Annotated in this window: 130 protein-coding genes and 3 pseudogenes (1 of these 133 cut by a window edge); 107 read left to right on the top strand and 26 right to left on the bottom strand. The window is 29.0% G+C overall.

Annotation, left to right across the window (positions count from 1 at the left end; translation table 11 throughout):
- Positions 1 to 456, bottom strand: partial view of a phosphoglycerate mutase family protein gene (locus CDLVIII_RS19245; RefSeq protein WP_009171141.1) — the 5' portion only. The gene continues 267 nt to the left of window position 1, outside the view; 456 of the gene's 723 nt are visible here — the first part of the coding sequence; the start codon lies at positions 454 to 456; its stop codon lies off the left edge, out of view.
- A 517-nt stretch (positions 457 to 973) separates the two neighbouring features.
- Positions 974 to 1,606, bottom strand: coding sequence for a TetR/AcrR family transcriptional regulator (locus tag CDLVIII_RS19240; RefSeq protein ID WP_009171140.1), 633 nt, complete (start codon positions 1,604 to 1,606; stop codon positions 974 to 976).
- Positions 1,607 to 1,933: 327 nt separating this feature from the next.
- On the opposite strand from CDLVIII_RS19240, the gene CDLVIII_RS19235 reads away from it, so the two are divergent.
- Entirely contained in the window at positions 1,934 to 4,594 is a 2,661-nt protein-coding gene (locus CDLVIII_RS19235; protein ID WP_009171139.1) for a DEAD/DEAH box helicase, read from the top strand.
- The gene (locus CDLVIII_RS19230) at positions 4,595 to 5,311 is read left to right on the top strand and encodes an SWIM zinc finger family protein (protein ID WP_009171138.1); all 717 of its coding nucleotides are present in this window, start codon (positions 4,595 to 4,597) and stop codon (positions 5,309 to 5,311) included. It begins immediately after the preceding gene.
- A gap of 115 nt (positions 5,312 to 5,426) precedes the next feature.
- Here the strand turns inward: CDLVIII_RS19230 and CDLVIII_RS19225 are convergent, their stop codons facing one another.
- The 3 genes from CDLVIII_RS19225 to CDLVIII_RS19215 all read right to left on the bottom strand — a co-directional run bounded on the left by CDLVIII_RS19225 (position 5,427) and on the right by CDLVIII_RS19215 (position 6,760).
- Positions 5,427 to 5,744 carry a hypothetical protein gene (locus tag CDLVIII_RS19225; RefSeq protein WP_009171137.1) on the bottom strand — a complete coding sequence of 106 codons (318 nt, stop codon included), beginning with the start codon at positions 5,742 to 5,744 and terminating at the stop codon, positions 5,427 to 5,429.
- Positions 5,745 to 5,990: 246 nt separating this feature from the next.
- Complete coding sequence (locus CDLVIII_RS19220) at positions 5,991 to 6,212, bottom strand: BhlA/UviB family holin-like peptide (protein ID WP_035301848.1); 222 nt, start codon at positions 6,210 to 6,212, stop codon at positions 5,991 to 5,993.
- Between the two features lie 14 nt (positions 6,213 to 6,226).
- Entirely contained in the window at positions 6,227 to 6,760 is a 534-nt protein-coding gene (locus CDLVIII_RS19215; protein WP_009171135.1) for a sigma-70 family RNA polymerase sigma factor, read from the bottom strand.
- A gap of 507 nt (positions 6,761 to 7,267) precedes the next feature.
- Between CDLVIII_RS19215 and CDLVIII_RS19210 the strand changes: the two genes are divergently transcribed.
- Positions 7,268 to 7,807, top strand: coding sequence for a sigma-70 family RNA polymerase sigma factor (locus tag CDLVIII_RS19210; RefSeq protein WP_009171134.1), 540 nt, complete (start codon positions 7,268 to 7,270; stop codon positions 7,805 to 7,807).
- Positions 7,808 to 7,907: 100 nt separating this feature from the next.
- Entirely contained in the window at positions 7,908 to 8,474 is a 567-nt protein-coding gene (locus CDLVIII_RS19205; protein ID WP_009171133.1) for a hypothetical protein, read from the top strand.
- A 150-nt stretch (positions 8,475 to 8,624) separates the two neighbouring features.
- Here the strand turns inward: CDLVIII_RS19205 and CDLVIII_RS32620 are convergent, their stop codons facing one another.
- Positions 8,625 to 9,395: a phage tail tip lysozyme gene (locus tag CDLVIII_RS32620; RefSeq protein WP_009171132.1), complete on the bottom strand. Its 771-nt coding sequence runs from the start codon at positions 9,393 to 9,395 to the stop codon at positions 8,625 to 8,627.
- 414 nt (positions 9,396 to 9,809) lie between these two features.
- Between CDLVIII_RS32620 and CDLVIII_RS19195 the strand changes: the two genes are divergently transcribed.
- The 10 genes and pseudogenes from CDLVIII_RS19195 (at position 9,810) to CDLVIII_RS19155 (ending at position 17,703) form a co-directional block, all read left to right on the top strand.
- The gene (locus tag CDLVIII_RS19195; RefSeq protein WP_009171131.1) at positions 9,810 to 10,328 is read left to right on the top strand and encodes a GNAT family N-acetyltransferase; all 519 of its coding nucleotides are present in this window, start codon (positions 9,810 to 9,812) and stop codon (positions 10,326 to 10,328) included.
- A gap of 199 nt (positions 10,329 to 10,527) precedes the next feature.
- The gene (locus tag CDLVIII_RS19190) at positions 10,528 to 11,370 is read left to right on the top strand and encodes a type II CAAX endopeptidase family protein (protein ID WP_009171130.1); all 843 of its coding nucleotides are present in this window, start codon (positions 10,528 to 10,530) and stop codon (positions 11,368 to 11,370) included.
- Positions 11,371 to 11,429: 59 nt separating this feature from the next.
- A complete protein-coding gene (locus CDLVIII_RS19185) occupies positions 11,430 to 12,020 on the top strand; it encodes a DUF1349 domain-containing protein (RefSeq protein WP_009171129.1) in 591 nt (196 codons plus the stop codon).
- 41 nt (positions 12,021 to 12,061) lie between these two features.
- On the top strand, positions 12,062 to 12,997 hold the full coding sequence (locus tag CDLVIII_RS19180) for a hypothetical protein (RefSeq protein WP_009171128.1): 936 nt from the start codon (positions 12,062 to 12,064) through the stop codon (positions 12,995 to 12,997).
- Between the two features lie 166 nt (positions 12,998 to 13,163).
- Positions 13,164 to 14,324 (top strand): hypothetical protein, encoded by a 1,161-nt coding sequence (locus tag CDLVIII_RS19175; RefSeq protein ID WP_009171127.1) that lies wholly within the window; start codon positions 13,164 to 13,166, stop codon positions 14,322 to 14,324.
- Between the two features lie 280 nt (positions 14,325 to 14,604).
- Positions 14,605 to 15,411, top strand: a complete 807-nt coding sequence (locus CDLVIII_RS19170; RefSeq protein WP_009171126.1) for a type II CAAX endopeptidase family protein — start codon at positions 14,605 to 14,607, stop codon at positions 15,409 to 15,411.
- A 172-nt stretch (positions 15,412 to 15,583) separates the two neighbouring features.
- Entirely contained in the window at positions 15,584 to 15,790 is a 207-nt protein-coding gene (locus CDLVIII_RS19165) for a hypothetical protein (RefSeq protein ID WP_009171124.1), read from the top strand.
- A pseudogene (locus CDLVIII_RS30850) lies at positions 15,781 to 15,981 on the top strand (ABC transporter ATP-binding protein); the annotation flags it as partial. The gene CDLVIII_RS19165 and the pseudogene CDLVIII_RS30850, both read left to right, overlap by 10 nt.
- Positions 15,982 to 16,162: 181 nt before the next feature.
- Positions 16,163 to 17,131 (top strand): aldo/keto reductase, encoded by a 969-nt coding sequence (locus tag CDLVIII_RS19160; protein WP_009171123.1) that lies wholly within the window; start codon positions 16,163 to 16,165, stop codon positions 17,129 to 17,131.
- A gap of 215 nt (positions 17,132 to 17,346) precedes the next feature.
- A complete protein-coding gene (locus tag CDLVIII_RS19155; protein WP_009171122.1) occupies positions 17,347 to 17,703 on the top strand; it encodes a VOC family protein in 357 nt (118 codons plus the stop codon).
- A 241-nt stretch (positions 17,704 to 17,944) separates the two neighbouring features.
- Here CDLVIII_RS19155 and CDLVIII_RS19150 read toward each other — a convergent pair whose 3' ends face one another.
- Positions 17,945 to 18,265: a hypothetical protein gene (locus CDLVIII_RS19150; protein ID WP_009171121.1), complete on the bottom strand. Its 321-nt coding sequence runs from the start codon at positions 18,263 to 18,265 to the stop codon at positions 17,945 to 17,947.
- A gap of 152 nt (positions 18,266 to 18,417) precedes the next feature.
- Between CDLVIII_RS19150 and CDLVIII_RS19145 the strand changes: the two genes are divergently transcribed.
- The 6 genes from CDLVIII_RS19145 to CDLVIII_RS19115 all read left to right on the top strand — a co-directional run bounded on the left by CDLVIII_RS19145 (position 18,418) and on the right by CDLVIII_RS19115 (position 24,168).
- Positions 18,418 to 19,095 (top strand): isoprenylcysteine carboxylmethyltransferase family protein, encoded by a 678-nt coding sequence (locus CDLVIII_RS19145; RefSeq protein ID WP_035301847.1) that lies wholly within the window; start codon positions 18,418 to 18,420, stop codon positions 19,093 to 19,095.
- An 815-nt stretch (positions 19,096 to 19,910) separates the two neighbouring features.
- Positions 19,911 to 20,546 carry an MBL fold metallo-hydrolase gene (locus CDLVIII_RS19135; RefSeq protein ID WP_009171119.1) on the top strand — a complete coding sequence of 212 codons (636 nt, stop codon included), beginning with the start codon at positions 19,911 to 19,913 and terminating at the stop codon, positions 20,544 to 20,546.
- A gap of 412 nt (positions 20,547 to 20,958) precedes the next feature.
- Positions 20,959 to 21,828 carry an immunoglobulin-like domain-containing protein gene (locus CDLVIII_RS19130; protein ID WP_009171118.1) on the top strand — a complete coding sequence of 290 codons (870 nt, stop codon included), beginning with the start codon at positions 20,959 to 20,961 and terminating at the stop codon, positions 21,826 to 21,828.
- Between the two features lie 243 nt (positions 21,829 to 22,071).
- Entirely contained in the window at positions 22,072 to 22,902 is an 831-nt protein-coding gene (locus CDLVIII_RS19125; RefSeq protein ID WP_009171117.1) for an Rpn family recombination-promoting nuclease/putative transposase, read from the top strand.
- Between the two features lie 322 nt (positions 22,903 to 23,224).
- On the top strand, positions 23,225 to 23,623 hold the full coding sequence (locus CDLVIII_RS19120) for a polyketide cyclase (protein WP_009171116.1): 399 nt from the start codon (positions 23,225 to 23,227) through the stop codon (positions 23,621 to 23,623).
- An 89-nt stretch (positions 23,624 to 23,712) separates the two neighbouring features.
- Positions 23,713 to 24,168, top strand: a complete 456-nt coding sequence (locus CDLVIII_RS19115; RefSeq protein WP_009171115.1) for a GyrI-like domain-containing protein — start codon at positions 23,713 to 23,715, stop codon at positions 24,166 to 24,168.
- Between the two features lie 99 nt (positions 24,169 to 24,267).
- Here CDLVIII_RS19115 and CDLVIII_RS19110 read toward each other — a convergent pair whose 3' ends face one another.
- A complete protein-coding gene (locus CDLVIII_RS19110) occupies positions 24,268 to 24,591 on the bottom strand; it encodes a hypothetical protein (protein ID WP_009171114.1) in 324 nt (107 codons plus the stop codon).
- 240 nt (positions 24,592 to 24,831) lie between these two features.
- On the opposite strand from CDLVIII_RS19110, the gene CDLVIII_RS19105 reads away from it, so the two are divergent.
- The 3 genes from CDLVIII_RS19105 (at position 24,832) to CDLVIII_RS31480 (ending at position 26,123) form a co-directional block, all read left to right on the top strand.
- A complete protein-coding gene (locus tag CDLVIII_RS19105; protein ID WP_009171113.1) occupies positions 24,832 to 25,392 on the top strand; it encodes a DUF1697 domain-containing protein in 561 nt (186 codons plus the stop codon).
- A gap of 103 nt (positions 25,393 to 25,495) precedes the next feature.
- Complete coding sequence (locus CDLVIII_RS19100; RefSeq protein ID WP_009171112.1) at positions 25,496 to 25,894, top strand: MerR family transcriptional regulator; 399 nt, start codon at positions 25,496 to 25,498, stop codon at positions 25,892 to 25,894.
- Between the two features lie 79 nt (positions 25,895 to 25,973).
- Complete coding sequence (locus CDLVIII_RS31480) at positions 25,974 to 26,123, top strand: hypothetical protein (RefSeq protein ID WP_009171111.1); 150 nt, start codon at positions 25,974 to 25,976, stop codon at positions 26,121 to 26,123.
- Between the two features lie 37 nt (positions 26,124 to 26,160).
- Here CDLVIII_RS31480 and CDLVIII_RS19095 read toward each other — a convergent pair whose 3' ends face one another.
- Both CDLVIII_RS19095 and CDLVIII_RS19090 read right to left on the bottom strand, forming a co-directional pair.
- The gene (locus tag CDLVIII_RS19095; RefSeq protein ID WP_009171110.1) at positions 26,161 to 26,490 is read right to left on the bottom strand and encodes a hypothetical protein; all 330 of its coding nucleotides are present in this window, start codon (positions 26,488 to 26,490) and stop codon (positions 26,161 to 26,163) included.
- Positions 26,491 to 26,709: 219 nt separating this feature from the next.
- Entirely contained in the window at positions 26,710 to 27,357 is a 648-nt protein-coding gene (locus CDLVIII_RS19090) for a flavodoxin family protein (RefSeq protein WP_009171109.1), read from the bottom strand.
- Between the two features lie 133 nt (positions 27,358 to 27,490).
- Between CDLVIII_RS19090 and CDLVIII_RS19085 the strand changes: the two genes are divergently transcribed.
- The 6 genes from CDLVIII_RS19085 (at position 27,491) to CDLVIII_RS19060 (ending at position 31,697) form a co-directional block, all read left to right on the top strand.
- Positions 27,491 to 27,853 (top strand): helix-turn-helix domain-containing protein, encoded by a 363-nt coding sequence (locus tag CDLVIII_RS19085; RefSeq protein WP_009171108.1) that lies wholly within the window; start codon positions 27,491 to 27,493, stop codon positions 27,851 to 27,853.
- 296 nt (positions 27,854 to 28,149) lie between these two features.
- Positions 28,150 to 28,806 carry a site-2 protease family protein gene (locus CDLVIII_RS19080; protein WP_009171107.1) on the top strand — a complete coding sequence of 219 codons (657 nt, stop codon included), beginning with the start codon at positions 28,150 to 28,152 and terminating at the stop codon, positions 28,804 to 28,806.
- 50 nt (positions 28,807 to 28,856) lie between these two features.
- Positions 28,857 to 29,243: a VOC family protein gene (locus CDLVIII_RS19075; RefSeq protein ID WP_009171106.1), complete on the top strand. Its 387-nt coding sequence runs from the start codon at positions 28,857 to 28,859 to the stop codon at positions 29,241 to 29,243.
- A 227-nt stretch (positions 29,244 to 29,470) separates the two neighbouring features.
- Positions 29,471 to 29,893, top strand: a complete 423-nt coding sequence (locus tag CDLVIII_RS19070) for a GNAT family N-acetyltransferase (RefSeq protein ID WP_009171105.1) — start codon at positions 29,471 to 29,473, stop codon at positions 29,891 to 29,893.
- Positions 29,894 to 30,177: 284 nt separating this feature from the next.
- Positions 30,178 to 31,047: a PhzF family phenazine biosynthesis protein gene (locus tag CDLVIII_RS19065; RefSeq protein WP_009171104.1), complete on the top strand. Its 870-nt coding sequence runs from the start codon at positions 30,178 to 30,180 to the stop codon at positions 31,045 to 31,047.
- Positions 31,048 to 31,541: 494 nt separating this feature from the next.
- On the top strand, positions 31,542 to 31,697 hold the full coding sequence (locus tag CDLVIII_RS19060; protein ID WP_186005509.1) for a hypothetical protein: 156 nt from the start codon (positions 31,542 to 31,544) through the stop codon (positions 31,695 to 31,697).
- A 70-nt stretch (positions 31,698 to 31,767) separates the two neighbouring features.
- Here the strand turns inward: CDLVIII_RS19060 and CDLVIII_RS32195 are convergent.
- Positions 31,768 to 31,872 (bottom strand): annotated as a pseudogene (locus tag CDLVIII_RS32195) (transcriptional regulator); the annotation flags it as partial.
- A gap of 122 nt (positions 31,873 to 31,994) precedes the next feature.
- Here CDLVIII_RS32195 and CDLVIII_RS19055 point away from each other — a divergent pair.
- The 5 genes from CDLVIII_RS19055 to CDLVIII_RS19035 all read left to right on the top strand — a co-directional run bounded on the left by CDLVIII_RS19055 (position 31,995) and on the right by CDLVIII_RS19035 (position 35,554).
- Complete coding sequence (locus CDLVIII_RS19055) at positions 31,995 to 32,651, top strand: flavodoxin family protein (protein ID WP_009171103.1); 657 nt, start codon at positions 31,995 to 31,997, stop codon at positions 32,649 to 32,651.
- A 181-nt stretch (positions 32,652 to 32,832) separates the two neighbouring features.
- Entirely contained in the window at positions 32,833 to 33,552 is a 720-nt protein-coding gene (locus tag CDLVIII_RS19050; RefSeq protein ID WP_009171102.1) for an SDR family NAD(P)-dependent oxidoreductase, read from the top strand.
- Positions 33,553 to 33,993: 441 nt separating this feature from the next.
- Positions 33,994 to 34,209, top strand: coding sequence for a DUF6485 family protein (locus CDLVIII_RS19045; protein ID WP_009171101.1), 216 nt, complete (start codon positions 33,994 to 33,996; stop codon positions 34,207 to 34,209).
- An 83-nt stretch (positions 34,210 to 34,292) separates the two neighbouring features.
- Positions 34,293 to 34,808 (top strand): GNAT family N-acetyltransferase, encoded by a 516-nt coding sequence (locus CDLVIII_RS19040; RefSeq protein WP_009171100.1) that lies wholly within the window; start codon positions 34,293 to 34,295, stop codon positions 34,806 to 34,808.
- 278 nt (positions 34,809 to 35,086) lie between these two features.
- Positions 35,087 to 35,554 (top strand): cupin domain-containing protein, encoded by a 468-nt coding sequence (locus tag CDLVIII_RS19035; protein WP_009171099.1) that lies wholly within the window; start codon positions 35,087 to 35,089, stop codon positions 35,552 to 35,554.
- 707 nt (positions 35,555 to 36,261) lie between these two features.
- Here the strand turns inward: CDLVIII_RS19035 and CDLVIII_RS19030 are convergent.
- Positions 36,262 to 37,560, bottom strand: coding sequence for a glycoside hydrolase family 27 protein (locus CDLVIII_RS19030; protein ID WP_009171098.1), 1,299 nt, complete (start codon positions 37,558 to 37,560; stop codon positions 36,262 to 36,264).
- Between the two features lie 348 nt (positions 37,561 to 37,908).
- Here CDLVIII_RS19030 and CDLVIII_RS19025 point away from each other — a divergent pair, with 348 nt between their 5' ends.
- Positions 37,909 to 38,751, top strand: coding sequence for an AraC family transcriptional regulator (locus CDLVIII_RS19025; protein ID WP_009171097.1), 843 nt, complete (start codon positions 37,909 to 37,911; stop codon positions 38,749 to 38,751).
- A gap of 84 nt (positions 38,752 to 38,835) precedes the next feature.
- On the opposite strand, the gene CDLVIII_RS19020 is transcribed toward CDLVIII_RS19025, so the two are convergent.
- Complete coding sequence (locus CDLVIII_RS19020) at positions 38,836 to 39,447, bottom strand: TetR/AcrR family transcriptional regulator (protein ID WP_009171096.1); 612 nt, start codon at positions 39,445 to 39,447, stop codon at positions 38,836 to 38,838.
- Positions 39,448 to 39,576: 129 nt separating this feature from the next.
- On the opposite strand from CDLVIII_RS19020, the gene CDLVIII_RS19015 reads away from it, so the two are divergent.
- Together CDLVIII_RS19015 and CDLVIII_RS19010 are read left to right on the top strand one after the other, a co-directional pair.
- Positions 39,577 to 40,782: an alpha/beta fold hydrolase gene (locus CDLVIII_RS19015; protein ID WP_009171095.1), complete on the top strand. Its 1,206-nt coding sequence runs from the start codon at positions 39,577 to 39,579 to the stop codon at positions 40,780 to 40,782.
- 42 nt (positions 40,783 to 40,824) lie between these two features.
- Positions 40,825 to 41,376: a flavodoxin family protein gene (locus CDLVIII_RS19010; RefSeq protein ID WP_009171094.1), complete on the top strand. Its 552-nt coding sequence runs from the start codon at positions 40,825 to 40,827 to the stop codon at positions 41,374 to 41,376.
- Between the two features lie 131 nt (positions 41,377 to 41,507).
- Here the strand turns inward: CDLVIII_RS19010 and CDLVIII_RS19005 are convergent, their stop codons facing one another.
- The gene (locus CDLVIII_RS19005) at positions 41,508 to 42,887 is read right to left on the bottom strand and encodes an MATE family efflux transporter (RefSeq protein WP_009171093.1); all 1,380 of its coding nucleotides are present in this window, start codon (positions 42,885 to 42,887) and stop codon (positions 41,508 to 41,510) included.
- 85 nt (positions 42,888 to 42,972) lie between these two features.
- The gene (locus CDLVIII_RS19000) at positions 42,973 to 43,386 is read right to left on the bottom strand and encodes an Rrf2 family transcriptional regulator (RefSeq protein WP_009171092.1); all 414 of its coding nucleotides are present in this window, start codon (positions 43,384 to 43,386) and stop codon (positions 42,973 to 42,975) included.
- A 549-nt stretch (positions 43,387 to 43,935) separates the two neighbouring features.
- On the opposite strand from CDLVIII_RS19000, the gene CDLVIII_RS18995 reads away from it, so the two are divergent.
- The 16 genes from CDLVIII_RS18995 (at position 43,936) to CDLVIII_RS18930 (ending at position 56,288) form a co-directional block, all read left to right on the top strand.
- Positions 43,936 to 44,574 carry a flavodoxin family protein gene (locus tag CDLVIII_RS18995; protein ID WP_009171091.1) on the top strand — a complete coding sequence of 213 codons (639 nt, stop codon included), beginning with the start codon at positions 43,936 to 43,938 and terminating at the stop codon, positions 44,572 to 44,574.
- A 37-nt stretch (positions 44,575 to 44,611) separates the two neighbouring features.
- Positions 44,612 to 44,920, top strand: coding sequence for a thioredoxin (gene trxA / locus CDLVIII_RS18990; protein WP_009171090.1), 309 nt, complete (start codon positions 44,612 to 44,614; stop codon positions 44,918 to 44,920).
- A 413-nt stretch (positions 44,921 to 45,333) separates the two neighbouring features.
- Positions 45,334 to 45,465: a hypothetical protein gene (locus CDLVIII_RS32615; protein ID WP_009171089.1), complete on the top strand. Its 132-nt coding sequence runs from the start codon at positions 45,334 to 45,336 to the stop codon at positions 45,463 to 45,465.
- Positions 45,466 to 45,640: 175 nt separating this feature from the next.
- Complete coding sequence (locus tag CDLVIII_RS18985; RefSeq protein ID WP_009171088.1) at positions 45,641 to 46,963, top strand: FAD-binding oxidoreductase; 1,323 nt, start codon at positions 45,641 to 45,643, stop codon at positions 46,961 to 46,963.
- 122 nt (positions 46,964 to 47,085) lie between these two features.
- Entirely contained in the window at positions 47,086 to 47,241 is a 156-nt protein-coding gene (locus CDLVIII_RS31475; RefSeq protein ID WP_009171087.1) for a hypothetical protein, read from the top strand.
- 105 nt (positions 47,242 to 47,346) lie between these two features.
- Positions 47,347 to 48,288, top strand: a complete 942-nt coding sequence (locus CDLVIII_RS18980; protein WP_009171086.1) for an acyl-CoA dehydratase activase-related protein — start codon at positions 47,347 to 47,349, stop codon at positions 48,286 to 48,288.
- Complete coding sequence (locus tag CDLVIII_RS18975; protein WP_009171085.1) at positions 48,278 to 49,369, top strand: 2-hydroxyacyl-CoA dehydratase; 1,092 nt, start codon at positions 48,278 to 48,280, stop codon at positions 49,367 to 49,369. The genes CDLVIII_RS18980 and CDLVIII_RS18975 overlap by 11 nt, the downstream gene beginning before the upstream one ends.
- Positions 49,351 to 50,298 carry an acyl-CoA dehydratase activase gene (locus CDLVIII_RS18970; protein WP_009171084.1) on the top strand — a complete coding sequence of 316 codons (948 nt, stop codon included), beginning with the start codon at positions 49,351 to 49,353 and terminating at the stop codon, positions 50,296 to 50,298. The genes CDLVIII_RS18975 and CDLVIII_RS18970 overlap by 19 nt, the downstream gene beginning before the upstream one ends.
- Positions 50,299 to 50,425: 127 nt before the next feature.
- A complete protein-coding gene (locus CDLVIII_RS18965) occupies positions 50,426 to 51,241 on the top strand; it encodes a phage replisome organizer N-terminal domain-containing protein (RefSeq protein WP_009171083.1) in 816 nt (271 codons plus the stop codon).
- 26 nt (positions 51,242 to 51,267) lie between these two features.
- On the top strand, positions 51,268 to 51,465 hold the full coding sequence (locus CDLVIII_RS31470) for a hypothetical protein (protein WP_009171082.1): 198 nt from the start codon (positions 51,268 to 51,270) through the stop codon (positions 51,463 to 51,465).
- Between the two features lie 141 nt (positions 51,466 to 51,606).
- Positions 51,607 to 52,215, top strand: coding sequence for a hypothetical protein (locus CDLVIII_RS18955; protein WP_009171081.1), 609 nt, complete (start codon positions 51,607 to 51,609; stop codon positions 52,213 to 52,215).
- 212 nt (positions 52,216 to 52,427) lie between these two features.
- Positions 52,428 to 53,081, top strand: a complete 654-nt coding sequence (locus CDLVIII_RS32765) for a DUF3888 domain-containing protein (RefSeq protein ID WP_009171080.1) — start codon at positions 52,428 to 52,430, stop codon at positions 53,079 to 53,081.
- 913 nt (positions 53,082 to 53,994) lie between these two features.
- Positions 53,995 to 54,303, top strand: coding sequence for a TIGR04076 family protein (locus CDLVIII_RS18940; RefSeq protein WP_009171078.1), 309 nt, complete (start codon positions 53,995 to 53,997; stop codon positions 54,301 to 54,303).
- Between the two features lie 116 nt (positions 54,304 to 54,419).
- Complete coding sequence (locus CDLVIII_RS18935) at positions 54,420 to 54,860, top strand: NUDIX domain-containing protein (protein WP_009171077.1); 441 nt, start codon at positions 54,420 to 54,422, stop codon at positions 54,858 to 54,860.
- Between the two features lie 390 nt (positions 54,861 to 55,250).
- A complete protein-coding gene (locus tag CDLVIII_RS31465) occupies positions 55,251 to 55,424 on the top strand; it encodes a hypothetical protein (protein ID WP_009171076.1) in 174 nt (57 codons plus the stop codon).
- A 339-nt stretch (positions 55,425 to 55,763) separates the two neighbouring features.
- A complete protein-coding gene (locus tag CDLVIII_RS18930; RefSeq protein ID WP_009171075.1) occupies positions 55,764 to 56,288 on the top strand; it encodes a GNAT family N-acetyltransferase in 525 nt (174 codons plus the stop codon).
- Between the two features lie 186 nt (positions 56,289 to 56,474).
- Here the strand turns inward: CDLVIII_RS18930 and CDLVIII_RS18925 are convergent, their stop codons facing one another.
- Positions 56,475 to 56,798 carry a hypothetical protein gene (locus tag CDLVIII_RS18925; protein WP_242835762.1) on the bottom strand — a complete coding sequence of 108 codons (324 nt, stop codon included), beginning with the start codon at positions 56,796 to 56,798 and terminating at the stop codon, positions 56,475 to 56,477.
- Between the two features lie 288 nt (positions 56,799 to 57,086).
- Here CDLVIII_RS18925 and CDLVIII_RS18920 point away from each other — a divergent pair, with 288 nt between their 5' ends.
- The 4 genes from CDLVIII_RS18920 to CDLVIII_RS18905 all read left to right on the top strand — a co-directional run bounded on the left by CDLVIII_RS18920 (position 57,087) and on the right by CDLVIII_RS18905 (position 60,211).
- Positions 57,087 to 57,836 carry a GNAT family N-acetyltransferase gene (locus tag CDLVIII_RS18920; RefSeq protein WP_009171073.1) on the top strand — a complete coding sequence of 250 codons (750 nt, stop codon included), beginning with the start codon at positions 57,087 to 57,089 and terminating at the stop codon, positions 57,834 to 57,836.
- 99 nt (positions 57,837 to 57,935) lie between these two features.
- A complete protein-coding gene (locus CDLVIII_RS18915; protein ID WP_009171072.1) occupies positions 57,936 to 58,601 on the top strand; it encodes a UDP-N-acetylglucosamine pyrophosphorylase in 666 nt (221 codons plus the stop codon).
- 279 nt (positions 58,602 to 58,880) lie between these two features.
- Positions 58,881 to 59,282, top strand: coding sequence for a hypothetical protein (locus CDLVIII_RS18910; protein WP_009171071.1), 402 nt, complete (start codon positions 58,881 to 58,883; stop codon positions 59,280 to 59,282).
- A 176-nt stretch (positions 59,283 to 59,458) separates the two neighbouring features.
- Positions 59,459 to 60,211: an alpha/beta hydrolase gene (locus tag CDLVIII_RS18905; RefSeq protein WP_009171070.1), complete on the top strand. Its 753-nt coding sequence runs from the start codon at positions 59,459 to 59,461 to the stop codon at positions 60,209 to 60,211.
- 618 nt (positions 60,212 to 60,829) lie between these two features.
- Here CDLVIII_RS18905 and CDLVIII_RS18900 read toward each other — a convergent pair.
- Positions 60,830 to 61,144, bottom strand: a complete 315-nt coding sequence (locus CDLVIII_RS18900) for a hypothetical protein (protein WP_009171068.1) — start codon at positions 61,142 to 61,144, stop codon at positions 60,830 to 60,832.
- Between the two features lie 255 nt (positions 61,145 to 61,399).
- Between CDLVIII_RS18900 and CDLVIII_RS18895 the strand changes: the two genes are divergently transcribed.
- The 28 genes from CDLVIII_RS18895 to CDLVIII_RS18765 all read left to right on the top strand — a co-directional run bounded on the left by CDLVIII_RS18895 (position 61,400) and on the right by CDLVIII_RS18765 (position 84,997).
- Positions 61,400 to 62,038, top strand: coding sequence for an alpha/beta hydrolase (locus CDLVIII_RS18895; RefSeq protein ID WP_009171067.1), 639 nt, complete (start codon positions 61,400 to 61,402; stop codon positions 62,036 to 62,038).
- A 312-nt stretch (positions 62,039 to 62,350) separates the two neighbouring features.
- The gene (locus CDLVIII_RS18890; RefSeq protein WP_009171066.1) at positions 62,351 to 62,971 is read left to right on the top strand and encodes a DUF4085 family protein; all 621 of its coding nucleotides are present in this window, start codon (positions 62,351 to 62,353) and stop codon (positions 62,969 to 62,971) included.
- A 194-nt stretch (positions 62,972 to 63,165) separates the two neighbouring features.
- On the top strand, positions 63,166 to 63,963 hold the full coding sequence (locus CDLVIII_RS18885; protein WP_009171065.1) for a DUF692 family multinuclear iron-containing protein: 798 nt from the start codon (positions 63,166 to 63,168) through the stop codon (positions 63,961 to 63,963).
- A gap of 31 nt (positions 63,964 to 63,994) precedes the next feature.
- Complete coding sequence (locus CDLVIII_RS31460) at positions 63,995 to 64,273, top strand: hypothetical protein (RefSeq protein WP_009171064.1); 279 nt, start codon at positions 63,995 to 63,997, stop codon at positions 64,271 to 64,273.
- Between the two features lie 164 nt (positions 64,274 to 64,437).
- Positions 64,438 to 64,854 carry a hypothetical protein gene (locus tag CDLVIII_RS31455; RefSeq protein ID WP_035301845.1) on the top strand — a complete coding sequence of 139 codons (417 nt, stop codon included), beginning with the start codon at positions 64,438 to 64,440 and terminating at the stop codon, positions 64,852 to 64,854.
- A gap of 211 nt (positions 64,855 to 65,065) precedes the next feature.
- Positions 65,066 to 65,422, top strand: a complete 357-nt coding sequence (locus CDLVIII_RS18870; protein WP_009171062.1) for a VOC family protein — start codon at positions 65,066 to 65,068, stop codon at positions 65,420 to 65,422.
- Between the two features lie 643 nt (positions 65,423 to 66,065).
- Positions 66,066 to 66,977 (top strand): helix-turn-helix domain-containing GNAT family N-acetyltransferase, encoded by a 912-nt coding sequence (locus tag CDLVIII_RS18865; protein ID WP_009171061.1) that lies wholly within the window; start codon positions 66,066 to 66,068, stop codon positions 66,975 to 66,977.
- A gap of 186 nt (positions 66,978 to 67,163) precedes the next feature.
- Entirely contained in the window at positions 67,164 to 67,370 is a 207-nt protein-coding gene (locus CDLVIII_RS18860) for a hypothetical protein (protein ID WP_009171060.1), read from the top strand.
- Position 67,371: 1 nt separating this feature from the next.
- On the top strand, positions 67,372 to 68,289 hold the full coding sequence (locus CDLVIII_RS18855; protein ID WP_009171059.1) for a DMT family transporter: 918 nt from the start codon (positions 67,372 to 67,374) through the stop codon (positions 68,287 to 68,289).
- 1,254 nt (positions 68,290 to 69,543) lie between these two features.
- The gene (locus CDLVIII_RS18850) at positions 69,544 to 70,191 is read left to right on the top strand and encodes a TetR/AcrR family transcriptional regulator (protein WP_009171058.1); all 648 of its coding nucleotides are present in this window, start codon (positions 69,544 to 69,546) and stop codon (positions 70,189 to 70,191) included.
- Positions 70,192 to 70,319: 128 nt separating this feature from the next.
- Positions 70,320 to 71,438, top strand: a complete 1,119-nt coding sequence (locus CDLVIII_RS18845) for an aldo/keto reductase (protein ID WP_009171057.1) — start codon at positions 70,320 to 70,322, stop codon at positions 71,436 to 71,438.
- Positions 71,439 to 71,752: 314 nt separating this feature from the next.
- Positions 71,753 to 71,926, top strand: a complete 174-nt coding sequence (locus CDLVIII_RS32180) for a hypothetical protein (protein WP_242835761.1) — start codon at positions 71,753 to 71,755, stop codon at positions 71,924 to 71,926.
- 220 nt (positions 71,927 to 72,146) lie between these two features.
- Positions 72,147 to 72,380, top strand: coding sequence for a hypothetical protein (locus CDLVIII_RS18840; protein WP_009171056.1), 234 nt, complete (start codon positions 72,147 to 72,149; stop codon positions 72,378 to 72,380).
- Between the two features lie 14 nt (positions 72,381 to 72,394).
- Positions 72,395 to 72,658, top strand: coding sequence for a hypothetical protein (locus CDLVIII_RS18835; protein ID WP_009171055.1), 264 nt, complete (start codon positions 72,395 to 72,397; stop codon positions 72,656 to 72,658).
- A 298-nt stretch (positions 72,659 to 72,956) separates the two neighbouring features.
- Positions 72,957 to 73,118 (top strand): hypothetical protein, encoded by a 162-nt coding sequence (locus CDLVIII_RS31450; RefSeq protein WP_186005508.1) that lies wholly within the window; start codon positions 72,957 to 72,959, stop codon positions 73,116 to 73,118.
- A 296-nt stretch (positions 73,119 to 73,414) separates the two neighbouring features.
- Complete coding sequence (locus tag CDLVIII_RS18825) at positions 73,415 to 73,888, top strand: pyridoxamine 5'-phosphate oxidase family protein (protein WP_009171053.1); 474 nt, start codon at positions 73,415 to 73,417, stop codon at positions 73,886 to 73,888.
- 395 nt (positions 73,889 to 74,283) lie between these two features.
- Complete coding sequence (locus tag CDLVIII_RS18820; protein ID WP_009171052.1) at positions 74,284 to 74,622, top strand: hypothetical protein; 339 nt, start codon at positions 74,284 to 74,286, stop codon at positions 74,620 to 74,622.
- An 86-nt stretch (positions 74,623 to 74,708) separates the two neighbouring features.
- The gene (gene tnpB, locus CDLVIII_RS18815) at positions 74,709 to 74,990 is read left to right on the top strand and encodes an IS66 family insertion sequence element accessory protein TnpB (protein WP_242835760.1); all 282 of its coding nucleotides are present in this window, start codon (positions 74,709 to 74,711) and stop codon (positions 74,988 to 74,990) included.
- Between the two features lie 79 nt (positions 74,991 to 75,069).
- A complete protein-coding gene (locus CDLVIII_RS18810) occupies positions 75,070 to 76,683 on the top strand; it encodes an IS66 family transposase (RefSeq protein ID WP_009171050.1) in 1,614 nt (537 codons plus the stop codon).
- Positions 76,670 to 76,948, top strand: a complete 279-nt coding sequence (locus tag CDLVIII_RS18805; RefSeq protein ID WP_009169737.1) for a hypothetical protein — start codon at positions 76,670 to 76,672, stop codon at positions 76,946 to 76,948. Before CDLVIII_RS18810 ends, CDLVIII_RS18805 begins: the two co-directional genes overlap by 14 nt.
- Positions 76,949 to 77,225: 277 nt before the next feature.
- Complete coding sequence (locus CDLVIII_RS18800; protein ID WP_009171049.1) at positions 77,226 to 78,884, top strand: hypothetical protein; 1,659 nt, start codon at positions 77,226 to 77,228, stop codon at positions 78,882 to 78,884.
- 35 nt (positions 78,885 to 78,919) lie between these two features.
- On the top strand, positions 78,920 to 79,372 hold the full coding sequence (gene msrB / locus CDLVIII_RS18795; RefSeq protein ID WP_009171048.1) for a peptide-methionine (R)-S-oxide reductase MsrB: 453 nt from the start codon (positions 78,920 to 78,922) through the stop codon (positions 79,370 to 79,372).
- Between the two features lie 21 nt (positions 79,373 to 79,393).
- A complete protein-coding gene (locus CDLVIII_RS18790) occupies positions 79,394 to 79,750 on the top strand; it encodes a hypothetical protein (protein WP_009171047.1) in 357 nt (118 codons plus the stop codon).
- Between the two features lie 33 nt (positions 79,751 to 79,783).
- Positions 79,784 to 80,359 (top strand): RQC-minor-1 family DNA-binding protein, encoded by a 576-nt coding sequence (locus tag CDLVIII_RS18785; RefSeq protein ID WP_009171046.1) that lies wholly within the window; start codon positions 79,784 to 79,786, stop codon positions 80,357 to 80,359.
- Between the two features lie 58 nt (positions 80,360 to 80,417).
- Positions 80,418 to 82,088: a DNA repair helicase XPB gene (locus tag CDLVIII_RS18780; protein ID WP_009171045.1), complete on the top strand. Its 1,671-nt coding sequence runs from the start codon at positions 80,418 to 80,420 to the stop codon at positions 82,086 to 82,088.
- A 16-nt stretch (positions 82,089 to 82,104) separates the two neighbouring features.
- Complete coding sequence (locus CDLVIII_RS18775) at positions 82,105 to 83,850, top strand: helicase-associated domain-containing protein (protein WP_009171044.1); 1,746 nt, start codon at positions 82,105 to 82,107, stop codon at positions 83,848 to 83,850.
- Between the two features lie 68 nt (positions 83,851 to 83,918).
- Positions 83,919 to 84,653 (top strand): AAA family ATPase, encoded by a 735-nt coding sequence (locus CDLVIII_RS18770; RefSeq protein WP_009171043.1) that lies wholly within the window; start codon positions 83,919 to 83,921, stop codon positions 84,651 to 84,653.
- A gap of 44 nt (positions 84,654 to 84,697) precedes the next feature.
- Positions 84,698 to 84,997, top strand: coding sequence for a hypothetical protein (locus CDLVIII_RS18765; protein ID WP_009171042.1), 300 nt, complete (start codon positions 84,698 to 84,700; stop codon positions 84,995 to 84,997).
- A gap of 108 nt (positions 84,998 to 85,105) precedes the next feature.
- Here CDLVIII_RS18765 and CDLVIII_RS18760 read toward each other — a convergent pair whose 3' ends face one another.
- Together CDLVIII_RS18760 and CDLVIII_RS18755 are read right to left on the bottom strand one after the other, a co-directional pair.
- A complete protein-coding gene (locus CDLVIII_RS18760) occupies positions 85,106 to 86,107 on the bottom strand; it encodes an NAD-dependent epimerase/dehydratase family protein (RefSeq protein WP_009171041.1) in 1,002 nt (333 codons plus the stop codon).
- Between the two features lie 130 nt (positions 86,108 to 86,237).
- Positions 86,238 to 86,819 (bottom strand): Crp/Fnr family transcriptional regulator, encoded by a 582-nt coding sequence (locus tag CDLVIII_RS18755; protein ID WP_009171040.1) that lies wholly within the window; start codon positions 86,817 to 86,819, stop codon positions 86,238 to 86,240.
- Between the two features lie 281 nt (positions 86,820 to 87,100).
- Here CDLVIII_RS18755 and CDLVIII_RS18750 point away from each other — a divergent pair, with 281 nt between their 5' ends.
- Complete coding sequence (locus CDLVIII_RS18750; RefSeq protein ID WP_009171039.1) at positions 87,101 to 87,478, top strand: hypothetical protein; 378 nt, start codon at positions 87,101 to 87,103, stop codon at positions 87,476 to 87,478.
- Positions 87,479 to 87,763: 285 nt separating this feature from the next.
- On the opposite strand, the gene CDLVIII_RS18745 is transcribed toward CDLVIII_RS18750, so the two are convergent.
- Both CDLVIII_RS18745 and CDLVIII_RS18740 read right to left on the bottom strand, forming a co-directional pair.
- Entirely contained in the window at positions 87,764 to 87,979 is a 216-nt protein-coding gene (locus CDLVIII_RS18745; RefSeq protein ID WP_035301844.1) for a DUF4351 domain-containing protein, read from the bottom strand.
- Positions 87,980 to 88,104: 125 nt separating this feature from the next.
- Positions 88,105 to 88,470: a hypothetical protein gene (locus CDLVIII_RS18740; protein WP_242835759.1), complete on the bottom strand. Its 366-nt coding sequence runs from the start codon at positions 88,468 to 88,470 to the stop codon at positions 88,105 to 88,107.
- A 469-nt stretch (positions 88,471 to 88,939) separates the two neighbouring features.
- Here CDLVIII_RS18740 and CDLVIII_RS18735 point away from each other — a divergent pair, with 469 nt between their 5' ends.
- The 21 genes from CDLVIII_RS18735 to CDLVIII_RS18645 all read left to right on the top strand — a co-directional run bounded on the left by CDLVIII_RS18735 (position 88,940) and on the right by CDLVIII_RS18645 (position 112,552).
- Positions 88,940 to 90,175, top strand: a complete 1,236-nt coding sequence (locus CDLVIII_RS18735; protein WP_009171038.1) for a hypothetical protein — start codon at positions 88,940 to 88,942, stop codon at positions 90,173 to 90,175.
- A 264-nt stretch (positions 90,176 to 90,439) separates the two neighbouring features.
- Positions 90,440 to 90,937 carry an ATP-dependent metallopeptidase FtsH/Yme1/Tma family protein gene (locus tag CDLVIII_RS18730; RefSeq protein WP_009171037.1) on the top strand — a complete coding sequence of 166 codons (498 nt, stop codon included), beginning with the start codon at positions 90,440 to 90,442 and terminating at the stop codon, positions 90,935 to 90,937.
- Complete coding sequence (locus tag CDLVIII_RS18725; RefSeq protein ID WP_009171036.1) at positions 90,934 to 91,242, top strand: nucleoside triphosphate pyrophosphohydrolase; 309 nt, start codon at positions 90,934 to 90,936, stop codon at positions 91,240 to 91,242. Before CDLVIII_RS18730 ends, CDLVIII_RS18725 begins: the two co-directional genes overlap by 4 nt.
- Positions 91,243 to 91,332: 90 nt before the next feature.
- A complete protein-coding gene (locus CDLVIII_RS18720; RefSeq protein WP_009171035.1) occupies positions 91,333 to 92,490 on the top strand; it encodes an HNH endonuclease domain-containing protein in 1,158 nt (385 codons plus the stop codon).
- Positions 92,491 to 92,689: 199 nt separating this feature from the next.
- Positions 92,690 to 93,994 carry a nuclease-related domain-containing protein gene (locus CDLVIII_RS18715; RefSeq protein WP_009171034.1) on the top strand — a complete coding sequence of 435 codons (1,305 nt, stop codon included), beginning with the start codon at positions 92,690 to 92,692 and terminating at the stop codon, positions 93,992 to 93,994.
- A gap of 26 nt (positions 93,995 to 94,020) precedes the next feature.
- Positions 94,021 to 94,971 (top strand): NYN domain-containing protein, encoded by a 951-nt coding sequence (locus tag CDLVIII_RS18710; protein ID WP_009171033.1) that lies wholly within the window; start codon positions 94,021 to 94,023, stop codon positions 94,969 to 94,971.
- A gap of 268 nt (positions 94,972 to 95,239) precedes the next feature.
- On the top strand, positions 95,240 to 95,716 hold the full coding sequence (locus CDLVIII_RS31755) for a hypothetical protein (protein ID WP_201767383.1): 477 nt from the start codon (positions 95,240 to 95,242) through the stop codon (positions 95,714 to 95,716).
- Positions 95,717 to 95,725: 9 nt separating this feature from the next.
- Entirely contained in the window at positions 95,726 to 96,073 is a 348-nt protein-coding gene (locus CDLVIII_RS31750) for a GIY-YIG nuclease family protein (RefSeq protein WP_201767394.1), read from the top strand.
- Between the two features lie 121 nt (positions 96,074 to 96,194).
- Positions 96,195 to 96,428, top strand: a complete 234-nt coding sequence (locus tag CDLVIII_RS32175; RefSeq protein WP_050816278.1) for a hypothetical protein — start codon at positions 96,195 to 96,197, stop codon at positions 96,426 to 96,428.
- Entirely contained in the window at positions 96,395 to 96,922 is a 528-nt protein-coding gene (locus CDLVIII_RS18700; protein WP_242835758.1) for an HNH endonuclease domain-containing protein, read from the top strand. Before CDLVIII_RS32175 ends, CDLVIII_RS18700 begins: the two co-directional genes overlap by 34 nt.
- Before the next feature lie 153 nt (positions 96,923 to 97,075).
- Positions 97,076 to 97,759 carry an MORN repeat-containing protein gene (locus CDLVIII_RS29390; RefSeq protein WP_009171032.1) on the top strand — a complete coding sequence of 228 codons (684 nt, stop codon included), beginning with the start codon at positions 97,076 to 97,078 and terminating at the stop codon, positions 97,757 to 97,759.
- 12 nt (positions 97,760 to 97,771) lie between these two features.
- Positions 97,772 to 98,263 carry a His-Xaa-Ser repeat protein HxsA3 gene (hxsA3, locus tag CDLVIII_RS18690; RefSeq protein ID WP_009171031.1) on the top strand — a complete coding sequence of 164 codons (492 nt, stop codon included), beginning with the start codon at positions 97,772 to 97,774 and terminating at the stop codon, positions 98,261 to 98,263.
- A gap of 19 nt (positions 98,264 to 98,282) precedes the next feature.
- On the top strand, positions 98,283 to 98,696 hold the full coding sequence (gene hxsD / locus CDLVIII_RS18685; RefSeq protein ID WP_009171030.1) for a His-Xaa-Ser system protein HxsD: 414 nt from the start codon (positions 98,283 to 98,285) through the stop codon (positions 98,694 to 98,696).
- 4 nt (positions 98,697 to 98,700) lie between these two features.
- Positions 98,701 to 98,898, top strand: coding sequence for a hypothetical protein (locus tag CDLVIII_RS18680; protein WP_009171029.1), 198 nt, complete (start codon positions 98,701 to 98,703; stop codon positions 98,896 to 98,898).
- 210 nt (positions 98,899 to 99,108) lie between these two features.
- On the top strand, positions 99,109 to 99,963 hold the full coding sequence (locus CDLVIII_RS18675) for a hypothetical protein (RefSeq protein ID WP_144005386.1): 855 nt from the start codon (positions 99,109 to 99,111) through the stop codon (positions 99,961 to 99,963).
- A 16-nt stretch (positions 99,964 to 99,979) separates the two neighbouring features.
- On the top strand, positions 99,980 to 101,101 hold the full coding sequence (gene hxsC / locus CDLVIII_RS18670; RefSeq protein ID WP_009171027.1) for a His-Xaa-Ser system radical SAM maturase HxsC: 1,122 nt from the start codon (positions 99,980 to 99,982) through the stop codon (positions 101,099 to 101,101).
- Entirely contained in the window at positions 101,101 to 102,543 is a 1,443-nt protein-coding gene (gene hxsB / locus CDLVIII_RS18665) for a His-Xaa-Ser system radical SAM maturase HxsB (protein WP_009171026.1), read from the top strand. Before hxsC ends, hxsB begins: the two co-directional genes overlap by 1 nt.
- A gap of 486 nt (positions 102,544 to 103,029) precedes the next feature.
- Positions 103,030 to 105,006 (top strand): DEAD/DEAH box helicase family protein, encoded by a 1,977-nt coding sequence (locus tag CDLVIII_RS18660; RefSeq protein ID WP_009171025.1) that lies wholly within the window; start codon positions 103,030 to 103,032, stop codon positions 105,004 to 105,006.
- A gap of 74 nt (positions 105,007 to 105,080) precedes the next feature.
- Positions 105,081 to 108,560 (top strand): ATP-binding protein, encoded by a 3,480-nt coding sequence (locus CDLVIII_RS18655; protein ID WP_009171024.1) that lies wholly within the window; start codon positions 105,081 to 105,083, stop codon positions 108,558 to 108,560.
- An 84-nt stretch (positions 108,561 to 108,644) separates the two neighbouring features.
- Complete coding sequence (locus CDLVIII_RS18650; protein ID WP_009171023.1) at positions 108,645 to 109,196, top strand: DUF4231 domain-containing protein; 552 nt, start codon at positions 108,645 to 108,647, stop codon at positions 109,194 to 109,196.
- Between the two features lie 44 nt (positions 109,197 to 109,240).
- Positions 109,241 to 112,552, top strand: coding sequence for an ATP-binding protein (locus tag CDLVIII_RS18645; RefSeq protein WP_009171022.1), 3,312 nt, complete (start codon positions 109,241 to 109,243; stop codon positions 112,550 to 112,552).
- Between the two features lie 329 nt (positions 112,553 to 112,881).
- On the opposite strand, the gene CDLVIII_RS32760 is transcribed toward CDLVIII_RS18645, so the two are convergent.
- The 5 genes and pseudogenes from CDLVIII_RS32760 to CDLVIII_RS32610 all read right to left on the bottom strand — a co-directional run bounded on the left by CDLVIII_RS32760 (position 112,882) and on the right by CDLVIII_RS32610 (position 115,340).
- Positions 112,882 to 112,992 carry a hypothetical protein gene (locus tag CDLVIII_RS32760; RefSeq protein WP_347462527.1) on the bottom strand — a complete coding sequence of 37 codons (111 nt, stop codon included), beginning with the start codon at positions 112,990 to 112,992 and terminating at the stop codon, positions 112,882 to 112,884.
- Between the two features lie 45 nt (positions 112,993 to 113,037).
- Positions 113,038 to 113,901: pseudogene (locus CDLVIII_RS32755) on the bottom strand (IS66 family transposase); the annotation flags it as partial.
- Between the two features lie 226 nt (positions 113,902 to 114,127).
- Positions 114,128 to 114,529, bottom strand: a complete 402-nt coding sequence (locus tag CDLVIII_RS32750) for a hypothetical protein (protein WP_035301843.1) — start codon at positions 114,527 to 114,529, stop codon at positions 114,128 to 114,130.
- A 105-nt stretch (positions 114,530 to 114,634) separates the two neighbouring features.
- A complete protein-coding gene (gene tnpB / locus CDLVIII_RS18630) occupies positions 114,635 to 114,994 on the bottom strand; it encodes an IS66 family insertion sequence element accessory protein TnpB (protein ID WP_009171021.1) in 360 nt (119 codons plus the stop codon).
- Between the two features lie 214 nt (positions 114,995 to 115,208).
- Entirely contained in the window at positions 115,209 to 115,340 is a 132-nt protein-coding gene (locus CDLVIII_RS32610) for a hypothetical protein (RefSeq protein WP_278245859.1), read from the bottom strand.
- Positions 115,341 to 115,343 lie beyond the last annotated feature (3 nt).

The following is a 115,343-nucleotide window of genomic DNA, read 5'->3' as shown; positions in this document are numbered from 1 at the left end:
AAATTTGTTAATGTCGTTAACAGCTTGATTGATATCTGACTGTTTGGAGTTTGCTATTATTGGTATATTAAGTGCTTTTGACAGTGGAGTAACTGTTTCAATTGGTCTGTTACTATGTTTATTATTCTTTTGCTTCATAGCTATGATAGCATCCGGTTTACTAATATTATCAGGAAGATGATTCTTGAAGAAATCAGAAAGCTCATTTGCTCTTTTATATCCGTTAGAAGAAAGATCAACATCCTGTACTGAACCATCTGAATTTTCTTTTTCTCCATGACGAATAAGTATGATTTGTCTTGGTTTTAGACTTTTGGTATCATTGCTCTCGTACATAGAACCAGATGATTTCGATTCTGCTACATGATTATTTTGAAAAAAGAACTTCAATCCGCAAGCTACTGAAGCAACAACTATTAAAATTATAATTAAAGTTAATATAGAAGTTTTTTTCATTACAAGACAACCTTCCTTCTACTGTAATGTTCTATAGAATTTAGAAAAATTTTCACATTCAGAATAACAAATAATATAATAATTGTCCATATAAAAAGATATATTATCAGCTTCTTTTAGAATTAAGTAAAGCTCCTAATGATGCTGAATTAAAGAAAAGAGCTATAGAAGCAGGAAATCAATATTATAGTAGAATAAAAACTTACTCAATGGGAAGTATTAGAGGTGCTGTAACTTTTGCAAGAATGAAGACAGTAATAGTCTCATAGATGAAAAGATATTATTGGAAGATATGACCGGAATAGTTATGATATATAAACATTAAAGTAAAATATAATAAAGAGTAACACATCAAAAGGGGAAATGAGTGTTACTCTTTATTATTATATTTATTTAATGGGGTAAATATTTATGAAAAGAATTATTATCAACTTTGTAACTTTATTATAATTGGCTAATGTGTCAGAACAGTGACAAATTTAAATTATAATATGTTGAGATTTAATAACAGCTATATTTACTTTGACTTATCATTGGTATCTTTATAACGAAGTCCATCGCTAACAATGGAAAGTAATTTATTGAACTGTTCTGTATCTAAATCACCTTTACGCTGATCTATAGCTAACAAAAGACTCATTATGAGGGTGATTAAATCTTTTATATCTATATCTTCACGTACAGCCTTGGCTTTCTGAGCCTTGGTGAGAAGAGTGGAAAATGTTGACTGAAAATCCTGCAACACATCAAAATCTGTTATTCTGGTATTTAAAGCATCTTTTAAGGCCTTGTTAGTAAATCCATCTTCTATGATATGTATAAAGAAATTAAAAAAAGCTTCACCTGGATCAATATTATTAATAAGAGACTTAGCTCTTTGTGTAAGTTGCTGTTTATAACTAATATTGACTGCCTCAAACAGTGCTTCTTTGTTCGGAAAATGGCGGTATACTGTACCGATGCCTACACCAGCCTGACGAGCAATTTCACTTATAGGAATTGACGTCCCTTTTTCAGAAAAAATCTTATATGCCGCATCAAGTATCTGCTCTCTATTTTGTTTTGCATCCGCTCGTAAGGATTTTGAATTATTGTCATTAGGCTGTGGAATATTGTCTGTTTTGTTTACAGCGTACTCTTTATTTATCATTCAGATAACCACCTTTCTTTTTTAATTTTACTTCAAAATTTGAATATTGACAACGGAATACAAATTCCGATTAATAAATTAATATTAAAAGGCGATGTTTATAATGAAGTTCCAAATGCTTTTTGAAATGAGAAATTCTATAAAAAATGATTTTTAAAAATTCAAGAATGAGACGTGTGCAATTTATGTTATAATATCAATTAGAAAAATGGCCATATACATTATAAAAAGAGCTTTTATGGCAAAATATAAGATGGAATTACATGGGGATACTTTGTTGTAATTTGGTTATAATTCAAAATATAAAGAATATTAGGAGGACATTTTTTGGATAAGAGTCTTAAAGAACTAATAGCAATTTTTACAGAGGCAGGTTTTAAAATAGATTACGAGATAGCTCCTAAGAAAAAATTATCAGAAGATAATATAAAGAATCAGGAAGTGTGGTATACAAAATTTATAGAAGATAAATATAAGGCATTATGGAACCTTGGTTTTACGAATGAAGAAGAATGGATGTCAGAAACTATAAGTTTTTTATACTTTATAGTAAATAAATTAATAAAAGAGATTTCAAGAAAGCCTGATATAGAGATAACTCGTGAGGATACTGAATTATTTTTGGAATATGAAGAAATTGAAGAAATTAAGAATAGAGTACCTTTTTCAATAGGAATGGAATTTATAAATGATGAATGGATTTCGCAGGTGTGGAATGAAACAGCAGATATATTCAGAAGAGAAATTGCTAAATTTAAAGGTACTGTACAGGAATATCTAATAGAAAGAAATACAAATATAAATGTTGCTGGAAGGGTATTTTTTCACTTAGTTGAAAACAAGGAGGACCATTATCCATTTGCATTTTTGGCTACATATTCAACAGAAAATAAAGAAGCAGGAAGACGTAAAGCTAAACATATGCCTTTGAAAAATGCCTTATTAGAATATAAAGAAGATAAAGAGAAACTTCTTAAGCTCATGGGAACAATAAGTAAGGCAGCAGACAAAAGTGATTTCATATCAAGTCTCATGGAAAGCGGAGAATTATTTTCACCACTTAAATTTACAAAAGATGATGCATATAGCCTTTTGAAAGAGATTCCTATTTATGAGGAAGCAGGAATAATGTGCAGAATACCAAACTGGTGGAGAAAGAAAAATAATTTCCTAAGGATTTCAGTTTCAATTGGTGAAAAAGAACCAGCAAAGGTTGGAATGGATGCATTATTATCCTTTGAACCAGAAATATTCTTTGGAGATGAAAAGATATCTAAGGAAGAGCTTAAAAAATTACTTTTAGAAGCAGAAGGGTTAGCCTTAATTAAAGGGAAATGGATAGAAATAGATAAAGATAAATTAAAAGAAGTATTAGAGGCATATGAAAAGGCTGACACCTTAGCTAAAGCTGATGGATTAACTATTGCAGAGGCCATGCGTATGGAGCTTAATGCAGGAGAAAAACTTGGAATAAATGAAACTTCTGTGGATCTAGAAGTATCAAATGGAACTTGGCTTAAGAAGATACGTGATACTATGAAAAATCCAGATATTTTAAAAGAAAATACTCCAAGTACAAGTTTTAAAGCTTCCTTAAGACCATATCAAAAAACAGGATTTTCCTGGCTTACTTATATGCAAAAATTAGGTTTTGGAGCATGTTTAGCTGATGATATGGGACTTGGTAAAACTGTACAGATTATTGCTTTTCTCGAGAAAATCAGAGTTGAAAGTGGGGGAAAAGCACTTCTCATTATTCCAGCTTCATTAATAGGCAACTGGCAGAAAGAAATAGAGAAGTTTGCGCCTGAAATGAAAATAGCTGTCCTTCATGGAAAAGAAACATCTATAGAGTTAGGTGAAGAAGATAGCCCATTTTTATATATAACTACTTATGGTATGGCAAGTCGTTTAGAAGAAATAAGAGAGATTACTTGGGATATATTGATCTTAGATGAAGCACAGGCTATAAAAAATCCAGGAACAAAGCAAACTAAGACCATAAAGCAAATTAAAGCTAAAACAAAAATAGCAATGACAGGTACGCCTATAGAAAACAGACTTTCTGATCTTTGGTCATTATTTGATTTTTTAGATGCTGGGCTTTTGGGTACTGTTAAAGAATTTACAAACTTTACAAAGACCTTAAGAGAAAATAATAGTAACTATGCAAAACTTAAGAATATTATAAATCCATTTATATTAAGAAGATTAAAGACAGATAAAAGTGTTATAGCAGATCTTCCAGAAAAAATAGAAATAAAAGAGTATGCATCTTTAAGTAAAAAGCAGATCGTGTTATATAATAAACTTGTAAAAGAGCTGGAAGCAAAATTAAATAATTCAGAAGGAATTGAAAGAAAAGGCCTTGTACTTGGAAATATCATAAAATTCAAACAAATATGTAATCATCCAGATCAATATTTAGGACTTGAAGAATATAAGCTAGATAATAGTGGAAAATTTGAGCAGCTTAAAGACATCTGTGAAAATATATATGAAAAGAGAGAAAAAGTGCTTGTGTTTACTCAATTTAAGGAAATGACAGAGCCAATATCAGCATTCCTTGAAAGTATTTTTAATAGAAAAGGCTTAGTACTTCATGGAGGCACTTCCGTTAAGAAAAGAAGTGAAATGGTTGAAGCCTTTAATGGAGAAGAGTACATTCCATATATGATACTTTCGCTTAAAGCAGGTGGAGTTGGCTTAAATCTTACAAGTGCTAATCATGTAATTCATTTTGACAGATGGTGGAATCCAGCTGTTGAAAATCAGGCTACAGATAGAGCTTTCCGTATAGGGCAGACTAAAAATGTAATGGTACATAAGTTTGTAACAAAAGGAACCATTGAAGAAAAAATAGACTTAATGATAGAAGAAAAACAAAAATTAGCTGGAGATATAATAGCTTCATCAGGTGAAAGTTGGATTACAGAGCTTGATAATAAGGAACTTATGGAATTATTTAAGTTAGGTGGTGATAAATAAATGGGATATTACGGTTGGTATAAGCCAGAATCAGCAGCAGATAAAGCTAAAAAGAATCAAAAAAGTCTTGAAAAACTTAGAAAAACAAATCCTCATATATCACCTATAATTATAAGTGGAAATCAGATAGCATCAAAATGGTGGGGAAAAGCCTGGAATAAGAATTTAGAGAATTATGCAGATTTTAAAAATAGAATAAGCAGAGGAAAAACTTATGTAAAAAGTGGTGCAGTGCTTGATTTAAAGATTTCAGAAGGAAAAGTAGAAGCAATAGTTCAAGGAAGCAGTTCAAAGCCTTATAATGTTACAATTTCTATTGATAAGTTAGATAAAAAGAATTGGGAAAAAGTTAAACAGCTTTGTAATAGAAAAATAGATACTTTAGAAACACTTCTTTTGGGGAGTTTTCCTAAAGAATTTGATGAAATGTTTAGTAATTCAAGAAATGGAATATTTCCAAGTCCAAAAGAAATTCATTTTAAATGTACATGTCCTGATTCAGCAAGAATGTGCAAACATATTGCAGCAGTACTATATGGAGTTGGTTCAAAATTAGATGAAGATCCTGTATTATTTTTTAAGCTGCGTGCTATTGATTTTCAGGACCTTCTTAAAAAGTCGATGGAAGATAAAATGCAAAGTATGCTGAAAAATGCAGATAAGAAGAGTGATCGTGTTATAGCCGACGCTGAAGTTTTTGATTTATTCGGAGTATAATAAGAATAAATAGTTAGTAAAAAAGTCAGGAATAAAAAAAATTAAGTTTATTACTAGCTTTGAATATTCAGAATATTTGAAGTAAAATAAACAAAAAGACACTAAAAAGTGCCTTTTAAGAAAAGGTTAATTTGACGTTGCCAGAAATTATAAATTTATAGTCATTTTTTAGTGGGATTAAAGGATTTTTACTGGAGTTAGGTTGAATTTTTATAACTTGTTGTATATCTTGATTAGTATCAATAATAATTACTAGTCCCTTAACATAAGGCTCATTATTTTGAACATTATAAGAAACATTTTCTAATAAGCCAAGATCTTTCAATGAATAAAAGCCTTGTGAATATATTTTAGGTTGAGCTACTGCTGTAATTGTACTTGCAGTAAATAATAAGAATAAAAAAATGGAAGAAGAGGCTATAAATCTTTTCATTATTTTGACCACCTTAAAAGTTAAATTTTATCAAAAGTATATTATTATTATTATTATTATGTGAATTTAAGAAACAAATATTCAATTTTATGCACAATTCAAATCTCACAGTAGTTTAAGACTAATGTAAAATATAATAAAGAGTAACACATCAAAAGGGGAAATAAAATGAGTGTTACTCTTTATTATTATATTTATTTAATGGGGTAAATATTTATGAAAAGATTATTATCAACTGAATGAAATCTAATTAATTTTATTTTTTATTTCACTAATAGTTGAATTTATTGAATCTAAAGTATTTAATCTGTCCGTAAGCTGCTTTATTATCTCTTGATAATTTTTTTCCCTTTCTTCCTGTTTTAGATCCCTAGTTTCCTGTGCTTTTAGTATGTATACTATAAGTACACAGCTAAGCATTACCCAGATTCCCTGAGTTGCAGCGGTTTTTATCAATTCATCCATAATTTCTCACCTCCGTTCTAATTTAATAATTCTTGTCTTAATGTCTCTAAAGCCTTTCTTAGAGATTTATTCACAGCTTGTCTTGTTATCTTAAATAGTTTTGCAATTTCTATATCTGATAATTGTAAATAGAACTTATAAAACATAAGTTCCTTTTGTTTAGGATTTAGTGATGAAATCAGATCGTTAAAAACTATGTCTGAATATTCATCATCTTTTTCATTGCAGTCGATTACATCTAATGTCTCTGCTTCAGATGTAAAAGTCATTGATTCTTTATCTTTAGCTATCTTATGAAATAATGATATAGACTTGTTATTAAGACATTTATAAATGTACATTAATATATCTTTATCCGTATTAAATTTTTGTTCATCTATTACTTTTAAAAGTTCGTATAAATATATGATGAGATCTGTTTCTGCTTCGGGATATTTTAGTTTATAGCTTAGATATTTAATCTTAGAGGTAAAGTGAGTCAAAATATCTCCAAAAACTTCTTGATTGTTATGAAATGTTTTGATATTAGATAATAATAAATTTGTAGGCATTTGGCACCTCCTAAATTCTCTTAAGAGTTCTAATTACCTACTAAAAGCAAATATTTTTTAAATGTGTAAACCTAAAGAATGAAAAAAAGTAAAAAAATGACTAATACAATATGAGATTGTATTAGTCATTTAAATTGATAACTTTAGATGTCAAGTAAATAAGTATTTATATATTTTAAGCATAATTTTTCTGAAGCAGTGAGATCAATTTATGAACATATCAAAATAAAGCATGATATGATTTAATCTTTAATTTAGGATTGAATTAATTACAAATAAGCTAAGCATATCAACTTATTAGATCTAAAGCGATACAATATCCTTATACTAGGAATAACAGCCAAAACATATCTATTATGATTTCTTCTTTAATTTCCATATTATTAAACTTTCTTAACAAATTTTATACACTGTGCACTAATTATTGCCAAAGGATATAAATTCAATAGCATTTTTAAGACATTATTTTTCAAATAACATGTTTTTCATGATTAGGAGGTAAAAAGAATGAATACTAAAATGTATGATGTAATAAAATTGGCACAGATGAGTAATAAAGAGGCTATGCAATTTCTAATTGATAAATTTATGCCTATAATATTAAAGTATCAATATAAGTTAGGATACGCTGAAGCAAGAACAGATTTGATAATAGAATTTATACAAGTAATAGATAAGCTTGATCTATGTAAATTCGATAGTGAAAAAGAGGGAACGTTAGTGGTATATATAAATAAAGCTTTAATTAGTAGACGTATAAATCTATTAAAAAAACATATTATAAATGGGAAGCAGAGCTCAGAAATATGTATTGATATTATTCCAGATAGAGGCGTAAAAGATAATAAATTCGATAATTTTTTAGTAAAAGAAATTCTTTCCAAAGAAATAATTACAGATAAACAAAGGTCTATTTTAATTAATCGATATTTAAGAGATAAGAGTGATGCGGAGATTGCTTTTGACTTAAAAATAAGCAGACAAGCTGTATGTGAAAATAGAACAAGAGCTATTTCAAGAATAAGAGACTATCTAAATGCTGTTTAGTAGAAAATTGATAATTTTTATTTTTTTACATCTGCAATTGAAAAGTTTATAATTATTTTGTTAGTGTCTGGATATTATAATATATGGAAGTGAGGTTATCATGAAAAATTTAAAATTTTGTTTACTATTTTTAATTATTTTTTTAACAGCGTGCTCATCAAATGTTTCTAATGGTACAAATAAATTGGATGATAATACTAATAACTCCAGTCAAGGTCCAACTAAAAGCCATGGTGATACTTCAGAAGAAAAACAGATATCTTCTGACGATAACACAAAAGATGAGGCTTATTCAGAACAGAATATTTCTGAAAAAGTTAAAGAATACATTATTAATGGTCAAGAAGATAAACCAGAAGCAGGAAAAATAAAATGGAGTAAAACATTCCTAAATCGAGTTGATATTAAAAGTTTATATAAGCAATATATAGCTAATGGAGGTAATGCTGATGATGTAGAGAGTTTTGCTATGTATATAACTCTAAATGCACCTATTCCAAAGGATTGGGAAGATCTATTTAAAAAAGATTTATATGACACATATGAGGAAAAAGTCGTTAAATTAGAACCTTTGCAAGATGATTTATACCAAGCCTATGTTATAAAAGAAGGTAAAGAAGTACCTTATGTTGTGGTTTCAGCGAGAACCGGTTATTTTCATGGATAGGACATAATGTTATTATTGAATTAAAAAATAGACAGCAACGTTTTCATTGCTGCCTATTAGAATTAAATATCTAATATTTATGATTTTAAAAAATTAGAAAAAATCAAAAAAAATTATGCTTTAATTCTGTCACGAAAATTTACAAATAATTTATCTTACTCTCAAAACTTGTCCTACATAGATTAGATTGGGATTTGAAATTCCATTCCATGCTTGAAGCTGAGCAACTGTAGTTCCAAATTTTGCAGCGATTCCGCTTAAAGTGTCACCAGATTGAACAGTATAGGTGGTAGTTCCTCCAGAACTTCCAGCAGATACCTTAAGAACCTGTCCTACATAGATTAGATTAGGGTTTGAAATTCCATTCCATTCTTGAAGCTGAGCCACTGTAACACCAAACTTTGCAGCAATTCCACTCAAAGTGTCACCGGCTTGAACAGTATAAGTTGTACCACTAGGTGGTGGAGTAGTTCCGCCTGCAAGGGTACTATACCATTGCTCAGCCCAAACACCTCTTTGAGGTTGGTTGCGGTTAACAGGTCTTTCATAGTTATTTATAAATACTTCTGCCAAATAAGTAGGAGTACTTGTACTTTGAGTGAATTGACTAAAATTCATTGGATAAGCACTTGTTGAATAAAATTGCTGACCATTTTCAAGTTCCCATTGTATTCTTCGGCATTGTGTATCAACTGCCTTGTAATCTAGTCCATTTTGGCTTGCCCAATTAGTAAGAATAGATTTTTGAGTCCACTGTACTAAACCGTATCCGCCACCTCCGCTGATTTCATCTATATCTGCAATAATTCCAGATTCTCCTTGCATGTTTCCAAGCATTCCGCAAATAGAATTACTTGTCCATCCCTTGTTTTTAAAAAAAGAATAAATATATCGTGCATTGTCATTCATGTTTTCTGCCATTTTAATGACCTCCTTAATTTATTTTTAAGGTTATCAGCGCTGCATAACTTTCACTAATAATAACGTTTTGTCTTTAAAATCTGTAAACCACGTTTACTTAAAGAAATTAAAAAGGTGCATTAATCACGTATTCATTTAAGAATCACTTAAAATATAAAAGAGTAACACATCAAAAAGAAAATGAGTGTTACTCTTTAGGAATATATTTATTTAATGAGATAAATATTTATGAAAAATTTATTATCGAATTTCTAGCTTTATTATAATTGGCTAATGTGTCAGTACAGTGACACATTAGATATTTTTTATTACTTTTGTTGAATAAAGTTCAATTTGTAGTTAAATAATATGACTTCTGCAAAGTATGCTATAATCTACAGTAATATAAATAGTAATTTGTGGAGGGGAAAAGTGATGATTAGAGTTGCTACGGCAGATGATATTTTGGAAATAGAAAATATATATAATGAGATCCTGGATTATGAAGAAGAAACAGTGTCTTATACCAATTGGAAAAAGGGGCTTTATCCAACAGCTGATTATGCTAAAAGTGCTATTGATAATAGTACAATGTTTGTTGGAGAAGATGAAAAAGGAATGTATGGCAGTGTAGTGCTTAATAGTGTTAAGCCAAAAGAGTATGATAATATTTCATGGGGAATACAGGCAAAGCCAAGCGAAATCATGGTCATCCATACTTTATGTATTAGGCCGTTTGCAAGTGGAAAGGGCAAAGCAAGAATAATGATGGAATTTATTGAGAAATATGCTAAAGAGAAAGGATATAAAGTTATTCGTCTTGACACTTATGAGGGCAATATTCCAGCTGCGACACTATATCCTAAGATTGGATATCGTTATGTAGGTACAACAAAATTTCATTTTCAAAATGTAATATGGGAAAATTTAAAATGTTTTGAAAAGGCATTATAACATTTAACTCCAATTTGCAAAACCGGCTATAAGAATTATAAAGGTAGATTAAGTTATAACAGAGATTGAATAAAAAGTAATTATATGAGTTTTAAGAAAAATATAAGGTGTAGTTAAGACTAAATGAATATTAAAAAATTATAATTAATTTATATTAGTTTTAAAATTGTAAATAGAAATATGTAGGGAGAAATTAAAAATGAGTATTAAAAGGAGGCTTGATAAATATAAAAAAGTATTATATTTAATTAGTACTTTTTTATTTACATGGATATTTTGGATTATTTCATTTACCTCAAGCAGTTCGCATTTGAATGCAATTTTTCGTATAGTAGGTTCATTAATGCCAAGTATTGTAGCTATAATTTTTACTAACTATTTTTATGGAATAAGAGGATTAAGAGAACTGTTAAAAAAGTTAACTATCTGGAAGGTTAATCAGTTTTTTTATGTTTTTATATTTTTTTATTCTGTAGCATCATTTTATATACCGTCTTTTATCTGCGCCATAGCAGGGGCAGACTATAAAATTCATATAAAAAATCAAATATTTGGTTTTAATCTTGATAATCCTTTATCATTATTAGGATGTTTATTAGTTATCTTAATTTTTGGAGGACCACTTGGTGAAGAACTTGGATGGAGAGGGCTTTTATTACCAACACTTCAAAAAAAGTATACTCCATTATTATCAGGTATAATAGTAGGAGTTATTTGGACTTGCTGGCACATACCAATGTTTTTGTTTAATATTGAGGGATATGATAATTTTATAATATATCTTCTACAAACTATTTCTTTAAGCATTATATATACATGGATTTATAACGGTGTAAGAGGAAGTTTGTTAATTCCAATTCTATATCATTGCATTGATGATTTTATTGCATCTATATGTTTTCCTGAATTTTTAAATTACCTTAATATGTATTCGATTATTTATTGGATAATTCAATTAACCGTCTTATCATGCATTATATTTAGCATAACTGGAAAAACATCAAGTAAATTTCAAAATTTTGATTTTAATAAGATTGGTTAAGAATCACAAATTTCAATTCAAGGTTTGATTAGAAGTTATAATTTATGGAGGAGTTTGTTATGAAAGATTTTTTGAAAGAAGATCTATTTTGGATTAGAAAACCAAATAATATCTGCATTGATAATGAAAAAGTAGAAATAATTACCGAAGCCAGAACTGATCTGTGGCAACGTACTTATTATGAATTTCGAAATGATAGTGCACCAGTATTACAGGCAAAGACAGATGAACAGTTTTTTTCATTTGTTGTAAAGACGGCGTTTAATAGTAAGCATCGTTTTGACCAATGTGGAGTAGTCATATATTTAGATAGCGAAAATTGGCTGAAGGCTTCAATAGAATATGAAAATGAGGAATATCAACGACTAGGAAGTGTTGTAACAAATCAAGGATATTCAGATTGGGCAACAACAGATATTTCTGCATCGATTAAGGAAATGTGGTACAGACTTAACCGAAGAGGAAGTGATTACTGCATTGAGTGTAGCATAGATGGTGTTGATTTCAAACAAATGAGAATATGCCATTTATGTAAAGGTGCAAAAGAAATTACTTTTGGAATTTATGCCTGTAGTCCTGAAGAATCCTCTTTCAAAGCAACTTTCACCAATATGCATATTACAGAATGCAAGTGGCAGGAACATAAATAAATTATATAACACTGTTTAAAATATATGTGGAGGAATTAAAAGTGAAAAAAATAATAGAAATTATCATTACAATTACAGTAGCTATAATATTAGTCGGTTGTTCAAGTGCAGCAGAGAAGGGTTCTAACAATGGAGGCAAATCAAATGTTAATGATACCACTAGTGAAAATACCTCATTAAGTAGTGATAAGGAGTCACAGTCAGAAGATACATCCACCGAAATTAATGATATAAATAATAATGAAAATTCTAAGCTACTTGAAAGCATAGATACTACGAAGAGTCAGTTTGAAAAAGGATATTATGATTATAAGGGCACAATAAATGGTAATATTCCAATTAGAATGAGTCTTTATCCATTGGAAAAAGATATGGTTGGGACATATTATTATGAGAAACATAGTGATGAAATGAAATTAAAAGGAAAAGCAGGAGATAAAAATATTATATTAAATGAATATGATGAAACAGGAAAAAATACAGGTATATTTCAAGGAACGATGAGTACAGTTGACAAAATCGAGGGAACATGGATAAGTGCAGATAATAAAACAAGTTATCCATTTGCATTATCACTTGAAGATATTCTTCCTGGAGCCGAATATGGAAAAAGATATGCTATAGCTGTTTATAACAAAAGTGACCAAGATGTAGAAACTTTCATTAGTGAAATTCAAAGTTATATAGTAAACGATGATAAGGAAAAGTTGGCTGAAGAAATAGCATATCCAATCAATGTAAAAGTAAATGGCCAAGTTATCAAAATTCAAAATAAAGATGAACTAATTGAAAATTATGACCAAATTTTTAATGCAGATTATAAACAAGTAATTAGTAAGGCACCTACCAAGTATCTATTTGTGAATTATAAAGGAATAATGTTTGCTGAAGGTAATATTTGGATTAATGATGTGATGTTTGATGGTAGTAACTCTGAATTAAAAATTACTGCTATAAATAATGGGGTTGGTATTTGAAATTTTATCGTTGACTTGAAGTGCACTTCATAGTTTATTGTAGAAGACGAGGTGAATGCAAAGTGAACTTGCGGTGTTTGTTTTGCAATAAAACCATTGCGCCCGAACAGGCGTTCTGATATAATATGTCTGAAATTAAAAGTGGAAAAATAAAGGATTGGTTGTTATGAAAAAAGAGAATGAAAATGAAATGTACTTTACTAAATCTCAAAAAAAATTGGATGATAATAATGATCTCCCAACAATTGAATTTCTTGAAGATATAATCTGTGAGTATGATAGCGAAGGCAATGAGGGAAACCTTGCCGAAATGCTTGAGGCACGTAGATTTGAGCAATATCGGTCTGCTGATGCCTCAACCATTGCAGTGAGAAGTGTGCATATCGATGCTGAACGATTTGACAGAGTGCCGGAAGGTAGGTTTAACACTAAGGTTGACGGTGCACATTTTGAGTGCTTTTACCATGCAAGCAAATACGACTATCTCTACGTTGTGCTCGATACCATGCGAGATGACAATACAATTGCTAATGGACCGCTCCCTCGATTCCATAAGTGGTCATGGTTTACATTTCTGAAAGGACATTTGCTAAGTATTGAAGATCCGATGTATTTTGAGTCAGATATCGCTGTCGGTTGGTTCTATGGCACACATGAACGAGATTATCGAGACGCGACGGCAGAACTTGTTATGAGAGTGGCAAGGCATTTAGGTATCCCTAATGAGCATATCATTTTTTATTCAGTTTCTTCAGGAGGAACATCGGGTTTATTCACTGCTGAAAAAATCGCTGGCAGCGTTGCAATAGCATCGAATCCACAACTTGATCTTACGCGTTTTCTTCCAAGTGCACTTGCTAATTTTAAAGAATGTACTGGTATTGATCTTGTCTATGAAAAGCAATATGGAGATGCAGGGCGTGTGGATTTTGCTCATGTTTTATCTAAAAATAGCCTTTCTAAATACTTAGTTATTATAAATTGCCGCTCAAAGATAGACTTTAATGATCAGCTTATACCATTTTGTAAGAAACTTGGTATAACTCCTCATTATGGTCTGCAAAAGGTAGGAAACTTAATTATATGGGTAATAGATGCCCCAGGTCCGCATCCGCATCTATATTATGAAAGTAAGACCATGTATTTCGCTATTGATTTCCTTGCAAAAACATTAGCAGAAGGTGGCGATATAGATAGGCTTAAATCACTATATATAATGTTTAGCGAGTTCTGGCATGAGAAGGCAGGACTGATTGCAGGAGATCCTGAATCCTTAGATGACGCTGATCCAGTAGGAAAGACGTTTGCTGAACAGCTGAAAAGATAATAGTTGTTAAATTAAATAAACTACAGATCCAAAGATCGCAAATTTATTATTAATAATGAATTTGTGATATTTTTTGTTTAATAAATACTACCAGTAATCATAATTTTATTCTTATTTTTAGAATTTAATAGTAACTTATGATACAGGGTTATTGTTTATATAATATTTTATATTTTGAATTTAAAAGCAAAATGTAAAAATAATATAGAAAATTTGTTTTAATTATCGGTAACTTGATAGCAATAATATTAAGATTATCCTTTGTAGAAAAGAGTTAACTATGACTGTTAAGAATTTTATAAGAAAAAATCCTGAAAAAGTATATATTATTACTGTTCTTTTAATTACATGGATTATTACAATTATGTTGTTTATTAATCCTAATATAGGTAAAAATGATTTTGCTTTAATCATGTTCATTCCTGCGATATTAGCTATTATCTTTAATAAGATTACAAATGATCATCAATCAAATTTATTTAAAGACACAACTTTAAAATCAGTATTGTTTGGAATTTTCTACCCAATTGTTTTTATAGGTATTTGCTCATTTATAGCTCAACTTACTGGTGGTGGAAATATCAGTATAAACAAGGAATTCACATTCAAAAGTATTATAATTCTAATAGTGTCTGTAGTTGTCGGTTTATTCTTAGCTTTGGGAGAAGAATATGGATGGAGGGGATATCTACTTCCGAGATTAACAAAAGAGTATGGTAAAACGAAAGCAACTGTAATTGTAGGTGTAGTATGGGGATTGTATCACATTCCTGCTGTTTTTCTTTTGGCAAAAGCAACTGGAATAGGTAATCCATTATTCTTATGTGTTATCCAAGCATTTGCTGCCTTTACATATAGTTTTCCTGCATCTTATTGTTACTATTCTTCAAGAAGTTTATTACCAGTTCTATTTCTGCACTCGGTGTGGAATGTGGTTAACCCTTTGATGCTTGGTGATATTTATACAAACACATCTGGATTGATAAATGGAGATGTAATAAAAATAAATGGAGAAGGTGTACTTGGATGTATTTTAGGTGCAATGATGATTTTCTATTTTATAAGGCAATTCAGAAAAGAGATATAAATAGAAATATTAGTGTTTATAAATTATATAGACATCCAACTTTAAGACTGGGATTATGTGGTAACTTACCAAAATTATAAATATTTTGACTTCGAAAATACTTATAATTTTTAGTCGATATATGAATTTAAAGTTTTAGAAAATTGGTAAATATGTTTATTTAATAAGTCAAATGTTTAATTTAATTATAGCAAGCATAATAGCTGTTCTAACTGTTATAGCATATATTTTATTTCAAGAGAAATATCTTTTCGTAAAAAGTACGAATTTGAAAGATGAGGGGTTAGCAGGAGTTTGCTTGATGGAACAAATTGATATATCAGCTTTAGAAGAGAAATTTGGAAAATTGACAAATGATAATATTAATGTATTACTTTAGCTAAAGGTGTGCAGAGGCCTCGTGATGGTTTCTTTCTAAGGGCAGAAAGTTCTTATAATGTAGCTACAGAAATAGAAAAGCTCGATTTAGAAAGCTCTAGGGGAGTTCCAGTTATAAAGAGTTATGGAGTCACATTATTACATAAGATGTCACATGGCGAAAGCTTCATTACACTAATGACAAATCGTTTTAAAAGAATTATTTTATACAAAATTATGTGTGGAGAAAGTGTTAACTAGTCAACTAAGAAGAATTATCGGATGAAGAAATGCATATTACTATGAGATCTTTAAAAAAGATTTTTGATAGTACCCCCAAATTTAGGGAATGATAAGAATTACCATAGAGTTAAATAGATCAGGAGGAATTAAATTGAAATATAGAAATAATAATTTAGAATTAAATAAGCTTGGATTAGGCTGCGGAGGGATGATAATTGATGATAATAAGTTTGAAAATATAGCAACAATTCATGAAGCGTTAGATTTTGGAATAAATCATTTGAATACAGCAGATTTTTACGGTTATGGAAAGAGTGAAATGGTCATTGGTGAAGCACTTAAAGGTCAAAGGAGAGATAAAGCTTTTATATCAGTAAAGTTCGGTATGCTAGGTGCACCTAATGGTTCAATATATGGTTTAGATGTAAGGCCTCAAACAATAAAAAATTATCTTACTTATACTCTTAAAAGGTTGAATTTAGATTATATTGATCTTTATCAACCAGCACGAATTGACTTAGGAATTCCGATAGAGGAAACAATTGGAGCTATTTCTGATCTGGTTAAGGCTGGTTATGTGAAAAATATTGGGCTTACGCAAGTTGATGCAGATACTATAAGAAAAGCTGATTCTGTATATCCAATAAGTTTTTTAGAGGCGGAATATTCCTTGTTTAATAGGAGTATCGAAAAGGAAATTCTACCAACCGCAAGAGAACTTGGTATTGGCGTAGTTGCATTTGGTGGGCTTGCTCATGGATTACTTAGTGGTACATGGTCAAAAAGCAAACCACATGCATATAATTCTTTCATTCCTTTATTCTTTGAAGAAAATATAGACAAAAATCTTGAACTTGTAGAAGAATTACGCAAAATAGCGGATGAGAAACATATCACTATACCACAACTTTCTCTTGCTTGGCTTTTATCTAAAGGCAATGATATTATAACATTAATTGGTGCTTCAAGAAGAACTACACTTCAAGACTCACTAAAATCTATAAAAGTTAATTTAAGTGAAAATGATATTCAAAGAATAGAAAAAGCAATACCTGAGAATAAAATAGCTGGTGCTAGTTTTCCTAAAAGAGAATTTAGAAATGGTGTAGCAGTTCGGTAGTATATACTGTTTAAAAATTCATATAAGATTTATAAAAACATAATACCCAATATTATTAATTTTACAAATTTTTACGTTAAGACGAAGTTAATTTGGAATCAAATAAAATTTTGCAGTTGGTATTTTTGTACTTTTAGTGATTGTGAATCTGTACTTGGATTTGATATTTAAGAGTAAATAGATGTATAATTTATATTATACTTGGAGGGATAACAATGAAGGTAAAACAAATATTAAACAGATTTTATGTACATGACATAGATCAATCAATAAAATTTTATGAAGAAGTCTTAAATGAAAAGTGTAATTTGAGGTTTGACTATCCTCAAGTAAATTTAGAATTAGCTCAGGTAGGAAATATTTTAATAATTAGTGGATCTGATGAGGCGCTAAAGCCATTTAAGGATACCAAAGCAACGTTTTTAGTAGATTCAATTATGGAATTTAAAGATTTCTTATTAAATAATGGTGCTACAATCATCAGAGATTTAAAAGTGGTTCCAACAGGAATGAATATGACTGTAAAACATTTAGATGGAACTATAGTTGAATATGTTGAACATAAAAATTAATATTCATAAATATTGTATATAGAAAACTTTAAGTAATTCGTTGAATAAAGTGAATATACAAATTAAATAATATGATTCTTATTAAATATACTATAATTTACAAGAAGATAAATATCAATTTATAAATAAGTAATGGTTTTAAAACCGCAGTATTCAAGAGCTTGAAGCTGCGGCTTTTTGGTTTTTAATATGTAAAAAGGATGTGGTAAATTAAATAAAAAAGACACCTTTGAAGTGGCTTTTATGACAACACTACGCTGCCATTAGTATAAATTATAATTGATTGATCATAGTCAAGTGGAGGCAAAATTTCTTGAGGAATACCAGGACCCAATCGTTCTAAAGCATGTATATTTTGGTCAGGACCAATAACTATAATAATGGCCTTATCATTAGAAGAAGTCATTCGTGCAGTAATAGGACTACCTACTAATAAGTTAGAATCCCTCACATTGTAAATACCTTGAGTTAATGTTTTAGCTTGTTGGGCAAAAACAGATATTGTATTCAAGCTAATTGATAGAAATAAAGAAATAGAAAATATAGTAATGAACCTTTTCATCAAATTAACCACCTTTAAAATTCAATTTATCTAAACATATTGTTATTATGTGAACTTAAAAAATAAATATTCAAATTCTATTGACGATTCTACACATTTTCTCATTATCAATGGGACATATTATAAATAAAGCTGATAATTGGGGTGATTACATGGATAATATAATTGGAAAAACTATATCTGGATTTATAATGCTTATAGTTATTATGGGGATATTGATTTTTTTACCTGCATGGACAATTAATTATTTTCAGGCATGGATTTATTTGCTTACTTTTTCTCTTTCAACAATATTGATTACTATATATTTATTAAAGAACGATCAAGAACTTTTGAAACGGCGGCTTACTGCAGGTTCAAGCGCTGAAAAGGAAAAGAGTCAAAAAACTATACAATTAATGGCAAGTGTGTTTTTCTGCCTTATATATATTATTGCAGGGCTTGATTACCATTTTCATTGGTCAAATATTTCTTTATATATTAGCTTATTAGCAAATATTTTTGTTATGTTAGGTTTTTTCATAGTATTTCTTGTATTCAAAGAAAACAGTTATACTTCAGCTATAATTGAAGTTGATAAAGACCAGAAAGTAATATCAACTGGAATGTATTCAATAGTCCGTCATCCTATGTACTTTGGAGCAATACTAATGCTGGTATTTTCAGCAGTTGCATTAGGATCATATTGGGCGTTACTTATTGTAGCAGCTTTAACTTTTACTATTGTGGCCAGGCTTCTTGATGAAGAAAAATTTTTATTTAAGAATTTATCTGGATATGATAAATATTGTGAAAAGGTATCATATCATTTAATTCCATTCATATGGTAGGTGCAGGATTAGAGAGTGCTATTATTTTTTGTTATAAAATATTAGTCTAAGGCTTATGTAAAATATAATAAAGAGCAACACATCAAAAGAGCATATGAGCGTTACTCTTTAGAAGAAGATACAAAAATCATAGTAGATAAGCTAAAATTAGAAAATTGGTTAGAAAGTTTTCTTGCTTTGTTATATACATGTTCTTTAAAAATTGAATAATGTGATATATATTACTACTCGGTTCTGTGTATGAAAATAGTCAAGGGACATCAGAGGTTTTTGGTTTGGAGATGAATGATTTAAATTCAATTTTATTATTAGGAGTGGGAGACAATTGGTATGATTATGAGATTGATGCCCAGTCTGAATAATAGAACATCATGAACATATTTATACAAATTAACAAAATAAAAAAGATATATACTATAATCGATTTCTAATAGTAAATTATTGCGTATTAATATTTACAGATGTAATGGAGGCCTATTTTTAATGAATAGAGATGATAATTCTAAACATTGGAAATTGGGTGTTTTCTACTATAATCCCCAAATAATTCGTCTGAACATATTGACAAGAGGCAGGGCTTAGGAAGCACTATTAATTTTGGCAGTAAAAAGTGTAGGCGTATGGGTGTACTTTTATTTGTACCGATTATTATATTAATACTCATATTTATTGCCTTTGGATTTTTTAAAAAGTGAATTGATTGAATTCATAATGAAATATGATTTTTAACTATGAATTAAATAATATGTTATTTACAAATATGTTATAATTTACTATAAGATAAATAGTAATTTAGAAAGGGATTATATGTAGATATGAGTGATATTATTAGAATTCCATGTGGAAATGTAAATGCCTTTTTGATTAAAGAAAAAGCTCATGCAGTTCTTGTTGATACTGGATTAGCAGGATATGCAGAAAAAATCTATGATGTTTGCAAAGACAGCCATGTTGAATGTATTATACTGACGCATGGACATATTGATCACATTCAAAACACAGCAGTTTTGTCTAAACGACTAAATGTTCCAATTGCTATTGGAATTGGAGACGAAGATCTAATTGATGATAACACATTGCAACCTATGTATGGAAGAGGGGCAATTGGGAAAATATTGTGTTATTTCTCTCAAAAAACAATTAAAAGTAATTCTGTAGAAAAATTTAAGCCTACTATATTTTTAAAAGATGGAGATTCATTAGAATGCTTTGGGATTGAAGGGAAGATAATTGGGCTTCCAGGACATACTAAAGGTTCAATAGGTATTGATGTTGAGCAAAGAGATTTGATTGTTGGAGATTCGTTAATGAATATGTTAAAACCAACAATATCCTTGCTTTATGAAGATAAAATGCAGCTTGAACTTAGTGCTAGAAAAATTAGCGATTTAGGAAATAGATGTATTCATTTTGGACATGGAAAATCAGTACAAAATAGAAAGTGGATTTAATTATTTAGATAATTAGGGTGTACTTATTTCATAAATTAATAAAAATAGATAACAGACTGAAATATCACATTATTCAAATGAATTTGTGATATTTTTTGCTACAAAATATTAATTTAAGACTCACAAAAATATAATAAAGAGTAACACATCAAAAGGGGAAATGAGTGTTACTCTTCATTATTATATTTATTTAATGGGTAAATATTTATGAAAAAAATTATTATCAATTTTGTAACTTTATTATAATTGACTAATGTGTCAGGGGAGTGACAATGTTAGATATAAATTATAATATGTAGATTTGATATAGTAAAAAGTGCTCTTTAAGAATAGAATAAAATGGTACTAAAAAAATATGTAATGAATGTATATTATAAGTATATAGTAACTAAATGGAAATAGAGGGTTGAAAATGAAAAAAATCAAATTAACAAAAGTAATAGCTAGTTCATTAGCGGTAGCTTCAATGCTTACAATGTATCCTATAAAAGCAAATGCAGAATGGAAACAGGATTCAAATGGCTGGTGGAATACAGAAGGAAGTTCATGGTCAGTAGGCTGGAAAGAGATTGATGGAAAATGGTATTATTTTAGACAAGATGGATATATGGCACACGATACAGTAATAGATGGATACGAATTAGGTTCTGATGGTGCATGGATTCAAGCTGCATCAAATTCAAAAAATGTTGCAGCTAATGAGAATCAAAATTTTGACATTAATGAATTTAAAAATACATTAAAAACAGAGGGGTATCCTGTAGAAGTAAGAGATACATTATATAAGGAAAATCTTGCATCTAAAGGCTGGAAATTAGTTAATGGAAAGTATTATTATTTTAGCTTTGAAGGGGCTCTAGCAAAGGATAAAATTGTTGATGGATATTATTTAGGTGCAGACGGAGCTTTAGATACAACTAAAGGTAAATCACAATTACAAGATATTACTATGAAGACTGAAAAAAGTGTATATCCTCTCGGTACAGAAAAGATTAGGGTTAATATAACAAATAATACGAATTTAGAATGTGAATATGGTGGAATGTATTATCAAATAGATAAATTTGAAAATAATGAGTGGCATGATTTGGAATTTGAAGAAAGTGCAGCTTTTACTGATGTAGCAGCAATTTTGCCAGCAAAAGGAATAAATATGGGTGTTTGTGAATTAAACATACTAAAAAATTTTAAAAATCTCACAGCAGGAAAGTACAGAGTATTAGTGGAAATTGAAAATTCAATAGGTTATTCACATGTAACTGCAGAATTTGAACTACAATAAAAAATAAATGTATATTGATTGACTTGTAAAACATAAATTTCAATTTACAGAACCAGCTATAAAAATTATAAAGGCAGAACAAGTTATAGATACTTAGTCTACTTTTATTTTTTAGATACTCATAATAATAGCGGATAGTTTCATCAACAATGGGATTTAAATACATTGAACTACTATGTTTAATTAGTTATAATATGGTTAATAATCAAACAAAAGATAAAAAATAAGGTGAAGGTAACTAAGATGCATAAAACTTTAAAAGAACTAAATCTCGAAGATGATTTCTTGTTTGCAAAGGTTATGAGTGATAAGGCAATCTGCAAGGAATTATTAGAAAATATTTTAGATATTGAAATAGAAAAAGTAGAATTAGTTGAAGAACAGAAAACAATAGATTTATTGCTTGAAAGCAAAGGAATCAGGTTAGATGTCTATGTAAAAGATGAAGAAAATACAATTTATAATGTTGAAATGCAAAGAGGAAAGCACAAGAATTTACCCAAAAGACTTAGATATTATCAAGGGAATATAGACTTAGATTTAATAAGCAAAGGCGAAGATTATAGAAAACTCGCTAAGAGTTATATAATATTCATATGTACATTTGATTTATTTAATAAAGGACGCCATAAATATACTTTTAAAAGTATATGTTTAGAAGATAATAAAGTAGTATTAAATGATGAAACAGAAAAAATAATATTAAATACAAAGGGAATTATAAAGGATTTAAGTGAAGAGTTACTGGAATTTCTTGCTTATGTAGAAGATTCAACAGATAATGTAGCAGAAGATGCTAAAGGTAATCTAGTTAAAAGATTACATAAAAGGGTACAGAAAGTTAAAAATGATATTTCAGTGGAGGTGGAATTTATGACTTTATTAGAAAGAGATAGAGAAAAAATTGAAGAAGGGAAAGTAGAACTTTTAATTAAGCAATTAATAAAAAAGTTTAAAATGATACCTGATGAATATAAAGATAAATTAAAATCTTTATCTGAGGAGAATATTGAGTTAATAGCTACAGAAATATTTGATATGAAATCTATTGAAGATCTAAAAAAATATTTTTAGACAAGTAATATTTAGATTTTAAGAACAGGGTATATTAATTATAAAGGCAGATCAAGTTATACTTAACCTGCCTTTATTGCTTTATAGTTATAATCGCAATTTTTCTTCATCAGTGTTATTATATATTCAGCATTTATTTTTGCTTTTAATTGGATATTGTCCATTAAACTTTATCAATGCACAAGGAAATATCTATAAAATGGAATAGATATAGCATGTAAGAGAAATAAAAGTTTATTTATAAACTAAATAATATTATTTTTACTAAATATGGTTTAATTTATTTCAAGGTAGAAGTAATTCATGAGGGAGAATGTGTATTATGAAGAAGTCAACCATTACAGCGACATTTAAAGCAAATATTAAAGAGGTATGGGAAGTAGTTACAAACAATAATAAATATTATTGGAGGAGAGATTTAAGTAAAATTGATGTTTCAATAGATGGAAATTCATTTACAGAATATACAAAAGGTAATTTCCCTACTAAATTTAATATTACCTTAAAAAAACCTTATGAGCGATATGAATTTGATATGACTAATAAAAATATGAATGGTCATTGGATTGGTGTTTTTAGTCCTCTTAATAATGGTACGCAGATTGAATTTACAGAAAAGGTATCAGTAAACAATCCTATAATGAATTTTTTTGTGGGTTTGTATCTAAAAAAGCAACAATCACTTTATATAGCAGATTTAAAAAAAGAGCTAGGAGAATAAATTTTAAAAAATAAGTTGAAATACATTTTAAAGCATTATATGATGAATTCAGACATCGATGTACTATATATTAAAAAAGAAGGCAAGTTATGGATATTAATATTGAAATGATACCATCATATAAAATTGCTTATATACGAAAAATAGGCCCTTATGGGTTAGAAAATATGCAGGTAATGGAACAATTAAAAAGCTTATCTAGAGAAAAAGACTTACTTAATGAAAGTTCAATCATATTAGGAATAGTTCAAGATGATCCTAAGGTTACAGAATCTAAAGATTGTCGTTATGATGCATGTTTAGTTGTTTTTGATGAATTTGAGACTGATAATAAGGATGTTAATTTTGGAAAAACTATCGGTGGAAAATATTGCGTATTTAAAATAAATCATACAATGGATGCTATGCAAAAAGCGTGGATTGAAATATTTTCTGAGTTATCAAAAAGAAATTATGAAGTTGATGATAGAAGAACTATTCTTGAACGTTATGCAATGCAGATGATAAATAATCATTACTGTGAAGTTTGTGTACCAGTATTATAAAAGAATATTAAAATAAATTTGGATTTGTAGAACCAGCTATAAGAATTGTAAAGGCAGATTAAGTTATAGATACTTAACCTGCCTTTACAATTCTTATAGTTATAATCCAAATATTTCTTCTAATTTTTCTGCATCAGTTTTATTATATTCTTCATTTATTCTTGCTTTTAATTGGCTCTTGTCCTTTAAAAACATATCTGAAAGATTCATTTTAATTCCATCTACATATGCGGATTCTGCCATGCCATTTTTCATTACAAACTGTATCGTACCTGTATGAAGACCGGAATCATTTGTTTGTGTAGAATTTTGTGAAGGTTTAGCTTGTGATGTTACTGAATTATTATCTATATTATTTGTAGTTCTAGTAATATTATTTGGATAGTTTAAATAACTATACTCATTTCCTATTGTTAGTGACATATTATGAATCCCTCCAATTTGAATTAATTGTATTAGTTTTTAATAATTAAATAAATATACTTTGGAACCAATATATTACAATTATCGTATATAATTAAGATTTCTTTAGAAAAAATTCTAAACTAACAGCAAAATATATTCTTTGAAAACTCAATAATGAGATGGTTACAATTTGTGGTATACTTTATTAATACTAACAGGATATTAAGATTTATTTTTATATCAAGGAGAATTCACAATATGAATGTTTATATAGCACTTTTAAGAGGTATTAATGTAGGTGGGAAAAATATAATTAAGATGGCAGATTTGAAACGAGTATTTGAATCAATTAGACTTTGTGAAGTAAAAACATATATTCAAAGTGGAAATGTTCTATTCAAATCAAATGAAACAGAGGAAGCACTGTGCAATAAAATTGAACATGAGATTGAGGCAGTCTTTGGGATTCCTGTGAAAGTTATTTTAAGGACATCTAAAGAGTTAGAACAGCTTATTTTGAATTGCCCATTCTCAAAAGATGAAGTAGCAGAAGCAGAGACGTTGTCAAAAGTACAAAGTCTATATGTTGCATTACTAAAACATAATCCTTTAAAAGAAAAGATTGAGTGCATAGATGTTTATAGTAGTGAAAGTGATAAATATAAGATTATAGGAAGAGATGTATATCTTTTATTCAATCATAGTATTCGAAATTCAAAGCTTGCTAATAATCTTTATAAATTGAATGTAGAAGCAACTGTGCGTAATTGGAAAACATTAAGCAAGCTTGCTGCATTAGCTAAAGATATGGAAATATGAAATATAGATATTTAACTTTGAACTTAGACTTATGTAATAATTTGCACTATAAAGATAGGAAATATTTTTAAACTGTGAGAGTAATCAGTTATATGGAGGATAAATGGAAGAATATACAATAGGTCAAATTTCTAAATTGCTAGGAGTAAATAAGGAAACAATTCGATACTATGAAAAGTTTGGATTATTACCATTACCTGAAAAAAAGGAAAATGGTTATAAAATATATACAAAGCGTCATATTGAAGTAATGGAAGTAATTTTAATAATAAAAGATTCTGGTTTTACTCTGAATGAAATAAAAAATATTATTTCTTTTCCGGAAGAAGAGTTGAATTCTCAAAATGATTTATTCAAGGAAATGATATTCAAGAAAATAGAGGTAATTAACAATAAAATTGAAGATTTGCGTAGTTTAAAAAGGGGATTGGAAAAGGTTGTCTATAATATTGAGAATTATAATATAAGAAGTTGTATTGAAATAAAGCGAAAAATAGAATAAAAAGAGTATTGACTAGGTAGTATACTACAGGGTTTATTATATTAACAAATGCAATATAAAAAATCGAGGAGATGTTAATATGATAGGTTATGTTAGTTCACTTATATGTTCTGTTATTACGTTTGGAATGGCTTTATTACAGTTATCCATTACATTTGGGGCTCCATTTGGTGAATATGTATTTGGAGGGCAAAATAAAGTATTGCCAAAAAAAATGCGTTTCATATAAGAGCAGCAGTCAGAAGAAACACATCTACTGTTTAATTTTATGAAAAATATATATCGCCATCACCAACTATCACCATTGTATAATTAGCTTTTAATGGGGTTAAGTCGTATTTTATAGACTGTGGTTGTAGCCTTATTGATTGAAGTGGCATAAAGTTATCATCGTAGATAGTTAAATAGGAACTTTTATCTGTAGAGACATTTTCAGCTTTGTACATCTTATCTTTTAAAATCGATTCATAAGTATTTAATTTGTAAATACCTTCTTTAAACACATTTGAGGTAAGAGGATTAGGAGTGGTAGTAGAACCGATTATAGTAAATGATAGAAATAATACAATAAAAAATGATAAAATAAATCTTTTCATTAAGTTTAACAACCTTTCATAATATTAATATTTTAGAATTAAATATACTATTCAATTCCTATTATGCGAAGATAGATGTTATATATACATTTGATTTTTATTGATAAAAAATAGCTACTACAAAGAGGTGTTCAGAAGTGCCTCATTCTGAAGCACTTCCATTTAGTTAATACAATCATCATATGAATTTATCTTTATTCACAACATCTTTAAAATTTATTAAACATTTATAGCTAAGCTTACCCCCATATCAAAGGCTTTTTGACAATCAATTGGAAATTGTTCAGCTCTATGTTTTGCTTTTTCTTTTTCTGAAAACATAGAAGACTCATATTTCTCATAATCAGTAAACTGATAAGTATCATAACTATATAACAGCTTTATTGGGTTTCCAAGCACCATTGAAATAGAATCCTGATATGGCTTTAAGATTAATTTGTATCCAGTATCCTCCATATATTTTTCTGTTATACCCATAGTATAAATAAATCCTGATTGAATTTTTCTCGGATAAACAGTTGGTATTTCTGTACTATATATAACATTTGAAAATATGAAGCGCTCTAAAAGTGCACTAATTCCAGAAGTAATGTTCATATTATATATTGGTGAACCAAAAATAATAGCATCTGCTGTTTTTAATTTTTCAAGAATAGGTGTTAGATCATCTTTCATTGCACATTTACCATGCTCTCCATCCTTCCTTTTACAGGCAAAGCAGCTGATGCATCCTCTATATTTTAAGTCATAAAGATTTATCAATTCAATTTCTGATCCTTGTGATTTAGCTCCTTCAAGAGCTTTATTTAATAAAGTTACAGTGTTTTTATTTTTTCTTGGGCTTCCGTTAATAGCAATTATTTTCATAGTATCTCTCCTCTTTCAAATGTTTTATGTTTTTGTTATAATCAACTTAACATAGTGATATAAGTTTTACAAGTATGCAGTTTTTTCAGTGTAAGTATAAAAAATATACTGCAAATTTAAAGGAGTTGTATTTATGAATAGTTATATAATTGGTATTAAAGAATTCCCTGATGATAATATATATGGAACAGAATATCCAGTTCTATATGCACTTGATATTATAGGACAAAAGTGGAAATTACCTATCATATGGTATTTATCAGCTAAAGATTCTACTAGATATAATGAGCTAAAACGAAAGATTAACGGCATTACTAATATGATGCTTACAAAGTCCTTAAAAGAATTAGAAGAACATAAGCTCATTGTTAGAACTCAATATGAAACTATTCCTCCTAAAGTGGAATATTCCTTAGCGGAAAGAGGTAAAGAACTACTTCCCACATTGAATGAATTATATCTATGGGGGGAAGAACAACTTAAATTAGATAAGTAGAACCCAAGGTTTTAAATACTTTTCATTTATTTTAATGTGCAATTTTTTATAGCATGAATCAATAAAATTAAATAGCAAATTGTAAAATCGTATTATTTAAGAGATTGAATTTACGATTTTTTTACTGCTTAATAGTAAAAACGGATGTAGATTTCCTGCATCCACTGTAGATTGGACGTAGTAAATAAAAAATAGTTCTTTGATAAATTAATAATGTTATATTTACAAAATATATTATAATTTATCTATAATGGTATTTTAGTATAAATAAAGTAATAAGTTTATAAGGAGTAAAAATGAAAAGATTTAAAATGATTATTATAGATATAATTCCATATATACTTGTGTATATAACTTCATGCTTAACAACTTTATCACATGAATTAGGTCATTCAATAGTTGCATATTTTTTTGATATTAAAAACAATCCATTTGATCTTCATTATAGTACAAAAATTTTTATGTTTGGAATAAGTGAAAATGTTGATTATGATAAGGTGTCAAAATTAATACAATATAAAGCAATATTAATATCAGCAGCAGGTTTGATTGTAAATTTTATTTTTGCTGTAAGTATAATAATATTGTTGATATTCTTTTACAGAAATCTCAACAAGTTTTTATGTTATGTTTTATACTTGTTTTTATTTTGGAATGTAAATGAATTCTTTAATTATTTTATAGTTCGTAATATATTCTTACGGGGCGATGTTGCAAATATTGTAACTTATGGTATACCTCATATTTGTGTATTGGTATTTGGAATAGGTTTTTCCTTGATTTTAGTTTATTTTTTATTTTTAAAGGCTAAGGAGAATTTATTTAAGGCATTTAACTTGACCCAAAATCAATGCGTTAAATTTACGAAAATAATAGTATTAAGTTTTAAAATATACCAAATTTTAACATTATATAATGCAATTTTTACAAAAAATGTTATAATTAATTTGTAATGGTAAATTAAAGCGAACTATATGTTAAATTGAGAAGGGGAAAATATATTATGAAAGCACAAATTAATCTTATTACGATTTGGACAAATGATATAGATAAAATGAAGAATTTCTATAATCAAGTTCTCGGATTTAGAATTGAAAATGACCTTGGGAATTATGTTGAATTTGAAAACGATGGAGTAAGGTTTGCTATTTGTATGAGAGAGGTTATGTATGTGTATAGTAACGAATATCGGAAAGAGTCATCTGGACAAGGATTTGAGCTTGCTTTCCCATGTGAAAATCCTAATGATGTTGATGAATCATTTAATAAGTTAATCTCTAAAGGAGCAACTCCTATTCATGAACCACAAGATATGCCTTGGAGTCAAAGAACAGCACTATTTGCTGATCCAGATGGAAATATACATGAAATTTTTGCAGAAATTCAATAGTACGTAGTTTTCTTAAAATTGTGAATTAAAAAAATAAGTATTAAATTGTAAAATCGTATTATTCAAGAGATTGAATTTACGATTTTTTTAACAGGCAATTCTAATATTGTGAAGTAATTGATGAAATATTTTCTTTGAAAATTTAATGATGTGATTTTACAAAATATGCTATAATTGATGCGGAATAGTAAATGAAGAAGTAGTATAAATCTAAAGGAGTGATAAAGATGATTTCCTATAAAATTGGATTAGAGTATATTGATTGGCCTCAACTTTTCAATTTATATGAAAGGGTTGGGTTGTTAAGACGCTTTATAGAAAGCAGGGAATTTGATAAAATTCAAGCTGCTTTCCAAAAGAGTTATAAGGTTGTTACAGCATGGGATGGAAATACTTTGGTAGGTTCTTGTAGAATGTTATCTGATGGCATATCCTATGGTTCTATTTTTGATGTAGGAGTGTTGCCTGAATACCAGAAAAATGGTGTTGGAAAAGGGTGTATGGATCTGCTACTAAAAGGAGAAGAACATATGTCAATTCACCTAACTTCAACGTTTGGTAATGAAAACTTTTATAAAAAATTGGGGTTTAAGAAACATAAAACAGCTTATGCCAAGTATCCATTTGAATCAAAATATCTTGAATATTAGATGTTTTGTATTTTTCAGAAATTATGAACATTAAAAATAAATAGCAAATTGTAAAATCGTATTATTCAAGAGATTGGATTTACGATTTTTTTATGCATAATTCTACAAATGAATGTAGATCTGAAACAATATGTAGATTTGACGTAGTAGTTATAAAAATGTTATTTGAAAATCCAATAAAGTGATAAATTGAAAACATGCTATAATGTATTCATAATAATGTGCTAAATCAATAATTTGGTGTAAATGGAAAGTTTATGCGGAATTTTTAGGAGGAATTTTTTATGAAGGTGAAAGCTTATACATTAAGTTCATTTGCAAAATGCGCAGAGGGAGGGAATCCTGCTGGAGTTGTGCTTAATGCAGATGATTTATCAGAAGATAGTATGAAAAAAATTGCAGGTATAATTGGTTTTAGTGAGACTGCATTTGTCATGAAATCAGGATTAGCAGACTTTAAAGTTAGGTTTTTTACACCGAATGAAGAGGTTGATATTTGTGGACATGCCACGATAGGAACCTTTAGTACATTGTTAAGTAAAAGAGTAATTAAACCTGGTAAGTACCTTCAAGAAACTAAAGCAGGAATTTTAAGTGTGGAGTTAAAAGAAGATTTTTCAATAATGATGAACCAAAATGCTCCAAGTTATCATCAAACAATATCTAAGGAAGAAATTGCAGATTCATTGAATATTACTATAAATGAAATGATTGAAGAACTGCCAGTGCAAATAGTATCTACAGGCCTTAGGGATATACTTATACCAATTAAGAATATAGATATGGTTAATGCAATAAAGCCTAATTTTGAAAAAGTATCAGAAATTAGCAGTAAATATAATACGATTGGATATCATATTTTTACGCTTGAATCTCTTAATGATTCAAATGCCTACTGTAGGAATTTTGCGCCACTCTATGGAATACCTGAAGAATCTGCAACTGGTACATCTAATGGTGCTCTTGCATGTTATCTACTTAAATATGATAAAATTAAATCTGACAATGCTAATCATATAATTATTGAGCAAGGTTATTCAATGGGAAAGCCTTCAGAAATAATTGTTGCTTTACGAACTGAAGGGGAAGAAGTTATTGAAGTCAAGGTCGGCGGAAAAGCATTGAATTTAGCAGAGATAGAGGTTCAAATATAGTATATAAGCTAAAACTTATTAATAAAGCTCAATAATATCCATACAATATTTTATGTTATATGGATATGTATAAAATATGAATTAATAAAAAGTAAAAAATAGATTAAAAAGTCACATTATTCATAAGTGAAAATGTGATTTTTTTAGTGCGTAATTATAAAACATACTTTGATAAAATCAATAAATACAAAATTGAATTTGGATTTTCTAAAATTCAAGATAATGAAACTATGAGTCTTCAATATATTAACACACAATTTTATTGAGTTATGAATGATTAAAACTAAATAACACATTGTAAAATCACATTATTCAAATTAGAGCTAAATATGACGGATGATATATGGAATAACAGTCAAGCTAAATTAAAAGAATGGTCAACAAATAGTAGTTGATGGTGCAGGACATGCCATATATCACACACATCCTGATGTAATAAATAATGAGATATTAAAACTGATAGAAAACTGAATATAAAGTAATTAAAGAATTTTTTGGTTGAGTATTGTAGAAAAGTAGGTTTTACAGAACTGTTTCTTTATACTGATATTTGTGACTATTATGAAAAAACTGGATGGGAATATCTTGAAGATGGTATTGAATATTCAGGGGAATATTTAAAAATATATAAGAAAGAAATGAGTAAGTAATACATAATGATAAGGACAATATATAGATTTATTTATACTTAAATTTATATACTATCCCTATTATTTTATATTATTTATAATCTGATTTAGACGTATCAAGTTTTAGTTGGTCTTCGCCCCATATATATAATTCCTTAAATGTGGGAAGTAAGGCCTTACCTCTTTCTGTCAAATTTTTATACTGAAACAGAAAAAACTGCATACTTGTATATCTCTGCTCGTATGCTATATTAATTATAACAAAAAGTTAAAAATAAAACATTATAAAGAGAAATATATAGAAAAAGGAGTTTTATTATGAAAGTTTATGGTATTAACGGGAGCCCAAGAAAAAATAAAAATACAGCTACATTACTTCAAAAAGCTTTAGATGGAGTAAAAGAATCTGCAAAAGATGAAGAAATTGAAACTGAAATAATTAATTTATATGATTTAAACTATACTGGGTGTATAAGTTGCTTTGCTTGTAAAAGACTTGGAAGTAAAAGTTATGGAAAATGTGCAGTAAAAGACGATCTTCAAGAAGTTTTGGAAAAAGTATCTCAAGCTGATGGGCTTATTTTTAGTTCTCCAGTATATTTTAGTAATGTAACAGGTAAATTCCTATCATTTTTAGAAAGACTATTATTTCCCTATCTTGTGTATGACAATAAGGGTACTTCATTGGCGCCAAAGAGGATGCCAACAGCATTCATTTATACAATGAATGTTAAAGAGGAAGTAATGGAGCAAATTGGTTATTTAAAAACTTTCGAGCGCATGGAATCTAATATTGGACATATATTTACAAAACCTGTAGTTATGTATTCAAATAATACTTATCAATTTGATGATTACTCAAAATATAAAGTTGAATCTTTCTCTGAGGAAGAAAAAGCAGCACATAGAAAAATTCAATTTCCTTTAGATTGTCAAAAAGCATTTGAATTAGGTGCAAATTTAATAAAGAACTAGAAATAAATTAATTTGCATTTTAATAGAATAGCCCATTTATAAATACCCTTATAATTTTGTAAAAACACTTGACCTAGACATAACTCTATGTGATAGCATTAGTATATAACACATAAAAGTTCATATTAAAGTAGTTAATAAAAATATAAATGAAACAAAGAAAAGATTAGGAGGCTAAGATATGTCAAAGAAAGTTTTTATCACAGGAGCGAACAAAGGGATTGGTAAACAAATAGCACATGAAATGGGGAAAAGTGGGTGGACTGTGTTAATAGGATCGCGAGATGAAAAACGCGGACTTGAAGCGGTTAATGAACTTCTTAGTGAAGGCATTAAAGCAACTTATATAAATATTGATTTGCAGAATCAAGAAACTATTATAGAAGCTGTAAACACAATTAAATCACAGCATTCTGATCTTGACATATTAATTAATAATGCAGCTATTCCAGGTGACATGAGAAAACCAGGCTATGAATTTACGTTGGATGAATTGAGAAGCGTCATGGAAACAAATGTATTTGGGCCATTTGAGCTTACTAAACAATTATTACCTACACTTGGAAAAAATAGTGGGCGAATTGTAAATATCACAATTCCTATCGGCATGACACCTTACTTTAATCCATTTTCCTATAAATCGAGTAAGGCATCACTAAATGCCATGACACAAACCCTTGCTTTGAATTTCCAACAAGCTGGAAAACCCCTTGAAATTTTTGGGATCATGCCTGGCGGAACAACAACTGACTTAAATGGAAACTCGACAGGACCACACATGAAGACCGCAGAGGAAGCTGGTAAGTTAATAACAGACATAATCCTTGATGGCAAAAATCATAATGGTGAGATTATAAATTATAATGGTGCTGTTGCTGATTACAACTACGGATTATTTTAAGAAATTAAACTATACGCACATATCGAAGCAACAAATCGGATAAGGGTTTGTTTTACAATGTTTTTTAAGTCGTAATTTTCATATATCATGAATCAATAAAAATAAATAGAAAATTGTAAAATCGTAGTATTCAAGAAATTGAATTTGCGATTTTTTTATGTGTCGTTTTAATAAAGGGATGCAGATTATCAGCATCAACTATAGAAATTGTGAAGTAATTAAGCAAGAATGCTCCTTGAAAAGTGAATAATTCGATATTTATAATAGATATAATCATTAACAGTAATGAGTGGTTCGGCAATGATTATAAGTACAAGTTTGTAAAAAATAATGTATACTTTTATAATCTTAAGTTATTATTGACTCAGCCCTAAGGGGAGGAATTAAAATAGTTTTGTAAAGAAAATATAATCATTATAATAGCAAGTGAGGAGAAATTTAATGGATACACATTTTTGTACATGTAAAAATTATAATTGTAAATTACATCCACATAACCATAATCAAGGTTGCAATCTTTGTATGGAAAAAAAACTGAAAGCAAGTGAACTTCCATCATGCTTTTTCAGAGATGTTTCAGAAGAGTTGAGGAATGTTAGGAATGTTGAAGAAGCTTCTTATGAAGAATTTGCTAAACTTGTACTTGAAAATAAATAATAATAATACGAAAATTGAACAATATAATATTTACATTTTGTGTTATAATAGTAATATTATTCACATTAAATGGAGGAAAGATTATGAATGATTTAATAAATAATATGAACTTATTTATAAGAAATGCAGAAACAAGAGATGCTGAAATGATAATTCAGTTAGTTAAACAGGTTATGGATGAATCCCCATTTTTTCCAAGAACACCTGATGAATTTAACTTTACTATTGAACAAGAAGAAGAGTACATAAAAAATGCAGCATTTTTTTTAGTTGCAGAAGTTAATGGAAAGATAATAGGTTCAGCTACTTTAGATAGAAGTAAATTAGTTAGATTAAATCATACTGTCTTATTTGGGATAACTATTTTGAATACATTTTCTAATAAAGGTTTAGGTAGTGCACTGATGAAAAAGGTTATTGAATGGGCAGAACTTAATAAAATTGAAAAAATTGATTTAGAGGTTTTTGGAAATAATGCTCAAGCAATTTCGCTTTATAAAAAATTTGGGTTTATTGAAGAGGGTAGGAAGGTAAAAGCGATAAAAACAAATAAAGGATATGAGGATCTTATATTAATGGGTAAATTTTTAAATAATTAGCTAATAATATAATTAGCTTAATATTATGAAATAAAAAATAAATAAAAAATTGTAAAATCATATGTTTCGGGAAATTGAATATGCGATTTTTATATGCAGCTCTAATGCTATATCCAGCTTCAACTAATTTAGATTTGACTTAGTAAATTATTAAACTGATATTTGAAAATCGAATAATACTATATTAACAATTTATGCTATAATTGATCTATAATGGTGGTTTGTTGCGATATTATTGGTTGTAGTAAATACTTTAAAAATGAGGGAGATAAAGTTTTATGAATGAATTATTACATGTGAAAATTAAAGATATTCCTAGTAAACACAAAAGCGAACATGAAGGTTATGAATATTACAAGCGTGAATTAGTTTCTAAAGGTGCTGCTGAACAATGTGCAATATCTGTATATGAAATACCACCGGGAAAATCAGCCTATCCTTATCACTATCATACCAAAAATGAAGAAGCATTTTATATTATAAGCGGAAGAGGATTACTAAAAACTCCAACTGAGTGCAAAGAGGTTTCTGCTGGAGATTTTTTATTTTTTCCAGCTAATGAAAAAGCTGCACATAAATTGACCAATATATCCGAAAGTGAAGCATTGATTTATTTGGATTTTGATACATATAATGACATTGATGTAGCGTTTTATCCCGATTCAGGGAAAATAGGCATTTGGGGCAAGAACATAGATAAGATTTTTAAAACTAATCAACAGGTTGAATATTATGACGGAGAATAATGTTAGATAGTGTTAATAAGCATCATTCTTATATCATGAATCAATAAAATTAAATAGGAAATTGTGAAATCGTATTATTCAAATCCAAAGGAGATTTACGAAAGGAATATCCTCGCTGAGCCATTAACAACATATATAATTTCAGAAAAATTAAAATGGAGATTACTTGAAGATTAACTGACAACAGTTTGATATAAAGCTATTTTACTATTTAGTTAAGTATGCTGTGCAGAAATTAAATTAAAAAATGTAAGCGAGATAAAGTAGGAGGGAAGTAATATGCTAAAAACAAAAATCTACAGAAACATGGCCAAGCTAAATAATATTGATATGTTTTATTTTGATACAATATTGTATAGCTTATGAAATATCAGATCAAGACCACAATGTCCATTTAGCAAAGAAAGAGGAATTTTATAAATATTTTGATGAATTTTTAGAAAGAATATGCCTATTGTAATGAAACTATATATAGGGTAGTTTACCCTTATTAGTATTATGATGACCATGAAATAGCTGAACAGTCAAAAGTTTTATAAAAAAAAGCAAGCTACTTACGTAAAAACATTTTTCGCATTATATGTAAAAATGCGAATTTAAGCATAACTAAAATAATTAAAAACAAGCAAGCAAATCCTTCATTTTATGAGGATCTACAGGCTTGTTAATTGAACAGAATTTTTGACTGTCCAGTATATTAAGTTTTTTTAAACTAATTTATATAGTGCTGCGCCATGTGAAGGAACATTAGCAATAATTATATCTTCAGCTGGAGATAAGTTTTCATGCGTCCATAAATCACGTATAGAAACATTTGAATTAATTCCAAGATCATTTAAAGAAACCTCTATAGTTTGAGTTTCTTCACATAAGTTAAATGCAGCTAGATAATAGATTTCATCATTATTATCTTTACTAAACCATATAGCATGCTCGTTAGAACGTTCAATTTGAATTGCTCCATGGGAATTTGATATTAAATAAAGTACTTCATCATTTGTCAAAAGCTCTAAAGTATTAGAATCTAATTTCGTTAACTCAGCTCCAACCATTAAAGGAGAACGAAAGATACACCAAAGGGTCATTAATGTAATTTGTTCGTTTATTGTAAAGTTAGTATAGCGCTCATGGCCAAAACCTTTACCTAAGTACCCAACGGGAATCATGTCACAATCAGGATAGCAGCCTGTTGATACATGATTTTGCCATACTTCACAACGTTCAAACATATTTTTAAGTAACTCCCAGTTATCCCAAAAGTCATCAGTAATACGCCACATATTTGCATACTTTTCTAAGTGCCAAGCTTTTTCAATTACAGCAGGTCCGGGAGAAAGACTTAAGACCATATTTCTGCCAGAAGTTAATATAGCTTTATGGATCATTTCAATTTCTTTTTCAGCTGAATAAGGGTTGTCTTTATAGAAATTAGTATTGCATATGTCATCAACCTTTACGAAATCAACTCCCCATTCTGCATATAATTCAAAAATAGAATTATAGTATTCTTGAGCACCAGGCTTTTCATAATCAACGCCATACATATCTGGATTCCATTTAGATATAGAATAAGGGTTTGCAATTTTATTTGCAGTTACCTCGGTACCTTTGATTTTTAAATGCATATGTGCAGCATATCTTGGAATTCCTCTCATAATGTGAATGCCAAATTTTAAGCCTAAATTATGAATATAGTCTGCAAGAGGTTTAAAGCCAGCACCATTTTTAGAAGATGGAAATCTGTTTTCAGCGGGAAACTGCCTAGAATATTTATCCATATTAAAATGGTTGAAATTTATATATTGAAAATTTTCTCTGTCAGTACCAGCAAGTGGGTCAGACCATTGAATATCTACAATAACATATTCATACCCATGTGGTTTTAAGTATTTAGCCATATATTCAGCATTAGCTTTAACTTGAGCCTCATTTACTGTAGTGTCATAATAGTCATAGCTATTCCAGCCCATTGGTGGAGTTTGTGCAAAGGTGTTTTTTAGTAACATGATAAAAATCCTCTCTTATAATAAAATTTTATAAATTAAAAGATTATTGCGCGCCTTAATAAAAGTAAACATTGCATTTTAGGCACGCTTAAAAATAGAAATTAAATAAAAAACAAGTTACTATATAAATTGCAATAATGAAATTATATCATTATCGCTTACATGCATACGGACATAAAATATGCAATGTAAACTCTTTAACACAACTTATAATATATGATCATAATGTAGTTTTTTGATATAATGATAGTAAGTGCTTTTATTAATATATAATGCTTTATATTAAGTGTATTACATAGATTGAATTTGATACAAGAGTGATAAATTGATAAAAAGGGTGAATTTTTGATGGCGTATAAATTTGGGTCACATGGTTTTGTATTCTTTGATGAGATTCCAAATCCTCCATTTGAATTGAAGGATATGGGGATTGAAAAGAGGAGGACTTCAAGTTATTATTTTGATAATAATTCTAGAGATATAAAAGGATATTTGTTTCAATATACCTTAAAAGGGCATGGAATATTTGAGACAAAGAATGAAAAATATTATATTGAGCAAGGGCAGGCCTTTTTTGTTGAAATTCCAGATGACGAAAAATATTATTGTCCAGAGGATTTAGATGAAGAGGGGTGGCAGTTTTTATATATACATTTTGAAGGAACTGCTGTGAAGCCATATTATGATAAAATAGTACGAAAAATGGGTAAAATTATTACGCTTCCTGAAAAGAGCAGTGTTATACAATATTTATTAAAGTTTTATGAAAATTTAAGTGATGGGATGCATATTAAGCCTTTTGTAGGTAGCGAAACTGTTTTTCATTTTTTATGCTTATTATGTAGTAAGGTAGCCTATAATCAAGATGAATATTCTATAAGGACAAGAACTGCAATAGAGATTATGAAAAATGAATTTTCAAAACTTGAAGGAATTGATGCTTTGGCAGGACAACTTGGTGTATCATTAAGCCACTTTACCAGAGGATTTACAAAGGAAACAGGGATAAATCCACTAAAATATCTTATAAACCTTAAGATGCAGCATGCAATGCATTTGTTACATAACACAGAACTTTCAGTAAATGAAATTGCTTTAAGATGTGGTTTCTCTTGTGGAAACTATTTTAGTAAAGTATTTAAGAAAAATACACAGCTAACACCATATCAGTTTCGTAATGAAAGAAATTGATTAATTAATAAAACATATAAGGCTAGACATTTCAAGTGAATTAGAAATGTCTAGTCTTTTTTATGCAAAATTTGAATCACAACATTAATTTTTATTAAGCATTCCTACATGGCCGTTTTTAAAATAAGATCTAAATAAATAAGACATTTTCTCTGAATCTGGAGTACAGTTTGACTTTAACCACCAATCAATAGTACCGATTAAAGCATTAGCGGTAAATAAGAACGCCATTTCTTGAATCTCTGGGGAGCAGTCTTTATCACTTACAAGAAAAGAGCTTCGCAATTTTTCACGCTCTCTTAACATTGAGATGATGTTGCTGCGCAGTCTAGACATAAACCATATGTTACATGAATCATCCAGCATTGCAAGATATAATCGACTGTTTTCAGCAAAGTGATCAAATAGTTTCACCCAGGGATCAGATCTTTGGTCTTCATTAAGATTCTTAAGGCTTTCTTTAGGAAGACCTAAATCTTTCTTCATTTTTTCCATTGCATCTTCAAAAATTTTTATTACAACGTCGTATTTATCTTGATAATACCTATAAAAGGTAGAACGATTAATCATGGCTCTATTAGTAATATCACCAACTGTGATGTTATCAAAATGTTTTTCAAAAATAAGATCAATAAGAGCATCTCTTATTTGCTGATGTGTCCTTTTTGTTCGAATATCATGTTTATTCTGCAACATTTTCACTCCTTTGTTGTATATAAAACAAACTATAAGTATTGTTGGTTGAATACAAATCTATATCTGATATATTTTAATTATAGCAACAATATGTTGCATAAACAATAAATGCTGTAAAGGAGAATGAATATGAATAATTTAATTTTTAAAGATGATCAATTCGCATCCAAGGTATTGGGACTTCTTGGAGACACTGCTTTCAAAGCTGCTGATATAGGAGAGGTGGTTTCAACAGCAGAAAAGATTAAAGAAGGAGATTATGAGAGCTGGTGTGAAGAATGGACTAAAACAGCCAAGCGTTTGCAAAGAGTTGCAAAAGAAAGCTACTCAAATGACCATTTAATAAGTGCAAGAAAAGCTTATCTTAGAGCTTCTAATTATTATAGAATTGCAGAATTCTACCTTCATGAAAATCCAGAAGACCCAAAGATAGAGGAATTATATAGTGCAAGCCTAGATTGTTTTTCTAATGTTATAAAACTTAATAAACCTGTTATTGAAGAAGTGAAAATCCCCTATGAAAATACAACACTTACAGGACATTTTTATAAATTAGAGGATTCAGAGGAACCAAAACCAGTTTTAATTGCTATGACTGGCTTTGATGGAACAAAGGAAGCATTTTACGGAATGGCAATGGATGCACTTGAACACGGTATGCATTGTATTACTTTCGAGGGGCCAGGGCAAGGAGAGGCCGTACATAAACAACAACTATTTTTCAGACATGATTACGAGAAGGTTATAACTCCAGTGGTAGACTATCTGATTACAAGAAAAGAAGTAGACTCAAAGAAGATTGTCTTATGGGGACAAAGTTTAGGCGGGTATCTTGCTCCTAGAGCTGCAGCTTTTGAACATAGACTTGCAGGCTGCATAGCAAATGGAGGAGTATATGATTTTTTAGGAGGATTTACAAGTATCTTTAATATGCCAAGAGAAGAATTTTTAAATTTCGCACTTTCTGATTCAGAGGGATTTAATAAAGCTGTTAAGGAAAAAATGGAATTAAACTCAAAAGCAAAATGGAGCTTTTCACATGGAATGTATGTATTTGGTGTAAATACCCCTGCTGAATTCATTCTAAAGGTTGGAGATTTTTATATGAAAGGATTAGCAGAAAAAATACAATGCCCTACCTTAATCGTTGATTCGGAAAATGACAAACTGCTTAGAGATCAAGCAAAGCAGTTGTATGAAGAACTTATCTGCCACAAAGATTTTATTTTATTTACAGCTGAAGAAGGTGCTGAATTCCATTGCCAAGCTGGAGCTAAATTAATTGCCAATGAACGTATTTTTAGTTGGATTGAAAAGATACTAAGGAATATATAGATAACATAAGATTTAAATTTTTATATTTAGGAGAGATGAAAAATGTCAAAAGTAGTTATTTTTAAGGGTAGTCCAAGAAAGAATGGGTATACTACAAAATTATTAGATCAAGTAACAAAAGGAGCAAAATCAAAAGGCGCTGAGGTTATTGAATTTGATTTAAATAACACTGAAATTCGTGGATGTCAAGGATGTTTCTATTGTCGTACTCATGATGGCTGTGCTGTTAATGATTATTTACAGCCAATGTATAAAGCTATTGCTGAGGCAGATGCTATTGTATTTGGTTCTCCAATATATATGTTCCAAATTACAAGTCAGGCAAAAACTTGGTTAGATCGTACGTTTCCAATGGTTGAAGAACTTCCCAATAAGTTTATTCCTAGACATCCAGGTAAAAAGTTAATAACTGTATTTGCTCAAGGAAGCTTAGATCCTAAAAAAGGTGCAGAAGCGATTAAATATGTTAATAATATTTTTGATGTATTTGGTTGGAAATTAGAGGATTGCATCCACTACTGTGGAACTGATGAGGAAATATTTAATGAGTTATCTTTAAGAGCATTTAAAGATGGGGAAAATTTAGCTGAATAAATAATATGTTATGAATCAGTAATAATGGAAATAAACAACAGATTATATATTTAAAATCCCAGTAAAGCTTATGAAAATTGCTTACTGGGATATTTTTTTCATATTTACATCTGCAATATTGCGCTGTACTTCTAGATATTGTTTTTTAAATACCTTTGTTGATGTGCTTTTTTGTATAAAATATCACTATATCCTTTTATGAATAATATAATTGTGATAATGCTAGATAAAAGGTCTGTTACAGGTTGAGCGAACCATAGTCCGTCTTGACCAATTACCTTTGGTAAGAAAAATATAGCTAGTGCTAATATCACTGATTGCCTTGATATACTTAATAGTACGGCGGTTTTAGGTTTACCTGTTAGCATCATGAAGCCAGAGCCAAAGGTAGGAATGGAAATAAGAAAGATAAGCACTGTATATTTTTTTAAGCCATTTATAGAAATATTCACAAGTTCAGGGTTCTGCGTAAAAAGACTAACGGCGAATTTGGGAAATAGCTGCATAATTATAGCACTAACTCCCAAGAATCCGGTGCTAAATAAAACAGCAAGGGCAAGAGTCTTCAGGGTTCTGTCATAGTTCTTTTTGGCATAATTATAACCGATGATTGGCTGGAAGCCTTGAGCTATTCCATAAACTGGCATCAAAAATAACATTGTAATGGAGTTTAGTACAGTCATTGCGCCAATTGCTAGTTCTCCACCATATAAATTTAAGGAATAATTGCTTACAATTTGTGCAACACTTATGGATAATTGATTAGAAAATGGAACTAACCCAATTAAGAAAATAGCTTTTACAATTGAAATATGTAATTTGAAATTGATCTTTTTAAGTATCAAAGTATTTTTTAATTTTATGAAATAATAAAGTCCAAGAATTACGGTAGTAAATTGAGCAATGACAGTAGCAATAGCTGCACCTTTTATTCCCATGTGAAATACATATATAAATAAGGCATCAAGTAATATATTAAGAATGCACCCTGTAATTGTAATAGCAGCTGAAAATATAGGATTTCCATCAGAACGAACGATAAAAGGCAGACAAAATCCCAGCATATTAAAAATAGTACCAGCCATGATGATTGTAATAAAATCTTTGGTATAAGATAATATTTCACCGTTTATACCGAGCCATCCTAATATTGAATTTTCAAATATCAGATACAAACTGGTGACCAAAAGCCCTAAAACAATGCTTAGAGATAATGCATTTCCAGCAAAATTTTCAGCTTCTTCTTTATTGCCTTCTCCGAGTTTTATAGAGATATTAGAGCTGGCCCCCATTGATATGAGAGCAGATAACGCTACTACTATTGTAGTAATTGGCATTGTAAGGCCAATTCCAGTTAAGGCTAGAGTTCCGACTTCTGATATATTTCCTATAAACATCCGATCAATTACTATATAAAGTGAATTAATTAGTAAACTGAGTACTGTTGGAACTGAATATTGTATAAGTAATTTTCCAATAGGTTTTTGTTCAAGTTCTTGTATTTTGTTCATTTATGTAATTTCTCCTTTAGATATATTAAAGATATATAATATCTACAATTCAAATATAAAAACCCATATATTAATGGGTAAATATTTATTCTTTGTTGGTTTTGCAGTTTGATTTATTTTTAGTCAGATCATATAGTTTTTTATCTTCTAGATAATTTTCTAGTACATTTTCAGCTTCTGCCATTACTTTTTCAATCAAACATTTGCTATTTTCATTTAAATTGCAAACAAATAATGAGCCAGTTCCTTCAGTGGCCTTAATAACATCCATAAAAGAAATAGACTTCATGTCTTTACGCAAAACGTAACCTCCATTTGCACCTGGAGTTGATTCAATTAAATCAGCTTTTACCAGCTGAGTTAAAATTTTCGAAAGATATGTAGTAGATAAATTAAAGTGTTCCGCTAGAGCACTTACGCTTAGTTTCTCACTTTTCGCATTTTCCATCATATATACAATTGTATGTAGAGCATAATTTGTTGCTTTTGTATATTTCAAATTAAAACCTCCTAAAAGATATTGCAGAGTTTATTTATCTATAATAATAAATATAATAGATTATTTTGTCAATAATTATTTTATGCATATATTTATAATCTACAAAATTTAGTAAATTTAAAATATTGACAAAATTAATTTATGTCTTTATAATAGCGACAAATAGACTCTACAATATACTTGATTCTAAAGTAACTACAAAATGAGGTGTTCTAAGAAATAGTGAGAAAAAACTGTTAGAGGATTAAAGAATTACTACTTAAATTTCTGTTAATTGAATTTGAAAGGTTTTTAGGTATATTAAAGATATCAAATCTCTTTAATATATACTATAACAAGTTATATCTAAAAATTATAAAAAGCTAATTAGGAAGCTTACAAACGCTTATTTATGAAAGTTACTTTTTGAAAGAAGGTGATATAAATCTGAATAATTATGTAAATAGTGAAGTTCGTTTACTTTACTTGAAGTATTTATCTAATAATAATTTTATGAGAATATTATAATATTTTGAATAAAAATTAGAATTAAAAAAGGAGTTGTTAATAATGAAAGTTGTAGCTTTTAATGGTAGCCCAAATAAAAATGGAAACACTTATCATGCCTTAAAATTAATTGCAGAGGAATTAGAAAAACAAGATATAGAAGTTAAAATAATACATGTAGGTGGTCAAGCTATAAGGGGATGCATGTCATGTTGGGGGTGTTATAAAAATCAAAATGAAAAATGTATTTTAAAGGGAGATTCTGTAAATGAATGGATTGAAAAAATGAAAAAGGCAGATGGGATAATACTAGGTTCTCCTGTACATTATTCAGGAATAAGCGGGGCAATGAAATCTTTCTTGGATAGAGCCTTTGTTGTTAATGAAAATAATGGCAGCATATTAAGACATAAGGTTGCTGCAGCTGTTGTAGCAGTTAGACGTTCTGGAGGTACGGCTGCACTTGATCAGCTAAACAAGTACATTAATTATTCTGAGATGTTAATGCCATCATCAAGATACTGGAACGTTATTCATGGCACAACTCCAGGAGAAGTTATACAGGATGAAGAAGGGGTTCAAATAATGAGGACCTTAGCTAAAAATATGGCTTGGCTGCTTAAACTTGTTGAGTATGGAAAAGATAATATAGAAGCCCCAGAAAAAGAAGATAAGATACTTACAAATTTTATCCGTCAATAATCTATAGCACTGATAAAGGAAAATGGAGGAATATAATATGAAAATAGTAGATAATAATGAATTCGGAAATGAAATAAAAAGTGGAGTTACGGTTGTAGATTTTTTTGCAACCTGGTGCGGACCTTGTAAAATGATAGCACCGATTCTTGAAGAGTTATCAGAGCAAATGAAAGGGAAAGTCAATTTTATAAAAGTAGATGTAGATAAAAGTGTGGAGTTAGCAGATAAATATCGCATTTCAAATATACCCACAGTGGTTGTCTTTAAAAATAATGAAAAGGTGAATCAATTTGTAGGCTTCTTACCAAAGGTAGAGATTAAAAGACTGATTGAAAATACTTTATAGAAATTGCAAATGCTCTTCATATTATGCCTAATTCTGATAAGGCACTAACAGAAATTCGACGTGTACTAAAAAAGGAGGATTGCTTATTGCACCGACATTTGTATATTAAGGAAGAATTAATAAAATACGAATTTGTTTGATGGAGATGATTGGATTCCATACTTTTCACCAATGGCAATCTGATGAATATGTAGAATTTGTCTGTAAGAAAAGCTTCGATTTGATCGATACTTATATAATTGAAGGGGAAATGTTGTCAGAATGTATATTGATTCGTAAAACATAAATTCTAATTTGCAAAGCCAGCTATAAAGGCAGATTAGGTTATAGATACTTAGTATGTCTTTATTTAGTGTGCTTATTCCTTTTTTCAAGGAAATTAATTTTATCGAGAATGGGGCACAGGTATAAAAATGATTATAAAATCTCGTACTGATGTAGGTCTTGAAGAACCTATTTTCATGGAGACAGGGATGTTATTTAAGGTTATCATAAAAAAGAATAATAACGATAAAGTAGCGATAAGTGGCGATAAAATTAAATAAATGAGAAAAGGCGCATTTATATATGAATTGAAGTATATGGATGTGCTTTTTTGTTTTGCAAAGGCCTTGTAGGTCGAGAATAAATATATTAAGAATGCTTCCTAAGCTATTTCCATATATTATAACATTATATGTGATGTATAATATGTGGTTAATATTGATGGAGGAGATTAATATGATAGAGGAGTTAACAGGAATTATTATAACTAAAGCTGACAAGAGTTATAATCTTGTTCGCAGGGATGAAAATTTATATTTTAGTTACTATCCAATGGTAATAGTATACCCTAGTAATGTAATAGATGTAGTTAATGCAGTAAATTGGGGGAGAAAGCAAGGTTTAAATATACGTTGTAGAAGTAGTGGTCATAACTATGAATCATTTTCTGTCGGAGATGATGTCGTTGTGATAGATGTTTCTAATTTACTTAATTTTGAAATAGATACTAATGAAGGCTATATAAGAATAGGTGCAGGATATAATCTAGATCAACTTTATAAAAAGATAGCCAAGTTTGGATTTGCATTTGCTGGAGGAAGTTGTGGATCTGTTGGTGTTTCAGGAATTACATTAGGAGGAGGAGTTGGCTTTCTACAAAGGCAATATGGATTAGCATGCGATAATTTGATAGAAGCACAAATAGTAGATGCTTTTGGTAGTATAATAACTGCTAATTCATATCAAAATCAAGATTTACTTGCTGCATTAAGAGGAGCAGGGAGTAACAATTTTGGGGTAGTGGTATCAATGACTTTTAAAGTATATCCGGCCTATAAAGTAACAGAATTGACTGCTGAATGGCCTAAAGAGAGAAGATATGAAGTAATTCAAGCGTTTCAAAAGGTAGGGGAATATTTAGATAATAGGTATACGATCAGGATTTCTATAAATAAAGATACTATTGGGCTATATGGATTAGGCTTAAGAAGCACAGAAAAAGAAATGAAAGAAGCTTTAGACGTTATATTAAAAGTTCCTAATAAAATGAATTATACAACAAAGCATATTGGTTTTAAGGAATATGTACAGGAATATCCAGATTTGGTGCCTGCACCAAAAGGATTTAAGATTACAGGATTATTTGCATATGAGAAATTAGGAAAAGAACCTTGTCAAATACTATTTGACTATTTAGATAATGCACCACCTATAAAGCCAACCATAGAAATTGGACTTCTCCTATTAGGAGGAAAGATTGCAGAAAATAAATATTTATCTAGTGCTTATCCTCATAGAGGTGCCAAGGTATTAATACAAATTGATGCCGAATGGAATCTTGAATGTAGTATTTATGCTGATGTGACAATTAAATGGGTAAATAATTTAAGAAAATCATTACTTCCATATGCAGGCTTTGGATACCTTAATTATTGTGATATTAATATACCTAATTACTTATATAATTATTTTGGGAATAACGTAGCTTGGTTAAAAACCGTAAAAGAAAAATATGATCCATATAACTTATTTTATTATCCTCAAGGAATAAACTTATAGATTGTGGTCATAATTCTTTATTTTTGGTTAATTAATAATAAATGCAAAATATATTACTACTTTTCCTTCACATAAATATGTAATGGCTAGATTTTATTATTACAAACTTAGGAGGAATCAAAATGGGATACGATAGATATGGTAATCATGAAAAATATAAAAATATTTATAACAATAGCAATGAACATGTGGAAGAAAATCGTAATCATGAGTTTGAATCAAGCACAGATTATGAAAAAGATGATGAAGGAGTAGTTCATATATTAGTAAATTTTTAGTGCTTTATTTTTGTATATAGTGTTAGGGTGTCAGATTCTTGAATAAGTTTATTTTCTTTTGGTTAAAATCACTATTGTGTTATATTCGTTGAAAGGATGAGTGTTGTGAAAGAAAATATTGTAATAGGAATACCAAGAGCATTTTTATATTATAAATACAAAAATTTATGGGAAACTTTTTTTAAGGAATTAAGATGTAAAATTTTAATAAGTCCTGAAACAAATAAACAGATATTAAAGGACGGTGTAACTAATTCAATAGATGAAAGCTGCCTTTCGGCTAAGATTTATATGGGGCATGTACATTATCTAATTGATAAAGTTGATTATATACTAATTCCTAGGATTGTTAACTTTGGTAAAAAGGAAGCTGTTTGCACGAAATTTAATGCAATGTACGATATTGTAAATAATACATTTAAAAATGTAAAATTTTTAGACTATAACATAGATGTAAAAGAAAATGAAGGTGAGCTTAAAGCATTTATGAAAATGGGCAAAATATTAGGAGAAAATCCTATAACTGTATTACGAGCATATTTAAAAGCTAGAAAAGCTTATAACTTTTATGAGCAGAAGAGATCTAAAGAGCAAGAGCAGTTGTTAAATAACACTGACAAAATGAAAATGCTAATAGTTTCACATCCATATAATATATATGATAGATTTTTAGGATATCCAATAGTTAAATATTTAGAGAGCTTTGAGGTTGTACCTATTTACGCAGATGTAGCTGATAAGAAACAAACATCTCAAAAGTCAAAAGCAATTTCAAATACCCTATATTGGACATATAACAAAGAATTAATAGGTGCAATTGAATATTATTTAAACAAGATTGATGGAATTATATTTATTTCTACATTTCCATGTGGACCAGACTCTCTGGTAAATGAGTTATGCATTAGAAAAGTTAAAGGAATACCTATGACAAATATTATACTAGACGAATTGCAGGGAGAAGCAGGATTGCATACGAGGATAGAAAGTTTTATTGATATTATTAGAGAAAAGAAAAATAGGAAGGAAGTAAGAAATGGTCAATAAAGAAAGAATAATTAGTTTCCCACATATGGGAAATTATTATATTGCAATAGAATTTTTAATAAAGCATACATTAAATATGAAAATATTAATATCCCCCCCAATAACCAAAAGAACTTTAGAGTTAGGTTCAAAATATAGTCCGGATTTTGTTTGTGTTCCTTTTAAGTATAATCTAGGAAATTACATAGAAGCATTAGAAAAAGGTGCGAATTTTTTAATACAGGCTGGTGGAGGCTGCAGGTTTGGTTATTATGGAGAAGTACAAGAACAAATATTGAGAGATTTAGGTTATGACTTTGAATTTTTAAGTATTTTAGATACTGATCATGTAAATCCTTTTTCAGCATATAGTACATTTGCAAAGCTAAATACAAAACTTTCTTTTTCAAAGTTTGCTTATTATTTTATGCTCACCCTAAAAATTGTTGAAAAAATAGATGCAATAGAAGAGTATATTAGAGAAAATATAGGATTTGAAGTTGTGAAAGGAAGCTTTGAGCGGTTACAAAAAGATTTTTTTAGTAAAATAAAAACGGTCAAAAGCTTTAGGGATATACATAAAATATATGGAAAATATAATACATTATTTAGAAATTTAGAAATTAATAAGCCTAAAAATCCAATTAGAGTTGGTATTGTTGGAGAATTATATACTTCAATGGAACCATTTAGCACTTATTTTGTTGAAAAGGAGTTAGCTAAAAAAGGAATTGAAGTAAAAAGGTTTATAACAGTTACATATTTATTTAAAAATCATCCGAAAGAAAAAGAATTAATTAAGATTTCTGGCAAATATTTAAAATATGCCATAGGGGCTGATGGTACTGACAGCGTAGCACGAACAAAACAGTTGGCAGAAGCAGGATATGATGGTGTCATACATGTAAAACCATTTGGCTGTACGCCAGAAGTTAATGCAATGCCAATATTACAAAACATAAGTAATGATTATAAAATGCCAGTATTGTATTTTAGTTTTGATTCACAAACCTCTGAAACTGGAATAAAAACAAGATTAGAAGCATTTTATGACATGCTTATGATGAAAAAGGAGAAAGAAAAGTGGATAAATGTTATTTAGGAGTAGATATAGGTTCTATATCTACAAAAGGTGTAATAGTGAACGAAAATAATAAAATAATAGCAGAAAAGTATATTTGGACGGAAGGGGATCCTATTAATGCCGTAGAAGAAGTAATTCATGACTTGAAAAAACAAGTTGAAGGAAAAAATATTAAAGTCAAAGCGGTAGGAACAACTGGTTCAGCAAGAAAGTTAATAGGAACGATTTTAAATGCACAAGTTATTAAGAATGAAATTACAGCACATGCAATTGGAACAATTTCTATTTATCCTGATGTAAGAACAATTTTTGAAATTGGGGGGCAGGATTCCAAAATTATTTTAATAGAAGATGGGATAGTAGTTGATTATGCAATGAATACTTTATGTGCAGCAGGAACAGGCTCTTTTTTATCCTCCCAAGCAGAAAGGCTTGGACTTAAGGTAGAGCAGTTTGGAGAATTTGCACTAAAATCAAAAAAACCAACTAGAATAGCTGCTAGATGCACTGTTTTTGCTGAATCTGATTTAGTGCATAAAGCTCAAATAGGATATAAAAAAGAAGACATTGTAGCTGGACTATGTAGAGCTGTTGTTACCAATTATTTAAATAATGTTGGAAAAGGAAAAAGAATAAAATCACCAATTGTATTTCAAGGTGGGGTTAGTAAAAATATCGGAGTAATAAAAGCATTTGAAGAAGAAACAGGTGAAAAAATTTATGTTGATAAGTATGCACATTTAATGGGAGCCCTAGGAGTAGCAATACTTGCAAAAAATTCAGGAAAAGAACAGGATTTTGATTTTGATATAGTAGAAATGAATTTTGAAACTAGAGGTGTAGAGTGTGGAAAATGCGCAAATAATTGTGAAATTATTTGTATTTATAAAAATGATGATCTAATTGATGCGTGGGGAAATAAATGTGATAATGGAGCAGTTGTTTGATAAATAATTATTTTAAGAGTTAATTTATATGGTAAAACATATAAAATTTTTTGATTTATATTAGTAACTTTCATTTTTGATCATATATCCTATATAGATAATTTATTTATATAGGAGTGTGTTAAAAATGAGAGAAAGAAAATGTGTTAAATTCAATGTAAATATGTATGAAGATACAAAGTTTAAAATAATAGATAGAATGGAAAAAAGAGATCTTATAAATTATGTTTGGACCAGGCTTGTAATTTTAGCAGGTAAGGTAAATTTAGAAGGAGAATTATTTTTATCTAGAAATATACCATATACTTTAGAGACTTTGGCGATAGAGTTCAATAGAGAAGTATCTGAAATAGAATTAGCTGTAAAAACTTTCATAGATTTAGAAATGGTTGAACTTACTCACGATAAAGTATATAAAGTAAAAAATTTTGCAAAGCACCAAAATATTAAGCCAAGAGAAAAAGTCCAAAATAATGATAAGGCAGAACAAGCTGGAGATAATGAAAAAGAACAGCAAGATAGCAGCTTTGAATATAATGCCAATGTTGAAGGTGATAATAAACATAAGGATAATAAGGTAATTGATATAAAAAATGATATTATAAATAATAAAAATGCCATTAATACTTATAATAAAAGCTGCCAGGAAACAAAGGCAAACTTAGCTACAGATAGCTGTAATATAGATAAAACGGAAACAAAGAATGAAAAAACTCAAAAATTAAATATGGAAAATTGTAAAGGCAAAGAAGCTTCAACTGATTATGTAGTAACTTCCTTAGATAATAAGAAGGTAAGAAATAAAAGTAAACCTAAGAAAAAAGAAAAGAATAATGAAATTAGTGTTATTGATGAAGATGAAAATGATGATATGATAAGGCTTACTGAAGGAGATCCAGTAATAGGGAAAGGTGAAGAGGTTGTTTGTGCGTTTGATTTTTAACTTTGTAAGTTTATTATAATTAGTTAATGCCTTATAATTTAAGGGATTTAAACAGCATAAATATTCAAAGCTTTAGTAAATCTCATACTGGTGAGTTAAGTATTAATTCATTTAAAGAAGCATCGGTAGTAGTTTTAGTATTTAACGAAGCAATTAATATAAATTATGTTCTTTGGAAAGTGGATAATGTAGCATTTGCAGTATATGTTATTATTAATATATGATGGTAAAATATATTTTTATAGAACTAACTTGTACAGTACTAAATTTGTAGCGATTGGATGAATTTGAATAATAATCTATATGAAAATAAATGTTTATGAAATAATAAATGAAACTTATTATTAATATAGGGGATGCAAAATATGATAAGAAAATCTAGACCGTACTATAAGATTGTATATGACTTCCAAGGCCTTAAGCGATACGAAGATGTTAAATTACAGACCTATGATAGAAATGAGGCAATGGAATATTTTTTAGATTTGTTTAAGAAGAAACAAGATGGTTCTTTAATTTTAGAATTTGATTGCCGTATAGAATTGAGGGTGGAAATCAATGTAATGATATCGAGTGGTATTAGTTTAACACAATACAAAGAGGATGATAACTTGAATGAAATTCTAGACAAAATGGAAAAGAGAGTTACTACATCCTATGAAAGTCTTAGATACAAAGTTAAGGTGACTACTGATTCAAGAGCGGTACAATATTATAAATCTATTATTGAAACAGAAGTTAAGGAAGAAGCATTAGAAAAATTTTTGTATTTTATAAGACAAAAACAAATAGATAAAGAAATAGAGGGCATCACAGATGTAATGTTAGAAGTTTCAATTAGCCCATTTGATGCCAGATGTTTATACTTAAGCAATATTAAAAAAGAAAAACCTATTCTCAAAATATTAGATAAGATTTATATTTTTTCAAAATTAACTAAGATTGAGAAAATGTTAATAAATAATTTTAAGTAGTAGAAATACGAAGCCTTGAATTATGAGAGACGTGAAGTAAAATGCCTAAAAGAATGCTATTACTGTTATGCATACAAAAATAAATAGCAGCTTGAGATATCACATTATTCCGAGAAATCAATATTGCGATATTTTTTATTACTCAATTCTAAAATAAAACGTAATAGTAAAAAATGGTGCAGAAATAAAAATGGAGTGAGGGTAAATAAAAAATGAAAATAATAAAATTAATAGTAAGTTCATTATTATTAGTGGTTTCGGTATTGGCATTAAATCCAATAGGGACAAGTGCGGAATGGAAAAAAGATTCAAATGGTTGGTGGAATACCGAAGGAAGTTCATGGTCAGTAGGTTGGAAAGAGATTGATGGAAAATGGTATTATTTTGGACAAGATGGTTATATGGTACATGATACAACCATTAATGGATATATCATAGGTTCAGATGGAGCAAGGATTAAATCTACGCAAAACAATTTATCAAATTCATACAGTATATTTAACCCAACAAAACAGTCAATAGAAGAATTATATCAAGATATCTTTGTTTCACTACTCCTCCCAGATATTCAAAAGTCTGTGGATGACTATTACAAAAATTTCTTGACAGAACCGCCAATTGTCGCACCATATTATGTTCATGTGTTAAATGCTGACAGGCTAATGGGATATAGATCCTTTTCTTTTAGGTTAAAACTTGAAGTAGATTCTTATATTGGACCTCATCTTAATATTGGGGATGATTATATTACTTTAAAAATAGAAGGTGGAGATAAAGTTACAATTGAAAAGTTTGAGCATATTAAAAGTTATTATTTAGATTTACCTTCTAACTATCAAAACATTATAATAAAGAAATCAAATTAAGGAATAAGATAAATTTCACGCCTTTACCAAGTAACTGAACATCTATGTTTGAAGCAAACCACAAATAAGCTCCTGCAAAGAGGAACTCATTAGTTATTTTTTGCAATACGATTATTAAAAAATATTTCATTAGTAGTATGTCAAATTTTAAAATAAATATTCAAGATGTAGATTTCACGCAGCAAATTAAAAAGATGTTCTTTAAAAATTGAATAATCCTACATTTACAATTTGTAGTACAATAAGTATATAATGGTAAGTATAGTCAAAGAAAAATATTAATTTTGATTATTATTTATAATTATAAAATATAATTTATATTATTGAATTATGAAGGGATGTTTAATGATGAATAACAAATTAAGTTTACGAGTTATAAGCAGAAATTTATATATTCTAGTTTTTACTATACTAACAACTGTAAATTTTATGAGAGATGTGAACCAAGCTCTTTATAAACCTGAGTATATTGCGGAAACACTAAATATAAATAGTGTCGAATACTCACTTTTAAGTTTGAAGATTGATGTTATACATGGTAGCTTACATAAATTATATACAATATATAATTATCCGTTAATACCCATAATCATAGGAATAATATACAATATATATTTTTTAGTCAAAATTTATAGGAATAAAGATAATTCATAACATTCGTATATCATGAACGAATGAAAATAAATAGCAAATTGTAAAATCGTATTATTCAAGAAATTAAATTTGCAATTTTTTAATATGCAATTCTAATACTCGGTGAAGCTGCACCTAATGTAGAAAGTGTATTTTAAATTAAGAAATGTTCTTTAAAAATTTAATAATACTATCTTTTCTAAATATGCTATGATTAACGTAGAATGGCAAAATATGATTAATAATAAATAAGAATTTGATAGTAATAATGGAGGTTTAGATGAGGGTAAAAATTACTGTGCTGAAAAAAGAATTTTACCGAGATTATGCAGATGAATATTTGATAGAAGGGGGTTCCACTGGTGCTTGTCCTGAATTAGAGATTGATAATGAATTTATTTATGAAGGTGGAGCAAAAATGCCAAACGGTTTTTGTCCTTATGCTTGGCAAGATATTTATTCTTCAGTTAATGTTTTGGCAGGAGGTAAAGATATAGATAATACGTGGTATAAGAATTCAAAAATCAAAATAATATGTTGCACAGATGGAATTAGACCAGTAGTTTTTAAATTAGAACAAATTAAATAATGAATTATAATTTAGAAATAGATTGCAATGTGCAATTTTCTTAAAATGTATAGCAATAAGATTTTGTATTTACTATAGTATTGTAGTATGATGAAGCAATTGGGGGGAATTATATTATGAAAGTGAATTTTTACAAAAGTGTTGAAGATAGTTTGCTAAAGTTTGCTGTAATTGTTGCAAAACACAATGATAAGTGGGTTTTTTGTAAACATAAAGAACGTAATACATACGAGGTTCCTGGTGGTCACAGAGAAGATAATGAAAGAATTATAGACACTGCTAAAAGGGAATTATTTGAAGAAACAGGCGCATATGAATATGAGATGAGACCTGTTTGTGTATATTCTGTTATTGGAAAAACTAGAGTAAATAGTACTGGTGAAGAAAGTTATGGAATGTTATATTATGCAGATATTAAGACTTTTAAAAAATTACCAATATCAGAAATAGAAAATATTTGTATGTTTGATGGTCTTCCTACAGAATGGACATATCCGCTCATTCAACCCAAATTAATTGAAAAGGTTCAAGATTATATATTTAATAGTTATACATAAATTTCTTACAATTTACATCAATTACAGTTTTGTAGTTGCTACAAACTTGTAACTAATAACGACCTAATTAAGGTAAATAGATTATGGCACAAGTATCCATTGGAGGTTAATATATGTGGGAAGCAGTAAGGTTACCTAAATATATCGCAGAACGGTTTATTGGGTTTTCTCTACCTTTAGACAATGAAATAGCACTTATTTAATATGAGGGTATTCATATTATTGATCTTTCTTCAGGTGAGATTGTAGTTAATGATAATAGTATTCCAGAGGGTGGAGAATTATTTGACAAGAGCAAAATATATTATCATATATAGATAAAGCATATACTATTTATGGACTCTTTGGAGGAGAGCAATTTTACACAGCCCTAAAGGTGAAGAGCTATTAATGGATAATGATGAATTAATTATTAAAGTCCAAGAAAAAACTGGACAAATATCCTGTCAATTTCATTATGAATACTTATCTGGTGATTGGTGCTTTGGAACATTCTCAAAAGATGGTAAGTATGTAGTATTATTGGGTTTGCCTTATGATTTTTATGTGTTTATATGGATATAAAACTCTTATATGGTTAGTTTGCATAAGTTCTTTGTAGTTTTCTTAAATTATAAAGACTAAAAATAAATAGCAAATTATAAGATCGTATTATTCAAAAGATTGAATTTGCGATTTTTTTTGTTGCGCCATACAAAAAAATTATGCGGGGGAACTGTAAATACCATATTGAGGTGCATAAATTTAAGATGGTGCTACTGCAAAGTTTATTATATATCTTAAGTTTATGCTATTATTTTGGTCTCAACATCGCAATCAAACCAACTCAAAAGCAAGAGAGGAACCTAAGAGGTTTAAAGTGATATAATATTTTAATCAAAACTATTATTAGGAGGAATAAATATGGCTATTAGACCAATAACAGACAATGATCTACAAGCTATTGCTAAAATATATACTGAAAATTGGAGGACAACTTATCTAGGCATTTTACCAGATTCTTTTTTGAAAAGCATGACATATGAACATTCAAAAGAAAAGTGGTTATCATATATTCATACAGATAAGCAAGGTGCCTTTGTTGCCGTAGACGAAAATGATATGATAATTGGCTTTGCAGCATACAAGCCATATGCTGATTTGAAGAAATGTCTGTTACTTGATTCGTTGCATATTTTGCAATCATTGCAAGGTGGTGGACTCGGGAAAAAATTGATTTTTACAATTGGTAAATATGCTTATAATAACGGATATGAAAAAATGTCCATCTGCATTGTAAAAGAAAATGATAGAGCAGAAGGAATATATACTCATTTAGGTGCAAAGCTCTATAAAGATTTTATTGACTATTTTGAAGGGACACCATCTAATTCATCGGTTTTGCTGTGGGATGATTTGAATATGGTTATTTCCAAGCAACAAATTTAAATTTATCAGAATATAATGTTTTGCACATTCTTCTCAAATTATGAATCACTAAAAATAAATAGCAAATTATAAAATCGCATTATTCAAGAAAATGAATTTGCGATTTTTTTACTATACGATTCTATTATGCTAAGCAGTTTGTAAATTTAAAGTAATAAATTAAAAAAGACACTTTAAAAGTGCCTTTTATGATAATACTACACCGCCGGTTCCATAAATTACAAGTGAATAGTCATAGTCAAGAGGAGGTAAAACCTGTTGAGGAATTGTAGGATCCAATATTACTAGTGCATGTATAGTTTGTTCGGGATCAAGAACTAGAATAATAGCTTTGTCATTAGGTTCTGCCATTTTCACAGTAATGGCAGAACCTATTAATAAGTTATTATCTCTTACATTATAAATACCTTGAGTCAAGGTCTTAGTTTGTTGAGCAAAAGCAGATATTGTATGTAGACTAATTGATAGAAATAAAAAAATAGAAAATATAATGAAGAATTTTCTCATCATTTTTACCACCTTTAAAGTTAAATTTTATCTAAAGTATATTGTTATTATGTGAACTTGGGAAACAAATATTCAAGATGTAGAAAGTTCATAGTGCTTATTAATAAAAAAATAAGCTCCTGCAAAGAGGAGCTGCAATATATGGACTTAATAAAATTAATATATAGATCTATTTTTATTATATGAAATAGATAGCTAAATGTGATATTTACAATTTATGTTATAATTGATGTAGAATAGGAAAATAAAGTTAAATAGAGATTAGTTAGAAAATATAAAGGGGATAAATTTATGAATACAAAAGCTGATATTTTAGAAATTGCTAAAGCTCAATTGATGATAGATTATAATTGTCAGTTGTCTGATTTTTTGAAAAAAGAAAATACAATAGTTGAAAATAGACTTATTACAGGAAGGCGTATATATGAGAGCGATGGATGCTTTTTTAAAGCAGTTTGCTTTGGCAATATAGCAATTATCAGCGCATCATCCCAAATTATGCCCTGGTGTCAAGAAGAATTGGTGAGGAAAAATGCCGCATGGCTTTTTGAATATCCAAAGCTTCGAGTAATTGATAAAAAATTACAGGAATTTGGTCATGAAATTGCAGATGTTCATCATTATTATCTTCCGAATTCCAATGTAGTAGAGGTAAAGCCAATTACTGATGTAAAATGGTATGAGTATGAAGATATTTTTCAATTTAAAGATGATGATAGATTTCAAGAGGCTTTTGCCTTCGATAAAAATCACCCAGATATGCTTGCAGTTGCTGCCGTGGAAGAAAACCATATAATGGGTATGGCAGGAGCTAGTTCAGATGGTGAAACTATATGGCAGATAGGAATTGATGTTTTGCCCAAATACCGGGGGATGGGTATAGGAACAAACTTAGTTGGGCTTTTAAAAAATGAGATTTTAAAGCGAGGTAAAATACCATTCTATGGTACTGTGGAATCGCATATTAATTCGCAGAATATTGCTGTTAACGCTGGTTTTTTTCCGGCATGGGCTGAACTTTATTCAAAAGCAATGAAGTAGAATAAAATGAAAGGTTATTATATAAATCTTTAGTTACTATGGATTATTACTATAAAACATTATAGTAATATATTGTGAAATACATTAAGGAGGATTATTATGGGCATTTCCGTTGATGAACTTTTTACATTGAGAGAATTAGACGCACAAGCAATATTTGGAGGGGTTAAGCATCCTTGGGAAGTTCTTACAAGAATTAATACTTTCATTTTTGAGTATGCAAAAACTTTGCCAAATGATTTTGAAAGAATAGAGGAATTTATATGGGTTGGAAAAGGCACTACTATTGAAAAAAGTGTTCTGATAAAAGGTCCAGCGATTATCGGTTATAATTGCGAAATCAGGCATTCCGCTTACATTAGAGAAAATGTTATCATTGGTAATAATGTTGTCGTTGGAAACTCAACTGAAATTAAAAATTCAATTCTATTTAATAAAGTGCAGGTTCCGCATTATAATTATGTTAGTGATTCAATATTAGGTTATAAAGCCCATTTGGGGGCAGGTGCTATAACCTCTAATTTGAAGTCCAACGGAACTTTAGTAAAAGTAAAATATGGTACAGATATTATTGAAACTGGTTTAAGAAAATTTGGTGCAATATTAGGTGATTCAGCGGAAGTAGGATGTAATACAGTTTTAAACCCAGGGACAATATTAGGAAAAAGTAGTATTGTTTATCCATTATGTTCTGTGAGGGGTTATATTCCAGAGAATAGTATTTTGAAAAATAGTGGTGAAATTATAGAGAGAAAACAAAGTTAAGTAACCATAATATTTGTTAGAATTTACAGGAAGTCAAGGTATTTAGATTTCATAATATGGAATTTGTGTTAGAAGATATAGACGGACGGTGGATTGCTTTTGAAATGAAACAAAAATAACACTTCTGCAAAGCATAATGTGTAGTTGAGTTAATATATATTTTTCTTAAATAATGAATTAATAAGATTAAAGGCTAAATTGTAAAATCGTATTATTCAAGAGATTGAATTTGCGATTTTTTTATTACGCAATTTTACTATTTTAAGGAGGTTTAAGAAGATGAAAGGATTAAAAGTAAAATACAATGATACTAAAATTGAAGATGGAAGTATAGTAGATGATTGCTTTGTATTAAGACCTAATAAAGATACAGCAGCAGTAGAAGCACTTAAGACATATTCAAATTTTACACAAAATAATCAATTGGCATTGGATATATTAAATTGGATTTCTAACTTTAAAAACAATAATGTTGAGACAGATATTATATATAACGGATTTAAGAGAGAAGATTGGGAACTAATTAAAAAAGCTATGTGTGAAACAGCGGTGGCCTTAGTAGGCGATTGCCAAGAATGCGCAAGTGTTATGCCGAAAGAAAGTATAGAAAGAGATATGAAAGATTCTGATAGGTTAATTTATTTAATAAATGTTTTGATAGGGAAAGAAGAGTACAAATAATCATATGTAGAAAGGGAGTAGAAACTTATAACTAATGCTTTTTGAAAATTGAATGATGTAATGTCTGTAAATTATGATATAATAATGAAATATCTGCAAGTTAAGTGAAAAAGAAAATGAAATTCTTGGCGGGTATAATTAATGTTTGATTTACTTTAGGAGAGAGGATGTAATTTATGGAAGGAAATATAATAAGAAAAATAGTAAATAATAATGGAACTGAAATTGAGTATTATGTAAGTAATGAAGTCAATGAGAAATCAACGTTAATATTATCAATGGGAATATGGGAACCTGCAATTAGAGCACTACCATTAATTTCGCGTCTTACTGGAAGACATTGTATTGCACTTAGTTATCGTGGACGTGGTGGGAGCAGTACACCAAAGTCAGGATTTGATTGGAGTGATCATGTGTCTGACCTTGCTTGTGTAATTGGAAATGAGCCAATTAATAAACCATTATTTTTAGGTTTTTCAAAAGGTGTTTCATATATGCTTGGCTATTTGGTAGCTAATGCAGAAATTGCTAATGGAATTATTATTGTTGATTATCCAGGTATTCATTCCAAATTAGAGAAAGGTGCCGCAAAATTTTGGATTAATATGATATACAATGGAATTAAGTTAGATAATTATGTTACTTCTGATGCATTAGAAGGAATAGAAAAGGAATCAACGTATAAAGAATTCTATAACGATTTAAATAATGTGAAATGTCCAGTATGGATATTCAGAGGAACAGATTTAGAATCTGATATCCAGTCCAATTTAACAGCTGAAGATATATTGAAATATGAAGGATCAATAAAAGAGTTGGAGATTATAAATTTTAATTATAGTGGACATATGATTTTTGATGAAGAATTAGGTAAGGCTACTAAGCATATTAAAGATATACTTAAAAAAATAGATATTGAATCAAGATAGTTATTGTAGAATATTTTATGTATAAACTTAATTACAATAATATAGTAAATAGTTACTTTGAAAATCGCATCATTCAAGTGAGATTGAATTTGCGATTTTTTTATTATGCAATTCTACTAAGTTATGAAATATATAGATTGGAGGAAAAGTGATGAAAAATATATTAGAAATGATATTGTATAAATTATTGGTTAAATATTGTGAAAGCTATGAGGATATAGAGAATATTAAACAGAATGGATTACCTTAATCCAGCGGATCTATAATAATTTATCAAACTTTAGGTGGAGGTATAAGCTCAGAAGAAAGGTACATACAGCTTATAGAAAAATACAAGGCAGAGAAATTAGAGACTTGAGAAGAATAGAAAATGCTTTGGAGAAGATAAATACTTTGATATTATACAATTGAAATATTTAAATTTACAAAAAGATAAGCTTGAAACAGATGAGAAGATTTCTGAAAGACTGGAGAAAGATCAGAGTACTGTGACTAGAAATCGGAAAAGATTGATGAATAAGTTGATTACTATTTTGTTTCCAGAATCAATAAAGGAATTTGCGTAAATTGTAAATTAACGTGTTACACTAAATAAAAAAGACACTTTTAAAGTGCCTTTTATTGAATAATTACTTCTCCGTTACCAACTACTATAAGTCTGTAGTTGGGCTGCAAAGGTAGTAGACTATAATTTTCTGAATTAGGTTTTAAGCGTATAGACTGTATTTGGAGTTGATTTTCATCAAAAAGGAGTACGTACACACTTTGACTAGGAGAAATATTTTGAATAGTATACCGATTATTAGGTGAAACATTAAAATTAGATAATTGATAAATACCCTCTTTAAAATTAGTAACTGCAAATACAGATGCTGATAATAATATATTAAAAGATAAAAATAATAAAATTGAGAATATAATAAATTTTTTCATTAGATTGACCGCCTTTCAATATTAAATCATTCAAATTTTATTATGTGAAAGGCAAAAAAATATATTCAGAATAAAGATTATTCCATTACGTAATTCTAAGATGTTAGGCAGTATGTAGAAAGCGCGTATCAAATTAAGAAGTGCTCTTTGATAATTGAATAATATGATGTTTACAAATTATGCTATAATTGATTTATAATAGTATTTTGTTGCGAAAGAATTATTTTTACTCAACATTAATGGAGGGATATGTCTATGAATGAAACAAATATTCAATTTAAATCCTACTGGGGAGAAACTCTATCAAATAAATGTATTAAGCAGAATAGTGATGTTTTGGCTGTCATTCTTCCAGGAGAAGGATATACAAATGATAAACCACTTATGTATTATTCAAGTAAAATATCATTAGAACTTGGATTAGATGTTCTTTATGTAGATTATGGATTTCAAATTCTACATAAAAATTTTGACATTAATGAAGAACTTGATATTTTAGTTAGAGAATCAGAACAAGTTTTAATAAAATGTTTGAGTGAAAATTATAAAAAAATAATTTTTATTGGTAAAAGTTTAGGAACTATTATCCAAAATAGATTATCTAAAGAATTGAGAGATTATGAACAAGTGCATGTTTATTTAACGCCAGTAAATGAGACAGTTAAATATATGGTAAATTATCCATGTCTTGTTGTTACAGGTAAAGATGATGGAAAAATTAATAGTTTAAATATGAATGCACTAGAGAGTAGGAAAAATATTAAATTAGTACAAATTGATGAAGGAAATCATAGTCTTGAATGTTTAGATGTATTAAAAAGCATAGAAATGTTAAATACAATAATGAGGACATTAAAAAATTTCTTATTGCACATTTCAAAGAGTAAAATATGAGTCACGTAATATTCTTATATCATGAATCAATAAAAATAAATACCATATTGTAAAATCGTATTATATCAGGAGTTATTGGGACACTAGGAATTTTGCTCAATATCTATCTTTTATTAAAAGAAAAATCAAGAAAAAATGAATGATAATCACAAGTATTGTACTTAATAAAAAAACATGCAAGACACTACTTTAACATTTATATTAAATAAATCATCTAAAAATAATTAAATATGTTCAATAAATGGTAAATTGTAACATAAGCTTAATATTATATTAAAGCTTAATAAATATTTGGAGGCATGTATATTAGTTATGAGGTACTTTACAAGTGAGATATATGAAAAAACGCAAATAAGAGGGAGGTTCCCTTTAAGGACTGATAATAAAGAAAAATGGATGCGTCAGTTGGATGAGTTCTATAACGGCGGCCATAAGAATGATATAGTGCTTGACGCATTGTTGTTTAAGTATATTCCAGAAGTAAAAGAGGATATTCTTCAAGGAAAAGAATTTACTGATAAAGAAGTGTCACAAAAACTTTATGAAAGAATTAAAGAAATGGCAAATGAGTGGAAAAATCTATGTAGTCTATATAAGACTGAATATGAAAATATAAAACAGAAATTGCCATTAAGTCTGCAAGAATTAAGAAATTATTATTTTCATGATAATACTTTATTATCATTGAAAAAAGAAAGTAATGATATGTTAATTATAGAACTAGAATGCTATATATTAATATTTAAAAATGTTATTCAACTTGAAACGGTAGATGATATTGTAGGAGATATATGGATTGATGAAGAAGTACATTTGTCTGATACTGGAGGATTTGAATTTCAAGTTCTATTTCTCTCTTCTCAAGGCTTATTAACTTTACATGAATTTAGTGTTATTGCAGATGATATTATTATTGAAAGTAAGAGATATTAATTAATCCACAATATTCTTAAAGTGAGTATTAAATTAAGAAATGCTCTTTGAAAATTGAATAATGTAGGATTTGCAATTAATGTTATAATTAATTTATACTGGTAAAAGATTATATGTTTTATTGTAATTAAAAAATTATCAAATAATTTCGGTTAGCAAATGTTATGCGAGATATATAAGGAGAGAGGTTTATTATGTATATTGGGTGCAACTGGTCGAAAGCATTGGAAATTCTTATTGAAAGAGATGCGGTTAACGTAGATTATATTAAAGCTGGTGCTTATGGAACATTTAATGAACAGTTTGCTAAAATGCGATCATTACGTCCAATACTACTTCATGGCTTAGGAAACTTTGAATGTACTGGAATGAATAATATAGAAATAGTAGATTTTGATTTAGCAAATAAATTAATTAAAGATTGTAGTTCTCCTCATTATGGATTACACCTTACACTTAAAAACTCTGATATGTATCAAGGAATGACAGAAGAAAATATATATGAGAAAATGTGTGAAAACATTCAGATATTTAAAAATAACATGTCAGTTCCGCTACTACTTGAAAACATTCCAGATACACCAGAAGATAGGGGAGTATATGATCATTATCCCTATTTTAGGCCAGAACAAATTAACAGATTGCTTGTAGATAATAATGTATCATTTTTACTTGATATATCACATGCAAAGATTACTGCACAGTATCATGGATTGGATGTTTATGATTATATTTCTAAGCTACCTCTTGATCGAATTGTAGAAATTCACGTAAATGGCTCTGGTTTTGATAAAGATGGTTTTCCAGCAGATACACATGAATCTATGAAGGAAGAAGATTATAGATTGTTAGAATGGGTACTTAATCAGTCTAATCCAGATATTGTTTCGCTAGAGTATGTTGGAACAAAAACTGAAGATGAGGAGACTATTATTTGCTTGTTGCAAAAGCAGTTAAAGAGACTACAAAACATATGCAGTCAAAGTAGATAGATACAGGAAATATTTAATTAAAAACTAAATAATGATCTACTGGTATAATTTTAAGTCTATCTATAATACTCTTTGTTATGCTTCATATGCATGTGATGGAAATTTACATAAAGTTGCTAAAAGCAAAAAAATTTCAACTCAAATTGTTAAAGCTATTGATGAAGGATATAAAGTATTAAAATCGATGGGATATTCTATTTTGCCAAAAATGAAGAAAACATTGTTAGAAAGAAATCATACAAGAGATCGAATTTACGATTTTTCAATACGAAATTCTAATAAACCGCACAGTAGTTTAAGACTTACGTAAAACATAATAAAGAGTAACACATCAAAAGAAATGAGTGTTACTCTTTATTATTATATTTATTTAATGGGTAAATGTTTATGAAAAAAATTACTATCAACTTAGTAAGCTTATTATAATTAGTTAATTGTCTGGATTACGTAGAATGCCAAGTGCGGCCAATATTTGTGGAAATAACAGTAATTGAAGATCCATATGCAACAAAGTTGTTGTTAGCCAATACAATTCCAGTGAGATTTTTAGAAGTACCTGAAATTTTCGAATGCCAAGTTACCCCGTTATCTCTAGAAATAAGAATAGTGCCAGAGGATCCAACTGCAATAAATATATTATTTCCAAAGGTAATTGAATTAAGGTCGTTAGAAGTACCAGCAGTCTTTGAACGCCAAGTTTTACCGATATCTCTAGAAATAAGAATAGTACCGGAGGATCCAACTGCAATAAAGGTATTATTTCCAAAGGCAATTGAATTAAGATCATTAGAAGTGCCTGAAGTTTTTGAATGCCAAGTTAATCCATCATCTCTAGAAACAAGAATAGAACCAAAGGATCCAACCATAACAATAGTATCGTTTCCTATGTGAGAAGAATTAATTAGCATATTTTCGTTAGCCTGGCGGTTGGAAGAAGATTTATTTGAAAAGGACACTTATATAGACCTCCTATAATTATTAATAAATAACTTATAAAGTATTATATTTAATAAGTATTAAATAATATACAGAATAGATAAACTTTAATGCATGAAATACATAAATAGATAGATGAGAATAAAAATAATAGGAGGAATTTATAATGAAGAACTATGATAACTTTTTTATGGGAGTGAGCAATTTAGCAGAGGCTAGAAAGTATTATGAAAGCACCTTAGGATTAAAATTAAAATTTGATTTTTCTAAAAAAGGAATGATTGCTTTTAATATTGGAGACGAAGAGCCGGCAATTATTTTAAAAGATGAAAGACTATTCCCAGATATTAAGCCAACAATCTGGTTTGAAGTTGAAAATGTTGAAGATGAGTATAGTAAATTAAAAGAAAATGGTGTTAAATTTTTGTCTGAACCTTTTGAAATAATGACAGGAATGGCTGTAGAATTTGAAGATCCATTTGGAAATAGACTAGGTATTACAGACTATACAAAGAGAAAATAACAGATTTTAAATGCCACAACATTTAGAAATGAGGTTGTGGCATTTTTAATATTTTATGGAAAAATATCGACGAAATATATTATAATAATAATATATTTATGTAGAGTAAGTACTCAAAATAAATTAATATTAAATCTCATTTTTAGTGAGGGAGACAACTGAAAAAACTATAAAACGTAAATAAACATTTTATAGCAGTATGACTGTAATGAGCAGTTGAAGCGAATATATATAAGACCTACAATAATGAAAAAAGTTTAGGATTATGAATGGTGAACCATATCATAAATAAATGCGAAATTTACCGTAATTGGATAATGAATTATTAAAAATAACTTATCGTATAAAGGTGGATATTGTAAGTTTTGTTCTATATATATAATATATTTTATAATAGTATTTTTATTCATCAGAATTATAATATTATGCAAACATTTTGATAACATAATGATAATTTTTTTTATAATTCAGGTACAAATAAGAAATAGATTTAAGAAAGATGCAGTATGACATTCTTTCATAAATGTGTTAAAATATCAACGGGTAAATGTTGGTATTATCTAAAAAATAAATATAAATATTTTTTATAAATGTGACTGGTAAAGTTTTAATATATAAATTTTGGATTGTTGGAGGTGTAAGTATGATTTCAATGGATATGATTTCTGAGGCTATGGGATTCAATAGATTTTACTCAAACATTTTAAATCTCTTGAACGGGCAGATTATGGCTGAAGGATATTCCTTAACAGAAGCAAGGGTACTGTTTGAGATTGGCAAAACAGATAGATGTACTGCTAATGTATTAGTAAATCAGCTTGACATTGATAGGAGTTTTATGAGCCGCATGATTGCAAGATTTGAAAAAAAGGGACTTATAGATAAGACGCAATCAGCTGCAGATAGCCGTATTAACTATATTAAGCTTACTGAAAAGGGCCGAAATGATTTTAATAAATTAAATGATATACAGAGTGAGCAAATCAGTAACTTATTTAATAAAATGGATGAAAAAAATCAAAAACTTGTTTTTGATGCAATGATGATGATTAAGAATAAATTATCGGATGTTACAGATGTTATCAATATCCGGCCATTCACTTCAAGCGATATAGAGTATGTAATTTCACGCCATAAGACTCTATATTATGCTGAACGGCATTTATCAAATGTCTTTTTTGATTATGTTGATAATATTGTTTACCAGTTTGCAAATAATTTTAATTTAAAAACTGATTGTTTAAACATTTTAGAATGCAATGGAAATCCTGCTGGAAGTATTGCAATAGCAAAGGTGGATGATGAAACTGCACAATTACGCTTTTTTATGCTTGAACCAGAAATGCGAGGCAGAGGATATGGAAATAAACTTATGGATATAGCACTTGATTTCTGCAGAGAGAAGAAGTATAAACATGTTTTTCTGTTAACAATCAGTGCGCAGATAATAGCAAGGCATATTTATGAATGTCGCGGATTCCAAAAAACTGCAAGTTATGATAAATCGGAATGGGGAGAAGGCGTTGTGGAAGAACGTTGGGATTTAGATTTATAAAATTGTTAAATTAAGTATAAAAAATAAAGCAGTCTTAAAAAACATGAGAAGTTGGCAAAATTTCTTGTGTTTTTTTGTTATATGAAAAATATAAAATTAGTTGACACAGTCCTCAAAAATGACTACAATAAATATTGGACGCAGTCAACTAAATGGAGATAAATATAAGAAAAGGGGAAACGTAAAATGATAAAAAATAAAAAAGCCGTATATTTTATTTGCAATAATCGTTTATTGGGACATGTTGGTGCCCATGTGTGGGATATTTTACAAGAAGAAGGATATTTAAAAGAGAAGGGGGAAATTACTTTTGCAGGAGAAGAAGTGATGAAATATACAGATCAAAATAATAATACATTTTATGGCAATATTTTAATGAAAGAGGAACGATAAGATGCAAGCAAAACTTAAAATTATTTTTTCAATGGCGATTTTTGGAACTATTTCGATTTTTGTAAAAAATATTCCGATTTCTTCTGGGGAAATTGCGCTTTTTAGGGCAATAACAGCAGCAGTAGTAATTTGCATATATAAGATTATAAGTGGAAAGAGAATTTCGTTCTCAGATATAAAAAAGGATCTTCCTGCACTTTTTCTTTCAGGTATAGCAATGGGTTTTAACTGGATATTCCTTTTTCAGGCATATAAATATACAACAGTTTCAATTGCAACATTAAGCTATTATTTTGCACCTGTAATTGTTATGGCAGCATGCCCAATTTTCTTCAAAGAAAGGCTGACAATTAAACAAGTGGTATGTTTTGTTATGGCGACATTAGGATTGATTATGGTAATTGGTGTCAGTGGTATAGGAAAATATAGTAATAACCTTATTGGTATAGGTTTTGGTCTAGGTGCAGCAGTACTTTACGCAACTGTTGTGCTATTTAATAAATTTATTAAAAATGTTACTGGTATTGACAAAACCTTAATACAATTTTTTGCTGCAATTATTATTCTTACTCCATATGTGTTCGCAACAACAGGTATACATATAGGCAGTTTAGAGAATACTGGGATAATAAATCTTCTGATACTTGGTATTATCCATACTGGAATCTGCTATTGTCTGTACTTTTCATCACTTAAAGATCTAAAAGGTCAAGAGGCATCGATTTTAAGTTATGTTGATCCGCTTATTGCGATTATTGCTTCAGTAACTATTTTAGGGGAATCAATACTTCCTATGCAGATTATAGGTGGAATAATGATATTAGGTTTTACACTTTTAAATGAAATTAAATTAAAGCCTAGAAGATTTTATGGTATTGCTAACAACAAGGAAAATAAGGCAAGCAATATGCCAAAATAAGATTAGGGTTATAATGTAAAGTTATGCTAATCCGTAATATTCTTATGTAAAACTTAAAAGGTATCAAATTAAGATATAAGTATATATTATAATAATGAAAATAAAGGAATACTTAGAGCAATAAAAGCTTTAAGTATTCCTTTTTCTATTCTCAAGGAGGAATTAAATAAGAAAAAATTGCACAAAATTGCGCAACTAGGGGAACTAAAAGAAAAGCATTCAAAGAAAGTATCATAATAGATTGGAGAAATAAAAATTATGTTAGGTAAAAAATGAATGAAACTTAAAATTGTACTATAGTTGTACTATTTTATTTTTAAAAGCAAAAAATAATAGAAAATTATAAAATATATAGTAGTTAGAATACAGCATTATTCAGAAATGAATTTGTGGTATTTTTGATATTTAGAATATACTATAATTCATATATATTAGGTGAAATGATATGTTACCTTTTTGTTGAGTATTAATAAACAAAGTAAGAATTATATGAGGATTAAAGTTGTTATATAATAATTGAAATGAAATTGTTAGATTAAAAGAAAAACAATGAATAGAACTGCACGACAATATTGAACGATACATGAGTTGAAAAATGCATAAAATGTAATAAAGAGCAACATATCATACGGGGAATATGAATGTTACTCTTTATTTATATATTTATAAGGGTAAATATTTATGAAGAAAACTATTATCAACTTTGTAACCTTATTATAATAGTTTAATGTGTCAAGAGAGTGACAAATTTAAATTATAATGAGAAAAAAATTCACTTTAATAGTTATTATAAATCTTATTGGAATAATAATTAGTTGTGGTGTAAGTACTATGGGAATTACAACAGAAAAAGATAAATTGCAAACAATAAAATAAAACAATTAATGATATGAAAAAAATGGAATTATAAAATAAGAATATAGACAACATATTAAGACTATTACTTGAAAAAGATTATAAAGTTATTAGTCTTATTTATATACAGGGTAAAGAAAAGAAGAAAGTTGCGAGGGAATTAGATAGATAAAAGAGACAAATAGATTATAGTATAAACAAAGCGTTAAGAACAATTTCAAAAGGGTTTATATAATAAAAGTGTCATCATTATGACACTTTTATTATAAGTAAATAGACTTATGTGGAATTTTATTATATTTTAAAAAAGTACTTTACAAAAGAAATTTAATAATATAACATAAAAGTAAACTTGGAGTTTATTTTTGCAAATATAAAATAAGTTTTTAGAGGTTATAGATGGAAAATGGAATAGGAAAAGAAGCAAAAAAGAAAATAAGAAGAGAGAATATTGTTAATGCAGCAGAGACCGTATTTTTTTTAAAAGGAATAGATGGAGCTACTATGGATGATGTGGCAAAGGAGGTAAAATATAGTAAAAGAACAGTTTACTCTTACTTTGAAAGCAAGGAACAATTATGTTATGAAATTACTTGCAGGGCTTTTGATATGTCAGAGAAAATGGAACAAGCAGCATTAGAGCTTAATTCATTAAAAAATGGATTGGATAAGATTTTAGTTATAGGTAAAGCAAAGATAGATTTTCTAAATAAATATCCAGATTACTTCAAGTTTATTTTGGCTTTTAATAATATGAGTGTTAAAAACTTACCACGCGATGAAGTTATCATGGCATGTTATGAAAAACAATCTAAATTATTCTCTATACTCACAGATATATTAAAAGAAGGCATAGAAGATAAAAGTATAAGAAATGATTTAAATGTAATAAATACTTCATACATATTATATTTAAATATTATGAGTTTAATAAAAATAATATTAGAAAAAGAAAATGCAGTAATAACTGATCGGGGAGTAGACATAGATGAAATTATTGAGACCATGTTTACCTTAACTATAAGATCTATAAAAAACTATGATTAAAATATAGTGATGTGATCATCACAAATAAGGGGGCGAAATGGTAAAAGAAAGAACTGTAAATATCATTAAGTAGACTAATAAAAGTATCTTATTTTTAGATACTAGATAAATATGGAGGTTGGTATTGTATGGCATATTTAGGCGAAAATATTCCGAAATTAGGTTTCGGGTTTATGAGGCTTCCTATGATTGATAAAGAAGTTGATATTGAACAGACAAAGGAAATGGTAGATCTGTTTATGGCCAAAGGATTCAGTTATTTTGATTCCTCATGGGCCTATATGGGAGGCAAATCTGAAGAGGCGATGAAAACAGCAATCGTTGACCGCTATCCACGCGAGAGCTTTCAAATCGCGACAAAATGTCCTGCGTGGATTGTAAAAACTGAAGAAGAAGCTAAGAACATGATTTGGACTTCACTTAAGCGCACTGGAGCAGGCTATATAGATTATTACCTGCTTCATAACTTGGGAGAAAGCCGCACAAAAACTTTTGATGACTTCGGTATATGGGATTATGTCCGGGAGCTGAAGGAAAAAGGGATCATACGTCATATAGGTTTTTCAATTCATGACAAGGCGGATGCAATAGACAAAATTCTAACCGAGCATCCTGAGATGGAATTTGTACAGTTCCAGTTGAACTATGCCGATTGGGAGAGTAACTCAATCGAGGCACGCAAATGCTATGAGGTTGCGCTGAAACACAACAAACCCATCATTGTTATGGAGCCGATCAAAGGGGGCGCACTGGCAAATCCTGTTGACAGCGTTAAAAAAATATTCGAAGAAGCGAATCCAAAAACATCTGTTGCCTCTTGGGCAATCCGATATGCAGCTTCTCTGGATAATATCATCACTGTACTTAGCGGAATGTCCTCAATCGAGCAGGTAAAAGACAATGTTTCATATATGGAACATTTCAAGCCACTTAATGAAGATGAGAGAGCCGTTGTTGAGAAGGCGCGGAAGGCATTCAGTGAAATACCGTGCATTCCTTGCACTTCCTGTGAATATTGTCTAGAAGGCTGCCCTCAGAAAATACACATTCCTAATGTTTTTGCAGCGTATAACCGCAAAATGATTCACAATGATTTTGTAGGTGCCCAGGGAAACTATCTATTTTCGGTTATGGTTGGGGGAAAGGCTTCAGACTGCATAGCCTGCGGCAAGTGTGAAGGAGTCTGTCCTCAACATATTAATATTATTGAAAACTTAAAAACTATAGCTGAAGAGCTAGAAAAATAAAAATGGCATGATTGTTGTGTTAAGTATATTCACGCATGAACAATGGTAATCTGATTTTGTGTTTATAAAGCTCCTGTCTATTAATATCACATAACGCTATCAGATTTTACAAATGGATTAAAAATGGAATATTTAGATTTAATTGAAAAAAGATATACACTGGTCTCTGTTTTACTCAAGCTCCAATTGTACTTGGTAGTTTCTCAATTCCTGGAGAAAGTTGGGTAAGAAAAGATGGTAAAAATAAGAAGTGGAGTTCTTTCCCAAGGAACTTCACTTCTCACATTTTACACGCCTTTTAAAGGAATGATAAAATGTATCCAAAAATCAAGAAAATGATTAATAATCTAGAATTACCTGGTTGCAGTAAAGACACAATTAAAAATCGTGTAAATGCAGTTGAAAACTTTTATAAAAAATTTGGGTTTAAGAAACATAAAACAGCTTATGCCAAGTATCCATTTGAATCAAAATATCTTGAAGATTAGCTGTTTCGTATTTTTCTTATATCATGAATCGATAAAAATAAATAGCAAATTGTAAAATCGTATTATTCAAGAGATTGGATTTGCGATTTTTTTGTGGTTTTACGTGAGTTACAGAGGATAGTTCTTCAAAATTATACTAAAGTATAATATACATTGACGATAAATAGAATTACAATAAAAACCATATTAAAAGTAATCTTTAAGAGAAGAGGGGAAAAAGATGATTAAACTAACAAATGCACTTATTTTTTTAGCACTTATAATGGCTTTGTTTTTGGCTATTATTGCAATAATACGGGGATATAAAGGTATGAAGATGAGCAAATGTTTTGATACCTCCGATAAAAAAGTAAAAGTTGGGTATTGGTTTATTTCGGCTATACATATGTGGGTGGGCATTTTAATAACTTTGTGTTATTTGATTGCAGGAGTGTTGATTTTAAATAAATTATAAGGAGTGTGATTTTTATGGGGTTTTTAATTTTTTTACCATTTATTGTAGCTTTATTTGGAATTATTATTGCTCTTATTTGTTTTATAGGAATATGTTTGATAATTATAGGTGGTACAGGCATAGCAATGAATAAAATATACTTGAAACAGATGAAAACAAATGATAGTGTATTAAAATCTTTATTTAATATAAGCTCAATAATTTTAGGAATTATATTTATATTATTTCCTTTAGGATATGTTTTACATGAAATTATTTTGTCATTAGCATCAAAATAAGTATATAGGTGATATTTTGTATAAGGGAGCATTTAAAGTAATTCTATATATTCTTATTATCTATTTTACAGGAAGGTCTGTATTTAAAAAGAGATTATTTAGTTATAAAGGTTACTCAAAAAGCAATCATATCTAAAGATTTAACAATTCAATATTTACACTTTGTGTTATAATTGATTTATAGTGGTAAAAAAGTTAACTAAAGGAAGAAAAATATATATTTTTATGTTTAAAATATTATACAATTGTAAATAATGGTGAACTGACTGGAAATCGAATTATGCGAGGGGGAAAAATAGTGCAAGGTATATATACTGGAATTATATTAGCAATAATACTAATTGTAATTTTAGAGATATTCAGATTTTTTAGACGGATAACCAATGTATCAAGAGAAATAAATGATTTAAAGAGAAAAGTAAATAGTATTGAGGAAGTTATTAAAAATCAAGAGGAATAATATTAAGGATCCTTCGCTATCTTCTTTAAGTGAGTAGTTTGTTTTGTTCAAAATATTCTTATTATTACGAATCAATAGAAATAAATAGCAAATTGTAAAATCGTATTATTCAATAGATTGGATTTACGATTTTTTTAGCACGCACTTATAATAATGGCGAAGGACTACTGAATTTATTGTATGCTTGATGTAGAAAAAAAGAAGTATATTCCTTGTAAATTAAATAATATGTTGTTTACAAAATATGGTATAATTTACTGTAAGATAGATTATAACTTGTAAAGGGGATGCAAAAAATGGCTACATACGAAAAAAGTTTAAATGTTTTAAAAGAGTTATTTGCAAAGGATTATCAATTTGCTTTAGCAACATCAAATGATAATATTCCATCGGTTAGATTCATAGACACTTTTTATGATGATGGTGCTTTCTATATTACTACTTACGCAAAATCACAGAAAGTACAAGAGATTGAAAAAAATTCTGAGGTTTCAATGTGTAATAAACTATATCGTTTTAGCGGAATTGCCTATAATATTGGACATCCATTATGTGAAAAGAATCATGCAATTAGGGAAAAGTTGATAAAGGCGTTTGATCCATGGTACTTTGCACACAATAACGAAAATGATGAAAACATGTGTTATGTGAAAATAGAATTAAAACAAGGATTTTTTTATAAAGATGGAACTGGCTATAAAGTTGATTTTGAAGCTAAAAAAGCTGAGGAATTTCCATTTACATTTGATATTGTAATGATTGATTCGTGATGGTAAAATATGTAATCCTTTTAAAAAATGAAAAATATAAATTATGGCATTTCATTTTATAAGAAGGATTGCATAATTAAATTAGGAGAAGAGTAATCAGACATAAAAAATTTGATATAATATAAATAAGAAATGCTTAGTGCTAATAGCACTAAGCATTCTTAGAACAAAAGTAGATAGCCAAAATTTTATATTTGGTGTTAGTCACTTTCACAAAGTGCTTATTTTGTTTTAGGGCTATTAGATTTTAATTTAAATTTTAAATTTCAGAAAAGGTGCTTATCTTGGTCGGATGGGGCACTTTTTTCTGTAAGCGCTGGAACAAATACCGTCATGTAAATAGACCTTCAATTTGATATGCTCTAATAAAGTAAATCAGATTGGAGGTTTTTAATATGGCATCCACAAATGAAAATCTGCTCCTTTGGGAGCAACGGATCAATGAAAGAAATGAAAGTGGTATGACAGTCAAAGAATGGTGTGAAAAGAAAGGAATTAGTAAACATAAATATAATTATTGGAATCACAAAATACTAACTAGAAAAGAAAAGCCTGTTGAAAAAATATCATTTACTGAAATTACCCCAATCCTTTCAGAAAATGATAATCTAGTATCAAACTCAAATAAATCTGATAATTTTCAGATACTCTACAAAGATATACAGGTTACGATTCCAAGCAATTTTAATCAAAATTCTTTAGCAGGACTAATGAGGGTTCTGCAAGAATTATGATGCACCATATAGCCGATGGGGCGGAGCACATATATCTTGCACTCGGTGCCACCGATTTTCGCAAGCAGCAAAACGGACTAGCCGCATTGGTTTCATTGAAATTTAATCTTAATCCATACTCTGGTACAAGTGTTTTCTTATTTTGCAATAAAAGGCACACCTCTCTTAGAGCACTTAGATGGGACAAAAATGGATTTATATTAGTTACAAAGTTTCTTTCTGATGACATGAAATTTCAGTGGCCAAAAAATGAAGGAGAAGTACGTGATATAACCAAACGTCAAATGGAATGGCTTTTAGATGGGCTACAAATTGATCAGAAAAAAGCACATCGAGAAAGGATTGACACTACGGGAATGATTTTCTAAAATCGTCTAAAAAGCTAGTAAAATAGCCACTTTTCTGGTATAATATAAGTAGAGAATTAACTAGAAAGGAGCCTTTGCTATGCAGTTTTTAGATAAGAAAGATTTACGAATTAAAGAACTTGAAAATGAAAATAAAAAACTGCAAGAAAAGGTGAATATGTTAGAGCATAATGTTGAACTCCTTACTCAAGCGGTTTTGCATGCATCAAAACAACGTTTTGGGGCGTCAAGTGAAAAAACTCCTAAAACAGATGGGCAATGCTCTCTTTTTGGTGAAACATATGATGAAATTCTAGATGAAAGCAAAATTATAAATATTAAAGAACATAAAAGACCTGTAAGAAAAAAAGGTGACAGAGAAAAATTAATTAAGGCACTGCCACACGAAGTAGTTGAATGTGTTCTTGATGGAGAAGCTTTGTGCAAAATCTGTGGAAGTGATCTTAAAGTAATTGGAAAGAAAAAAGTAAGATCGGAAATAGAATATATTCCAGCAAAGCTTATAATAAAAGATTATGTTCAATATGTATACAAATGTATTGAGTGTGGGAAAAATGATATAAATCCATATGATTCTATATATTGTGCACCTGTACCAGCACCTGTGCTTACGCATTCCGTCGCTTCGCCTTCAATTATAGCCTGGCTAATGTATCAAAAGTATATGATGTCTATGCCGTTATACCGTCAGGAAAAAGATTTTAAAAGGATGGGTGCTGAACTTAAAAGAGATATGATGGCAAATTGGATAATACATAGCTCTGAATATTGGCTAAAGCCCCTATATGAACTCATGCATAAACAATTATTAAAGTGCAGTATTATCATGAGTGATGAGACAACATGGCAGGTAAACAAGGAAAAAGATAAGAAAGCATCTAGTAAATCATATATATGGATACATAGAACTGGGGACTGTGAAGGTCCGCCAGTAATTCTATATCAATATACTAGCAGTCGTGCTGGAGATCATGCAAAAGCTTTTTTAGATGGATTCACTGGTTATCATGTAAGTGATGCGTATGCAGGATATGAGAAAGTTGAAGGAATCACTAGATGCTTGTGCTTTAGCCATCTAAGAAGATATTATCTTGATGCTATCCCACTAGATTCTGGTAAGAAAGAGATTTCAGGATCCGGCGGAGCCATTGGACGGGCTTATTGTGATAAGCTCTTTAAATTCGAAAGAAAATGGAAAGAGTTATCTCCAGAAGAAAGAAAAAATAACAGGATTATATATAGTATCCCTATATTGGATGCCTTTTTTGCATGGGCAGAAAAAACAGTTACAAAACAAGAGCCCTTAAGAAAGGCGCTGTATTATACATTAAATCATAAAGAATATTTTTCAAACTTCTTGCTTGATGGAAGAATACCTTTATCAAATAATTTATCTGAAATTGCTGTGAAACCAGTAGCAATTACAAGAAAAAATTCGTTATTTTCAGATTCGCCAGCTGGGGCGGAAGCGTCAGCAATTATATTTAGCATTATAAATACAGCCGCAGCTAATAATCTAGATGCATACAAGTATTTGGAGTATATATTCCGCAATTTACCTAATATTAATTTTACATCAAACGATTCTGTTCTTGAAGAATATTTACCATGGGCAGATCAAGTGCAACTTGAATGCAAAATAAATACAGAAGAAACTAACCCAAAGGAGGAGAATATAAGTGAGTCAGCCTAATATAGACTATATGATGAATATGACTAAAGAATTTCTTAGCGGAAGAATTGACGAAATAGCTTATACTCTAGATTTTCCATATGAACTTGAAAAAAGATACAATAAAATGCATAGAGAAGATGATGATTATTGTGAATTGATATATGAATGTCTTTATGAAGAAGGAATAGCTATTTTTAATGACTTATCAGATTCTGAATTTAAAAAACTTATTCGAAAACAATATAACTACATAAAGAAAATTGCAAAAGAAGGTTTTTATTAAAAAAGTAGCTTCTCAAGTTCCTGAGAAGCTACTTTTTTTCAATACGGCAGGTGTTCCACCGCTTACCTTTTTTCTTTGCTTTTAACTTCTATATCAAGGCCAAGCAACTTAACTTTAATTTTTAAATGATATATAAAAAGACTGTGTTTTAATATTAATTTAATTTACATAAACTAACGACTTATTAAAGCAAATATTGACATGAATATAGATGGAATTTAAGATAAGTAAAAAGGGGATACTATACTAAAACAAGAATAAAAGGATGTAATAAAAAATGAATTATAATGAGTTTATTAAAATTATAGATGAAAAACTAGCTGCTATGTCTAACAATGAGAAAGGAAAGTGGATTCATGATTTAGCACGTACAATTAAGGAAGAGGAAAGAGATAAATTTTTGAATTCCCTAGATGGTAAGAATAAGTGTAATGAGATTATTTACGATATCAAAGAAATTCAAGATTGGAGTGAAAAAGTACAAAACGGAGATATCTATTTTGAATGCAGCTATCGTGAAGTATATGATGAAAATCATTGGAGAGATTATTACTATGAGTATTGTGATAATCATGAAATAGGAAAAATGCTGACTTTTGCTTTTCAAGTAGCTGAAAATTTATTATGTCAAAAAAGATATAATGAAGCTGTAGATTTATACAATATGCTTATGGATATGAGCTTTCAAGCATATGATGTTGATGATGAAGAGACAATTGACTTAGAACTTGAAGAATTAATTGATGAAAAATTAGTTTCCTTGAATTTTAAGAAAATAATGCTTAACTTGATGTATGCAAAGTATCAAACTTCTAGGGGAAAAGAAAGAGTAGCAGCTTTATTTACATATTTTAAATCTAATTTTTCAAGAGATATAAAATTAGATGAACTTTTTGTTATAGGTCCTGAAGAACTAGCAGAGACAGATGTTTTTTTAGAAGAATGGATTAATTTCTTGGAGTGTGAGGATGGAGATTTAGCAGGAAGTTTACTATTTGAGGCCTGTATTCTTCAAGGAGGTATTGAAAAATTATGTAAGGTGGCAAAAGAAGCGGCACAAAGACATCCTCTTTTATATTTAAAAGCATGTGAGTGTTTACTTGACCAAAAAAGAGAGGCTGAATGTGAAAAGTTAGGATTAGAAGCTATCAATATAATAGGAGAAACCTTGGTTACTAGAGGTAAGGTGGCAGATTTAACTGCAAAGGCGGCAAGAAAGCTTTGCCATGAAGAAATTGTCTTGGAATGCTATAAAGTAGCTTTTAACTCTGAGTCAACACTAAATCACTATTTAAGACTTCATGAAATTGAAGATGGCAAAAATATAGTAGATACTGAAGTTAGAAAGTTTAAAAAGCTCCCTGAAAAATCAGCTTTTGAATTTGGGAATATAAATAATCAAATGAAGAAGAATCATATTTCAAAGGAGCAAAAAAAGATACTACTCTTTTTCAGTGGTGAATTTGATTCTATTTATGAAGAATGTGAAGAAGATAAAACTTATTTGGGTTGGAGTGATAACATTAAAGGTGTTATAGTACCACTATTTCTTTTATGTTTAGATAGAAACAAACGCTTTTCTAAGGCTGGTGAAAAGGTAATTGATGAAATTAAATACAGACTAAATTATTCAGAAGAAGATGAAAAAAGCTTTTTTGATAGATTTTCAATCTGGAAGGATAAGATTAAAATTACAAATGAACAATATGAAAAATATATCACCTGGCTTCAAAAAGAGGTTGATAAAAGAACTGAGGCAATAGTAGGTGGAGGCTTTAGAAAAAGTTATTATAAAGCAGAAGGGATAATAGCTTTACTTGGAGAAGTAATGGAATCCCATGGGAATGCAGGCGCAAAGGAAATTATTATAGAGCATTATAAGAAAGTTCATTCTAAAAAGAGAGCTTTTAAGGCAGAACTTGAAGATTTAAAATAAAATATTTCCATTATACGTTTTAAGGAGGTAATAAAGTGGATGAGAAGTATGTAAAAAGGCCACTTAAAGAATTAAAAGAAAATTTAACAGAAATACAATATAGAGTAACTCAAGAAAATGCTACAGAAGCACCATTTAATAATGAGTACGATAACTTTTTTGAAAAAGGAATATATGTAGATATAACAACCGGAGAGCCTTTGTTTATGTCTACCTATAAGTTTGACTCGGGCTGCGGATGGCCTGCCTTTTCAAAGCCTATTACAAGAAAAGCTATTAAAGAAAAAAAGGATGAGAGTCATGGTATGGTGCGAACAGAGGTAAGAAGTAATATCGGTGATGCTCACTTAGGCCACGTATTTAATGATGGACCAAAAGACGCTGGAGGCTTACGATATTGCATTAATTCAGCATCACTTAAATTCATTCCTATGGATAAAATGAAGGAATTAGGTTATGAAGAATATTTAGATGAACTAGATACTTAAAAAGTTTTTTGGGAGATTAATATGAAAAAACAAAAAAGGAATTTTGGTGTTCCAAGGCATAAAAGATTAAAAAGAGACTCAAGATTGTTGGTGGCTAAAGCTTGGGTAACAGAGTATGATGGAAAGAACTTGGTTAAAGGATATAGTAAACATTTTGCAGTAGATAAATTATGTGCTGTTAAAGAATTAACTTTATTAGGGTATAAAATAGAAGAGGAATATGTAATGCAATTGAAGCAAAGCATTGAGGCACAAAAGAAACTTCTTGAAAAAAGAAAAAAATTAAGAGAAAATAGATTGATTAGCGATATATATGATGATTATGAATATATGTTTTTTGAGTTTGAAGAAGAGGAACAAGAAGAATTTATATTTTAAGTGTAATAATGTGTAAATAATGAGGTAGTTAGAATGAGTAGAAAGCCTAGAGTTAGATATAATTTAAGTGACTTAACAGGACAAAAGAATCCATCAGAAGAAGATATAAATAATATACTTAGAGCAGCAGATGAAATTATTGCATCTGCTGGGAGAACAATGCTGGCAAAAATACTTAAAGGATCTAAGGATAAAAAAGTATTAGAAAATGGACTTGATAAGTGTCCTAGTTATGGATACTATAATAAGTTAACTATTGAAGAAATAACAAAAATAGTGGATTGGATGATTGTAAATTATTATTTAGAGATCTATTATAATGGAAGACTGCCTATGATAGTTTTTTCAGAAAAAGGTTGGGAAACCTATAAGCCTTATTATGTGGAAGAATTATATTCATTAATTTTGAGAGTTAATGAAATCGGTACAGAGAATTTAATAGAACGTTTAAAACAGACAAATAGACAAGTTGTTAAGATGTTATTATTAAAAGTAGGAGAAAGTAAGAACATTGGTTTTATAAGATTTTTGATGGAATGGGAAGCAGTTGAGGTGAAAAAAGTACGAATTATTATAAATCATGCTATTTCAAAATTAAAATCTGCTTGAAAGAGACGCAATCGAATATCTTATTAAAAAATTAAATACTAATATAAGGGAGAAAAAGATGAATGTCAGTCCTAGTAATCCAATAATAGTTCAAAGTGATAAAACATTGGTAGTAGAAGTTAATAATGAGTTATATACAGAAGTTAGAGATAAGCTTTCTAGATTTGCAGAGGTTATAAAAAGTCCAGAGTATATTCATACTTATAAAATATCTCCACTTTCTTTATGGAATGCTGCTTCAAGTGGCATGAGTTTTGAAGATATAATAGAAATATTAGAAAAATACTCTAAATACGATATTCCACAAAATGTTATTAAGGATATTGAAGATAATATAAATAAGTATGGAAAAATAAAGATCCTAAGAGCTGGTAAGGATTTAATCATAAAATCAGAAGATGACTACATAATGAAAGAAATAGCTAGTTATAAGGCTATGGAAAAGTATTTCAAGGAAAGAATAGATGATGTTACATATAAAATAGATGAAAATACAAGAGGTGAGATAAAGCATTCACTAATAAAGCTAGGATATCCAATAGAAGATTTAGGTGGATATATAGAAGGAAAAGCATATGATATGAGTTTAAGAGAACTTACTTCATCAGGAGAAGAGCTTTTAATAAGAGATTATCAGAAAGAGGCATCAGATATATTTTATTCAAAGGGGACAGCCAAAGGAGGAAGTGGAGTTATAGTACTTCCGTGTGGAGCTGGAAAAACTGTTACTGCTATGGCAGTTATGGATAAAATAAAAGAAGAAACCTTAATATTAACTACCAATATTACAGCAGTTAGGCAGTGGAAGCAGGAACTTATAGATAAGATGAATATTAATGAGGATGATATAGGAGAATATAGTGGAGAAATAAAAGAAATAAAACCAATAACTATTTCAACATATCAAATATTAACTCATAGAAAGAGTAAAATTGATGAATTTATCCATATGAATATTTTCCATGAAAATAAATGGGGCTTTATTATATATGATGAGGTACATACACTTCCAGCGCCTGTATTTAGAGTAGCAGCAGAGATACAGGCAACTAGAAGATTAGGACTTACAGCAACACTCGTTAGAGAAGATGGAAAAGAAGATGATGTATTTAGTCTTATAGGTCCTAAAAAATATGATCTTCCTTGGAAAGTACTCGAAAAGCAAGGCTGGATAGCAGAAGCGCAGTGTACAGAGATAAGAGTAGAAATTCCAAAAGAGTTAAAAATGGAATATGCAGTGAGTGATAGTAAAAATAAATTTAGAATAGCCTCTGAAAATTATAAAAAGATAGATATTTTAAGGGACTTAATTAATGAGCATAAAGAGGATAAAATATTAATAATAGGTCAATACATAGATCAGTTGAATTTAATATCAAAAGAGTTAAAGGCTCCTATAATAACAGGTAAAACTAAAAACGTGGAAAGGATACAATTATATGATAAATTTAAGAAAGGAGAGATAAGTATCTTAATTGTATCTAAAGTGGCTAATTTTGCTATAGACTTGCCAGATGCCAGTGTTGCAATTCAGGTTTCAGGTACCTTTGGTTCAAGGCAGGAGGAGGCTCAAAGATTAGGAAGAATCCTAAGACCTAAAAAAGGAGATAACAGAGCTTATTTTTATAGTATTGTAACAGCAGACAGCAGAGAACAGGAATTTGCTGTAAAAAGACAATTATTTTTAGCAGAACAAGGATATAAGTATTATATAGAAACACGAAAATAGGATGGAGTGATTGTAAGTGGCATTAAGGGAACAATTAGAGAGCATGACAACAAGTGGATATGGAATGAATTTACCTCAATATGTAAAAATATCAGGTGTAAAAGCATTATCAACAAGAAAAGCAGGTATGGTAGATGCATTATATAATTATTTAAGCAATAAAGATAACATAATAGCTATATGGAATAGTATAAGCCAAATGGAAAAGGAGATTATATCAGAATATATAAGATCAGAAGGAAAGCTTGAAAATAAAGAAGTAAAAGAGATTATGAAAAAGTATACTCCAAATGGAACAAATCAAGATAACTATAGATACAGCAGTGGTATTCAGCAATATTTTTATAATACATCAAAAGCTAATTTGTTCTTTATAAATGGAAGACTTCCAATAGAAATTACTACCATATTAAAAAGTTTTATAAAACCAATTGAAGTAGAGTTTTTTGCTACATATATTAATACGCAGGAATATTTAAAAAATGAGACAAGATATGATAATAGAGAATTTATTTCTATACGAGAAACTTTTGAAAAAGATTTTGTATCTATAATTAAACTAGTTAATTCATCTAAATTTAAAACTACAAAAGCATCACAAATGCCTAATAAAACAGCTATGGTAAAAATGAATGAAGTGCTTACTAATAAAGAGATATTTTATGGAAATGATATAAGTCAGATTAGAGTAATTGATAACACCACAAGGCTATATGGAATATCTAAATTATTGTTAGAAAGCGGAATATTAGAAATCCAAAATGAAACGCTAGTGCTTGGAAATTGTGCAGATGATTTTCTAATGATGAAAACAGTAGAAAAATGTAAATTTTTATTGGAAGCATATATAAAATCAGGTGTAGATGAATTAAGAAGAATTAATGAATTAAAGATCAAAACTGATTATAATGGAAACTATTCAACGTGTAGAGAGGTAGTTTTAAAATATTTAAAAATGGCACCAATTGATGAGTGGATTGAAAAAGAACAGCTCCTTAAATTTATAAAAAAATTAGATCGAAATTTTTTAAGAAAAATAGTTGGGACAATATATACATATTATGAATATGATCATTATTATTATCCAGATCAAAACTCCTGGGAAGAGGAAGAAGGAAGATTTATAGATGTAGTACTTATGGAATACTTAGCTTCTATGGGAATAGTAGATCTATTAATAAGTGACGATTATAATGATGAGGATGTAGAATACCTTAAAGTTGACTATTTTAAACTAACGCAACTTGGAGCACATGTACTTGGAGTAAATGATGATTATAAAATAAAACATGTAGAAGATGAAACAGGAATAATAATTCAGCCTAATTATGAAATAATTGTACAATCCGGGACAATGAAAGATGTTCATTGCATATATCTAGACAAATTTGCAGAGAAATTATCAGAGGATACAGTGAGCATATATAAAATATCATTTAAAGCTATGGTCACAGCCTTGGATAATGGAATCTCCATAGAGGAGATAAGTGATTATTTTAAAGAATTTTCACAAAATAAAATACCAGATAATGTTCTTCTGTCATTAAATGAATGGAAAGATAAAAGTAAAAAAATAAAAATAAGAAAAGTTACTATTGTAGAAACTGATGATAAATACTTACTAGAAGAATTGAAAAATTACAAAGAAATAAAAAAAGATACATTAAGCGAACTTCCATATGCATTTGAAATTGACAGTAAAGCGGCGAATAAAGTCAAAAGAAATATTGAAAAGAAAAATCATTTTTGCATTATAGAATAGAAGTTTTATTTTAGATAAAATTATTAATTAACGAGTGTATTAAAGATAATTTACTTAATAAAATAATTGTGTATGGAAAGAATGCTTCTGGTAAATCAAATCTTGGGCTAGCAATATTTGATATAACAACACATTTGACAGATAAAAATGTAACTCCAGGAGTTTATGACTATTATTTAAATACTGATGGAGAAACGGATTTCACTGAATTTCATTATGTATTTAAATTGGAAGCTGGAGAAGTAGATTACGTTTATCGAAAAAGTGATTTAAAAAACTTATTATATGAGAAAATTTCAATAAATGACAATATGATAATGTCTTACGATTATGTGAAGCAGACTGGAGATTTTGAGGGAATAAGTAAGCTTATGCCTTCATTAAATTATGAATTTCAGGATAATAGTGTTTCTATTTTAAGATATGTAGTTAACAATACACCATCAGATAGTGTGGCACCTCTTAAGCAATTAATGCGTTTTGTAAATAATATGCTGTGGTTTCGAAGCCTAGACGAAAATAGATATATTGGATATAAGACAGAAAGCTCGGATTTTACAAAGTTTATCTTTGAAAACGAAGCTTTAACACAGTTTCAGGAATTGCTTAATAAAGCAGGAGTAAATGAAAAACTAACAGCAATAAAAGATCCTGATGGTCAGCAAAGATTATATTTCAATAAGAAATCTCTCATTCCGTTTTTTAAAGCTGCATCTAATGGAACTAAAGCTTTATATACACTTTTTTATTGGTTGACAGAAGCAAAAGATGTTTCTTTTTTGTTTATCGGTTTATTTCCATAATTGTTATTTGCTCATTATTTCTTATTGGCTGTAAGAATAATAGTATGGCAATTAACTATGAGGGCAAAAGTCAAAGTTGGGATGTATCTTATAAAATTGAAGGAACCGAAAAATCACATGATAGTTATCACACATTTAAATTTATTGGAACGGATAATAACCCAGAAAATGAAATTAAATATTTAATTGATGGACCTAAAGAGGGAGAAGATGGCAAGTTTTCACTTGATAATAAAAATGAGTACACTGGTAAAATGAGAATTACTGGTGGAATACCAAATGCGTCTGATAGAGATATAAGAGTTAAGATATATTGGAATGCAAAACCGAAACTGCAATGTTAAAAAGGTCTGAATTTGTATATTGGCATTATAGGTGGACAAGTTAATCTATAATTTGGGGGCTATATTTCAACACTATATTAAAACATAGCCAATTATTAACGTAAAGGATTAAAGACTTTTATAAACTCGTTCAAAATATTCTTCCAATGCCTTTGCACCTAATTTGGGATTAAAATTCAAATCCTTTTTTGAGGTAGTAATATCATAATGTCTGTTTATTCCACCATAATATAATTCTACCTGGCTTCTAAGCAGCAAAGGTTGAGTATTAGTTTTTTTAGCTTCAGCTTCTAATTTGTCGGCTAAATTTAATACTTGCTCTTTAGTATATTTTTCTGGTGCTTCAAGATTTGGAACAAATTTTTTTGCAATTTCTATAATCTCATCTAAAGTTACTGGTTCTTCATTAGCTAAAATATATCTTGTTCCTTTTTTACCTTTTTCTGCGGCTGCGATCATTCCTTGTGCAACATCAGTTACATCTATTGGTGTCATTTCAGTTATATAATTTATTTTCATCTTTCCTAAAAGAACACTATCAAAGCCCATCATTGTAGTAGTTTTCTTTAAAAATTCTCCTCCAATCATTGCTCCAGGAAGAACGCTAACCATATCCAAATCATATTTTTCCGCTAACTCCCAGGCTTTCTTCTCTGATTCTTTCTTTGAAACAAAGTATGCATTTCCATGACCATTTTTAAGCCATGTAGTTTCATCAATTTTACCTTTTGAATTAACCTCGTCTAAAGACAATGCTGCTACAGAACTTACATATACTATTTTTCTTAAATTTGCTTCTCTAGCTGCTTCTATTATATTTTCAGTTCCATCAATATTAGGGATAATTATCTCTTTTTCTGGATCTTGAGCCCAATGCTTAAATACAGCAGCCACTTGATATAATGTATCTACTCCTTCTAATGCCTTGCGAAGTGAATCTTTGTCCATTAAGTCAGCATAAACTATTTCACAATCAAGACCTTCAAATGGTTCTTTGTCCTCTAAATTACGTACACCTGCTCTAACATTTTCTCCTTTCTTTAATAATTGCCTTACCAAATTGTTGCCTAAATGTCCATTTGCACCTGTTACTAAAGAAATTTTTTTCATACTTATAATCCTCCTATTTACAATTGAATTTATAAATCATGTTAGCATTAAAGGTTCCATTTGTAATTGACCTATGTCAATTACAACAAAAAAACACCAAATATTTCTATTTGATGTTTTCTATGTAAATTTATTCTATTTTCATACTTCTTTTAATTCTGGAGAGTGAACTTGCTCTAATACCAATATAAGAAGCAATATGAGCTTGGCTTATTCTATCTTCTATAACGCTATACTCACTTTTAAACTCTATATACCTATCCAATGCACTTTTCGTAAGCAAGCCCCGTGTATGTCTTTCTGCATCAGCAAGGGCTTTCTGACTATATTTATTGATTATGGCTGTCATTTCAGTGCCTTTTTTCACTCCTTCAATTATGGAACTATAAGGTATGATTACACAAATACTCTCTTCAAGGCTCTCTACACTGAAGCTAGCTTCTCCAGGTTTTCTGAGGCCTTCACTACAAGCAAATTCTCTTTCGCTTGCAAAGCATTTTGTAACATCATTTCCCAAACTATCTATATAATATCCTCTCATGATTCCTTGATGGACATAGTAGAGTGAAGATGGTATTTCGCCTTGGATAAGAACATTCGTATCCTTTAAAACTCTCTTTACAGTCGCTGTTGAATTAAGTATGTTTTTCAAATCTTCTCCAAAGGATAAATTCAATCCTAATTCAAGATAATCGCTTGGCTTATCAAACATAATACGTCACCTCTACAAATATATATGGTATATAACTGCTATAAATTATACCTTATATTAGTGTAGTAGGTCAAAATATAGCTTTAACAAACTGCAATCCTAAGTCAAATTAATGCTATGAATGTTAAAATTGATGGTGTGGAAGGTCATTATCTAGATTAAAAATATGTTTTTATGGTAAAATATATCCATAAAGAAAGTCTATTATTGTTAGGTGAATTTAATAAGTGACATATTAACGTAATACTAATTATTAATTTGATACAAGATAGGAGACAAATATGCTTGAAGTTATAAAAAGTGAATATGGAAAATATATTATGGAGTTTGAGTTCGATTACTTTGGGGATTATCAAAACTTTGATATAGTTATAATAAATGCAAAAATTAAACTTTATGAAAAAGGTCTTTTAATTTTAGCAGAATTGAGTCAAGAAAGTATTTTTATTGAATGGGATAGAATAACAAAAGTAACTTTTACGAAAAATAAAAAAACATTAATAAATATAACAACAGATAAAGGAATTATAAAGTTAAAAAAAGAAAAGCAAGAAACAGATGTAAGTGAATTTAAAAATTTATTGAGAAATATGGTTAGCAATATTAAAATTGAATATATGAAATTAGATTCAAATAATATAGGTTTATTGGAAAGGTAGAAAACAATATGCATTTCCTTTATGTTTGCTGGAATTAGTAGAAAAGAATAGCAATAACTACGAATTAGTTGAAGATTACAATTATTGGTTTTGTAACAGATAAATGAGAAATATTTTTAATAAAAGAGAAAATAGATTATGAAAAAAGGATGCAATAAAGAATTAATTATAATAATTTTATTGTAGAGGTATTAATATGATAAGAAAATGCGTACTTAAAAGGTACTATTAGCAGATAGAATAACTGCAATGGTCTATTTGACAATTGCAGTTTAAATTATTAACCTAAAAATATTTTTTAAGTTCATCAAGTGAATTTATGTCAAATATTTCTGTGCCGATAACTTCTATTACATCTTGAGGTAGCGCCATTATTTTCTTTTTATATTCATCGGGCACTATCTTAAATTTTTTTATTAATTGCTTTATTAACATTTCTTTTCCTTTTTCAATGCCTTTTTCTATTCCTTCCTCATATATCATTCTGCCTACTTCTGTCATGCTAACAACCTCCTTAAATCTTTTCTTTGAAATATCGTCACCAAACTTGTCCGATAACTAAGTGCCACTAATTTCCACCTTTTCAAGGTATCAATAAGTGGCACTTAGTTCCTGGATAAGTTCAACTAGGATTCAAGTAAACTTGAATCAAGTTTCACTTTATCAAATAAAGCATAAAGCAACATTAAACAATTATTTTTATCATTGGTATTTATATTCATTTTACTTTTATAATATAAGGACGCATCATAATATAAGAATCTTGATATATCATCCTTCTTCATGGTTGTTTGAAACTCGAAATGTAGGTATTCGCCATTAGCGGTGTAAAATAAATAATCCATTGTATTTGTTTTTATATCAATGTTCTTAATTTCTGTTTCTGCTGGAGCGATTATTTTTAAATCTAAATCAAAAAATTCTGATGCACTATCTTTAAAGATTTCCATAGCCTTTTTAAAGACTGCATCTTCAATTTTATTATAATCCATATTAAGGCACAATCAAATAAAATAACAAGTCCATCTGCTAGCATATTTTCCACCATCCTGCGTCACCAAAATGCCATAATAGACCCGCTATGATGGCATTTTGCTTCCTTGTCTGATGAAAAATATTCATAGCAGCTTTGGACTTGTTATTTGTTTTCATGTGCCTAAAACTCCTTCCAAGTGGGTGTTATTTTAATTTTTGCCAGAAAGAAAGAATTTTATGCAAACATACATTCTTATTGATTACAATGACTTATATTTTTAGAGTTTATATAAGTATGCTCTTATTTTTGCTTGAAAATATGCTTTCATGGTAAAATTAACTATCATTGTAAATGGTATAGAAGAAGATAATATGATAGAGAAATATGAGAAGTTCGACGATTCTTATGATGAAATGCCATTTTAGAAATAAAGTTTAGTTTCAGATTCACAAGTGACAGAGAATAGTTATGAAAGGAATGATAATATGGAAGAAAAGGAACTGAAAGAGTGCTTGGAGTGTAGTACAAAAAATGAACTCATAAAAAAGATGAAAATAGCAGGTTTAAGATACACTGGGCTTCTCAAGTCGGATTTAGTAGATACCCTAGAAGAATTTTTATTAAATGAAAATAATATTCATAAGATATGGAAAGAACTTACTCCATTTGAGAGGGAATACATTGAGGAATTCTTAAGATATGATGAGTTGCCAAGTTATGAAAAAGTTGAATATTTACATGAAAAATATGGTATAAAAAAAGAAAGATTTAAAAAACCATGGGAAATAGAATCTAAGATAAAGTTGATTTTTCAGCTGGAGGCTGTACCTTACCCAATAAAAAAAATATTAGAAAAGTATTTACCACCTATGGAAATAAATTATAATGCATTAGAACAAGTACCTCAGGACGAAAAAAATTTCTTTAATATAATAGGAGAGAGTTTTTCAGAAGATTTTTTTAGTATAATTAATTTAGTGAAAAATGAGAAATTATATTTGGAGATAGTAGGAAAGTTTCCTTCAAAAAGTGCTGTTATAAAGATCAATAAGGTGCTTATTAATAAGGATTATGTATTTAAATATTTAAGTGAGATTAACAACATAAGCAATTTTCAAGAGACAAATAGAATATATGGGATTTACAGTCTTTTAGCGGAATCTGATTTGTTAGTTGAAAATGATGATATTATTGAAGTTTCGGATAAAGCAGAAGAATTTCTTGAACTCAGCAACTCTGATAAATGTATGCAGCTTTTTAAATGCTATTTAAAGTCAATAAATATATATGAATTGAATCGAGTTGTTGAATCTGATTACAAAACAGAGTTTAAGGGAAAGATGGAGGAGTGTAGAAAAATAATTGCGGAGCACCTTAAAAATTGTCCAGTTGGGAAGTGGGTGGCTATAGAAGAATTTTTGGATTACATTAAAATGATAAATAAAAGTTTCCTTATTAATCAAGTTGGAAGTATTAGCCATTATAGTGAAAAACATAATATGTATCTTGAGCCTTGGTGTGATTGGAAAGAGATAGAGGGGCGCTTTGTTGAAGTTGTTCTGCAAGAATACCTGTCAGTTATGGGGATTGTTGATACTATTTTTTATGAAGCAAAAGGTGGCTGTTCAGATTATGATTATCTTCCATTTTTTAAAGTTGAATATTTTAGGATAACACCTTTAGGTAAATATGTTTTAGGTGTGACAGATAAAAGTATGTGATTAAGAGAAGAAGGTCATATTTTAAGGGCTTATAAAAATAGGCTCTTATTTTTTATTGTAAAATATGCTTTTATGGTAAAATATATCCATAGAAAAAATTTACGTATTGTTAGGTAGCCTTAAAAAAGGGGGTGGAGTGTTAACTGTAAGTTGATACCCCTATTTATCATACCTAAAATTATATTCTCAAAATAATTACTTTACTATAGCTGAATAGTTACATATAATTAAATTAATTATATGGACAAAATTGGGAGTATTAATATGGGAGAGAAGATTAAAAAAATAGTTAAAATACTATATATATTAGCAATATTAATTTTGGTATGTGTATTTTTCATTGCATTTAATTATGCTAAAGATACTTTAGCGACTAAAGAGATTACATATAATGAGTTCATAAATTTACTAGAGAAAAAGCAAGTATCTAAAGTTGTAATTGAAAATGAAAATTTAATAATAACTCCAAGTGAAAATAATGAGGAATATAAAGGGAAAACTTTGTTTACAGCAAATATAAATGATAGAAATTTGATATCAAAACTTAAAGAAGCAAATGTTAAATTCGAATGGAAAAATACAAAAGATAATTCAATTAATATTATTTCTTTTTGGTGGGTTATTCCATTGGTAATTATATTTTTTATTTGGAAATATATAAAACTAAAAAAGGAAAATAAATATTTGCTAGCTCAAATAAAAGAATTAACAGAAAAGAAAGATATTAATATTATTAATGATGAAAAGAGTGAGAACAAATGAAAACATATAATAAATTAGTAAGAGATAAGATTCCTAAAATAATAAAAGCTGATGGACGAGAATGTGATACTGCAATCGTAGCTGGAGATGAAAAGTACAAGCTTTTGGAAACTAAATTGCAAGAAGAAGTTAATGAATTTTTAGAGGATAAAAATTTAGAGGAATTGGCTGATGTAATGGAGGTTTTATTTGGACTAGCGGAAAGCTTAGGTTATAGTGAAGAGGAACTTTTGGAGGCTAGGGATAAAAAGAGAAAGGAACGTGGAGGATTTAAGGAAGGAATTATACTTAAAGTTGTGAAGTAAATAATTGGATTAAAATGAGAGTTTATGTAGAGTAAACTCTTATTTTTGTGTTAAAATGTAGGGAGATTGTATTAAAATGGGTGAGGTTGAATGGATAAAATATTTATTCCACAAGAAACAATAATATTACCAAAGGAAATATGTCAGGTACCATATAGTAATGAAGTGAATTATTCCGCTTTTGCAGGAGTATTAAATGACAAATCTGCTAGTTACAAAATGTATTGGTTATTAGCTATACTAAAGGAAGTAGCTTCTGATGAGAAAGAAATTGAGTTTAGAACATTAATAAGCAGGATGGTGGTTAAATCTTGGTATCCTATTTTAAAATTTAAACTTAGTTTTGGATTATGTGATAATTTAGCAAGCGTAGTTGATTATATTTCTGATACTTATAATGTTGGAAGTAACTATACTGAAGATAAGCTTTTTGAATTTATATATGAGTCGGAAGATAAAAAATTAAATAAAATGCTAAAGGATTTAACTTATAATGTTCCGTACAGATTTTTAGCACCTTTTTTTAAAGGGAAGCTCAAGGGCAGAAAAGTTGAAAAGCAGATTGAAGAATTATCAAGACAGGATAATGAGTGTGTTTATGAAATATATCAAAATGAGAAAAATGATAATTGCATTAGAATAAGAGATAACTGGTGTAATTATTTAAAATATAACAGAAAAATTATTGAAGGCTGGGCATACTATGAACTTGCATGCTTTCTACAAAAGCGAAATCCAAATGTTCCTGGAATAGCAATGAAACTAGCACCTCCACAAAATAGAAATAGCATAAGACCACAAACAAAAATATGGGAAAATGTCATAGAAAGAAAACACATAAAAGATTTATATACGGGCTTAGCATTCACGGAAGAGAATTATAAGGAATACGGAGTTTTAAGTATAGATCACTTTATTCCTTGGAGTTTTGTGCTTCATGATCAAATATGGAATTTGGTGCCTACTTTTAAGAATATTAATAGTAAGAAAAGTGATAATCTGCTTCATTATGATAGATATATTGATAAGTTTTGTGAAATGCAGTATGAAGCATTTTGTTTCGTAGTTGATGAAGACAAGAAAAATCAGATTGATGAATATGGACAAGTACTTAAGGTTGATAATCTTAAGAAATTTAAAACGGAAAACAGGGAAGATGAATTTGTTAAAAGGTTGAAACAGGAGATTGGGCCGGTTTATGGAGTGGCGGTAAATCAGGGGTTTGGAGTTTTAGAGAATTTTCTTTAAAGTATCATTTCAATACTCATCTTTTATGTATTGATCGACTATGGTAAATATATGTAATATTAGTCAGCAGTTATGAAAACTTAACTGCTTTTTGTTTTGTAAATCTTTATAAGTATTAACTATTTATGTTAAAATATAGTTACTATGTATAAAATATATAATTTAATTGATGAGTTAAAGGTAAAGGGAGAGAATTTATATGGTAGGGTTATACATTATTATAATTTTAGTGATTGTAATTGCAATTGCATTAAAAAAGAGTAAGTATGATAAAAGCAATTATAAAAAAGAATCAGGGAATGGTTTCTTTGGAGTAATGATGGACAAAGGGAAATATGGAGAGTATTTATCGTTTAATATTTTAGAAAAAATAAAAGGGGAACATAGAATACTTACTAATGTATATTTGCCTAAAGAAAATGGAGAAACTACAGAAGTTGATTTAATATATTTACATGAAACAGGGATTTATGTTTTAGAATCAAAAAATTATAGCGGATGGATCTTTGGAGATGAGAAAAGTAAGTATTGGATGCAGATCTTAAAGAATAAACAGAAGAAAAAGTTTTATAATCCAATAAGGCAAAACAATACTCATATAAAATATCTAATAAAATTATTAAAAGTTGATGAAAAATTAGTAAAGTCAATTATAGTTTTTAGTGAAAGATGCGTCATAAAGAAAATGGAAGTTCATTCGGAAAATGTGAAAGTTATTAATAGATATGCTTTAAATAAAACAATAGAGCAGCTTATAAATAATTCTCCAAAGGTATTTGAAGCAGGTGAGATTATTGAGCTATATTATGAATTAAAGTCTCATACTTGCGTTAGTGAAGAGATGAAGGCAAAACATATAAATCAGATTGAAGAGATACAAGTTTCAGAAATTAATACTAAAAATAAAAGTAAAAATGTTAATAGAGAAATTATTAATAATGCAAAAGAAATTAAATTAGTGGGAAAAGAAGTTAAAGAAATTAATAATGTAATTGAGGTTGCTAAAAAGCAGGATAAAGTAATTTTAGATATAAATAAAAATGATGTATATATAGGGAATCTTGTTACAGAAAAAATTAGAGAAAAGTTAGACGAATCTGATGGACATGCGTCTATTAAACTATTTAGAGGTGATTCTTGTGAAATAAGTTACGATTCAAATGAAAGTGGGCTTGTTTCTCCTAAAATACCAGTTCCAGATCAATTAACCTGGGAGGTATTTGATGCTGCTGTAGAAGTTGTAATAAATAACGGAGGAAAGGCACCAAAAGGTAGCGCCAGATCAAAGGGAGCTAGACTTGGAAATGAACTTTTACCAATGAATTCAGTGGAAGGTTATATTGCACATAAGGTTCATGGAGTAAAAGAAGGACAAAGTGCATTTGGTCCAGGCTTTGTAATTTTTGCAATTTTAGATTGGGCAGGTATATGTAATAATGAAAAAGGGTTTTTAACTATAAAGCCTTCATTTTTGATGGAGCTTGGGGAAAGTAAAAATAATTAATTAGAGAATAGTAAGGAGATATAATTATGGAAGAATTAACAATTGCTTTATTGATAGATGCAGATAATATTGGAGCTAAGCATATTGAAAGTATTTTAGGTGAGCTTACAAAGTATGGAAGGGTTACAATAAGGCGAATGTATGGTGATTGGACACAGGAAAGGTTAAAATCTTGGTTAGAGAAATCTTCACAGTTTTCACTTACCCCTATAATGCAATCAAATGATACTTCTAGAAAGAATGCATCAGATATAGGACTTGTTATTGATGCCATGGATATATTATATTCAGGGAAGGTAAATGGTTTTTGCATTGTGTCAAGTGATGCTGATTTTAATAAATTGGCAAAAAGATTACGTGAGTCTGGAAACTTAGTAATTGGCATTGGAGAACAAAAAACACCAGCAGCATTTAGAGCTTCATGTGAAAAATTTATTTCTTTAGATATTATAAATGAAGAGACGGAACTTGAAGATGAGAAACTAGATACAGTATCTAAGAATAATGAAATTAGTGAAAAATCTTCTACAAAAAGTATTATAGAAAATGCTATTATTGATATGATTTTGGATAGCAATACGGATTCTATGGCCCTTGGAGAAATAGGACAAAGGATAAATAATATGTTCCCAGATTTTGATGTTAGAAATTATCATTATACAAAATTATCCGAACTATTAAAGGAGTTTGATAGCCTTTCACTAAGTAATAAAGAAAACAAATACTGGGTTACTCTAAAAAATATTATGCCAGAAAATATTAAAGAAATTGAAAATAAAATAGTTGTGATATTTAATAAAAAGAAAGTATCAACGATGAATATTGGTGAGCTTAAAAAAGAGTTATCCAACGTTATTCCAAATTTAAATATAGTGATTAAGAAAAGCGGAGTTACTAAGTTCTCTATATTCTTAGATAAAAAAATTGATATTATTAGAGTTAGTTCTAATAATGCTAAACTTATTAAAAAAGGCTAGAGATAAGAATCTTAAAGAACGTGGGGGATTTAAGGAGGGGATTGTGCTTAAAAGTACAAAATGATTTTTGCTGTTGTGGAAACTATTAGCATAGTCCAGGCTTTATGATTTATGCAGTTTTAGATTAGGCTGGTATTTGCAATAATGGGAGAGGCTTTTTGAGTATAAGTCCTTCAGTTTTAATGGAGCTTGAGGAAAATAATGAATTAATAAGTCAATGAGTATGGTAAAATGAACCATAGAATAATAAAGTTAAGGGGAGTAATTAATGAGCAGCGCAGCATTATATCTAAATGACTTATTAGCATTTGAGGATTTAAGTAATATAAAAATTAAATTCAATCAGTTTAATGGTGAAAGTGATCCAATGGAAGAATATAAGAAAAATCCTGATGTTGTAAATGATAGATGGCTTTTTTGGAGAACAGAAAGAAGAAATTTTGATGTAAATCAGATAGTTATTTGTTTACTTAAAATAAATGATGACGTGTGGCTTCTTACTACAATTAAACGTGTAACAAAAGAATTTGATGTAAAAAATGATGTCAATTATGAAGGTGAAGAATTAGAGAAATATAAGCCTTTTTTCGGAAGAGTACTTATAAAGTTTCATAAAGATTTTCAAACACAAGTTAGATATGTTGAAGATATTTTCGATCAGCTTGAAGTTCTGCAAATACTACCAACAGTATTTGATGGTGATGACTTTCCAGGATATGAAAAGGTACGTTTATCTTTTGAATAGCTTGAAACAATTATTTCACGAAATAAGAAGGATTGGATATCTGCCTTAGAAAATCAAAAGGCTGTTTATTTAATCAGGGACACAAATAACGGAAAATTATATGTAGGATCAGCTACAGGTGAAAATGGAATGCTGCTGCAAAGATGGAAAAGCTATGTCAGCAATGGGCATGGGGGTAATAAAGAGCTTCTGGACATTTTAAACACTCAAGGCTTTGATTACATGAAGAAATATTTTCAATATTCAATTCTAGAAAATTATAATTCAAGAGTTGATAAACAAATTATTTTAAGTAGAGAATCTTGGTGGAAAGAAACATTGGGGACAAGAGTTCCTTTTGGTTATAATTGCAACTAGTTTTAAGTATATACAGATACATTATTTGAAAATATTGGATTTTATTAAGAGTTTATGTAATATAAGCTCTTATTTTTATGGTAGAATATATCTATATTGTATTTTGCTAGGTGAAATTAAAATGAATGGAATTTATACAACAGATAAACTTTCAATATCACCAAAAGAAATTGGTGATGTGCCTTATAGCAGTGAAGTTGATTATAGGATATTTTCTAGAGTATTAAATGATACAGTTGCAAGCTATAAGCTGTATTGGCTTTTAGCTTTGCTAGATGAGATTTCTGAAAGGAAAAGTGAAATTGAATTTAAAAAATTAATATGCAAAAATGTAACCCCAATGTACCTGGAATAGCAATGAAATTAGAAGCTCCTAAAAATAGAGATTCTTTAAGAGAACAAACAAAAATATGGGAAAATGTCATAGAAAGAAAGCACATAAAAGATTTATATACAGGCTTAGATTTTACAAAAGAAAATTACGATGAACATGGAGTGTTAAGTATAGATCATTTCGTTCCTTGGAGCTTTGTTCTTCATAATCAAATGTGGAATCTAATACCAACCTTTAAAAATATAAATAGTAAGAAAAATGATAATTTGCTTCCTTTTGATTTATATATAGACAAGTTCTGTAAAATGCAATATGAAGTCTTTAATTACGTAGTTAATGAGAATAAAAGAAATCAAATTGATGAATATAGGGAAGTTTTAAAAATAGAAAATGCTAAAAAGTTCGTTAAGGAAAATAGAGAAGAAGAATTTATAAAGAAACTTAAGCCGGAGATTGGACCGGTTTATGGGGTGGCTGTAAATCAGGGGTTTGGAGTGCTGGAAAAATTTATTTAGAATATGAGAGAAATCGAGTAAATTTATGTAAAATTACTCGATTTCTCTTATATATAGCTAAAACAATAGATTCAAGATTTTTATATTATAAACTTAGGTAATATAATTATAATGTAGCTAATTATGTATTAAATGGAAAGCGGGGGGATAATAATGGCGACTTTACTGACAATGATTGTATTTTTTAGTTTCTTAGGGTGTATAGGAATAATACCATTATTTATTTATTCAAAAAAGAAAAAAGATTTCAAATATAAACCAGAGAAACTATTAAAAATATTAAAAGCATTAGCAGCAACATTTGTAATATCATTCATTTTGTTTGGAATAACTGTACCACATGCGAATGATACTAAGGCAGTACAGGCACAAGCTCAGCAAGAACAAAATGATGGTAATGTAACAGACAAAACAATCAACAGTGGAAAATATACGGGAACACTTAAGAATGGAAAAAGAGAAGGTACTGGAACATTCACAGCAGCGAATGGGGATAGTTATAAAGGTGACTGGAAAGATGATAAAATGAATGGTCAAGGAACTTTAAATTATGCAAATGGAGATGTTTATTCAGGAACTTATGAAAACGGATTAAGGTCAGGAAAAGGAACATTTACATGGAAAGAAAGTCAAGATACATATACTGGTGACTGGAAAGCAGATGCGATGACTGGACAAGGCGTTTATGATTTTGGCTCTGGTGAAAATACAGGAGATAAGTATACTGGTGAATGGAATAACAACAAAATGGAAGGAAAAGGCACATACACTTATAAAGATGGAAAAAATTTGACTGGAACATGGAAAGACAATAAATGCATTTCAGAAAGTAAGTAAGAGGTGATACATATGGGGAAAATCAATTATCCTAAAATAAACAAAAAAATTCAAGATTTTATATACGAAGAAGAAGGAAACATAAGTAGAGATAAGGTACTATTTATTGGATCAATGTTAGTTATTTTAGCAGCAATGATACCATCAAAAGCATTTGCAGGACATAGTTCACATGCATCACATGCTTCACATACATCATCAGCAGCTCCAAGTGGACATGCATCGCATGAATCACATGCGTCTCATGCATCATCTTCTACAGGAACAGATAATTATAGCGCAGATTCTAGTACATCAGGTTCAAGTAATTCAGGAGCAACTCAAAGTAATTATAATGCTGCGTCATCAAGCAATTCAAGTTCAGCAGCATCTAACTCATCAACTGCTTCAAGTTCAAATACTGCAGCATCAGCAAATTCAAATGGAACTTCAAATGCGCCAGCTGAAGCGCCTGCAAAAGTACCGGGAACACCTAAAATACCAGATGCAACACCTAATTTTTAGTAGAAAGTAGAGAAATTATATGAGTGATAAATTAACAAAGGAAAATGATAATTCTATAGCTTTTTATCTTAATAAAGATATATATAATGTTAAAACAATAATGAAGGCTGCCTATAATTTTATAGAAGGCTTCTATATTTTATTAAATTACGTAAATAGTGATATTGAAGTTGTTTTAGAAAGTAAAGAGCAAAAGAATAGTGAAGAAATGAAAAAGTATAAAGGTGAATTCTATAATGAATTATTGAGGCAGAATATTAGATACATTGTTGCTAAGGATACTAAAAATATTAGGGAATTAGTTATGGGGAGAGCATTATATGATACATGTATTGAATATGAGGATACTAAGGAAGATGTAAATGAAAATAGTCCTGAATTAAAGGATGAGTTAGATATATTAGTTAACTGGTTTGATAAGAATGAGGGGTAGTATTATGCAACAAATTGAAATGAGTTTAGCAATATATAGTAAATGTATAATACAAGAAGGCTTTGATGAGTATAAAAAATTAGTTAAAAGCAGCATAGAAATTAAAGAAGATAGAGCTATAGTTACTTTTGAAACTGATGATGAGTATATTACAAAAGAATTTTCAAATTACATAATAGCTCTAAGTGCTGCAGAGGTATAAAAGTAAATGATAAACAACATATATTTAACAGTATTAATACTATGCCTTATATGTATCAGTATAATAACTTTTATTACTGACTTTAAGCATGGAAAAATCTTAAATAAACATTTAAGATTTTTCATGAAAATAGGACTTATAATTCAGCTTTTATATAGTATGTATTTTATATTTTATGAAAAACAAATTTATAATTTTAGCGGATATATAATGAATTTTTTAATTGGTGCATTGATTTCAATTTGTTTGTATTATTTTGATATATGGGGAGCTGGAGATTCAAAATATGTGATTTTAATGCTTTTAATAGCTCCAATAAATATTTTAAAAAATAATGGGGTTATTGCTTTTCAGGGATTAATGATTTATATTATTACTTTTACTGTGGCTCTTATATATTTGTGTGGCGAGAGTTTGTATTTCTTTTGTAAGGAAGTTCCAACTTTAGAACGTGAAAGTTTCTTTGAGATATTTAATATAAAAGAATTTTTCATAAAATGGTTATTTTCCTTTTCAATTATAACAATAATTTATAGAACAATTAGTTTAGTATCACGTGAATTTTTAACTAATAATGTATTATTAATTAGATTTTTAATTATTCTTCTAATGTTCTACTTCTTAGATAAGGCAAAGAAAAAAGGACTATGTATCATTACAGTCATTTTAGCAGTTTTAGCAACTACATTTGATTATTATATAAATGGATATAGCAGCGGATTTATTATAGATTATAAAATATTATTTTTTGTTTTAATAATTATAATTATCAGAAATCTATGCTCAAGATATAATTATAAAAAAATAAAAACAACTGAAGTTCAAGAAGGAATGGTGCTTTCAGCAGGAACTTTTGTTGGATTTTTCAATTCTAGAGTTAAGGGACTTCCAACATTTAAATCTGAATCAATTCATTCAAGGATAACTTTAGAGGAAGCAGAAAGTGTTAAAAGGTGGGCAAAAAGTAAATATGGACAGGAATACATTTATATTGTAAGACAGATTCCTTTTGCTCCATTTATATCACTTGGGACTATTGGAAGTATTTTGTATTTCATCATATAAATAAGGAGTATATTAGATGGAGTTAGTAGGAAAAGTTACATATGATAATTTAGAAAAGGAAGATAATTTAATATTAGTTATAAAAGATAAGGCTTATGAAGATTTTAAATACGGATTTTTTGCTTATATATTTGAAAGCAACATACTTCCTAAAGAACTAGAAGAAGATTTATTAGAAAAAAACGTTAAATTTATAAGTGGAATTAATATAAGCAAATTGACATCTGGAGATGTAGTGAAAGTAAACTCGAGTAAAAATTCTTTAAAAGTTATGTATAAAGCTAATTCTTCAGAACAAGTCATTTTAACAACTAATCAATGCAATAATAACTGCATAATGTGTCCAGATTCAGATGGAATCAGAAGTACTCATCACAATGCAGATGTAAATATTATAAAATCAGCTATCAAATTAATGAATGATAATACTAAATATATATGCATTACTGGTGGAGAACCTACCTTTTTAAAAGAAGAGCTGTTTCACATTTTAGATATATGCAAAGATAAATTTCATAATGCTGAATTTATAATGTTAACTAATGGAAGAACTTTTTATTATGAAAACTATACTAAGGAATTTATAAAGCATTGTCCAAACAACATAATTGTTGGTATTCCACTTCATTCTAATAAGGAATATATGCATGATGAGATTACAAGGGTCAAAGGAAGTTATGTTCAAACAGTTAATGGAATGAAAAATTTGTTAAACCATAAGCAACTTGTTGAAATAAGGGTTGTAATAAATAAACTAAATTATTTAGAGTTGAATAATATAGCAAAGATGATTACTAGAGAATTTCCTAATTGTTACAGAGTAAATTTTATGGCTATGGAAATACTGGGGAATGCATATATAAATCGAGATGAAGTCTGGGTTGATTTCATAGATTTTAAAGAGCAATTAGAAAAGGCGTGTCTAACTTTATTATCTAGCGGAATTCGTACTTATATTTATAATATTCCATTATGCTATATTGATAAAAAGTTTTGGAGTATTGCTAAAAAAAGTATCACAGAATACAAAGTTAAATATGGGGAAGAGTGTGAAGAGTGCAACATAAAAGAAAAATGTGGAGGCTTCTTTTATTCTACTAAGAAATTTAAAAACTTAAAGGGAATAGGTATAGTATAATGGAGAGTTTAACTAATGCAGATTACAAGATAAATTACTTTAATTTTGAAGAAATGAAAGACAAGTTCTTGATCACTAATGATTTAGGAAGATATTTATTTATTGATAAAAATCATATGAAGAGCATACTTAACCAGGATTTTAATATTCCTAGAGGCCAGCTTAAATTATTAGAAGATAACTATTTTATCTACAGGGATAAAGAAGAGTTTATTGAAAAAGCCTCAAGTGAACTAAGAAAAATGAAAAATTATCTTAATGATGGGACGCAGTTGCATATATTTGTTCTTACTACTTTCTGTAATTTAGGCTGCATATACTGTCAGGCATCTGCTTACAATAAGGCGGAAAACTGTGAAAATAGTCATAAATTTATGACAAAAGAAATAGCCAAAAGAGCAGTTGATATTGCACTTCAATCTCCAGCTATGAATTTGACCTTTGAATTTCAAGGTGGAGAACCTCTAGCAAATTTTGAAGTATTAAAATATATTGTAAGTTATTCAAAAGAAAGAAACAAAGAATTAGGAAAAGATATATGCTATTCAATGGTTTCCAATTTAACCTTAATAAATGAAGAAATGATAAATTTCATTCTTAAAAATAATATAGGCTTATCTACATCAATTGATGGACCAGAGACATTACATAATAAAAATAGAAAATATAATAAAGGAAACAGCTTGGAAATAACAAAAAGTAAACTAGAACTAATTAATAGGAAAGCTAATTTTTCAAGTTCAGTACAAGCTATACAAACAACAAGTAAATTTAGCCTAGATTATCCAAAAGAAATTGTAGATGAATATGTGTCACTAGGATTGAAATCAATTTTTGTGCGTCCATTAACACCAATGGGATATGCAGCAAAGCATTGGGGAGAAATTGGATATACAGCAGAAGAGTATTTAAACTTCTATAAGAAAGTCCTAAATTACATAATAGAGCTTGCAGCTAAAGGGATAGATATAAGGGAAGCCAATGCAGTAATATTATTAAAGAAAATCCTAAATAATGATCCAATAAATTATATGGAATTAAGATCACCTTGCGGAGGTGCCATAGGGCAGCTTGCTTATAATTATGACGGAAATATATATACTTGCGATGAAGGAAGGATGCTTTCGGAAATGGGCGATGAAAGCTTTAAGATTGGTGACGTATATAAAAATACCTTAGCAGGTTTAATAAAAAGTCCAGTATGTAAAACAGTAGCAGTATCTTCATGCCTCGAAGCAATTCCAGGATGTGAGCAATGTGCCTATAGTCCATATTGTGGAGTATGCCCTGTTTGCAATTATGCTCAGTATGGCAATTTGTTTGCTCCTAATGTTAATTCTTATAGATGTAGGATATTTAAGGGGATGCTTGAGATATTGTTTGAGAAGATTGAAGAGAATGATGAGAAAATTATGGGGATTTTTGATTGGTGGGTTAAGTAATATTGGGATTAAGAAAAAGTAATTTTCTTATGAAATATTAGAAGACGTTTCAATTTTAGGAATACTAAGGTGTAATGTTTGCTTATAGTTCTTTTACAGCAACAATATTAAAATATATATTTGATATAATATAAATAAGAAATGCTTAGTGCCGTAACACTAAGCAATCCCTAGAACAAAAACTGTAGAAATACCTACGCAGAAGTGTATTTCATTAAATTCATTTTATTCAAAATTAATGTTAATAGTTTAAAAAAGTTTTAGACTGTAAGGAATTATAAGCACACAGTTTGTAGTAATGCAAGCAGTGTGTTTATTTTCATTAATAAAAGTATGCAAACAGCATAATTTCAATGGAAGAAAGTTAGCCAATGTGGTAAAATATTCATGTATAATGTTAGAAATTGAAAAATGAGGGGAAATTTATGAGCAGCCTTAAGAAAATTAAAGATGAAAAATTAATATAAGAGAAAAAATGATAAAGTTATGAAGGATTACTCAAGAAGCTGGAAAAGACCACAGCTTTATAAGGATCTTGAGAAGGCTAAAGAAAATGGAACTAGTGAAGATGAATTTGCAATTGAACCAAAGGAAATTGAAGGTAATAAGGTTGTAGAACTTTTTGAACCAAAGGGAGCACAGATAGAAGCTTTATATGAATTGGAAAATTCAAGAGAAGAAGGCTTTGATAAAGGTTTAGTTGTAGCAGCTACAGGTGTAGGAAAAACATATTTAGCAGCCTTTGATTCAATAAAAGCTGAAAGAGTTTTATTTGTTGCTCATAGAGAAGAAATAATTAAACAGGCAGCTAGAAGCTTTAAAAATGTTAGAAAATCTGAGGATATTGGCTATTTTTATAACAATATTAAGGATAAAGATAAATCAATGATTTTTGCATTGGTACAAACCTTGGGTAAGGATGAATATTTGAATGAAGAGTATTTTAAAAGAGATTACTTTGAGTATATAGTAATTGATGAATTTCATCATGCAGTATCAAGTAATTATAGAAAAATTATTGATTATTTTACACCCAAATTTTTGCTTGGATTAACAGCAACACCTGAAAGACTTGATTCAAAGGATGTATTTTCTATTTGTGATTACAATACAGTTTATGAAATAAGGCTTAGTGATGCCATAAATAAAGGATATCTTTTGCCTTTTAGATATTATGGAATTTATGATCAAATGGTAGATTACGAAAATATAGAATTTAAAAATGGAAAATACAATGATAGAGAATTAGAAGAAGCTTTAATGCTGGATAAAAGAGGAGAATTAATCTTAAAGCATTATGAAAAATACAATTCGGGTAGGGCTTTAGGCTTTTGCAGCTCTAAAAAACATGCGGAATATATGGCAAAATATTTTTGTGAAAATGGAGTGACCGCAGTTGCAGTATATAGTGGAGAAAATGGAGAATACTCAGAAAACAGGACAGAAGCAGTAAATAAATTAACCAAGGGAGAAATAAAGGTTATATTTTCTGTAGATATGTTTAATGAAGGTTTAGATATACCTGCAATTGATATGGTAATGTTCCTAAGACCAACTCAGTCTCCAACAGTATTTTTGCAGCAGTTAGGAAGAGGACTCAGAAAGCATAAAGATAAAAAATATTTAAATGTCCTAGATTTCATAGGAAATTATAAAAAAGCTGATCTTTTGCCATTTTTATTAAGTGGAAAAGCTTATTCTAGAATTGAAGCAAAAAAAGGAATTCTTAATGAAAATGAATATCCAGAAGATTGCAGAGTGGATTTTGATTTTAGAATTATAGATGTATTTAAGAGACTAGCAGCTAAAGAAATGAATATCAAAGATAGGATTTTAGAAGAATTCTTAAGAGTAAAAGAGCTAGTAGGACATAGACCGAGCAGAGTTGAATTTTTCAATAATATAGATGATGAAATATATTCGGCTATAAAAAGAAATAAAAGTGAACTAAATCCTTTCAATGATTATTTAAGCTTCTTAAAAGAAAATGGAGAATTATTTAAAAGTGAAGAAACTTTATTTAATAGCATAGGACATGACTTTATTAAAATGATTGAAACTACAAAGATGAGTAAGAGTTATAAGATTCCTGTTTTTCTTGCATTTTATAATGGAGGAAAGGTTAAGATGGAAATTAGTGAAGAGGATGTTTATAGGAGTTTTTATGAGTTTTATAGGAAGGGTAGTAATAAGGTGGATATGCTTAGGGATAAGGGGACGGCAGATTTTGAAAGTTGGGATAAGAGGAAGTGGGTTAGATTGGCTAGGGAGAATCCGGTTAGGGCTTTGATTAGGAGTGAAGGGATATTCTTTAACTGGGATAAGAAGGCTTTAATGGAATTAAAAAATGAAAATATGGAAAGCATTATTGGGAAGAATTCGTTTGTTGAACATATGGGGGATGCTGTTGTATATAGGACTGATAAGTATTATGAGGAAAGGAAAGAAGTTTTTAGATTATAAAAACTTGAGTATTCAGAATATATAAATAAAACTTGAATTAATTATAAATATATGAAATGGGTAGGGATGTAAAAATGTGTTTCACAGATAAAGATAATATAAATATAAAAGAATATTCATTAGAAGAGCACTTGGAAATTAAATGTAAAAATAATGAGAAATATAAACATTTATATGCTGCATGGACAACTGATAAAGATGTGTATACAAATTCATTATCAGCAATTCCAGTAAATTTTCCCCATTATAGTAGACATGAAGCAAGTCATTCATTGAGTATAATAAATAAAATTGAAATGCTTCTGGGCATAGAAAGAATTAAAAGTTTAAGTCCAACAGATACATTTTTAATATTAGAAAGTGCATTTTCACATGATTTGGGAATGATTATTCCTACGGAAATATTAAGAGAAGAATGGAAAAAAACAAGTTTTAAGCGTTTTTTAAAGAGAATTGCAACCGATGGATTTGATGAAGATATAACAAAAGCAGCAAATTATCTATTAGAAATTCAAGATAAATATACTGAATTTAATGAAAAAAATAGAGATTGGCCTGTGGAAGTTCGAGATGCAGTAATTTTAATTACTGCTGAATATTTTAGAAAGGGTCATGGGTCGAGAAGTGAATTATGGCTTAAGCAATCAGAAAAAATAGCAGCAAGTATAAATGCAAATAAATTTATTCCAGAGAGAATAATGAATATAGTTGGAAAGGTAGCAACAGCTCATGGAAGAGAATTTGATGATGTATTAGCTAACTTAGAACATATTCAAAATGGCATAGGCGTTGATAAAATACATCCAAGATTTATAGCATGTTTAATAAGACTTGGAGATTTATTAGATTTGGACAATGGTAGATTTAATGAAGTTTTTGAAAAAACATCACCATCACCTGAAAGTTCAAAAGTGCATAAAAAGAAACATAGGTCAATTACTCATTTTTTAGTATCACCAGAAAGAATTGAAGTTTCAGCAATATGTGAAGATGATAATGTATATAGAGAAACAAGGGCTTGGTTTGATTGGCTTAGTGATGAGCTGAAAAATTTAAGCAGTAAATGGAGTGATATTGTACCAAAAGACTTTCAAGGTGGTCCACCAAGCTTAGGGGATATTAAATTAAGTATAAAGGGAGCAGAAGATATAACAGAGCAGCTTAATTTAAGGTTTAATATTGATCCAGTGAGAGCTTTTGAATTGATTGAGGGAAATGGAATATATAATGATGAGTTAGTTTTTATAAGGGAACTTTTACAAAATGCAATGGATGCTACTAAAATTAAAATATGGAGGGATATTAAAAATAAGCACTATGATGATGTAGGAGCTTTAATAGGTGATGAATTTAAAGAAAAAAATTTAAGTGATTACGACTTTAGTTTTCCAAGAGAGCTACCACCAAATTTAAAAGATTTTTATCCAATAAAAATTAATGTAGAATATGAACAATCTAAAGATAATAAAGGAGAAAATATATATAAATTTACCATTGAAGATAAAGGTTGTGGTATGAGTTTAAAGGATCTACAAAGAATAGAGAATGCCGGAGGCAGTTGGGAACAAGATGATGAGTTGCAAGATTTTATAGAGTCAATGCCAGGATGGTTACAGCCAACAGGGAGTTTTGGGATTGGATTACATTCTGTTTTTTTAATAACTGATGAAATGAAAATTGAAACAAAGTCAGATAATGAAGTTGGATATAATATAAGTTTTGTTTCAAGGAGAAAAAATGGATATATAACAGTAAAAAAAGATGAAAAAATTTGTAGTATAGGTACTAAGATTACTTTGAGAATAAATGAATCGAGATTTGAAGTATTAATGAAAAAACAAAGCAGAAATTATTTTAATAATTATGATTACTTTGATCCTGATTATAAGAAAAAAAGAATAGAAGAAGTTTTAAGAGAGCAAATAAAAGAGATTGTTGAGAATATTACCATATTTAATATAAGTTCAAACTTAATAAAAGATGAAAAACAAATAATAAATAGTAAAAAAATTAAAAATATAAATAAGTATGGACCATATGTAGATCCAGATGGGTTAAAGTACTATATATTTCTTGACCAATATAATGAAAATATTATAGGGGAGAATGTAACTGTTAATAAATGGAGTATAGAAATACAAGATAATGTTTATGAAACCATAGTCAACGTTATAGTAAGTAATAATGATATAGGAGCTTATAGTAGTGGGGTTAGGCCTCCTAAAATACTATTTAAAGAGATTAAGTGCAATAATTCACTAACAATTGATAATCAAGAATTATTTGATATAATAATTGATATTAAAAAAGGAAAAGCGAAGGAAATATTAGATGTATCAAGAGATGAATTAAAAGAAGATATATGCAGGAAATATATAAAAAGAGTAGAAGAAATTATGATTCCAGGTGCGTTAAAATACTTATATAAAGATTTTGATAAGCGCGACAAAACACATGTTAAATCTATTTATAACGGAATTGGTGAGGATATTTCGACTAGTGCACAATTATTGAAATTGCGATTAGCATTTAACCGTTTTTTATTTAAAGACGAGAGCTTTATGAAGGAATGGGGAAATAATATATCTATCTGTAATGGAGCAAATTATACGTTTGGAGATCTCTTAGAAAGTAAATATATATTAGAATTTGACAATAATAATATCACAGATGATATGAAAGAAAAGATAAAAGAGTTTAAAGTGTATGTGGGAAAAGATAAATTTATAGAAAACATAGGTAGATTTTATGGTATATTTAGAAAATATACATCTTGTAATTTTTGGCAAATAAAAAATTTAAGGGGGGAATATAATTCAAGAACAATTAATATGCTAAGGCTAAAAAAGAGAAAACAATCAATAACAATTTTAAATACTGAAGTTTTTGTTAATTGCCTTAAAAACAAGGAGGAATTTAACGAAAGATTGAAAATGTTATTAAATAAAGATATTAAAGTTAGGCAAAAATTAGACTACGTTTGTTATGATGCTGATAGTGATGAATGTGTTCTCTTATATAAAAATATTATATGTGACAAAAATATAGAGAACTTATCCTTATATTCGAGTCTAAAAAAAAATCTGTATGTTATTTCTCCATTTAAAGAGAATTGTGATCAATTAATAAAATTTTTTAATTATGAGATAGAGAAAGTAATAGAGCTTATAAAAAAGGATCATAATTTCGATGAATTAGTAGATTGGGTATCTAAAAATGCTACGTTCAGAGAAGAAAATGAAGATTATAAAACTAGAGTTATAGAAACATACAAAGCTTTAATTTCAGATTATATAGATTTACTAAAAGAAGAGGATAATAAAGAAGATAAAGTAAATTCAGGAATAATTGATACGGAATTAAATAAAAGCAATAAGGAAATAGAAGAAAAACTAGCAGTTAAAGAAGCTGCAACAGATATTGAAGAGAAAAAAGTTAGAAAAGCTAATAGTAGAAGGAAAATACAAATAAATAATTTTAAATTGATGGTAATTCAAAAAGAGGCAGAAAGGAAATTGCATTTAATACAGAAAAAGAAGAAAAACAAGTTTTAAATAATGATATAGGTAAGATTCCATTAACGAGCAATTATATTTATGTTTGTGCGTAATTTTATATATTACATTTGGAGAGTTAAAATGATAAAGCGAAGGGATAAATCAGAAATGGTAAAAGTAGGACGAAACAGCACTAAGAAAGAATTAAAGTCAATACCTATTTATGTTGTCGGAATAGAGAATGAAGCATTAAAGGGACGAGTTGAACATATATTAGATTGGTATATACGCAAAGCAGCATCCTATAAAAGGCTATTTTATGGAATTAGTGCTGTTTTAATTTTAATAAATGCATCGATTCCAATAATAAATGAAATTGGAATTGAGAATATTGGATTTACTGGTAAAGATATAACTGTATCTATTATTTCCAGTATAGCAACTATACTAACAAGTTTTATGACTTTATTTACTATGAAAGATACTTGGTTTAGATATAGAAAACATGTGGAGTCTATAAAAACAGAATGTATGTTATTTAACTGTAAGTGTGAACCTTATAATGATAAAAATAGAGAATGTAACTTTGCGCAGAAAATTGAAAGTATTATCTGCAATGAAAGACAACAATGGATAAATAATAAATTTGATAATAAAACCAATCAAGATAATGCTGTAAATGAAAATGCATAAAAAATTTTGTAAAGTAAACAAATCAATATGTACATGGGGGTAACATGAGTATTACATTAGAATCATATTTAAAGGAAGTCAGTGAAAGAGAAGGAAGTAAATTATATAGTAATTGGATGGTCATAAAGGAAGAGCTTTGTAATAAACTTGAAACTGTATCCAGCTATTTTCAACATTTCAGTTTACATAATGCTACACATTCTAAAGAAATATGCAATAATATAGAACGATTTCTAGGAGAAGATAGAATAAGAAAGTTATCTCCGACAGACGTATGGTTATTATTAATGGCGTTCTATTCACATGATGTAGGTATGGCGTTAAAATATAATGACATTGTTAACACATTTGAAGAGCAAAAATTTAAAGGGGAATTGAAGGAATTAATTGAAGGAAATAATACAGAACTTAAAAAAGCAGCAGAGAGAATTCTGACTTTTGAAAAAGAAAATAATAATCTAAAACCAATACAGGGGAAGGCCTTAGACATATTTAGAGATGTCCAATTAATTATAGAAGAACATTATAGAAAAGGACATGCTGCGAGAAGTGCAGATTATATTGGGGAATTTTTAGATGAAAAATATTCTTTAATAAATCCTAGAATAATAGAATTGCTAAAAAAAGTATGTATAGCTCACCAAGAAGATATTAAAAATATTGAAAATTTACATTATGAAGAAAATGGATTGTTTCAAGATTATGTTCATCCTAGATTTGTTGCAGGAATGCTTTGTTTAGGAGACTTACTAGATATGGACACTAATAGGTTTAGTAAGTATGGATTAGAAGCTGCATCTACAATGGCTAATGAATCAAAATTACATCTTGAAAAACATAGAGCACTTAAACACTTTTTAATAAAGCCCAATGGTATAGAAATAGAAATGGATAGTCCCTCTATGGAAGTTCATAGAGTAGCTAGAGATTGGGTTCATTGGATAGATGAAACCATAGATTATTTAACTCTAAAATGGAGTTGTATAGCACCAAATGATTTTGGAAACCCTCCTAAAATTGCATACAAAAAATTGTTGATAAAAGGAAGCGATTTATTTAATGAATATGCCGATTTAAAATTTACAATAGATCAAAGTAAAGCATTAGAATTATTACAAGGAGCTAATATTTACAAAGATAAATTTGTATGCATTAGAGAAGTTATACAAAATGCAATGGATAGTTCCCTAATTCAATTATGGAAAGATATTGATATTAAAAAGAAAAAAAAGAAGCTTGAAGAGGTAAATGAGCGTGATAAAATATGTAGGGAAACTTTGAAATGCGAAAAATACAATGAAATTGGAAAGCGTGATTTAAAAACAGAAGCAATAATTGATTTTTGGGAAAACTTAAGAGTAGATGAAAAATATCAAGAAAAATTAACAGAAGAAGCAAAAAGATTCAACGAATATCCAATTGAGGTATCAGTATACTTTGATGAGGAGGACAAAGTAACTATAGAGGTGTCAGATAAGGGAACAGGCATCAGTAATATTGCACTAAAAAGTATTGCAAATATAGGTACAAAAAAAGATAAAAGAAATGATAGGGATATAATAGAATCAATGCCGGGATGGCTAAAACCATCAGGACAATTCGGATTAGGATTACAATCTATATTTCTTATTTCAGATAAATTTGAAATGATAACTAAATCTCATGATGAACCTGGGAAGAAAATAATATTTGAAAATGTAAACAATAATACAGGTTATATAACAGTAGAACCTAATAATAGACATGAAAGAGGAACTACTGTAAAAATTCATATTGATGAAGCAAAGATTGAAGCAAGTGATTTTCAAACTGATGAATTAAGTTTTAAACTTAAGGATAAAAAAGATTTTATTATGGAGCTTATTTTAAGTAAAGCTAAAAATAACCAATTTATAGGTGAATTAGGTGAAAATGATTCATCCTTCGATATAAAAAACTACTTTTATGTAAATATACATAAAATAGATAAATTTAATCAAAAAGAAGACATACCTTCAAATAAAAGCCTATTTTCAGATAATAGTTTAGGATGTTTTTTAGAAAATGGAGAACTACAAATTACGACGATAAACTCACAGGAAAAATTAGTATTTGAATATTTTGAGCGAGAAAACAAATCATTATGCAAAATTGCATTCGTATTACCTGAAATTGAAAATCGGGAAGAAGGAGAATTGTTTAAATTCACCATTAAAAGTGGAGAATTATGTGAATTGTATTATAAGAATGTTTTTGTATGCGAGTTGTACAGTGATTCAAAATATATGTTTGATCGTCAAGAAATGAAGTATTTTAAATTTTCTTTAAATTTATTTGATAATAAAGCTGACAGTATTTTAGAAATTAGTAGAAATGCTATAAAAGAAAACTACAGGACAGAATTTTCAAAAGTAGTAAGGCACACTTTAATCAATGTATTTCAAGCTATTAATAATAATTTAATAGAAAAAAGAATAGAGTTAGAAGAGTATAATTTAACAATTCTATATCAGCTATTTAAGTTCTTTGGAATTAATACAGATAAATTTATAGAGACGTATAGAAATAAATTGTGGAAATTTTCGTTTGTTGAGAAATTTTATCGTCATAATTTTGATAATCCAGGACACATAGAACTAAATACAACAATTGATGAAATATTTAAAGCAAAATATAAGATTATTGAAGCAGTAAAGGATAGATATTATGTTACTAATTCATTTAGGGATTTTTTAGATAAAATAGATGATAAAAAAGTAGAAAAAATAAATATCAAAGATGTTGCTGATAATATATTGGAAGTAAAAAAATATTTGAATGGTATAACGTTTGATGGAGATTCACTTATTTCACATTCACTCATAGCTTCGAAAATAGTAAAATTAAATAATGAATTCTACAATTTATATGAATTTGCTCCTTTCATAATATCTGAAAATCAAGTTTTACCAATGTATGATGAAATATATTTAATAGATTTATTTGTGAAAATATCAAAAGAAAAAGAAAGAGAAATGATTGGATTAGAAAACTTTAAAAATCTGGTAATAGAAAAATTTGAAGATTATAGACTAAAATATATTATTAAGCTACCATTTAAAGATGAACATTATGATAAAGTAATTGATTCAATTAAGAAGGATCTCTCATTTGACAAGAGTATGTTTAAAAAAGAAGTGGTGAATACTGATTATTTTAACTGTTTAGTAGATTATGTAAGCAGCAAAAAGAAATTGCATTCTGATGAAATTAGACATGCATATGAGAAATTGATTGATAAATATATGGAATTATTAATAAAACCTGATGAAAAGGATAATCCATATAAGGAATTTGTAAAATGTTTAGTTGATGCAAATGAAGAAGTGGAAGATTAATTATAAAATTTCAAGTATAATAAACATAATGTTAATAGCTAAAAGCATCTAGAAACTTTTTTAGATATTTTTAGTTATTATAAGTTAGTAAGGTGGAAGGTTTTAAAGTGTGACTGACAATGCAAGCATTATATAAAATAGTAGAATATTTTAAAGAGAAGGGGTTGTCGCATTAGCGGATTAAAGTCCGTTAGCGATAGCTCCTTTTTAGATTGCATGAAATATTTTCTAAATTGAGTATTTTGCTAATTATAATTTCTTTAAAGTACACGGTAAATCATGCGTACCTATATAAATAAAGCCGCCATTCATGGCGGCTTAAAAAATATCTATTTTGTTTTTTTACACTCAATTGGAAGTTTTTCTGACCACGGAAGAAGGTCCTCAAGGAAATCTAGATTAGTATCTTCCATATGTTTTGGAATTTCTGTAAGAAGCAATTCAAAATAATTATAAGGTTTCAAATTATTTGCTTTGGCTGTTTCTGCAATGCTATAAATAATAGCACTAGTCTTAGCACCATCAACAGTGTCAATAAGATGCCAATTACGTTTTCCGATGCAGAAGCCTCGAATACTTCCTTCAGCTGCGTTATTGTCGGCTGGAACATTTCCAGCTTCAAGAAATACTTTAAGATACTTTTCCTGATTGAGACAATAAGTAAAGCATTTTCCGGTTTCGGATTTTGGAAGAACAGTATTCTGATGTTCTTTTACCCATGTGAAGAAAGCCTCAACCAGAGGTTTTACAGTCAATTGCCTTTGCTTTTGACGCTCCTCTGATGAGAGCTCACCTAATAAGCCTTCTACTTTATAAATAGCGACTATTTGTTTCAATGCATCATTTGCAAGAGTTCCTTTGCCATTTTCTTTACCAAGAGCCTTTACAACATTTGCAAAACGTCGCCTAGCGTGACTCCAGCATCCTGCAATTCTAAGATCTTCAAATTCTTTCTCTAAACTATGATAAACCTGATATCCATCTGTAACGACTATTCCAGAATAATTTTTTAAGAATTCACGCGGATGACTGGAATTACGTGTCTTCTGATATTCATAAAGTACAATCGCAGAGCCTTCATGCATTTTACCTGTACGATAAACTCACATGTAACTTTTGGCACCAGCAGACCGCCCATCTTTGCTTACGCAAACGGGAGTTTCATCAGCTTGCAATACCTTGCATTTGTATAGCTCTTTATGAAGTCGATCATAAATTAGCGAAAGATATCTTTCTCCACACCGAATTACCCAATTAGCCATTACCTGTCTTCTAATAACTACATCATTTCTTAAAAATTCCTGCTCAAGACGATATAATGGGATTGCATTTACATATTTGCTGTTCATAATAGCAGCTCCAAATGAAGGTGTAAGAATGCTACATCTTAATAGATCAGCTGGGCGATGGCCGCGGATAATAGTTTCATTATCATTTCCAGCATAAACTGCAACATGATGTTCCTCCACTTCAAATTTGGCTGGGTGAAAAGCAAGTCTTTTATAAACTTCATCCGGAAGGCGTTTCCATTTATCACCTAGACGTTTATTAAGCTCCTCATCAGATAATTCATGATTAATCACTACAATCGGAATATCCTTCAAATCTTCCTCGCGTTGACCTTTCATTCTTTTGCGTTTGTATGGTTTTGTATGGTTTTGGGCAGACTTCCTCCATATAAGGTTCTACAACATACTTATTAACAATAGTTGCTTCTGCTTCATCGAAACACAATTCCAATTTTAACTGACCATCATAAACTATCTTTTCTGAAGAACGACCAAATTGCTTATTTTTTGAAATACGTAGTTGTTCTAAAATCAAGTTCATATTTTGATTTACTTGTTCTAGTTGAACTTTTTGTTCAGCACAAGTCAAAGAAAGATTTTCTACAAGTTTTTGCATAGTTATAAAAATGGAAATCATATCTTCCTTATTAAGTTTTTCTAATTCGGCTTCTGTATATATCTTATCCATATGGACACAATACCATATAAAAAAGCTATATGCAATAGAAAAAATACAATTTATAAAAACTGTGGAAAAGCATTGCAAATAAAGCCTTTATTGTGGATAAATTAACTATAAAATTCTTGCAGGAGCGATAGATTTAATAGCTTTCTTTTGATCAATAGAAAGACCTTCCATCAACCATTTATATTGCTGCGGTGAAATAGCTTTTACTTCAGCTTCATTACGCGGCCATTGAAACTTTCCAGTTTCAAGCCGCTTATATAAAAGAAGAAATCCATCTCCTTCCCACAAAAGTCCTTTTATACGATCTGTCTTCCTTCCACAAAATAAAAATAGAATTCCAGTAGTAAATGGATCGATTTTGAACTCTCGTTGTACCATGATGGCAAAGCCGTCGATGCCTCTTCTCAAATCGCTGTAGCCGCAGGCAATGTAGATTTTTTCAAAATCAGATGCATTATTTAACATTCGACATCACCTTAAAAACCATAGAAAGTAAATCTTCCGAAACAGTGTTAGAAATTTCTAGCACGTTATTTCCGACGTGTATAATAATGTCAGACTTAAAGGAAGGAGTAGTTATTGAAGATTCAATAGGTACTGGGAGTTGAACAAAATTTGTTTGTTTCTGAGATTCGGTTTTTTTTAGTGTCTCGAATACTTGTCCTCTAACACTGCGCTGCTAATAGTAAAATTGTTTTTCATTAATATTGTTTTCATTACACCAACATCTAACACCCTTTCCGCTACTACGGCATTCGATTATAATAGATGTCCAATGCATTAATCGCATTTTATGAGTTGTTTTATCCATTGG

This window comes from Clostridium sp. DL-VIII (assembly GCF_000230835.1).
Taxonomy (GTDB): domain Bacteria; phylum Bacillota; class Clostridia; order Clostridiales; family Clostridiaceae; genus Clostridium.
Note: the sequence above shows the minus strand (reverse complement) of the source record. Positions and strands in the feature narration are given on the sequence as shown.

Bases quoted from the DNA above. Each gene is read 5' to 3' on its own strand.
- CDLVIII_RS19240 (WP_009171140.1), bottom strand. From the start codon at position 1,606: ATGATAAATAAAGAGTACGCTGTAAACAAAACAGACAATATTCCACAG.
- CDLVIII_RS19230 (WP_009171138.1), top strand. From the start codon at position 4,595: ATGGGATATTACGGTTGGTATAAGCCAGAATCAGCAGCAGATAAAGCT.
- CDLVIII_RS19225 (WP_009171137.1), bottom strand. From the start codon at position 5,744: ATGAAAAGATTTATAGCCTCTTCTTCCATTTTTTTATTCTTATTATTT.
- CDLVIII_RS19215 (WP_009171135.1), bottom strand. From the start codon at position 6,760: ATGCCTACAAATTTATTATTATCTAATATCAAAACATTTCATAACAAT.
- CDLVIII_RS19210 (WP_009171134.1), top strand. From the start codon at position 7,268: ATGAATACTAAAATGTATGATGTAATAAAATTGGCACAGATGAGTAAT.
- CDLVIII_RS19205 (WP_009171133.1), top strand. From the start codon at position 7,908: ATGAAAAATTTAAAATTTTGTTTACTATTTTTAATTATTTTTTTAACA.
- CDLVIII_RS32620 (WP_009171132.1), bottom strand. From the start codon at position 9,395: ATGGCAGAAAACATGAATGACAATGCACGATATATTTATTCTTTTTTT.
- CDLVIII_RS19195 (WP_009171131.1), top strand. From the start codon at position 9,810: ATGATTAGAGTTGCTACGGCAGATGATATTTTGGAAATAGAAAATATA.
- CDLVIII_RS19190 (WP_009171130.1), top strand. From the start codon at position 10,528: ATGAGTATTAAAAGGAGGCTTGATAAATATAAAAAAGTATTATATTTA.
- CDLVIII_RS19185 (WP_009171129.1), top strand. From the start codon at position 11,430: ATGAAAGATTTTTTGAAAGAAGATCTATTTTGGATTAGAAAACCAAAT.
- CDLVIII_RS19175 (WP_009171127.1), top strand. From the start codon at position 13,164: ATGAAAAAAGAGAATGAAAATGAAATGTACTTTACTAAATCTCAAAAA.
- CDLVIII_RS19170 (WP_009171126.1), top strand. From the start codon at position 14,605: ATGACTGTTAAGAATTTTATAAGAAAAAATCCTGAAAAAGTATATATT.
- CDLVIII_RS19165 (WP_009171124.1), top strand. From the start codon at position 15,584: ATGTTTAATTTAATTATAGCAAGCATAATAGCTGTTCTAACTGTTATA.
- CDLVIII_RS19155 (WP_009171122.1), top strand. From the start codon at position 17,347: ATGAAGGTAAAACAAATATTAAACAGATTTTATGTACATGACATAGAT.
- CDLVIII_RS19150 (WP_009171121.1), bottom strand. From the start codon at position 18,265: ATGAAAAGGTTCATTACTATATTTTCTATTTCTTTATTTCTATCAATT.
- CDLVIII_RS19145 (WP_035301847.1), top strand. From the start codon at position 18,418: ATGGATAATATAATTGGAAAAACTATATCTGGATTTATAATGCTTATA.
- CDLVIII_RS19135 (WP_009171119.1), top strand. From the start codon at position 19,911: ATGAGTGATATTATTAGAATTCCATGTGGAAATGTAAATGCCTTTTTG.
- CDLVIII_RS19130 (WP_009171118.1), top strand. From the start codon at position 20,959: ATGAAAAAAATCAAATTAACAAAAGTAATAGCTAGTTCATTAGCGGTA.
- CDLVIII_RS19125 (WP_009171117.1), top strand. From the start codon at position 22,072: ATGCATAAAACTTTAAAAGAACTAAATCTCGAAGATGATTTCTTGTTT.
- CDLVIII_RS19120 (WP_009171116.1), top strand. From the start codon at position 23,225: ATGAAGAAGTCAACCATTACAGCGACATTTAAAGCAAATATTAAAGAG.
- CDLVIII_RS19115 (WP_009171115.1), top strand. From the start codon at position 23,713: ATGGATATTAATATTGAAATGATACCATCATATAAAATTGCTTATATA.
- CDLVIII_RS19110 (WP_009171114.1), bottom strand. From the start codon at position 24,591: ATGTCACTAACAATAGGAAATGAGTATAGTTATTTAAACTATCCAAAT.
- CDLVIII_RS19105 (WP_009171113.1), top strand. From the start codon at position 24,832: ATGAATGTTTATATAGCACTTTTAAGAGGTATTAATGTAGGTGGGAAA.
- CDLVIII_RS19100 (WP_009171112.1), top strand. From the start codon at position 25,496: ATGGAAGAATATACAATAGGTCAAATTTCTAAATTGCTAGGAGTAAAT.
- CDLVIII_RS31480 (WP_009171111.1), top strand. From the start codon at position 25,974: ATGATAGGTTATGTTAGTTCACTTATATGTTCTGTTATTACGTTTGGA.
- CDLVIII_RS19095 (WP_009171110.1), bottom strand. From the start codon at position 26,490: ATGAAAAGATTTATTTTATCATTTTTTATTGTATTATTTCTATCATTT.
- CDLVIII_RS19090 (WP_009171109.1), bottom strand. From the start codon at position 27,357: ATGAAAATAATTGCTATTAACGGAAGCCCAAGAAAAAATAAAAACACT.
- CDLVIII_RS19085 (WP_009171108.1), top strand. From the start codon at position 27,491: ATGAATAGTTATATAATTGGTATTAAAGAATTCCCTGATGATAATATA.
- CDLVIII_RS19080 (WP_009171107.1), top strand. From the start codon at position 28,150: ATGAAAAGATTTAAAATGATTATTATAGATATAATTCCATATATACTT.
- CDLVIII_RS19075 (WP_009171106.1), top strand. From the start codon at position 28,857: ATGAAAGCACAAATTAATCTTATTACGATTTGGACAAATGATATAGAT.
- CDLVIII_RS19070 (WP_009171105.1), top strand. From the start codon at position 29,471: ATGATTTCCTATAAAATTGGATTAGAGTATATTGATTGGCCTCAACTT.
- CDLVIII_RS19065 (WP_009171104.1), top strand. From the start codon at position 30,178: ATGAAGGTGAAAGCTTATACATTAAGTTCATTTGCAAAATGCGCAGAG.
- CDLVIII_RS19055 (WP_009171103.1), top strand. From the start codon at position 31,995: ATGAAAGTTTATGGTATTAACGGGAGCCCAAGAAAAAATAAAAATACA.
- CDLVIII_RS19050 (WP_009171102.1), top strand. From the start codon at position 32,833: ATGTCAAAGAAAGTTTTTATCACAGGAGCGAACAAAGGGATTGGTAAA.
- CDLVIII_RS19045 (WP_009171101.1), top strand. From the start codon at position 33,994: ATGGATACACATTTTTGTACATGTAAAAATTATAATTGTAAATTACAT.
- CDLVIII_RS19040 (WP_009171100.1), top strand. From the start codon at position 34,293: ATGAATGATTTAATAAATAATATGAACTTATTTATAAGAAATGCAGAA.
- CDLVIII_RS19035 (WP_009171099.1), top strand. From the start codon at position 35,087: ATGAATGAATTATTACATGTGAAAATTAAAGATATTCCTAGTAAACAC.
- CDLVIII_RS19030 (WP_009171098.1), bottom strand. From the start codon at position 37,560: ATGTTACTAAAAAACACCTTTGCACAAACTCCACCAATGGGCTGGAAT.
- CDLVIII_RS19025 (WP_009171097.1), top strand. From the start codon at position 37,909: ATGGCGTATAAATTTGGGTCACATGGTTTTGTATTCTTTGATGAGATT.
- CDLVIII_RS19020 (WP_009171096.1), bottom strand. From the start codon at position 39,447: ATGTTGCAGAATAAACATGATATTCGAACAAAAAGGACACATCAGCAA.
- CDLVIII_RS19015 (WP_009171095.1), top strand. From the start codon at position 39,577: ATGAATAATTTAATTTTTAAAGATGATCAATTCGCATCCAAGGTATTG.
- CDLVIII_RS19010 (WP_009171094.1), top strand. From the start codon at position 40,825: ATGTCAAAAGTAGTTATTTTTAAGGGTAGTCCAAGAAAGAATGGGTAT.
- CDLVIII_RS19005 (WP_009171093.1), bottom strand. From the start codon at position 42,887: ATGAACAAAATACAAGAACTTGAACAAAAACCTATTGGAAAATTACTT.
- CDLVIII_RS18995 (WP_009171091.1), top strand. From the start codon at position 43,936: ATGAAAGTTGTAGCTTTTAATGGTAGCCCAAATAAAAATGGAAACACT.
- trxA (WP_009171090.1), top strand. From the start codon at position 44,612: ATGAAAATAGTAGATAATAATGAATTCGGAAATGAAATAAAAAGTGGA.
- CDLVIII_RS32615 (WP_009171089.1), top strand. From the start codon at position 45,334: ATGATTATAAAATCTCGTACTGATGTAGGTCTTGAAGAACCTATTTTC.
- CDLVIII_RS18985 (WP_009171088.1), top strand. From the start codon at position 45,641: ATGATAGAGGAGTTAACAGGAATTATTATAACTAAAGCTGACAAGAGT.
- CDLVIII_RS31475 (WP_009171087.1), top strand. From the start codon at position 47,086: ATGGGATACGATAGATATGGTAATCATGAAAAATATAAAAATATTTAT.
- CDLVIII_RS18975 (WP_009171085.1), top strand. From the start codon at position 48,278: ATGGTCAATAAAGAAAGAATAATTAGTTTCCCACATATGGGAAATTAT.
- CDLVIII_RS18965 (WP_009171083.1), top strand. From the start codon at position 50,426: ATGAGAGAAAGAAAATGTGTTAAATTCAATGTAAATATGTATGAAGAT.
- CDLVIII_RS31470 (WP_009171082.1), top strand. From the start codon at position 51,268: ATGCCTTATAATTTAAGGGATTTAAACAGCATAAATATTCAAAGCTTT.
- CDLVIII_RS18955 (WP_009171081.1), top strand. From the start codon at position 51,607: ATGATAAGAAAATCTAGACCGTACTATAAGATTGTATATGACTTCCAA.
- CDLVIII_RS32765 (WP_009171080.1), top strand. From the start codon at position 52,428: ATGAAAATAATAAAATTAATAGTAAGTTCATTATTATTAGTGGTTTCG.
- CDLVIII_RS18940 (WP_009171078.1), top strand. From the start codon at position 53,995: ATGAGGGTAAAAATTACTGTGCTGAAAAAAGAATTTTACCGAGATTAT.
- CDLVIII_RS18935 (WP_009171077.1), top strand. From the start codon at position 54,420: ATGAAAGTGAATTTTTACAAAAGTGTTGAAGATAGTTTGCTAAAGTTT.
- CDLVIII_RS31465 (WP_009171076.1), top strand. From the start codon at position 55,251: ATGGATAATGATGAATTAATTATTAAAGTCCAAGAAAAAACTGGACAA.
- CDLVIII_RS18930 (WP_009171075.1), top strand. From the start codon at position 55,764: ATGGCTATTAGACCAATAACAGACAATGATCTACAAGCTATTGCTAAA.
- CDLVIII_RS18925 (WP_242835762.1), bottom strand. From the start codon at position 56,798: ATGATGAGAAAATTCTTCATTATATTTTCTATTTTTTTATTTCTATCA.
- CDLVIII_RS18920 (WP_009171073.1), top strand. From the start codon at position 57,087: ATGAATACAAAAGCTGATATTTTAGAAATTGCTAAAGCTCAATTGATG.
- CDLVIII_RS18915 (WP_009171072.1), top strand. From the start codon at position 57,936: ATGGGCATTTCCGTTGATGAACTTTTTACATTGAGAGAATTAGACGCA.
- CDLVIII_RS18910 (WP_009171071.1), top strand. From the start codon at position 58,881: ATGAAAGGATTAAAAGTAAAATACAATGATACTAAAATTGAAGATGGA.
- CDLVIII_RS18905 (WP_009171070.1), top strand. From the start codon at position 59,459: ATGGAAGGAAATATAATAAGAAAAATAGTAAATAATAATGGAACTGAA.
- CDLVIII_RS18900 (WP_009171068.1), bottom strand. From the start codon at position 61,144: ATGAAAAAATTTATTATATTCTCAATTTTATTATTTTTATCTTTTAAT.
- CDLVIII_RS18895 (WP_009171067.1), top strand. From the start codon at position 61,400: ATGAATGAAACAAATATTCAATTTAAATCCTACTGGGGAGAAACTCTA.
- CDLVIII_RS18890 (WP_009171066.1), top strand. From the start codon at position 62,351: ATGAGGTACTTTACAAGTGAGATATATGAAAAAACGCAAATAAGAGGG.
- CDLVIII_RS18885 (WP_009171065.1), top strand. From the start codon at position 63,166: ATGTATATTGGGTGCAACTGGTCGAAAGCATTGGAAATTCTTATTGAA.
- CDLVIII_RS31460 (WP_009171064.1), top strand. From the start codon at position 63,995: ATGATCTACTGGTATAATTTTAAGTCTATCTATAATACTCTTTGTTAT.
- CDLVIII_RS18870 (WP_009171062.1), top strand. From the start codon at position 65,066: ATGAAGAACTATGATAACTTTTTTATGGGAGTGAGCAATTTAGCAGAG.
- CDLVIII_RS18865 (WP_009171061.1), top strand. From the start codon at position 66,066: ATGATTTCAATGGATATGATTTCTGAGGCTATGGGATTCAATAGATTT.
- CDLVIII_RS18860 (WP_009171060.1), top strand. From the start codon at position 67,164: ATGATAAAAAATAAAAAAGCCGTATATTTTATTTGCAATAATCGTTTA.
- CDLVIII_RS18855 (WP_009171059.1), top strand. From the start codon at position 67,372: ATGCAAGCAAAACTTAAAATTATTTTTTCAATGGCGATTTTTGGAACT.
- CDLVIII_RS18850 (WP_009171058.1), top strand. From the start codon at position 69,544: ATGGAAAATGGAATAGGAAAAGAAGCAAAAAAGAAAATAAGAAGAGAG.
- CDLVIII_RS18845 (WP_009171057.1), top strand. From the start codon at position 70,320: ATGGCATATTTAGGCGAAAATATTCCGAAATTAGGTTTCGGGTTTATG.
- CDLVIII_RS32180 (WP_242835761.1), top strand. From the start codon at position 71,753: ATGTATCCAAAAATCAAGAAAATGATTAATAATCTAGAATTACCTGGT.
- CDLVIII_RS18840 (WP_009171056.1), top strand. From the start codon at position 72,147: ATGATTAAACTAACAAATGCACTTATTTTTTTAGCACTTATAATGGCT.
- CDLVIII_RS18835 (WP_009171055.1), top strand. From the start codon at position 72,395: ATGGGGTTTTTAATTTTTTTACCATTTATTGTAGCTTTATTTGGAATT.
- CDLVIII_RS18825 (WP_009171053.1), top strand. From the start codon at position 73,415: ATGGCTACATACGAAAAAAGTTTAAATGTTTTAAAAGAGTTATTTGCA.
- CDLVIII_RS18820 (WP_009171052.1), top strand. From the start codon at position 74,284: ATGGCATCCACAAATGAAAATCTGCTCCTTTGGGAGCAACGGATCAAT.
- CDLVIII_RS18810 (WP_009171050.1), top strand. From the start codon at position 75,070: ATGCAGTTTTTAGATAAGAAAGATTTACGAATTAAAGAACTTGAAAAT.
- CDLVIII_RS18800 (WP_009171049.1), top strand. From the start codon at position 77,226: ATGAATTATAATGAGTTTATTAAAATTATAGATGAAAAACTAGCTGCT.
- CDLVIII_RS18790 (WP_009171047.1), top strand. From the start codon at position 79,394: ATGAAAAAACAAAAAAGGAATTTTGGTGTTCCAAGGCATAAAAGATTA.
- CDLVIII_RS18785 (WP_009171046.1), top strand. From the start codon at position 79,784: ATGAGTAGAAAGCCTAGAGTTAGATATAATTTAAGTGACTTAACAGGA.
- CDLVIII_RS18780 (WP_009171045.1), top strand. From the start codon at position 80,418: ATGAATGTCAGTCCTAGTAATCCAATAATAGTTCAAAGTGATAAAACA.
- CDLVIII_RS18765 (WP_009171042.1), top strand. From the start codon at position 84,698: ATGGCAATTAACTATGAGGGCAAAAGTCAAAGTTGGGATGTATCTTAT.
- CDLVIII_RS18760 (WP_009171041.1), bottom strand. From the start codon at position 86,107: ATGAAAAAAATTTCTTTAGTAACAGGTGCAAATGGACATTTAGGCAAC.
- CDLVIII_RS18755 (WP_009171040.1), bottom strand. From the start codon at position 86,819: ATGTTTGATAAGCCAAGCGATTATCTTGAATTAGGATTGAATTTATCC.
- CDLVIII_RS18750 (WP_009171039.1), top strand. From the start codon at position 87,101: ATGCTTGAAGTTATAAAAAGTGAATATGGAAAATATATTATGGAGTTT.
- CDLVIII_RS18745 (WP_035301844.1), bottom strand. From the start codon at position 87,979: ATGACAGAAGTAGGCAGAATGATATATGAGGAAGGAATAGAAAAAGGC.
- CDLVIII_RS18740 (WP_242835759.1), bottom strand. From the start codon at position 88,470: ATGGATTATAATAAAATTGAAGATGCAGTCTTTAAAAAGGCTATGGAA.
- CDLVIII_RS18735 (WP_009171038.1), top strand. From the start codon at position 88,940: ATGGAAGAAAAGGAACTGAAAGAGTGCTTGGAGTGTAGTACAAAAAAT.
- CDLVIII_RS18730 (WP_009171037.1), top strand. From the start codon at position 90,440: ATGGGAGAGAAGATTAAAAAAATAGTTAAAATACTATATATATTAGCA.
- CDLVIII_RS18725 (WP_009171036.1), top strand. From the start codon at position 90,934: ATGAAAACATATAATAAATTAGTAAGAGATAAGATTCCTAAAATAATA.
- CDLVIII_RS18720 (WP_009171035.1), top strand. From the start codon at position 91,333: ATGGATAAAATATTTATTCCACAAGAAACAATAATATTACCAAAGGAA.
- CDLVIII_RS18715 (WP_009171034.1), top strand. From the start codon at position 92,690: ATGGTAGGGTTATACATTATTATAATTTTAGTGATTGTAATTGCAATT.
- CDLVIII_RS18710 (WP_009171033.1), top strand. From the start codon at position 94,021: ATGGAAGAATTAACAATTGCTTTATTGATAGATGCAGATAATATTGGA.
- CDLVIII_RS31755 (WP_201767383.1), top strand. From the start codon at position 95,240: ATGAGCAGCGCAGCATTATATCTAAATGACTTATTAGCATTTGAGGAT.
- CDLVIII_RS32175 (WP_050816278.1), top strand. From the start codon at position 96,195: ATGAATGGAATTTATACAACAGATAAACTTTCAATATCACCAAAAGAA.
- CDLVIII_RS18700 (WP_242835758.1), top strand. From the start codon at position 96,395: ATGCAAAAATGTAACCCCAATGTACCTGGAATAGCAATGAAATTAGAA.
- CDLVIII_RS29390 (WP_009171032.1), top strand. From the start codon at position 97,076: ATGGCGACTTTACTGACAATGATTGTATTTTTTAGTTTCTTAGGGTGT.
- hxsA3 (WP_009171031.1), top strand. From the start codon at position 97,772: ATGGGGAAAATCAATTATCCTAAAATAAACAAAAAAATTCAAGATTTT.
- hxsD (WP_009171030.1), top strand. From the start codon at position 98,283: ATGAGTGATAAATTAACAAAGGAAAATGATAATTCTATAGCTTTTTAT.
- CDLVIII_RS18680 (WP_009171029.1), top strand. From the start codon at position 98,701: ATGCAACAAATTGAAATGAGTTTAGCAATATATAGTAAATGTATAATA.
- CDLVIII_RS18675 (WP_144005386.1), top strand. From the start codon at position 99,109: ATGAATTTTTTAATTGGTGCATTGATTTCAATTTGTTTGTATTATTTT.
- hxsC (WP_009171027.1), top strand. From the start codon at position 99,980: ATGGAGTTAGTAGGAAAAGTTACATATGATAATTTAGAAAAGGAAGAT.
- hxsB (WP_009171026.1), top strand. From the start codon at position 101,101: ATGGAGAGTTTAACTAATGCAGATTACAAGATAAATTACTTTAATTTT.
- CDLVIII_RS18660 (WP_009171025.1), top strand. From the start codon at position 103,030: ATGAAGGATTACTCAAGAAGCTGGAAAAGACCACAGCTTTATAAGGAT.
- CDLVIII_RS18655 (WP_009171024.1), top strand. From the start codon at position 105,081: ATGTGTTTCACAGATAAAGATAATATAAATATAAAAGAATATTCATTA.
- CDLVIII_RS18650 (WP_009171023.1), top strand. From the start codon at position 108,645: ATGATAAAGCGAAGGGATAAATCAGAAATGGTAAAAGTAGGACGAAAC.
- CDLVIII_RS18645 (WP_009171022.1), top strand. From the start codon at position 109,241: ATGAGTATTACATTAGAATCATATTTAAAGGAAGTCAGTGAAAGAGAA.
- CDLVIII_RS32750 (WP_035301843.1), bottom strand. From the start codon at position 114,529: ATGGATAAGATATATACAGAAGCCGAATTAGAAAAACTTAATAAGGAA.
- tnpB (WP_009171021.1), bottom strand. From the start codon at position 114,994: ATGTTAAATAATGCATCTGATTTTGAAAAAATCTACATTGCCTGCGGC.
- CDLVIII_RS32610 (WP_278245859.1), bottom strand. From the start codon at position 115,340: ATGGATAAAACAACTCATAAAATGCGATTAATGCATTGGACATCTATT.